Origin of the sequence: Proteiniphilum saccharofermentans (genome assembly GCF_900095135.1) — a bacterium.
Taxonomy (GTDB): domain Bacteria; phylum Bacteroidota; class Bacteroidia; order Bacteroidales; family Dysgonomonadaceae; genus Proteiniphilum; species Proteiniphilum saccharofermentans.
This window is the reverse complement of record NZ_LT605205.1, coordinates 1,326,440-1,441,782: the sequence shown is the minus strand read 5'-3', so window position 1 is coordinate 1,441,782 and position 115,343 is coordinate 1,326,440. Positions and strand designations below refer to the sequence as shown.

Genomic DNA, 115,343 nt, shown 5'->3' with positions numbered 1-115,343 from the left:
GAGTTATTCGCCATTTGATACTCATAATTGAGGCCTGCCGTGATTTTATGGTTGTTCAAGTAATAAGTCAGATTATCTGTAACGCTAAACTTATTGTTATTAACCCCATTATTCCAAGTAAAAAGCTCATAACCTGCGGAGATATACGGTTCCACAATTGGCACATTATTTTCGTCGCGTCCCACCAAAATATCGATGAAGGGGAAGGGGTCTGAAGGTGAACCACGCATATCTTTAATTTTGGTATAAGTTACCAAAAACTGGTTCGATAAATTATCACTGAAACGGCTGTTCAAATCCAGAGAGAAACCGTTTATAATATTATCCATTGTATAAAGCGAATTGGAAAAAGCCATACCGTATTGTGAAATACGATCCATATTTCTGTTACGAAGACCGGCATCAGTTGAATTTCCATTCGTAGGATTCCATGCCTGATTTTTTGTATAGTTATAACGGAAACTTAATTTGTTTTGGTTATTGATATTCCAATCCAACCGCGCAAGAAGTTTCATATTGCTTTCATCACCCGGATAATCATTATAGGATCCCGGATCATAGCCGTAATTTTCTATCAAGTGGTTTCTTACTCGTTCCATATCCGTCACACTGGCACGCGATAATTGTTTTTTCTCATCAGCAATACCGTTCTCGGAAGGACGCCAGTAAACAACCTGTCCCGGCCGTTTTTCCATTTCGGCATTCACAAAAAAGAACAATTTATTCTTTATGATCGGCCCGCCAAATGTTGCACCATACGTAGTTGTGGATTCCTTCGCTCGTTCGAGAAAGGTGTCACCTATTCGACTTCCCTGTAAATCCTGGTTAGTAAAATAAGTATAGGCAGAACCTCTAAATGTATTAGTTCCTGACTTAGTTATGGCATTGACTCCTCCACCAATAAAATTTGTTTGACGCACGTCAAATGGTGTGACCACAACCTGAAGCTCTTCAAACGCATCCAATGAGATAGGATTACCCCCCCCTGGCAGATTACTCGATAATCCGAAGTTGTTATTGAAATTGGCTCCGTCTACCGTGAAGTTGGTAGAACGACCGTCCCCTCCACTAAAACTGAGACCTGTACCGGCATAAGGGGATAACCGAGTAATATCCTGCACACTCCTGTTAATAGTCGGCATAGTGGAAAGTTGCTGGTTATTGATATTTGTCGCAGCTCCTGTTTTTTCCGCGGTAAACCGGGTACGTTGCGCGGTTACCGTCACCTCGCTTAATGTTACCGTTTCTTCAACCAGAACCACATTGTGCACATAATTCTCACCCAGACTCAGGGTAATATTTTCAGCAATATTATCTCCATAACCAATGTAGGAAATCTCTACCGTGTATGGGCCTCCAACGCGCATACCGTTCAAATTATAACGGCCCTCCATATTGGTAACCGTCCCGTAAGTCGTTCCTGAAGGTTGGTGTGTAGCAATCACCGTTGCACCGATCACAGCTCCGTCAGCATCTGTAACACGTCCGCTCATACTGGAGGTAGTCACCTGGGCCTGCATCACAGTAGCCATCATTAAAGTAAGAGCTACAGATAAAAACTTCAATTTCTTTACCATAAATTCAATGTTTAAATTATCAATTGTATTTCTAATAAAACTAAATGTCATACAAACTATATTGCGCAAAAGTACGATAATTTTATCTAAAATCTGTTACATTTTTGTTACAATCTTTACTCTTTAGAGCACCCGGCCATGGCCTAAATTATTCGGATAAAACAATATTATACAAACAGGTATCAGGAAATAATAAATCGAAACAAAAACACCCTTTTATCTTTTCTTATAATAAAAAATAAGGCGGACAACTTTCAATTCCTATTTCCAGTTATCCGCCTTGATAGCGTACTAATATAATCTATTTTAAGATTACATCATGCCTCCCATTCCACCGCCGCCCATCGGAGGCATTGGAGCCGGATTTTCTTCTTTCTTATCGGTGATCACACACTCGGTTGTGAGAAACATACCGGCAATAGAAGCTGCATTTTCCAAAGCAACACGGGTCACTTTCGCCGGATCGATCACACCTGTCTCGTAGAGATTTTCGTACTGGTCGGTGCGGGCATTGTAACCAAAATCGGCTTTGCCTTCACGCACTTTCTGTACAACTACGGCACCTTCTTTTCCGGCATTCGATACTATTTGGCGAAGCGGCTCCTCGATAGCGCGTTTCACAATCTCGACACCGGTGGTTTCATCTTCGTTCTCGCCTTTCAGGCCTTCGAGGGCTTCAATAGCACGCACATAAGCCACACCACCACCGGGAACGGTTCCTTCTTCTACGGCAGCACGGGTAGCTGACAAGGCATCCTGTACACGGTCTTTCTTCTCTTTCATCTCCACTTCGGAAGGTGCACCCACGTAAAGCACTGCTACACCGCCGGCCAGTTTAGCCAAGCGTTCCTGCAGTTTTTCACGATCGTAATCGGATGTGGTTTTCTCGATCTGTGCACGGATCTGCCCGATACGGTTGTTGATGGCTTCTTTTTCGCCCACACCATTCACAATGGTAGTGGTATCTTTGTCGATCGTCACTTTTTCAGCGCTACCCAGCATATCGAGTGAAGCGTTTTCCAAAGTAAGACCTTTTTCTTCGGAGATCACCACACCACCGGTCAGGATAGCAATGTCTTCCAACATCTCTTTTCTGCGGTCTCCAAATCCGGGCGCTTTTACCGCAGCCACCTTCAATGATCCGCGCAGACGGTTTACCACCAATGTTGTAAGCGCTTCAGAGTCGATATCTTCAGCAATGATCAACAGCGGTTTTCCGGTTTGGATCCCTTTTTCCAGGATGGGAAGAAGTTCTTTAATAGCAGAGATCTTTTTATCATGGATAAGGATGAGCGGATTTTCAAAATCCACCTCCATCGCTTCCGTGTCGGTCACAAAATAGGGAGAAATATATCCGCGGTCGAACTGCATACCTTCCACCACGTCTACATAAGTGTCGGTACCTTTCGACTCTTCCACGGTGATCACGCCTTCTTTGCTTACTTTCTGCATGGCTTCGGCAATCAGTTTACCAATGGTTTCATCACCGTTTGCAGAGATTTTGGCAACGTTTTCAATTTTTTTCAGGTCATTACCTACTTCAACAGCCTGGCTTTTCAGGTTCTCCACTACAGTAGCCACAGCTTTGTCGATACCACGTTTCAGGTCCATAGGATTGGCGCCTGCAGTCACGTTTTTGAGTCCCACACCAATAATAGACTGGGCCAAAACAGTAGCAGTAGTTGTTCCGTCTCCGGCATCGTCATTGGTTTTAGAAGCGACTTCTCTCACCAGCTGCGCTCCCATATTCTGGAAAGCATCATCCAGTTCGATCTCTTTTGCTACTGTCACACCGTCCTTAGTGATCTGGGGAGCACCATATTTTTTATCAATAATTACATTTCTACCTTTGGGGCCGAGTGTAACTTTAACGGCATCCGCCAATTCGTCCACGCCCTTTTTCAGAAGGTCGCGGGCATCCATGTTAAATTTAATTTCTTTAGCCATTTTATTTCGATTATTTTTGTTTATTTTGAATTAGATTGATTGGATTGAGTTGGATTGATTGAGATTGATTGAGATTGGATTAGATTGAATCAGATTGAATTTCGCTATCAATCTCCTTTCAATCTGCCATCTATCTACCATCTATCTACCATCTATCTAAGTCAATCTTTTGGGTTACTGTTTATCCGATGATCCCTAAAATGTCAGACTGACGCATGATCAGGTGTTGCACTCCATCGATTTCAATTTCAGTGCCTGCATATTTCCCATAAAGCACTTTGTCGCCTTCTTTGACAACCATTTCTTCGTCTTTTGTACCTTTTCCCACAGCTACTACTTCGCCTTTCAGCGGTTTTTCCTTTGCCGTATCGGGAATGATGATTCCACTCACTGTCTTCTCTTCTGCAGCTGCCGGTTTTACCAGCACTCTGTCTGCCAATGGTTTAATATTCATACGTTCTACTAAAATTGATGTTAATATAATTAATGTTAGTTATCTAATTGACATTACCTCAACTGCGAATTCTGTGCCAAATTTATTCGCTCCCTTTTTCTGCCAAAAAAACTACCGGCTCGAGTAGAAACTGACAAATTTTCTGCCAAAATTTCAGTCACCCGCTTTACATTATACCTTCGCAGTTGCAAAAGTACCCCATATGGCATATTTAAGAAACCATCGTTGTTTTCAAATCTTATTGCGCTATTTACCCGTTTCTTGTTACCTTTGCACGAAAATGCGGAAAAGTGACTAAGTGGTTAAGTGACTAAGTAAAAAGGTGGAAAAATGAAAAAAATATTTCTGTTTCTGTTTGTCCTCGTGACATTCGCTGTGCAAGGGCAGCCATATACACGTATCGTGTCACTGGCTCCCTCGTTCACTCAAAGCCTTTATTACCTGGAAGCACAGGATAACCTGATAGGTTGTACAAGCTATTGTGTGGCGGCTAAAGGTGACAACAAAGAGATCGTATCTTCAGCAGTGAAAGCAAACGTAGAAAAGATCATCAGCCTGAAACCCGACCTGGTATTGGCTTCCGGATTGACCAATCCAAAAGATATCGAATTATTGAAGAAATTTGGCATAAAAGTAGAGATTATTCACTCTCCACAATCTTTCCGGGAAATCTGCAACCAGTTTATACACATGGGTGAACTGGTAGGCAAGACTGAAAAAGCCAACAGGCTGGTAGAAGAAAGCGAGCAGACAATCAAGAAAATAGTAGAAAGGAACAAACAAAAGACAAAACGGAAGATGTTCTTCCAAATCGGAGCCAACCCGTTGTTCGCGGTTACCCCCAATACGTTTATGGATGATTATATGACATTACTTGGCATTGAAAATATTTCCAAAAACCTGATACAGGGTGCAGTCTCACGAGAATTTGTCATTGCCCATAATCCCGATTATATTTTCATCGCCACTATGGGCATTGTAGGGGAAGAAGAACTGAGAACATGGAAAAGGTACTCCAGCTTGAAAGCAACCCGGAACAACCAGATACATATAATTGATTCCGATATTGCCTGCCAGCCGACTCCCATCACTTTTGTACAGACAATGGAATTAATGGACCGGTTAATGAGTGAAAAATGAAAAGTGAAAAATGAAATAAAATAAATTCACCTATGAAACGAGCATGAAAATGATTTCACCCAAGTTCATGATTAATGCGAGTTCCATACGATACATTTGAAAATAAATATTTTAATCGTATGAAAAAATTAGGATTAATACATATATACACCGGTGACGGGAAAGGAAAGACGACTTCGGCTGTAGGTCTGGCCGTACGTGCTTTGGGTAGCGGATTCAAGGTATGTTACTGTTCTTTCCACAAACGTCCCGAAAAATACGGTTATGCAGAAATGGAAAGCCTCAAAAAACTCGGTGCAACCGTACTGAATTTTGCCAAAGGACACCCACATCTTGATAAGAGCATCGACGGCGAACAAATCAAGAAGGAAGTTCCGGAAGCCATCGAAATCCTTAGAGAGAAAGTGGCCTCCGAGCATTACGATCTCCTTATCATGGACGAGATTCTTATTTCGGTACGCGATCAATATCTGGATGAATCGGTACTCCTTGATTTTATAAAATCCAAACCGGCCAATATGGAACTTGTAATGACAGGTAGGGCTGCCACGGATAACATAATGGAACTCGCCGATTACGTTACGTTCTGTAAGAAACTGAAACATCCTTACGACCGTAAGATACGGAGCCGGAAAGGAATTGAATATTAAATAACTGTGAACTGTTTCCGAAATACAGGTTAAGCTAAAAAAGAATGGGACAAAAACAATGGGTTTGGGGTATATATGTCTTACTGCTTTTGGTGGGATTATCAGCTGTCTCCCTTCTATCCCTGGGAACAGGAGAGATTTCGATTCGAATCAGCGACCTGCCTGGCATTCTTTCTGAAAAGGAGAGTATGGAATACGGTGTATTGGCATATATCCGTATTCCCCAAACATTGCTCGGGCTAACCATTGGCGGAAGCCTCAGCCTGGCAGGTGCCATATTACAAGGAATTTACCGTAATCCGTTAGTAGAACCTTATACACTTGGCATCTCCGGTGGTGCATCGCTAGGTATCACCTTTGCAATTGTTGCCGGACTCCATCTGCTTAATATCCTATTTCTGCCGTTAGCCGGTTTCCTCGGTGCTTTCGCAACCATCTTCCTGGTATATACCCTCAGCCTCGGAAGGGGTGGGCTCAGTGTCAACCGGATGCTACTGACCGGGGTGATGATTAGCTTCATCGCCTCTTCTTTGATGATGTTCCTTATGTCGATCACTTCTTCGGACAATATCCATGGTATTGTTTTCTGGATGATGGGATCGCTCAATGAAACAAACAGCACCTTGATCACAGTAATGATCGCTCTTTCACTCTTCTGCCTGATCATATCATACCTGTTCGTAATGCCGCTTAATGCTCTCCGACTGGGAGAAGAAAAGGCCAAACACTTAGGGTTTAACGCAAACAGCGTAATCCGCATCCTGTTCGTCATCACATCGCTGCTTACCGGAGCATGTATTGCCGTGGCAGGTGTCATCGGATTCGTCGGACTGGTTATCCCGCACATTGTTCGCCTGTGGGTAGGTACCGATTACCGCATATTGCTTATCTCTTCTTTTCTGAGCGGCGGCATATTCCTGATCCTGTGCGATGTAATTGCACGTACTATCATCTCGCCCAACGAGCTGCCTATCGGAGTAATTACCGGTATTGTCGGCGGCATAGTGTTTATCATGTTATTGAGTAATTCGAGACGGAAAGAACTCAGACGATATGATGATTAGTTGATGTGATGATTGGAAGGAGATTGAAGGGATGATTGAAAAAAGATTGAAAAAAGATTGAGGGAGATTGAGGAAGATAGATGAAGATTGAAGGGAGATTGAATAATTTATGTGAATTCTTTCTGAACTTCTTTCACTTTTCACTTTTCACTTTTAATTTTTAATTCATAACTCATAATTAATAGAATGCCTCCTTTTCTCGACATACAAAACCTCTCCTGCGGATATAGTAGCGGCTTCCGGGTACATGACATTAACCTGAAGCTCCCCGAAGGGTCGTTTGCGGGTATCATCGGGCCCAACGGATCCGGGAAAACCACACTGTTCAGGGGTATCTCAGGGACATTGCCGTTAAAAGAGGGAAATATCCTGCTTGAAGGAACTGACCTATCGGAACTCACATGGAGGGAAAAGGCGCAAAAACTCGCCATTGTCTCGCAATTCTCCGAAACAGCAGAACTATCGGTAGAAGAATATGTACTGATGGGACGTCTTCCCTACCGTCAACCATTCCAGTTCTTCGACAGGAAAGAAGATATCGAGATAGCACACCATTATATGCATCTGACCAATACCTATCGTCTGCGCCACAAATCGATGACGGAATTGAGTGGTGGTGAGCGACAAATGGCCAATATTGCCTGCGCCTTATCACAACACCCTCGCTTATTGTTACTCGACGAACCGACATCACACCTTGATATTACCCATCAGATGCAGTTCATGAACCTGATCCAACGACTGAACGAAGAGATGAAACTCAGTGTGATGATGATCTTACACGATCTCTCACTTGCTGCCGAGTATTGCGACTTCCTCCTGATGATGAAAAACGGGACAACCTTTTGCCAGGGAGCACCCGAAGTGGTGATTACCTATGAACATATCGAAAATGTATATGACACGGTAGTGATCGTAAAGACTAATCCCATATCAGGTAAACCGGTAGTCTTTCCCGTATCTGAACAGAGGTTACGCAATGGAAAAAAATAAATTATTTCACCAAACAAACCGATCTCCAAATAAACCCTCCAATATTTCATTTCCGAATCCCAAATAAAAACAGTACTTTTGCAGCGCTTTCGGGCACAATGGAATTCGGTAGTTTGCCATAAGCGAAGAAGCCGAAGCTGTACCCGCAGCCGTATGTTCCCTATTTACAGGGTTATCCGACATTTTCAAATGTAAAAGTCACTGTCCCGATAAATCGGGGTGGGAAGGCAACGGATAACCGGGAACGAGCCGGAAGACCTGACCGAAAGCATCAGCCATGCAAGCTTTCGGGATAAAAGCAGCGTTGAGATCATTTCCGGCATTTAAATTCTCCCGCATTTAAATTCTCCTTGTATCCGGAATTTCAAAACACTCTCTCCCTCGAAAGTTTATGGTTCAAACGAATGTTTAACTGTAAATTTTTCAACAATGAACAAGAAATTTTTCACCGGCATTTTTGCCTTGCTTTTCACTGGCACACTCCTCTATGCGCAGGATTCTGCCGAACAAACATATGACCTGGAGGAAGTAGTGGTCACCGCTACTCGTATGGGACTACCTTTAAAGAGCGTTCCACAGAAAGTGGAGATCATCGACAGTAAAAAAATAACCACCGTACAGGCTGACAATGCGGCCGACCTGCTTAAACGGACTGTCAACCTTGACATCATACAATATCCCGGCTCTTCATCGGCCATAGGTATGCGTGGGTTCAGCCCTTCCGCCCATAACCGCAACTACACATTGGTGTTGATCGATGGCAAACCGGCCGGGACAACCAATCTCACTTCTATCCCAACCGATTTTATCGAGATGATAGAAGTAGTGAAAGGCCCCTACTCAGTGCTCTATGGATCGGACGCAATGGGTGGCGTGATTAATATCATCACACGCAAACCCGGTGATAGCCGGACTGGCAATATCAGCCTTAGCGCCGGAAATTTCGGGCAGACCAACTTCAACGGATATGCATCGGGAGGCATTTCCGATAACGTTTCTTTAGCACTCGGCTTTTCAAGGAAAGCACAGGATAAAGATTATCGTATCGGGAAAAAGAATCTGATTTCTTTATCGGAAAAAGAGGAATTGATCCTCGACAAAAAATCGTATGGCGATATCATGACCAACAGCCAATACCAGATCAACCAATTCATGGGGAAATTGAATATTGGGTTCAATGACCTCTGGAGTGCCGATCTGTCAGGCATATTCGTCACTTCAAATGACATTGAAATGCCCGGTAACTATTGGCATTCTGAAGGATTGACCAAGAAAGACTTCGACCGGACCAATACCTCAGTCGATGTCCGTCGCAATACGTTCAATAACATATTGCTTATCTCCCCCTATTATTCTGTTTATAATGAGAGCAATTACGACAACAACACCGATAATGCATTTATCAACTACAAGGAGTCGGTCAAACAATATGGATTGAAGTTAAGCGATACACATACCTGGGGTGATTTCCAATTGATCGGAGGAATCGACCTGGATGCACTGAACGTCTCCTCCGAACGGTTTACAGATAAAATGACGCAGACGGATCCTTACCGTCCTGATCATAATAGCTTTGCTTCATCGGTATTTGTACAAGGAGCATACACAAAAGACAATCTATTTGTCAATGCCGGCCTACGCTATAGCTACACCAAATTCACACTGGAAGCAGATGATTTTCTCGGTAACGAAAAGAAAAGTAACAATTATTCCAACTTCAACCCTTCGGTCGGGATCAAATACTTCCTTACACCTATACTGAACATCCATGCCAGTGCAGGAAACGCTTTCTACATGCCCGACGCCTATAAGATGGCCGGACAATTCGAGGCGGGAGGCATGAAATACAAAGGAAATGAAGACCTGAAAGCTGAAACATCCACTTCATTCGATTTCGGGATGAACATATCCAATAATGAATGGTTGAATTTAGATGTGTCCTATTTTCACGCGTTTTATAAAAATAAGATCGTGAACGAGACAAAATTTGATGAAACAACCAACGACATGTACTTCACCTTTGCGAATGCCACAAATGGCCGCATGAACGGGCTGGAGCTTATGTTCTCATCCGATATCGCCAAAGAGTTTGGATCGCAAAATAGCCTGGAACTATATGCAGGTTTCACCCATATGTTCAATAACAAATTTGATGAAATAAGAGGAAAAGGCACACCTGATGAGAAGACGCTGACCAAAGATATACTCTACGTACGCCGCAATACAGGGAACTTCGGTATTACATTTGATACCAACCGCGGTTTTGTAACCCGGCTAAACGCACGCTATATCGGAAAACGGCTGGAACAGGACTGGATGTTTGCCTATGACGAAAATTGGAATCCTACCAGCCTTCGTCCCGATATAAAACCGGAAGATTACTACACCAAGGGCGATTATGAAACAACCGATCAGGTTCTTCAACATTCGGCACATCTGGTTTTTGATTATTCTGCTTACTATAATGTAACCCCGAAAGCACGTGTCGGGATATCAGTATCCAACCTGCTCGATGAAAATTACACCGAAAAAGACGGATACAATATGCCGGGACGTAGTATTATGGGGTCATTCAGCTATTCGTTCTGAAGAAATTAGGTAAATTTGCATCTGAACATGGTGCAAATTGATTTTGCGCACTAGAAAACAACTTAGTGTAAAATAAAACAGAAAAATAATGCGGGAGATTATTTTCATTACAGGCGGACAACGATCAGGCAAAAGCCGATTCGCACAAAAGTTGGCGGAAGAATATTCCTCCAGCCCGTTATATCTTGCCACGTCCCGCCGCTGGGACGATGATTTCGAACAACGTATCCGTCGTCATCAGGCTGACCGGGGTGAACAATGGGAAACCATCGAAGAAGAGAAATATTTGCGTTCTCTCTCACTTGCCGGTCGAACTGTCCTGCTTGACTGCATTACACTGTGGCTGACCAATATCTTCCATGATAACGACTATAATCTCGACGCTGCACTGGAAGAGGCAAAGTCGGAATGGAACGGTTTCATTCAGCAGGATTTCCGGCTAATCATCGTCAGTAATGAAATAGGGATGGGACTTCATGCTCCCGATGAGGCTTCGCGCCATTTCACCGATCTGCAGGGATGGGTCAACCAGCATATTGCCGCATCGGCCGATAAGGCATACGTGATGGTATCCGGTATTCCATTGCAACTGAAGTGAAGAAAGTGAAAAATTCTAACTTCTCAGTGCTAACTTCTGATTTCTAACTTCTTTATATGATTAAAAAATATGAATATTGAAACTGCACTTCGGCAGAAGATCGACAGCCGTACAAAGCCGGCAGGTTCGCTCGGCAAACTTGAAGAGATTGCTTTTAAGGTCGGTAGGATACAGCAAACACTGACGCCCGAACTATGTAATCCTGCCATACTGGTATTTGCAGCCGATCATGGCATTGCCGACGAGGGGGTAAGCCCCTGCCCGAAAGAGATCACCCATCAGATGGTAATGAACTTCGTCCATGGAGGCGCCGGGATCAATGTGTTCGCACGCCAGCACGGTATCAACCTGAAAATTATCGATGCCGGTGTCGATTTCGATTTTCCGGCAGGATCAGGTGTTATTGATGCCAAATTAGGCCGTGGCACAAACAATATGTTATATCAGCCTGCCATGAGCATAGAAACCTGTCACAAGGCGATGGAAAAAGGAGCAGAATTTGTCCGTCAGGAATTTGAGAATGGCTGCAACGTGATAGGTTTCGGGGAAATGGGTATCGGAAATACTTCACCGGCATCGCTGTTACTGCATAAATTTACGGGCATCCCCCTCGATGATTGTGTGGGACGAGGTGCCGGTCATGATGATGCAGGTGTCCGTCATAAATGTGAAATACTTCAACGGGTTGCCGAAAAATACTATCCCGCTACTCCGGTCGAAACACTGGCTACATTCGGTGGCTTCGAAATTGCAATGATGTGCGGAGCCGTACTCGAGGCTAAACGGTCAAATATGTTGGTCGTTGCCGACGGATTTATTGCGACTTCTGCTTTTCTGGCTGCATACGAAATTCAACCCGATATCCTCGAAAACACCCTCTTCAGCCATTCATCGGATGAAAAGGGACATATATTGATGCTCAAGTACCTGAAAGGCAATCCGATCCTACATCTCAACCTGCGGTTAGGAGAAGGAACCGGAGTTGCCCTGGCTTATCCCATTGTCAGGTCAGCATTGATCTTCCTCAATGAGATGGCCGGTTTCGAAGAGGCCGGTGTACATGATGTCAGAAACAAACATTTCCATTCATCGACATAAAGTGGAAAATAGCCTATTTTAGCAAACCGGAAAGATGAAGCAGCAAATCAACCTCTTTTTCCATGCACTCTTCTTTTACAGCCGTATTCCGGCAGGTAAAATCAACTATTCGGAAGAAAACCTGACGAAAGCATTCCGTTATTTTCCATTGATTGGTATCATTGTGGGTGCAATTGGAGGAGGAATATTTTTACTGTTCCGGTGGATATTCCCGGTACCGGTCGCCCTTGTTATATCCGTAGCTGTAATGGTGATCGTAACCGGGGCCCTCCACGAAGACGGCCTATCGGACTTTTTTGATGGATTCGGGGGAGGACGCGACAAGGAACGTATTTTGGCCATCATGAAAGAGAGTACTATCGGCGCCTATGGAGTCATCGCCCTTATCTTACTGTTTGTGTCAAAGCTTACACTGCTCCTTTCTATCAACCCATCCCATATTATTACAGTATTAATTGCATCACATGCATCAAGCAGGATGATGCCGATTTTTCTGATAAATAGTTCCCATTATGCACGCACGGGAGAGAGTAAGGCGATGCATACCCGCAGGAGAACAGATAAGGTGACATTCGTGATTGCACTTATATTTGGCCTGCTACCACTGGTTTTCATATCCTGGAAAATTATTCTGGTTGTTATTCCGGTTTATGCAATGATCGTCATGGTTTTGAAAAAATATACGGAGAGGAAAATAGGTGGTTTCACTGGTGATGTATTGGGCGCATTGCAACAATTCTCGGAACTCGCGTTTTATCTTGTTTGTGCTGCATTATATCCGATCTCATGAAACTCTATCTTGTCCGACATACACGTGTGGATGTACCATCAGGTATCTGTTACGGGCAGACCGACGTACCATTGGCCGACTCGTTCGAAACCGAAATGGGATCAATCCGGTCGAGATTATCAGGGATACAGTTCGGACATATTTTTTGCAGTCCGTTGAGCCGATGTGTAAAACTCGGCATATCATTGGAGTATCCATTACTCCTTGACGACCGGTTGAAAGAATTGAACTTCGGTGAATGGGAAGGCCAAACATGGGATAAAATCTTCGAATCAGAGAGAGGTGGAAAATGGTTTACCGATTATCTGAACGAAGCCTGCCCAAATGGAGAGTCATATCGGGACATACTGCAGAGGGTGGAGAGCTTTATTGCAGATTTACCAAAAACAGATGCCAATATACTGGTCATCACACATGCAGGGGTTATCCGTGCATTCAGGATATTGTTAAAAAACTGGCCGGTAAAAAGAGCATTCGACAAACCGGTTGCTTATGGGCAGGTCACGATCATAGAAAAACGACCATAGATTACAACCGTCACTGGAAATATTGCCATATAATGAATAAACTTCGTCCCATTATGTTTGTCGGCACCGGCTCCGACGTAGGAAAATCGGTAATCAATACCGGTTTCTGCCGTATATTCCTTCAAGACGGTTATTCCCCTGCCCCGTTTAAGGCGCAGAATATGTCACTCAACAGCTATCCGACCGGAGACAATCTTGAAATAGGCCGTGCACAGGCTGTACAGGCGGAAGCATGCGGAATCGGCTGCACAGTGGAGATGAACCCCGTCTTGCTGAAACCGACCGGCAACTCAACCTCGCAAGTGGTGCTCAACGGTAAACCCGCAGGGAATAAATCGGCACGGGAATATTTCAACGAGACTGACCGGGACTCACTCTTCTCGGAAGTAATGCGTTCGTTCGACAGGCTGGCCAGCCGCTATAATCCAATAGTGATTGAAGGAGCCGGTAGTATTTCAGAAATCAACCTCCGGGAGAAAGATATCGTGAACATGCGTGTGGCACTGCATACCAATGCCGCCACATTTCTGGTCGCTGATATTGATAAGGGCGGAGTGTTCGCCAGTGTGTACGGAACACTTCAATTGCTTCCCGAAGCCGAATGCAATGCCATCAAAGGGATTATTATCAATAAGTTCAGGGGAGATATCACCCTGTTTGACGATGGCAAAAAGATATTGGAAGGACTGACAGGAAAACCGGTAATTGGTATTATCCCCTATTGTAAAGGGCTTTTTATCGAACAGGAAGATGGGGTGGTTATCGAAAAGAAAAAAACAGCTTTTAAAGAGGGAAAAATAAATATCGGAGTAGTATTGTTGAAGCACTTATCAAACTTTACCGATTTCAATATGCTGGAACTGATACCGGACGTGAACCTTTTCTATTCGGACAATCCGGAAACCTTGTCGCAGACCGATATTATTATTATTCCCGGATCAAAAAATACGTTGTCCGATTTAAAAACATTACGGGAAAAACACCTCGACAAGGTTGTTCTGGCCCATCACCGCAGCGGGAAACCGGTATATGGCATCTGTGGCGGTTACCAGATGATGGGAGAAGAAGTCCGCGACCCCGATGGTGTGGAAGGAAATATCCCGGTACTACCCGGATTGAACATACTCCCGGTTATCACTACCCTTGCTGATGGGAAACAAACGCGACAATGCCGGTTTTCATTTATTGAAAGTGATATTTCAGGTGAAGGATATGAGATACACGCAGGACATACATCTTCCAATCGTCCGCTCTGCCGTATGGAAAACGGTGAAACTGACGGTTATTTCCTGAATGACAAGACCTGGGGAACCTATATCCACGGCATTTTTGATAATGCATCAGTTATTGAACGGGTGCTACGTCAGATAGATCCCGATATTTCCGCCACCGTCAATTATAAAGCCCGTAAGGAAGAGGGATATAACCGGCTCGCTGATGTGATCCGGGAGAATGTGGATATGGAGTATGTTTATAAGTGCCTGGGTGCCTAGGTGGTTAGTAGGAAAAACGGGAAGGATAATGCTTTGGCAATAAATGACAATGTGCTGCACACGATAATTGGTAATTGGTAATTGGTAATTAAAAGAATGCAAACAGGACATGGTAACGACATATATGATTATGCGGATATAAGATGTGACTTCAGCTCTAATATTCCTTACCGGAACGAATCGGAGACTATTGCGGATTATCTGAAAAGTCATATGGATACCATCCGCAATTATCCTGATCCAAACAGTCGTAAATTAACATCTCAATTGGCAGATTTTCACGCTGTATCTCCCGATAATATATTGGTCACAAACGGTTCTGCAGAGGCGTTTTATTTGCTCGCACACCTCTTTCAACACCGGAAAAGTGTAATCCCCTATCCTGCCTTTTCAGAGTATGAGGATGCCTGTCGCACTTATCGGCATGAGATTTCGTTCCTCCCGATAGGATCATTGCAGGATACCCCCCACTTTGAAGTTGATATGGCCTGGTTCGGCGTACCGAACAATCCCGACGGAACGCTTGTGAGTAACGATACTATTTCACGTTTTTGCAGCAAAAATCACCATACCTGTTTTGTCGTGGATGCAGCTTATGACGAGCTATGCCCGCGGAACGAATCGGTAAAAGAGTTGCAAGGCAGATTCAAGAATCTGATTATCGTACACTCGCTTACAAAAACATTTGGCATTCCCGGATTACGCCTGGGGTATATTGTTGCCGACCAACAGATAATCGATGGTATCCGGTCATTGCGCCCCCCCTGGTCGGTAAATGTATTGGCTCTGGAAGCAGGAAGTTTTATTCTGGAGAACCGGAACAGGCTGTTGCCGGATGCCGCTTCACTATGTGCCGAATCAGCACGGTTACAACAAGAAATCAACGCGTTACCTCAATTCGAAGTGACCGCCTCACCGTCCAATTTCTTTTTGGTAAAGATGACAGAAGGAACTGCAGCGGAATTGAAGCAGTTTCTAATCGACAAATCCGGGCTGTTGATCCGCGATGCAGCCAACTTCAGAGGATTAACACCACAACATTTTCGTATTTCTGTACAGGACGAAGTGTGGAACCATCAGCTTATTAAAGCATTGAAATTGTTCTATACAAGATATTGATTTTATTTTGTACCATTTCTTTATCACATACCAGGATTTTCTAATTCCGCTATTGGGCGGGTTATTGCTGGATGCTTTTATCGGCGATCCACACCGTTTGCCACATCCCATCCGGCTGTTTGGCAGTATGATTGCCTGGTGTGACCGGCAGTTTAACCGGGGAAACCATCAAAAGAGGAATGGCGTACTTGTCGCTTCAGGATTGGTATTATTGGTCTTTCTATTTTTATTGGGGTTAGAACGGATACTCACTCCCTACCCTGCCGTCCTGCTTATCATCAACACCATTCTCTTTTTTTATGCGGTCAGCAACCGGAGCCTGATCTCCGAAGCGGTGAAAGTGGAAATACTGGTTGTGAAAGGTGATATTCCGGCAGCACGAAAGCAACTGGGCTGGATTGTGGGACGTGACACATCTCAACTTACAGCAAAACAGATCCGCACGGCAACACTCGAAACACTGGCCGAAAACCTCAGCGACGGGGTAATCGCGCCCCTGTTTTTCTATGCACTCGGCGGTATCCCTCTGATGATGGCATACAAGATGATAAATACCATGGACTCCATGATCGGGTATAAAAATGAGAAGTACCGCGATTTCGGATGGTTTGCCGCCCGCATCCTCGATGATGCAGCCAACTTTATTCCCGCCCGGCTTACAGCTTTATTAATGGTGCTGTTCCCACCTTCAGGACGTGGATTCCGCTTTATCCGCAAGTACGCCGGATGCCACTCAAGCCCCAACTCCGGTTATCCCGAATCGGCGCTGGCCGGAATTCTCAACTGCCGATTCGGCGGTCCAAACGTGTATCATGGCAAATTAGTAGAAAAACCCTATATAGGAGAGAACGACCGGGATCTCTCACACGCCGACGTGCTACGGGCCTGTTTCATCAATATACGGGTTACCCTGACAATGACGTTGATAATTATCCTGTTTCTCTTTTTCTGTATTGAATAATCTCACCGTTTAGTTACAAACTATTTGGTTTTATATTATTTTTCGTACCTTCGTCATATATATTTAAAACGAGGAATGAATATGACAAAATGGTCTTTTACTTTGGTTATTATGTATAGTAACCGGTTTAACAGTACTGGTTTCGAAGTGACAAAACCTGTACAGAGTATATCTGTATATATTTACTGAGAGAAATTGTATAACATTTTCCTGACATCAGGAAGATGATCCCAAATGAAATGAAAAGAAAAAAGAATATACTAACATGTCACAAAAGAAAAAAAGCAACCGGAATATATCTCTGATAGTTATATTGATCGCAATAGCCGGTCTGGTTCTCTATTTTTCACAAAAATCCGGCTCAGAGACCGAGGCAGGAACGCAATCCGAAACAATAGACATTCCATTCCGTAAGCAGGGAGAACTGTTCTTTACAAGCCCGCAGAATGGCGACACACTGGCAATGATCGATATTGAAGTGGCCGATAACGACCAATTACGGGCACGCGGATTGATGTACCGGCGTACCCTTCCGGAAAATGCAGGGATGCTGTTCATTCAAAGTATGGAAGAGATGCAGAGTTTCTGGATGAAAAACACTTACATCCCATTGGATATCCTTTTTGTAAATAGGGATAAAGAGATCGTGACCATCCACGCCAATACCACCCCGTTAAAAGAGTGGAATTATGCATCTACGAAGCCTGCAATCTATGTAGTGGAGGTAAATGCAGGTTTCTCAAACCGGCACGGTATTAACATCGGAGACAGGATAGAATTTGTTATCCCGAAATAACACCCTCCCTACCCCATTTCCTTACCGTCGGAATCATATTTTTTCTGTTTGGCTGTAATACACTCTATAACAATTATGTAGATATTGGTTGCCCTCATTTTTTATCCTTCATTTTCACATATTTTTCCAGCCACTGATCCTGTTCCCACAACAGATGCAGTACATTCTCCCGGGCAGCATACCCGTGGCTTTCCTTTGGCAGGAGTACCAGGCGGACAGGAGCACCAAAGCTCTTCAACGCCTGAAAGTAGCGCTCACTCTGCATCGTATGCGTACCGGAATTATTGTCACTCTCTCCATGGGTAAGCAATAGGGGTGTTTTCATCTTATCGGCATGCATAAAAGGAGACATGGCGTTATAAGTTTCAGGAGCCACCCAGTAGTTCCGTTCCTCTGCCTGGAAACCGAATGGCGTGAGAGTACGGTTGTACGCACCGCTACGGGCAATACCGGCAGCAAAGAGGTCAGAATGGGTCAACAGATTCGCCGTCATGAATGCGCCATAGGAATGTCCCCCTACAGCGACTCGCTCCCGGTCTATATATCCCAGCGCATCCACGGCATCTATCGCCGCTTTGGCATTGGCAACCAGTTGTTCCACAAAAGTGTCGTTCGGTTGATCATCACCCTCTCCCACGATAGGAAAGGCCGCATCATCCAGGATCGCATAGCCACGTGTCACCCAGTAAATAGGATTTCCATACGACAAGTAAGTAAATGAATTGGGGTTGGCTGTAGTTTGTCCCGCGCTGTTCCGGTCTTTATATTCGGTGGGATATGCCCACATGACCATCGGCAGTTTTTCCTTTTTCTCCCTGTCGTAACCGGCCGGCAAGTACAATGTACCGGTAAGCTCGACCCCGTCTTCACGTTTATAACTGATCACCTCCTTATAGACGTTCTCAATGCTCTTGAACGGATTTTCAAATGCAGTCAACGGTTCCGGTGCACGTTTATTCCTGATATTACGGATATAATAATTGGGATATTCAGTCGGTGACTCGATCCGGGTGATAATTATTCCTTTTTTACTATCGACAAACGTAACCAGTTCTTCAACCTTGTCGGTATAGGCAGACTGATAGATCCGTTTCTTTTGTAGTGTTCTCAGATCCAGTTCGTCTATAAACGGGAACTGTCCATCAGCAGTAAAACCGTCTGCAAAGAAATAGATCGAGTTTCCATCCATTTGCAGTGTATAGGTTCCCAAAGCATTCTTTGCTGTTTGCGGATAACCGGGGTCATCATACACGTTCTGGTAGTTCCGGTCGACAATGATACGAGGTTCCTGCTTGTTGTCCGAAGGATTGAAAACATACATCTTCTGATTTCGCGTATTCCACCAGTAATCACGGAGAATAGCATATTCATCGTTACCCCAGGTAATACCGGCATAACGGTTGATAGTTTTCACCAACGAACGGGGACTGCCGGTAAACGGAGCATCGAGTTGGAACACCTCGTCACGGAAATCGACTTTCACTTCCGGATCACCTTTATCAAGCGCTTCTGCCCAGTAGAGGGTCGAAGATTTATCGGCACGCCAGTTGATATTTCTTTTTCCCTGCTGAGTAGCCATAAAACCTATCGGCAGATTCTCCAGCAACGGTTGTTCGTTGAACTTCATCAAGAAATCCCCATCAGCCGTGTATATCTCAGCAATATTCGGAAAACTGTAATAAGGGACGGTATAGGAGAACGGACGGGAGAGCGTAGTCAACAAAAGATATTTTCCATCAGGGGAAAAGGATTGGCTTATATACATTCCAGCCTCTTTCCATCTTGTCTTCGAACCATCGAACCCCACCTTATAGAGTTCCGATGTCATCAGCGTTTCGAAATTGGCCTCATCGACCGGATTCTTCAGCAAATCCTGATAAGTCCGGTTTTGAGATATCTGCCCATCACTGACCGAAACAATTGGCCCTTCCGGTAAAGCCTTTTGGGTATCAATCAATTCGGGGCGGTTTTCGGGAAGCATCCTGACAAGCAATCCGGAACCATCGTTAAACCAACTGTATGGAAATCCTGCATTAGCATTCACAACGGCATCCGTCACTCTTCCCGCCTGCAAGGTCTTCAAGTCGGCAATCCATAGTTCAACTCCGTTTTCTACCGTATTGGTAAATGCAAGCTTTGTCTCATCAGGCGAAAAAGATATGTATGCAATAAGAGGTTCAGAAGGTAAACCTTCTATTTGCCTCACTTCTTTCTCTTTCGTTTTTTTATAACGTATATTATTAGAATAGGTTACCGTACTCGATATATTGGCATCGGGGTTAATACGCAGGCCTGCAAGTCTCACTTCAGGCTGGTTCAGGTCAGACAGCGTTTTGAACGTATTCCGGTACAGGAACAGCATCTGCCCGCCTTTGCTGTCCATATTGACTGAAGGCGCTCTTTCTATATCGACCAATTCCAGAATTTCGGCCGGTGGTACCTGATAGGTGATATTTTCCTGTGATTCAACAAACCGGGGTGCCATAAGCAGAACAAATAAAATAATACAAATTCGTTTCATGGTGCATATGTTTTTTATTAATCATAGTTTATATTTGTAGAATATCAGAGGTGCCTCGGAATAGTTCAAGCAAGCTTGGTTTTTCTCTCGGCTTTCATTATATTTTATGAAAAACAGAAGCAGAAGCCTGTGCCGTGGGCATCACCAGCATATCGTTGACATTCACATGCGGAGGGCGTGAAACAGCAAACCATATACACTCCGCAATATCATCGGCCACTAAACATTCATAACCCTCATACACCTTATCGGCCCGACTCTTATCGCCATGAAAACGCACGATGGAGAATTCCGTTTCCACGGCGCCGGGGCAGATCTGTGTCACTTTTATATTATAAGGGAGAAGATCAAAACGTATCCCTTTGGTCAATGCATCCACCGCATGCTTGGTGGCACAATAGACATTTCCGTTGGGATACACCTCTTTTCCGGCAATGGAGCCGATGTTGACGATATGGCCTTTTTTGCGGGCAATCATTCCCTGCGAAACGAAACGGGTAACATAGAGCAATCCTTTTACGTTGGTATCGATCATCCGGTTCCAATCAACACTGTCTCCCTGTTGCACCGGTTCAAAACCTGCTGCCAAACCTGCATTATTCACCAATACACCTATATTTTGCCATTCCGGCGGCAGACCTTTCAGGGCAGTATTTACTTCCTCTTCATCACGTACATCGAAACAGAGAGTCAATACATGGGAACCGTTCGCTTCGAGTTTATTCTTCAATACAGCCAATCTCTCCTGCCGCCTGCCGGTAATTATCACACCAAAACCATTTTCGGCAAGCTTAAGGGCTGTAGCTTCCCCTATTCCGGAAGTTGCCCCAGTAACCAATGCTATTTTTTCCATAAAATTTAATTTCAGATTCAGCACCAAGAATCAAGACTGCGGATTTGGGATGTTGGATTGGAAATCTGGAAGTATCCCATTCATCCCATTCACATACCTACTCTTCTTATTTCTAACCTCTCCATAAATAACATCAAAATTAGTACAAAAAAACCACACAAACCCCATTTTGATAAACAAAAAGCGTACTTTTACGTTATCAAAAAACAAGATCATATCACTAAAGTATCACCTATGGAGGAACATTTTATTACGGTGAAAACATTCACTTTTGCTTCCGATGTACCCATCGTACAGACATTCATGGAAATGAGAGGGATTGAAATCTATATGAAAAACCTCACACTCAACAGATTGACATATCCTCTCGGAGATATAGAGATGCAGGTGAAAAGCTCCGATTATGAAAGCGCAAAAGAAGCTTTGATCGAAGGTGGATTTGCAAAACCGGAAGATTTTGTATAACTTTCCGTAATCCTCATCTCAAAGGGTTCAGTGTTTCCAGGATTGAATAATACAATTATATATACTTCATAAAATTTCCCATGTCAATAGAGCAAGAAAAAAAAGAAATACGGTATAAATATATCCTTATCGGGTTTCTCGTCTTTTTGGGACTGATCATTTTCAGGCACACACGTCCCTATATGAGTGGTTTCCTGGGTGCAGCCACCTTGTATGTACTGGTAAACGGGCAACAGAAATTTTTCACACAAAAACTTAAATTCAAAAAGTCGATCAGTGCATTGCTCATCGTGTTGGAGGTACTGTTCTTCATCCTTATCCCCCTTACCGGACTCACTTTTCTGGTAATTGATACGGTTTCAGGAATCTCGATCAATCCCGAAGCAATTCTGAGACAGTTTAACGAATTGGTCGACGCCATGGAAGAAAGGCTTGGTTTTAATATATTCACCCCTGAAAATCTGGCTGCTTTACCGAGAGCCGGATCCAATATTCTGCAAATGCTTGGGAACAGTGTTTATTCATTTGTGATCAATGTAGTGGTGATTCTTTTCGTGTTGTATTACATGCTTTTCAACAATAACGAGTTTGAAACAGCTATCAGGGAAGTGTTGCCATTCAAGGAAGAGAATAAGCAGATCCTGGCAGAAGAGACCCGTATGATTATTCAGGCAAATGCCGTTGGAATCCCACTTCTGGCAATTATCCAGGGATTTTTCGCCTATATGGGCTATCTCTTCTTCGGCATAGACAGTGCGATTCTATATGCCGTTCTTACCGCTTTCTCCACTATACTACCCATTGTAGGTACCATGATTGTCTGGGTTCCATTAGGAATCACCCTGCTGTTAGCCGGCGATTACGTAAACGGTATCGCGTTACTTATCTATGGTCTGTTCATTATTGGAGGTGTTGATAATGTAGCCCGTTTCCTCCTACAAAAACAATTAGCAGATATCCATCCGTTAATCACCGTATTCGGGGTACTTATCGGGATTCCTATGTTCGGGTTTTGGGGAGTTATATTTGGCCCCCTGTTGTTATCGCTTTTCATTCTGTTCTTTAACATGTACCGTCATGAATATATACCGGGATCAAAAGCAGAACCTAGGGTCACTACACGCATAAAAGCAAGGAAAGTGAAAATTCCGATGTATGATTCGGCCAAACCCAAAAAGAGAAAGGGAGATACACCCGAGGTTAATTGATCCAATTACCAAAACCAATTACCAATTACCAATTACCAATTATGAATTGTCAATCGACATAACGAAACCATAAAATCAACAAATTATTCTTTGGCACTGTTTTTGCAAAATCATATTGAACGGTCATATAAATGAGCAATTATTTTTATATATGACCGTCAAAAAATTTTATTTGATTTAAAATAAAAGACTATATTTGTAGTCGATACACAGCTAAAGAAGGAACGTTTTCATTAAGCTATATGAGTAAAGTCAAACTTGTTTGAACTTTACCATAGCGAGAAAACGACTAATAGAATTGAAACAAGAATATATGGATAGCAACTTTTCACAACGAGTCAGGGACATCATGGCTTACAGCCGTGAAGAAGCGGGAAGGCTCCAGAACAACTATATAGGGCCTGAACATCTTATGCTCGGCATCCTTCGCGATGGCGACGGCTTAGCTATTCAGGTACTCCAGGATTTCGATATAGATTTACATGTATTGAAAGATTATATCGACTCACATGTGCGTGCCACGCAGGAGCCTTATGATGGGACTAATGAACTCGTGATTAACAAGAATACGGAAAAAGCATTAAAAATGAGTATTCTGGAAGCGCGTCTTACCAAAAGCAGGGAAACCGATTCCGAACATATTTTGTTGGCGTTGCTGAAAGAAAAAAGTACTCTGATCAATGATATCCTCACACAATTTCAACTCGATTATTCAAGTGCATTTCTCTATATAAAGAGTATTCTTGATAACCGGACCGAAGATGGAGATAGTGAGCTGCCCTCTGCAGGAGCAAACTTCACCGACGATGATGATGATGACGCGAATGAAAAGTATCCGTTCAATCCGGCAGGGGGACAAGGTTCCTCTTCACAGACAAAAAGCAGTGGATCCGATACGCCGGTACTCGATAATTTCGGAACAGATATCACCCGTGCTGCATTGGAGAATCGCCTCGATCCAGTAGTAGGACGTGAGAAAGAGATTGAGCGTATTGCACAAATACTCAGCCGTCGCAAGAAAAACAATCCGGTACTCATCGGTGATCCCGGTGTGGGTAAATCGGCTATTGTGGACGGACTTGCCCTGCGTATCACGCAGAAGAAAGTCTCCAGGGCGCTATTCGACAAGCGGGTGATCGCACTTGATATGGCGTCAATCGTTGCGGGAACCAAATATCGTGGCCAGTTCGAAGAGCGTATTAAGGCAATATTGAACGAACTCTCAAAAAATCCGAATATCATCCTCTTCATCGATGAAATCCATACTATCGTAGGTGCCGGTGGTGCTGCCGGATCACTGGATGCCGCAAATATGCTGAAGCCGGCGCTGGCAAGGGGTGAGATACAATGTATAGGAGCTACTACCCTCGATGAATATAGGAAAAATATTGAGAAAGACGGTGCTTTGGAACGCCGATTCCAAAAAGTGATCGTAGATCCCACTACTCCCGAAGAAACGCTGCAGATACTGCGTAATATCAAGGAGCGATATGAAGAACATCACAATGTGCGCTATACCGACGAAGCACTACAGGCGTGCGTGAAACTAACGGACCGTTATGTTTCTGACCGGACTTTCCCCGACAAAGCGATCGATGCACTCGATGAAGCCGGTGCCCGGGTACATATTTCCAATATAGTGATACCAAAGACCATCGAACAACTCGAAGAGGAGTTGAAAGAGGTGGAACAGCAGAAAACCGACGCGGTAAAAGCGCAGAAATATGAGCTGGCAGCCAGCTATCGCGACAAACAACGCCAGTTGTTGTTGGCGCTTGAAGCGGAAGAGGAGCGCTGGCAAAAAGAGATCAAGGAAAAGCCGGAAATCGTGGATGAAGAAAAGATCGCCGAAGTGGTGGCAATGATCTCGGGTGTTCCGGTACAACGCATTGCACAGGCTGAAGGCCAGCGATTACTGGAAATGCGTGATGAGCTGAAGAGCAAGGTGATTGGCCAGGATGAAGCGGTGGACAAAATCGTGAAAGCCATCCAGCGGAACCGGGTAGGATTGAAAGATCCCAACAAACCCATCGGTACCTTTATGTTCCTCGGCCCTACAGGTGTAGGTAAAACCCATTTGGCAAAAAAACTGGCAGAGTTCCTGTTCGACTCATCCGAAAACCTTATCCGCATCGATATGAGCGAATACATGGAAAAATTCAATGTATCGCGTCTTGTGGGTGCGCCTCCGGGATATGTGGGATATGAAGAAGGCGGGCAACTGACCGAGAAAGTACGTCGTAGACCCTACTCTGTAGTACTGCTCGACGAGATTGAAAAAGCGCATCCCGACGTATTCAATATCCTGCTTCAGATTCTGGACGAAGGGCATGTGACCGACAGCCTTGGACGGAAGATCGATTTCAAGAATACAATCCTGATCATGACCTCCAATATCGGAACACGTCAGTTGAAAGATTTCGGCCGTGGTATCGGATTCAATACCAATCAGGATATAACCGATGCCGAGTATTCGCGCAACATCATCCAGAAGGCATTGAACAAAGCATTTGCTCCCGAATTTCTGAACAGGGTTGACGATATCGTGATGTTCGACCAGCTGAGCAAAGAGTCGATCTACAAGATCATCGACCTCGAGTTGAAAGGGCTTTACAAACGTATCGGAGACCTCGGATACAATGTTGTCCTCTCTGAACCGGCAAAGGAATTCATTGCCAACAAAGGATATGATGTACAGTTCGGAGCACGTCCGCTTAAACGCGCCATCCAGAAATACATCGAAGACGAAATGGCTGAGATGATTATCCGTACCGGCATGAAAGAAGGCGAAACCGTTCTGGTTGATTTTGACGATGAAAACCAGAAAGTGATAATGAAAGTAAAAGAAAAAGTGGAATAATAAATTCCACTTTTTTTAATCAACTTAACGCAGTTTAATCACTTCGCTTCCCGCCAGTAAAAACGCTCCGGTACCATACACCTCCCAACTGTTTTCATCAAAGTTCTTTCGGGGATCTGCCCCGATGGGCTGTACCCATCCTACACGACCCTCTTCATTCACACAATTATTCAAAGCCTCCCAGCATTTCTCAATGGCAGGTTTATAGGTCTTACTATCCAATAAACCATTATTTACCCCCCAGGCAAACGCATAACAGAAAAATCCTGAACCACTCACTTCCCCACCCGGATAGGAATCCGGATCAAGCAAACTGGCTCTCCATAATCCATCCTCTTGCTGGAGAGACAATACACGTCCTGCCATTTCCTTGAATAGCTGTTCATAGAAAGGTCGCTCCGGATAATCCTCCGGTAATTCCTCCAGAAGCCGTGCCAGACCTCCCATGACCCAACCATTACCACGGGACCAGAAAATACGTTGCCCATTTGCTTCCCAGCGATCGGTTGTATCCCCTTTTATGACATAATTCAAATCACGGGCAAAAAGTTTCTCATCCTTATTATACAACAAATCATAACATTCTTTGAAATATTGATCATTATATTGATAATAGGTCGGATCATTTAACGTCGTTCCTAATTTCGCTAATACCGGCGGAGCCATAAACAAGGCATCGCACCACCACCATTTGATTACCTGAATTCCCTTATACGGATAGGGATTCTCAAATAAAATCGCAAGAGTGTCAATGGTAGGCTGAATCATCTCCTGGTGTTTTTCAATCCTGTACAAATCTATATAAGTCTGACAAATGGCAATATCATCTGCATGATACCAGCGTTTATATGGCCGCCATTGGGTGGAATCATTTCCCATCGCCATCATTGCATCGTAGATTGTCTGCGATTTTGTTGTCTCCCAGGCGGCAAATAGCCCGGCATAAAAAGCTCCGTTCGTCCAGTCATTCGGGGCATGGCGTGGATTTTTAATTTGCCACTCAGCCACTTTGTTCATTGTCTGCCTGATCGTCCCAGGGGCAAAAACAGAATCTGCCTTATGCATACTACAAGATAGGAATAATAATATCCCTGCAATAAAAAAAAGAATTTTCTTCATTTTTGGTTAGTTTTTATTTGAGTGTTTACCTAAGTTTCTCTTATCTTATGATTGCAACTAAAAGCCTTCACTAAAGTTAGTCGTTTTGAGTCACCTTCGCTCCTCGATTGTTAATTGAGTCACCTTCATTCCTCGATTTTCAATTGAGTCGCCTTCGCTCCTCGATTTTCAATTCTCGCTATGGCATAGTACAAGCAAGCTTGTACTATGCTCATTTGGATAAATAACTATTGCTCGGCAATGTTCCAAGCGAGCTTGACATTGCCCTCGCTTAACCGTTATTTTAGCTTAACGAAAACGTTCGCTTTAGTCACATATATTTGTGTAATAATATGCATGGCCATTTCAAGGAATAAACTTCAGATAGACTTTTCCCCTTAATGGTTCAGCATGTCCGGAACTCAAAAAATAATTCTGCCGGCTCTGCGGCCCAAGTTCTTTAGCCTGTTTGAATTTCGTTCCAACCGGGCTGATTGCGTTGAGTATGGACAGCTGCCCATCCGGGAACACTCCGAGTGTATTATCGTTATTACGCTTCACCGGATTGTCCGGAGTGAACAAATGGAGAAACAAATCTTCAGAAGCTGCCACTATCCGCAGGATCCCTTCATCCGTGGCAAGGTCTGCCGCATACAGGTTAGAATGAAACCCTTTAAATTCAGGATATTCCCATGACTCTCCGGTAATGGTATTGTTATACTCTTTTTCCCAGATATTGAAAGAGACTCCTTTCATCCTGTTTTTCCAAACCCTGTAAGGCCCGTTCCCCAGCCATTTGACATGTTTTACTTTATCTTCCGGATAATCAAATGTGATCCCTATGTGATCATGATAACCTCCCACATCAAATGAATAGTCAATCTCAATCCATCCCGAAGGTAGCAATGATAACGTAATCACATTTCGCCTACCCGGCCGGCTGCTGTTTTCATCCCTAAAACTCAGTCGTATTTTCTCCAGATTATCCTCCACAACTTTATCCAGTTCATCCAGGGCCATATTTCCGTTAGTATACCTGGGTCCATTTGTAAGGGACAATCGTTGTCCATTGCTCTCAATCTGGCGGATAATTCCACTCGTTCGATCTATTACAAGCCTGACATCTTTACTACTCAATATAATTTCGCCATTCTGCTCCTCCTGCTTAACAATACTATTCTCTCTTTCAATTAATCTCAAGGCATACCGGGAGGCAGGAGTAATTGTTCTCGTCCAGGTATGAATCTCCCTGCCATATATATCGGTAGCGGTCAAAGACAAAGCGTCATAATCGGAAATATCCTCCGGGAGCGAAACTTTTATCAGCCCATTAAATCCCGGAGGGATATCTGCCACGGAAACATCCGTCTCCAGTTCGTTCTTTACACCGGCAAGATAATCGAAATTGATCCATTTTGCCGTAAAGCTACATTGATTCAGGTTTGTAAAATGGTAACGATTCTGTACCCTGAAAACACCATCGAACGAAGGAGGCAGGAATGTGGTCCCCTCCAGGTAGACGGGCGACCAAATCTCTTTGATAGTATAGAAACTACCCTCTTTTTCACGAAAAGGCCCTACAATACCATCAGCAGCATGGTTGCCATCGGTATCTATCTCGTTATCCCTATCACTTCGAACCACACCTTGATCTACCAGATCCCACAAAAATCCACCGGCACCCAAAGGATTGAATTGAATAAGGTTCCAGAAATCATCCAATCCTGCACCATGCCCACCGTCATATAATCCATGCATAAACTCCGTCGGAAAAAACAATTTATTCCCATTGAACAAAAAATTGGTTCCTACCCCGTATGCAGGATAGTGATAGGTATTGGTATATTCTTCCTCCAACCAGGGGTGGAAAACATGCCTCTTTTGAATATCGAATTTAGGATATTCCGGCACCAAATCGAAATTAAATCCTCCCTCATTGCCATTTGCCCACATTACAATACTCGGATGATTCACATCCCTGACTACTAATTCCCGGACGAGTTTCTTCCCAACTTCAGTGTCATACATGGACTGCCAACCGGTAAGCTCATCAATGACATACAGTCCCAAGGAATCACATATATCAAGAAAATGCCGGTCGGGAGGGTAATGCGACATTCTGACAGCATTCATGTTCATCTCCTTTATCAGAAGGGCATCCATTAAACTGATGGAATAGCTGGTAGCCCTGCCTGTGGTAGGCCAGTGTGTATGCCTGTTGACTCCTTTAAACTTTATCCTGCTCCCGTTTATATAGAAACCATCACCCGGACGCAACTCTGCAGTGCGAAAACCAAATTTTTCTGTAATATTGTGTACGTTTTTTCCATTCTTAATCAAAGATACTTCTACCTGGTATCTGTTCGGAAACTCGGATGACCACAATTTAGGATTATCAAATTCTGCGGATAAACGGGTTATGCCGGATTTGTCCGTATTAGCAGTGATGGCATTCCCAAATAATTTACCCTCCAGCGTTTTTACCTGAGCCGTTACCTGCGCATTCCCTATATTATCGCTAAGGAAAACATCCATTTGAAAAATTCCATCACATCGGGCATCAATGGCAACCCGGTCAATATGCTCCTTCGGGAGCACCTCTAACCATACCGGGCGGTATATTCCTCCATATACCCAGAAATCGGACTTTCGTTCAGCATTTTCTACAGACTCATTCGAAGATGATTTGTGAACAGTAACCTCCAGAAGATTATCTTCACCAAATTTCAGTAAATCTGTAATATCATATTTAAAACAATAAAAACCTCCTTGGTGAATTTCTCCGGCAACTTGCCCGTTTACCTTCACCTCGGTATCTGTCATCACACCTTCAAATACGATATTAATTTGTTTCCCTTTCCATATCTCGGGTAACACAAATGAATGGCGATACAGGCCAGTCTCATTGATGCGTTCCTTATCATGTCCATAAGTAAACTGGCCAAAACCTTCGAACTCCCAATTAGAGGGAACCGGGATCTTAGCCCATTCCCCGCTTTTGCGTCCTGCCGTACAGAAAAAATCCCATAAGACGGTATTGTCACTTCCCGTACCGGACAGATACAGGGATTCTGTCTGCTGTCCATAAGACAAAAAAGTCAGTAAACTTACACACAATAAAATGATCTTCTTCATACGATTAAAAATTTAGACATAAAAATCATGATACGAGATTTAGGATGTACGAGCCCGTTTCATAATACGAAAATATATAAAATCTTAGACCACAGAATGAAAAATCCAATAATTTTTTACTCTGTGGTCTAACATATAACTACTATTTATACAAGCTATTCTGTACTAAATTAGGATTAGCATCCAATTCATTCTGAGGAACGGGAAAAACATAATGTTTCTCTTCTACTTTGTATTTTTTAATTCGTGTAGTCATCAGATTCATCCGTTTCATATCAAACCACACATGACCTTCCTGGCATAATTCCCATAACCTCTCCTGGAAAATGGCTTCCCGAAGCGTTTCCTTGGTATAATCAGACGCTTTTAAAAGAGGAAGACCGGCTCTCGCCCGTACACGGTTAATTCCGTACAACGCATTTTCAGTGGGGCCATTCAATTCATTCTCAGCTTCAGAATGCATCAATAACAGATCTGAGAATCTGGTTATATAATGATTCAGGGCATAATCTGCCGTACCGTTACCAACATCTGTCCTGTCGATATATTTATTATAGTGAGGGATTGCTATACTTTCCGGATATGTATAAGTTCTGTCCGGATTGTTTATCCCTTGGTAAGAAAGGACAAAAGTTTTACTCCTTCGTTTATCTGTTGTCGCCATACTGTTGAAAAACTCTGTTTCTACAGTAAGTGACGACCATCCATCCAACTTAATCTGGTCACCGCTTCTGATGCCCGTAAAAGTGGGCCAGTCCCAACCTTGTGACATAAAACTTTCATACTCCACACTGAAAATATACTCGGAACCGTGTTCATTCTCTAACAAGAAGACTCTTTCATAATCTTGTTCCAGGTCATAACCATAAGCACTGTTATCAATGGCCGATTTCGCTTCCTGTGCCGCCTTACTCCAATATTCCGATTTATTCCAGGGTTTCCCCGCATATGACAAATAGGCTTTGGCTAACATGGTCTGCGCTGCCCCTGCAGTGGCCCTTCCCACATCCGCACCGCTATTCTTCGGGTTCAGATTATTTTTGGCATATTCAAAATCATCAAAAATAAGTGTCCAGACGGCTTCACTTGTTCCCTCATTTGAACTTTCAATTTCAGCCATATTCTCTTCTGTTTTGAGAGGCACGTTCTCAAAGAAACGGATCAGATAAAGATAAGCAAGTCCACGGAGAAAACGTGTCTCACCAATTATCTTCTCTTTTAAACCGGGAGTTTTGAACTCGATATTGTCCAGATAAGTAAGCACTGTATTTGCCCGATTGATAGTAACGTATAATTGAGACCATATTTGGTAAAATCCGGTAGAACTGGTTGTCCATGTAAACTGATCCATTTCCGTACGCCAGGCTTCACCGGAAAAGTTATTCCATGTTGCTTCCCCGGGATATTCCGCAGCCAGTATGATCTGACGCTGAAAAGCATTGCTGTGACGCAAAGTATTATAGACAGAGATCAAGGCTGCCTTGGCATCCTCCTCGGTTTTATAAAAATTGATCGGGGTAATATTGCTGTACACTTTCTCTTCCAGAAAACTGTCATGACAACCATTCAAACATAATAGAATGGCGACTAAGGCGAATATTGCTTGTTTAACCTTCATAATAATCACACTTTAATAATTAGTAAATCAGAATGATATATTCACTCCAAACAGCACCGCCTTAGCAGACGGATATGCATTATAATCCACTCCTAACTGAAGATTACTATTCCCCTGGGAGTTCACTTCCGGGTCAAAACCACTATAATTGGTAATGGTAAACAAATTTTGGCCGGTTACGTAAAGACGGAGAGAATTCATAAATCTGACATTCCCGAATGTATAACCCAACGTCATTGTTTTAACCCTCATATAACTGCCATCCTCTATCAACCAGTCTGATTGCAACAACAGCGGATCAACAGTCACGCGTGCTCTTGGAACACTTGTATTTGTATTGGTGGGTGTCCAGCGATTTAGGATCTCCCTGCGCTGATTTCCCCAGGGACCTGAAATATTCGTTTCTGCACGTTGGATGTTAATGATGTCATTACCATACGATCCCTGCAGGTATACCGAGAAGTCAAATCCTTTAAAAGAAAAGTTATTGGTCCAGCCATAGATAAAATCGGGATTTGGATCCCCCACAATCATGCGGTCGTCGGTATAATTGATCTTTCCATCTCCATTTTTATCGACGAAGCGGGCGTCACCCAACTTGTCATTAGCCGAAGAGCGTGGACCGGCCTCCAATTGTGCCTGATCCTGAAATACGCCATCATATTTCAACAGATTCCATACACCTACCGGTAACCCGGGTTCTAGCCAGCTTCCGTTTACTTTCAAGTGTCCGGATAGGGTTCCCTGCGTACTGGGGGTATATCCTGGTATTTCCAACACTTTATTCCGGTTTCTCGACCAGTTCATTTGGGTGTTCCATTTGAATTCCCCGGTGAAGACGTCTGCTCCTAAAGTTATCTCCAATCCTTTATTCTCCAGACTTCCGATGTTTTTAAATATCGAACCAAATCCAACCGAACTTGGGGTACTGATATTCCACAATAAATCAGTGGTCTTTTTGTAATAATAATCTACAACCAGAGACAACCTGTTATTAAATAATCCTATATCCAATCCTACATCTGTAGAGGCTGTTGTTTCCCATTTTAAATCGGGATTCGGAATATTATTAGGACCTACACCTGAATTCAACACACCTCCTAAGGCATAATTCATGGTTCCAAGCATAGCCAACGATTTATAATTGTCTATATTCTGATTACCTGTCTTTCCATAACTCGCTCTTACTTTAAGATTAGATAACCAATCCACTTCCCTCAGGAATGCTTCTTCAGAAGCTCTCCAGGCCACCGCAAAAGAAGGGAAGAAAGACCATTTATTATTCGCTCCGAATTTAGAACTACCGTCGGCACGTGCCGTCAATGTAAACAGATACCGGTCTTTATAAATATAATTCAACCGGCCCAAATAGGATGCCAATTGGTTTTGCGACCTGTTTGATCCGGGTTGTCCATAGGTGGTTCCGGCTCCTAAGTTATTGGCTAAATACAAATCTGTGGAATAACCGGTTGAAGATGCTTCAAAATGTTTGTAATGGAAGATTTGCCAGGTATAACCACCCACCACATTAAATGAATGATCTCCCAATACTTTGTTATAAGTCAGGATATTTTCATTCAGGTAAGATACATCTTTACGATACCTCTGATTTGCTTCCCCATTTTTGGAATTTCCCCTATGTGTCTGTTTAGGCCAGTAAAAAGCCCTGTTGGCTGTGGACAAATCTGCCCCAAAAGTAATTTTCAGAGTCAGGTCCTTCATAATCTCCCAGTTTGCATCGACAGAACCCAGGAAACGATCTATTTCCTGATTATCCTTATAATGATTGACCGTAGCAACAGGATTATTACTGGGGGTACCTCCCGGGGTAGGATTTGTCATCGTATAATTACCATCTGCATCATAGATAGGCACGGATGCGGGCATCACAACGGCGCCATGCACAACGCCACCTGTACCGCCACCTCCGTCACCTTCGGAAGGCATTCCATTTGCCCAACTGTGACTGGCCGTGATATTGGTACTGACCGTCAGACTCGGCACTATTTTAATATCCAGGTTGGAACGGAAAGAGGCGCGGTTGAAATTACTGTTTTTAATAATCCCATCCTGACCGAAATAGCCTCCCCCGACAGAATAACGAATTCCATCATTACCACCGACTACACTGAGATTATAATTTTGAGTGGGAGCGCTGGTAAATACCTCATCCTGATAATCAACACCTTCACCTAAAGCAGAGATGTCAGGGAAATAATAAGGATTATTCGGATTGGGAAATACAGGACTTTGCCCGTCGTTAGCCCTTGCTTCATTTACTAAAGTGGCATATTCCCGGGCATTCATCATATCAAGTTTTTTAGCTACGGTTTGCACTCCATGATAAGCATCCAAAGTAACACGTGGCCTTCCTATATCTCCTCTTTTTGTTGTAATCAAAACTACACCATTGGCGCCTCGGGCACCATAGATTGCCGTCGCCGATGCGTCTTTCAATATTTCTATAGAAGCAATATCCGCCGTATTTAATGTAGCCAGCGGATTCTGTGCTGTACCGTTACCTCCTGCTGAACCTCCTGCTGAGACGGGAAAACCATCCACAACATACAGAGGTTCATTGCTACTACTTAACGAGTTACCTCCACGAACGCGGATCAGAACCCTGCCACCCGGAGCTGAAGAGGCTTGTGACACCTGCACTCCGGCTGCTTTACCCTGGATAGCCTGGTCAAGCGAGGTAACAGGCGAACGCTGTATATCTTCCGATTTAATGGATGATACTGAACCTGTCAAGTCCCGTTTTCTCATTGTCCCATAGCCCACAACCACAATTTCATCCAGTGTTTTTGAATCCTCCTGTAAAACAATATTGACGGAATTCCTTCCCGTCGAGTTGACCTCCTGTACCAGATAACCGATATAAGAAATCTGAATTACAGCATTGTTTTCTACGGTCAATGTAAAATCCCCATCTATATTGGTTACGGTTCCGTTGGTTGTTCCTTTTTCAACAATATTTGCTCCGATCACAGGGTCGCCGTTTTCATCCAGCACCTTTCCGGTTACTGTTTTTCGTCCTGCCTGCCTGACATCTGATTGATCAATAGCATCTTTCTTCGACAAGATTATTTGATAACCTTGTATTTCATAGTTTATACCCTTATCCTTCAATACAGATGACAATACATTTGTAATCGGCTGATTTCTTTCATTCACCGAAATCCGTTCTTTATCATTGATTTCGGTGTTGTCATACATAAATGTATAGGGATAGTTTTTCTCGATATAAGAGAAAAATTCTCTTAGACTTATGTTATTCAATTTAACATCAACACGTTGCATATTATCGGCATGCACATTGGTTAACAGAAAGAATAACAAAAAGGATAATAATACCTTTTTACACATGATAAATATGATTTAAATTAGTTGAATTGTTTTTTTACTTAAATTTGTAATTCTAAACGATCAAAAATCATGTGATGCCTATCGATAAATAATCGATAGCACAAAGAAATGAATGAGTAATGATGTTTAGTTTAAAAGCATGAGGAATGCCCGTTCTTCGTGCTTTTTCTTTTTGGTAATTCTCTATCTTAGACGAATAGTCACCTCCTTTCCTTCTATTTTATAAGCAATTGGGGTCATTTTATTCAATAATCCCAACAACTCTTTCATTGATTCGGTTTTAACAACAAATGTATAACGTGAATCAGGATTCGCATTCTCAAGGGTAATATCCACTCCATACCAGCGCTCCAATTTTTTTACAACTTCATAAATATTGTTGTCATACACCTTCAGTATGTTATTCGTCCATAGTTTGGTTATGCCAGTGTCATCGGCAACAATACTGCAACTCAGGTCTGCTTTCGAAACACGTCCCATCTGGTTAGGTTGCAACTGTGCCAAGACAACTCCATTTTTATTATTGAAGAGTGACACCAATCCGCTCTCAAGTGAAACCGCTATATCTGGATCTGTATCATAAGCAGAAACATTAAAACTTGTACCATGCACCTGCACGCTCACGTCTCCCGATTGAACAATAAATACCTTACGGGGATCTTTTGTCACTTCAAAGAAAGCTTCTCCCTGCAAATGGACCCTACGTTGACGGGATTGAGTAAAATAGGTTAGTGTGGAACCGGAATTTAACCATACCCTCGAAGAATCGGGAAGGGTAAGCTGTGCTTTTTCACCCAAAGGGGCATAAGCTGTAAACTGTGTAGACTCCCCTCTTCCGCTATTAAACAGCAATGAGAGAGCCACCCCAAAAAGCAAGGCAATACAAGCTGTTAAACTGATATATTTAATCAATATTTGTTTTGAATATAATGCGGTTGTAACCGGAAAATCTATCATTCCCCGGATCTTCGTCCACACCTGTTCCTTATCCGGTAATGAGAGCGGAGTCCCCTCCTTAAGGAAGCTCCATTCTTTTTCGAGGGAACGAAAGAGGGAACGATGTTCAGCGCTTTCAGCAAGCCATTCATCCACTTCCGCCTTTTCCCAAGGAAGTGCTTTTCCACTCAGGTAGGCGGCAATTTGCTCATAGGGTACTTTCATCTCTTTTTATATCATTTATAATAGAGACCCTTAAGAAGTAAAATACCCCTAAAGCAAATTTATTTTATTTAAGGCAAAAAATATGTTTTATAACACATCCCTCATTCTAAAGCAGAAGCAACCTGTTTTCGAATTCGTTTCAGAGCGATGGACATCTGGGTTTCTACTGTTTTTACCGAGATATGATAATGATCTGCAATCTGTTGATAAGTAAACTTCCGTTCTTTATTCAGGATAAAAATAGCCCTGCATTTTTCCGGTAATTGATCAACTGCTTTCTTCAATATGGCAGAGAATTCTTCCATATCATAGCAATCAGGACTTGTTTCTGCCATTTCTTTCTCCTCTATCCATTTATTGAGCAAAACAACCCTTTTCTCCTTGTTCCGCAAATAGTTCAGCATCCGGTTACGGGCTGCATTATAAAGATAGGTTTTCAGATATTGGATTTCCAAATATTCTTTATTTTCCCACAAACTGACAAAAACATCCTGTACCACATCTTCAATAGCCGCTACATCCCTAGTATAATAATTCAGAAACAGACATACCGGCTCAAAATATAGATCATATATAATCCGGAAAGAGGATGTATCTATCTTGTATATAGGGTATTGAGACTTCATTGACATATTAGTTTCGGATGCAAATTTAAGCTTTTTAAATAAAAAACCAATCATTTACTGTTTTTTTGCATTTCTTCCATAAGGTTACACATCTTTCGTCCCATATAGTATTTACTATTACACGCCACAATGCTTAACTAATTGATAACCGGCATATATAAATTACAATAAGCCCCAAAAGTTTTACAAAACTTTTGGGGCTCTACTTATAATATATCTTCTTAATTAACAGAAAGCTATAATCATTTGCTTAACTCCATCCCGGATTTTGGTTTCCTTCCAGCAAAGGATTAGCTTGCATTTCACTTAACGGGATCGGCCATAGCAGGGCATGCTCGGGTATAGCACCTACGCGGGTACTTCCTTCCGGTTTGTTCTGGATAGCTGCCGTTGCAAGCGGAACCCATCTCAGCGTGCCCGACTGCATTCCATCGGCCTCGGGATAGAGACGGGTACGGCGAATATCGTCCCAGATCTTGAATTCCAACGGGAACTCGTGGAAGCGCTCGGTCAGGATAGATTGGATCAACGCGTCGCCACTGGCGGTTTCGTTGGCCAACCCGGCACGTGTACGTACCTGGTTGAGGTAGCCCCTGGCATCGCCTTCGTTGCCTGTCCGTGCAAGTCCTTCAGCAGCAATCAACAGCACTTCCGCATAGCGGAACGTGGGCATGTTATAGTCGCCGTTACGCCCGTTAATCAACGATCCCTCATCGAACCACGCCCAGTTCCCGGCATAATTCAGCTCGAAATCTTCTCCGTCGGGCGAAGTATATTCCCAGAAGAAAAACTGTTTCTCCTGTCCGCGGATATCGGAAGGATGATAGCTGTTAAGCAACATATCGCAAGGCAGGTAGGCATTGTATAAAACGTCGCCTCCCGGCTTGAAAATACCCCACTGGAAAGCATCGGTTTCGATGGACCGTACTGCATAAGAATTACCCACGTTAAAGCTGGTCTGATTAAACTCCTTGGCGAAGATGATCTCGTTCGAATCTTTCGTTGTCTTGATGATATTATACGCCGAGTTAAGATCATTGGTCGTTCCACTCGGGTGGATCAAGGCGTGCTGCCCACCATTAATCACGTTGAGGGCCATGTTGGCCGCCTTGGTATAATACTCGTTCCCGCCGTTAACCGGAGCACCGGCCCATTGCAGGTAAACATTAGCCAACAAGGTTTGGGCCATTGGCCGGGTCACGTACCCTCCATTGTCGTAGAACGCTATGTTGGGCAACGCGTTCCCCGCGATGATATCCAGTAGGTCGGCTTCAATGTGCTGGTACACCTGTGCCGCCGGGACACGCTCCTGGTAGATACCTTCCAAGGAATTATAAGGAAAGTCGATATAGGGTACGTCGCCATACTCCTTTACGAGGTAAAAATAGGCATATGCCCGGAAGAACTTTCCTTGAGCCACAAAATTATCGATCTGCGCGGGTGTCAGTACGTCGGTCATCTCGGGAATATTGGCGATCACGAAATTCGCCCGGGAGATCCCGATATAGAACTCGGTCCAAATCTTCAGCGACGTAGAATTAAACGACTCGATATTAAAGTTACCCCCTTCGGACGCGTTGGTAAATGTCCGGTCTTTGCGTTTATCGACAAATAACCCGGACATGACACCACCCCACATGGTAGCTTTGGGTGTCCAACCACCATCCACGTCGATATTATGCAAGTAGGGAACTCCTCCAAAATACAGTGCATTAACAGCCGTTTGAGCATCGGACAGAGTCCGCCAGAACTGGCCGTCGGTCTTTTCATCCAGCGGGTTCTCTTCTAAAAAACTAGTGCATGAACTCATCCACAGCGAGATTGCAATCATGCAAAGGATGGATATATATTTATTTATTTTCATATGATATTATAATTAATTTCAAATTACTAATTAAAATGTCAGATTGATACCGAACGTGAATGTCCTCGCACGTGGATAGGTAAAGAACTGGCGGTTGGTACCCCATTTGTTATCGCCCAAACGCGAGGAGTTATCCGGATCGTATCCCAAATAATCCGACGAGGTGACCAGGAACGCGTTGTTCACGTTAGCATAGAAACGCAATGCAGAAAGCCCCATGTTTTGAACGGCACTCGAACTAAACGTGTATCCTAATTGGATCAGGTTACCACGCAGGTAAGAACCGTCGGCCACCCAAGTATCATCGGCATTGGCGTTATTACCCATCCCGAAATTAGCCAAGCGGATAGCTTGTGCACTGCCGTTGGGATTCAGCGTAGGGTGCCATGCTTCCTGCCAAAGGCGATCAAGACCACTGGTAAGAAAACGTCCTTCGGCAGAGTGGAAATACTCCTGCATGATATCCGCGCCCAATGAAAACTGCAGATCGACAGTCAGATCGAACCCCCTGTAATTGAATGTATTGATAAGAGAACCCATCCAATCAGGCAACCCGTTACCAAGGATTTCACGCTCTTTATAGGTTACCTTTTCACCAATCGTGGAAGGCACATTCATTGTTTCAGTATTCCAATTGGCAGGATTGCCATCATAGATACCGGCTCGTTTGTAGCCGTAGAAGGTGGAGAGCTCCTCACCTTCGCGGATCAGCATGTCGTAGCCGACGAAACCGTCGAGAAGGATTTGGCGCTTACCGGTGAGCGGGTCAACCGATGAACTCTCGTCCAGTTTCTCGACGCGGTTCTTGTTGAAACTCAAGTTAAAGGTGGTGTTCCACTGGAAGTTCTGGTTGTCGATGGGATAAGCATTGATCAACAAGTCAATCCCGCGGTTGGAAACCTCCCCTATATTGCTCGTGATCGATGAGAACCCAGTTGATCTTGGTAATGGGCGCCCAAGCAAGAGGTCGGTAGTATACTTATAGTAATAAGAAGCTTCTACGTTAATCCGGTTATTAAATAAACCCAGGTCGATACCAACGTCCCACTGGTTCGTTCTCTCCCACTTCAAGTCAGGATTAGGCATGCGGGATCTATACGAAACAGTCTGCAATGATTCTCCGATGATCGTGGTCGATTGACCAATGGTAGCCAGCGACGCGTAGGTCCCGATCTCCGAGTTACCGGTCACCCCGAAAGAGGTGTGTGGCTTTAACCGACTGATCACAGGGTTATCAATCAGGAAATCCTCGCTTGACATCATCCAGCCAAGGCCTATAGAGGGGAACCAGGAATACTTGTTATTGGCACCGAACTTAGAGGAACCGTCCCAGCGGCTCGTCAAGGTGGCCATGTACTTGCTGTCGTAGGAATATACCCCACGCAGAAAGTAGGAGTTCATCGCCCACCGGTCGTGGTCATTGCTAACTGAAGGACGTTCAGTCCCCGATCCCATATTATAGTAACCATAGAAGTCATCCGAATAGATTTTATCGGATGCACTAAAGTAAGTGTACGTACGCTCTTGCCACGACACCCCTGCCAAGGCATTGATATAATGCTTGCCAATCTCCTTGTTATAGGTCAGGTAGGTTTCTTCCTGCCAGTAGAAGGTGTTTGAGTTATTTGCTGATGCTGCTCCATCATTCGCGCTTTGGTTGATTAAAGGACGCGGGGTGAACGGGGTGTAATTGGCGTTGCGGTTATTGTGATAATCGACACCGAACTGCGTTTTCAGTTCCAAATCTTTGTTGAGGTGGAACGTCAATGCGGTGTTCCCGAATATTTGCGTCCGGTACTGCATGGCTTCCAGTCTCTTTAGAAGTTCTACCGGGTTACCAACCCCCTCGGGGCTAAATCCTTGCGATCCACTATTGGGATTGTTCTGGTCCCTGAGAATAGAAGATGTCTGGACATCGTTTGACTGCATGTAAACTCCATCCAGCATTACTGGTATAAAAGGCGATAACTCTACCATGGTACGCAACGCGCCCTGTCCATACGGATTATCCGAAGTCCTGTTCGCCCAAGTGTGGTTTACCAAGAGGTTTACGCCGGTCGATAACCACTTGGTGGGCTTGTCGTCGTACGCTAACTTGGCATTCAGGCGTTTCATATAGGTATTATGCAGGATACCCTGTTGGTCGGTGTAGTTCAGGAAAGCACCCATCGACGAGGTACCATCTCCACGCTGGATATTGAGCTGGTGGTTATGGGAGAGAGCCATCCGGGAAGACTCACGCTGCCAGTCGGTATCGTACTTAGGCGAACCGTCGGAATTAAATAAACGAGGGTCAGTGAAGATTTGCGACAGGTCGGTTGTGAAGTTCCTTCCTTGCCAGGTATTGGCGTTCTCCAACCCCTGCTTGAAAGTAGCCATCCACTCGCTGGAATTCATCACGTCCATGTAACGTGCCATCGTGCTAAGAGATACCGATCCATCGTACGAGATACGTGCCTGATTCCCGGTATTTCCCCCGCGCTTGGTGGTTACCAGCACCACACCGTTGGCTCCACGGGCACCGTAGATCGCCGCGGAAGAAGCATCTTTCAATACTTCGATCGATTCAATATCATTGGGGTTAAGAAACTGGAAATTAGACATTACCACCCCGTCCACTACGTATAACGGGCTGGCCGAAGCATTAATGGTGGCGATACCGCGGATAATAACGCGCATCTCTCCACCCGGCTGCCCGGTATTGGAGAAGATATTCACGCCAGCCGCTTTTCCCTTTAATCCTTCCAGCGCGTTAAACGACTGGGATTTAATGATATCACTACCCTTGGCCGTAGAGATAGAACCGGTCACGTCCGACTTGCGTATAACACCGTACCCTACCACTACCAGTTCGTCTAACGCTTGTGTATCTTCCTGCAGAACAACATTCAATGAATTTCTTCCGGTAATGTTAATTTCCTGCTCTATATAACCAATATAAGAGATACGGAGAGTAGCATTCTCGTTCTCTACCAACAACGAAAAACGCCCGTCTATATCGGAGACAGTACCGTTATTTGTACCATTTTCTATAATATTTGCACCGATAACAGGTTCACCCTGTTCGTCAGTCACAGTTCCAGTGATTTGCTTTCTTTGCTGTAATACACTGCTCTCCTTAGTTACCAACTCATTATCTTTTCTTATCTCTTTTTTATCAATAAAAATATATTTTCCTGATATTCTGTAAGAAAGAGAAGAATTTTCCATTAATTGATCCAGTATCTCATGGATATTCCGGTTTTCCAGGTCTACATCATAGTGAATGTTGCGGTCCACATCACTGCTTTTATAAAAAAACACGTAATCAGACTGATTCTCAATAGCAGAAACAATCTCATCAAAGGTTGCCTGCTGCATCTTTACCGATAGTTTTTCATTTTGGGTATAATCACCGGCAAAACCATTAAAATTCCCGGTAATCAAGAAGACAAAAATGAACATCACGGTTAAAGGTCTTTTTCTCCATATAACTCTATGGGGATCTGTTAATTTATTCATATCTTTGCATGTTTTTGATAAATTAAAAAATAGTATTCCACTGTTGCTTGTGAGACAATAGAGGTGATTTAATTAATTGAAAACGAATTATGGGCCGGGATACTGTTCGCGCAGTTTCCTGGCTTTCTTTATTTATTATCTCTCAGGTTTCTCCCATAGGCATTTGTTTTTATTAAGTTATTAATCTATTTTGAATTATAGGATCATCTCCTCTGAAGAAAGATCGTATCATCCCTGAATTGTAACCGGAATTGCCTTTTGAAATTAAGGACGTCTGCAATTTCTTCTACCGTCTGATGGGCAAAGAACTTTCCCGTATATTCTTCTTCTCTATCCGCTTTATCCGGAATAATAATGGTAACACCATAAATCTTCTCCAATCGGCGGGTTATCTCTTCCAATGGTGAGTCTCTAAAAGAATAAATACCTTTCATCCACGATGTAACGTCCAATGTATTTACTTCCGACAGAGTCGTTTGAAAAGACTGTTTGTCAAAATAGACCTGTTGATTAGGATCCATCATAATTTCATTCTTCAGGTTGTTTTCATTGTCATACGTCCCGAGCGTCACTTTCCCCGTTACAAGCGTGGTAATGGTGTAGGGATCGGAAGAATATCCGAGAACGTTGAATTCGGTACCCAATACATTGATCTGCTGTTTGTCAGTATGGACTAAGAAAACCTGTCGTTCATTTTTCATTACACTGAAATATGCTTCTCCGTCCAAATATACCTCCCTGTTCTTTGAACCGAATTTTTCCGGATACCGGAATAGGGAGGAAGCATTCAGCCAGACGACTGAACCATCGGATAACCGGATGGTTTGCGGCTCACTTTTGGCTCCGGTTCGGACTTCGATCCACACTATCTGATCACGTCCCTTGTAAAATAAACGGACTCCAACAACCATCAGCAAAATAGCAACTGCTGCTACTCCTGCATACCGTATGATGCTGCTATAACGCTTGTCCCGGTTCGTTTCTGATGATGAAATATGTGTTGCGGATTGTTTTTTAAGTTTCTCCCATAAACGCTCCCAACTTGCCTCCAATTCTATTATATCGGGGTACTTCTCTCCCTTACGAAAGTCATAAATATGTTTTAATTGGAAGAAAATATCTTTATTTCCCTGTGAAGAATGATACCATTGTAAGAAAACATGCATATCGTCTTCAGTCTGGTTCCCTTGAAGCACACGTACTACTATTTCCGGAACGTCTTTATTCATTGGTCATATCTTTTTGTCGAACTATTTGTTCTTTTGCCATAACTCACCAGAACTCAACAAGTTTTTCGGTTTCAATTTATCGTCAGTTGCTTTACCAAAACAAATTAATAATCCAAGCAATTGAATTGCATCATTAAATTTAGAGTATTCTCTATTATATTATATATACGATTGTTAAAAGTGAACTACGTATTATTTTTGAAAAATTTTTATATAAAAAATAAATAATGAGAGTGCATAATATAATTAGTCATCAATCGATTTATGCGAAGCGAGCATATCAAAAATGTAAAAAAATAAAATAATCGTGTGAAAAGTAAAAATTTTATATCAAAAAAAGGAAAGAAAGAGAAAAGTAATCAGACTATCCCGAAGAAATTTCAGGGCTTTATAGACATGTGTCTCTACCGTTCTGACCGAAATATCCAATTCTTCGGCAATATCGGTATGCTTTTTTTCTTCGAGATAGGCCTTCTTAAAAATCTCCCTGCGTTTGGACGGTAGTTTTTCAATAGAAGCATAAACAGCTTCTATTTTGTCTTTATCCCATAAATAGTCTTTCGGCGATTCGTAATATTTTAGTTCGTCCAGCTTAATCTGTTGAACAGCTTTATTCATAAAAGTGTCCTCCACCTGTTGATGTTTCAAATAATCGTAACAGGCATGTTGAACCATAGACAAAAGGTAATTTCTGATATTTTCTTCCACAATGATCGTCGACCTTTTATCCCATATCTTAAGGAAAATATCGTGGACAATATCCTCCGCTGCATGGGCATCTACAAACTGCCGGGCAAAAAAGACCAGATCTCCGGCATATTGCAGGTAAAAAGCTTTAAAATATTCTGTAAAAATACCTTGATCTTCTTTTTGCTTTTTCATTTCGGAATTCTAAAGATATCCACCAAAGTGAAACTTTCATTGCTGTTAAAGACATCAGGCACAGGACTGTCCTGTGGGTATTTCCTGTCAAAGCGGGTTGAATAGTCTGCCGTAAACATTAACATCGATTTAAAACAACCCTCAAAAGTATAAAAAATAAATAAAAGTCATCTTCGGCAAGTTTACTTTAAACAAGAAAATTCATCTTCTGTATGTCGCTTAACGAAAAACCTGATATGGATAAACACATACAACCTGTTAAACAAAACAGCGGAAAACTTGTTTACTTTAATCACAGAAACGATAACATAAGATCAAAATGAAGATAGAAGTATGGACAGATATCATGTGTCCCTATTGCCATATCGGCAAAATACATTATGAGAAGGCACTCCGGCAGTTTGATCATGCCAATGAAGTGACTCTCGAATGGAAAGCATATCAGCTCAACCCCAACCTTCCGGACAAAGGGAAGGGTATCCCTGTCAAGCAATACTTAACGGAAATGGCAGGATATTCTGAAGAAAATGTAGATAATATGTTTGCCGGAATCAAGCGGCTGGCTGACGAGGCAGGTATTCCATTTGCTCTCCCCAACGCAATTGCTGCCAATACACGTGACGCACACAGATTAATCAAACTGGCAGCAGAAAAGAAACTGGATTCCGTTGTCCTGGGAAAACTGTCGAAAGCTTATTTCGAAGAAGCTAAGGATTACAGCGATTGGGAGTTGCTTGTCTCTATCGGGAAAGAGGCGGGTTTAGAGGAAGAAGAGATACGCCGCATGTTGGACAGTAACGACTATCTCTATGATATAAAGCAAGATATGCAGGAAGCGGCCAATCTTGGGTTTGATACCGTACCCACTTTTCTGATGGACAGGCGGCAGGCTGTTATAGGCTCGGAACCGGTAGATCTGTTTGTAAAAGTGCTGAACAAAGCATATAGTGACTGGAAAAACCGGACAGAAAAGGATACTTCGCCGGGACCGGAAGTGACCAGAGGTAAGTCATGTGACGCAGACGGGATGTGCGAGATTTAATTTTTTCATGTTTGAAAGGATTATGGTATCTTTGCACACAATGGAATAAGACCTACAGGTCTTTACTAACTTTTCAATGAAGCATATAAATGGAATATTTGCGGATTGATCCCACCGATACAGCGCGCTGGGACAGAGTTTGGAAATTGTATGAAGAGAGTTTTCCATTGGCGGAAAGACGAAAAAAGGACGATCATTTGCGTGCTCATGCAGATGAGCGATTCTTTCCCTTATCGGCATGGGAAGGAGAGGAATTGATAGGGTTGATATTCTTCTGGGAATGGGATTCCTATCGCTATCTGGAGTACCTTGCAGTTAACCCTGAGCTTAGAGGACAAAGTTTCGGATCTCAGATGTTGAAATATTTGCGTGATTCGGAGCATACCATCATTCTCGAAATCGATCCCCTCAGCAATGAATTATCGGTACGTCGCTTACAGTTCTATGAACGGGCTGGTTACACGCTCACTCCCTATCGCTTTATGCACCTACCCTATCGCCTCGAGGCAGAACCACAGGAGCTACTTATACTAAGTTATCCGAACATGATCACCAAAGAACAGCACAATGATTTTGTCCGGTTTGTGAATGAGGAGGTGATCCGTTACTGTGAAGGTTATCCTTTCAACCAAGCACCGATTTCATAAGTTGCAGTAATTGCTCTACCATCAGTTTTTCTCTTTTTGATCGTGGATTGATAGGATAAATGATGACCAGGATTTTTTCTTTATCCTCCATCTTCAGGTATCCCCCTAATCCCCATGAGGTCATTCGCGCATCTGTTCTGAACTTCAGGATGTTCTTTTTCCTATCAGAATAAGAGATGATCCATTGGCGGTCGATCCGCTGCATCACCTCATCGAAAGGGTATTCTGTCCGTCCGTTAAAGTGAAACAGCTCTGTCTTCTGACCGGAAAAAGAGGGAGGATCAGGATCATCCGATTCCATATAATCGAGCCGTTTTGAGAAATAATATGTAATGATCGCGGGAGGGATCATACCGACAATAAAAAACACTAACGCCGCCTGCCAGAGATTGACTTGCACCCTCCACAAAAAACAGACTACTACGATAATCCCAACGTAAAAAGCCAGGAAAATGGATACCCAGTATAAGTATAACCTGAATGTGAATCTCATACGATTAAAATTAGAACCACGAGCCAAGAACCAAGATTCAAGACCCATTTGTAAATTTACATATTAGTTTCTTGGCACATTTAACTATGCTTCACTCCGTTGAAAGTTGTTTGTCCCGACTTGTCGGGGTTGGCACATTAGTTCAGTTGTGGCATGACCAGTTCTTCTGTAATATGGATATCTTTAAAACCCATCTCTCTCAAAAGCGAAGTGATAGCAATCTTCGCTTCATCGGTCGCTTGCCTGTAGATACCCTGTTCAACTGCATCACGGATCATCACATTTTTCTCCCGTGAAATCGCCTCGTTGTAATCCGATATTTTAATGGGATTAAACGCATTCTCGCTTTCATTGTACACCTGTATTGATTTTTCATCAATCACTGTATCCAGTATTTTAGGTTTAGGAATCGAGATATGAATAGTAGTGTCGTTATCTACAGTCACATTTATCCGGTTAAAATCCACTCCGGCCTTAATATATCCGTTATATTTCAGTAAAAAATATTTGTCGGTCAGCGGCACATTGATATTTAAAAACTTACGGTAGTCTTTATAACTGATCACTCCCGTATAGTTATACCTGACCAATGCCAGCTCCTGTATATAGGAAATACGATTCATCACCGATGAACTGTCGTATCCTCTCTCTTTCTCAGCCCTTTTATTCCCTGCCAGCAGCAGGATCGCTAAAATAACTGAGAGAACGAAGAAGAAGACCGTCAGTATATTTATCCTTATTTTTGTATTCACTACTATAAATTTGTTATTGCTTACACATAGCTATTATATACCCAATACATCATTTCCAAATTCATCCTATCGGAGGACTAATGACTTTCATTTTACCAACAGACTCAATCTGTTTTATCAAGGCGACTCCCCAAGGTAATACAAAAATAGTAATTAAAATAAGAATATGAAGAAATTTCCTATTTTCAGATTTTTTTATTTATAGCATTATTTATCTATCTTTGAGGATCAATACATAACAGTTACATATTTTGTATAACCTATTACTCGTTTAAGATTTACTATGTTAAAAGAATCATTGAAGAATATCCCAATCCGCGACCTTCATGACAATGGAAAATTATCCGTTCGCGCACTCAATTGTTGTCTTTATATAGATCTATACACCCTCTATGATATTATTACCTATTATGAAGAGGGTGGGTCTTTTATGGAAATTCGAAATGTAGGCCACAGGACCTCGCTTGAATTAGAAACACTATGTAAAGACATTCTTTTTCAGCTTAAAGAACCCCAAATTGGGGACCATCAAAAAAAAGAGCCGGAATATGATAGAAAATCAGAAGTAAAAGAGTTGATTGAGAATGATCTTCACCATGCCCTCAATGATAAACTTATTTCTCCTGCCGAATTATTTAACTACTTGTCTCCCCTAAAAAAGATTTTAGTTGAAAAAAAATATAATGAACTTGTTTCGTCTTGTTCTAAACGGACAGCCAGATGGTTAGGTAAAATCAATTTTGAGAATTTTATATATGATTACCTAATTGAGCGGGACGGAGTTCTTATGAATATCAGGAATTTAGGCAAGAAAGCATATCCTGAACTCATAGCGTTAAAAAGAAAGTTCGAAAATGAACTTTTAAATATTATACTTTTACCGGAGGATGCTTTTCCGAGGGAGAGGCTAATATTGGAAAAAGGTAAATGGTTTGAGGAGGATTTTGTATATGATTACTATACACAACAGGGACATATACCCATGTTTTGGATACTCGAAAAAGAACTCAGGTCAAACGACAGGAGGGAAATTGATGTCCTTCTTCATTCATACCACATACTCGAAAACAATAAACTATTAACAAACAAATCATTAGGAAAAATACACAATCTATCAAGTCAACGGATCAATCAAATTAAAAATAAAACATACAGGAACTTCTTTTCACCCAATAATTCCTTTATTAAACAAATGAAAGAAGAATGTTCCTTTTATCAGCATTCAATAAAGGAGGACGATATTATATGGCAGGACGATGACCGCATCTCAGCATTGATTGAACGGGAAAATATTCATTTCACCCGGGCTTTTATCCTGAAGATACTCTCTCTGTTTACCGATTCCACACATATCTATATGGGTAGCTTTGCTATCAGGGAAAATGATAAGACATGGAAAAACAGTGTATTGATTCCGGCAGGGTTGGCAGAGTCTTTCAATTTTAACAGATTTATCACTGATATAAACCATCTTGTGTCAATTAGTAGAATAGACCTTATATCACACCTCGGAGTCTACTTATTAAGCTCGCCAGGATGGCAAAAATATAAGGACGGAATACTGGAAGGTGTAATAAAGGTTGCGTCCGATATCCTTGAGCATGAGTTCGGCCTTGCAACCGTCTCGGGAAAAGTCATCACTCCACCCCCTCCTGTTCTTCCCAAACAACCTTCCGATGTGATATATGAAATATTGAAACAGCAAGGGACACCCATGCACATAGATGATATATTTACAGAATTTAAAAAGATACTCCCGGAACATAAATATACCTCCTCCAAACAGCTTCGGCCTCTTTTATACCAACACGATTTAATAACCCACAAAGGCCGAAAAAGCATGTATATGCTAAAAGAATGGAAACATATCAAGTCGGGTACCATCAGGGAAACTATCATTGAATTTTTAAATGCACACGATAGTCCACGGGCAGTCGGGGAAATAACAGATCATGTTTTGCAATATTTTCCTGAGACAAATATCAACAGCATCCGGACATCGATGATCAAAGACTCAAAGAAACGTTTCAAGCAATATAAGAACGGGTGTTTCGGTTTGAGCAATAAGACCTATCCAGACAAGACGGGCGACCCGGCGACGCTTGGTATTTCCAACAAGCCATTTGATGAGAGACTGGCTGACTTGGAAAAGTTCATCTCACAGAACTGGCATTTCCCTTTTTCCGCTTCAACCGACCAAAATGAAACTTCACTGTATCGATGGTGGAGATTACAATGCATTAATTTTGATCAACTGACGGAAGGTCAAAAATCTGAAGTAGAGAGAATAAAAGATCAATATGCAGATATTGATACGGAAAAAAAAGTCTATGAGTGGAACAGTAAGTACAATATGCTTATTAACTTTCTATCTGATAATCAACGAATGCCTTCCTCAGGCAGCATAGGTCTTGAAAAGATGTTATACGATTGGTATAGCAGGGCTAAGAACGATTTCAAAACGAACCGTTTAAACGATGAACAAAAAAAGAAATACTTGAAATTTGAAAAATTGGCGAAAAATCCATATTCTTTCACATCTACAATCTTGAACGGTAGAATATCAAAATAAACCTCTTTGTATTGACTTTTTCGGTTATTTTTAATCTCTTCTTTTCTTTAGGTTTATCTACAATCGATTGAAACATTTTTTGTGTCTGTTTCAGGAATCTTTTCTCTGTATTTTCGACTTATAGCTATATAAAAATCATTAAGACATACAAATTGATGTATATCAGCTACACAACTTTATTATTATGTTAAATATGGCAATACACCACAAAATTATATATATATTTGTACATTACGGTTACAACCGCTAGGATAAGGTCATGAATGAATTCTTAAAAGCAAATTACTGGATCAACCGGAGAGATTATTTACTATGAGGCTCGCGTATGTTATACTTTTATTGATTATTTTTCCAACGGCCATTTTCAGCGTGGAAAGTGAAAACGATTCCCTGCTGAAAGTGCTGGACAAGGTTATTTCAGAACGATCCGGATACACAAAGATAAGGGAAGATAAGATCCAGGAATTGAAGCAGAGAAAACAACTACTGGTCGATACGAACGATATAATCAATATCAACTCGAAAATTATCGAACAATACAATAGTTTCATTTGTGACTCTGCAGAGTTTTATATCAAAGAGAATCTATCTCTTGCAAACAGACTGGATGATCAGGATATCATTGTGGAGAATCTGTTGCGCTTATCCTATATCTATTCACTATCGGGTTTGTTTCTGGAAGCTTCTGAACTTTTCGACTCTCTTGATTATGAAAGCATGTCAGACAAAGACAAGGTATGGTATTGTTGGAATTCTATTCGATATTTTGAGAGTCTTATATTCTATACTTCCGATGCAAACCACTCGCTGGTATATGAGAAACAAAAGGAATCCTATAGAGATAAGGTAATGGGGTTGTTAGACGAAGGATCCGAAGAATATAAAAAAGAATTAGCACATAAGCTTCAGGAAGAAAGGCAGTTTTCAGAGGCAGAAAAATTGTTGTTACCCGTCTTTCATAATCAGACACCTGAAACACACGGTTATGCAATGGCTGCAATGAATCTCGCCAAATTATACCGCCACTCAGGTAAAAAAGAACTTGAAAATTATTACCTGATTATCGCAGCGATCACCGACATAGAATTGGCGGTAAAAGAAAATGAAGCGCTGCTGTCTTTAGCCATAAACCTGTATGAAATGGGGGATATTGACAGGGCATACGAATATATAAGGATAGCTTTGGATGATGCGCTGTTTTATAATGCAAGATTTAAAAACTCCGTTATTGCACGGGTACAACCCATCATTGAAGACACCTACCTGCAAAAAATTTATTCTCAACAGAAGAATTTAAAGAACTTCTCAATCATTACCAGTCTATTTGCATTGGTCCTGATCATTACCTTATTTTATCTGTATCTACAGGTCAAGGCCGTTTCAAAAGCCCGGAAGGAGCTTAGAATAATGAACGAAGATCTTCTGCAGTTGAACCGGAAGCTGGATGAAGCCAATACCGTGAAAGAACACTATATCGGTTACTTTATGAACCAGTGTTCTATCTATGTCAATAAACTTCACAAGTATCGGAAAAATGTGAACCTGAATATAAAAACCGGACAGATAAACAATCTATTTAAATTATCCACGGATGAATTGGAGAAAGATATCTCCGAATTACATGCCAATTTCGACAAAACTTTTCTGGCACTTTACCCCAACTTTGTTTCGGAATTCAACTCTCTGCTCAGGGCTGATGAACAATATTATCCCGAAAGAGGGGAGTTAAATAATGAACTTCGTATATTCGCTTTGATCAAATTAGGGATCACAGACATGAAGCAGATCGCCGACTTTCTGCACTATTCGGTGCAGACTGTTTACAACTATAAAAGCAAAGTAAAGGGAAAAGCCCTGGCTGGGGGTGATCAATTTGAAGAAATGATCATCAGGATCGGCAGTATATCTTAAAAGAAGGATATTTCAAAATAGAGAAACTATCTGAATTTCTTAAAAAAAAGGATATAATCACCCGGTTCTTTGGGCATTCCTTTTTAAAAGGGAAGTATCCAAAGAACCGGGTGAAATTAATTCAGGTATAACCCCCTACTCACAGGTTTCCTCTATCACAAAATTATCTTGCGTTTCATTATCCAATATAACCACACTTTTATCCTTATTTGTGAAATGAACCTGAATGCCTGATATATCGGCATCTTTGGATAAACCAAAGAATTCTCTTGGGTAAATGTATTTCTGGAAAGAAGTCACTGCGCCCAGATTACCCAGTGATTCCATAAGAGTTTTATCGGAAATCTCGTCCACGATCTTTTCTTTCTCTACTCCACCTTCCATGTACTGTACCTTTGCATACAGATGAACATCGCCATCTTTCAGACCACCTTCGGTTACGTAGTTCGGTTCGTTATAGCGGATGGAAAATATATCACCGAAACCGAAAGTGGCAGGAACGAAAGATACCGCGGGGTCAGAAGTGAAGTCCATTTGAGGCTCATCACCACCGGTAATTTCCAGAAGTTTAGCTTCTACCACATCCTCACCAGGGTATTTTTCATTGTGGAATCCAAATGCTTCACCACAGAATGTGTATCCTGCATAGAACTTCACGGCACGCGGACCTGTATGAAGTTTTATGTTCACAGTACCCACTACGGTTTTTTGGTCTGCAATGTTATCATTGATTTGGAAAGTGGTAGCCGATTTAAACACGACCCATTCCATCGGGCCTGTGTTGCCAAGTACGCCCATACGGCTCTGGAAAGAAGATGCCCATGGCATTCCATCCGTTGGATTTGTATCTGTGGCACTCATCAGTACCATGGGTTCGTTGGTAACTTTATTCCCGGCAAATGCCGCGTCAGTGGTAAGAGTCAACATAGCATTGTCTTTCACATTCCAGGCTTTAGGCATTAATATACCAAATGCCAACTTACTGTTACCATCGGTTTCGGCAACGATTTTTATCTTTACTGTTATGTTGATATCACTGTCAACCTGAGCATTATCGGGGTGAATGATCTCTTCAATGGTCATGCAGGTGACAACAAGGAATAAGAGTACCAACAATGACAACGCGTATTTATATTTTTTTATGTATTGCATATTATTACAATTTTATTGATTAATGCTTTTGAAAGTATATTTATAATCCAGTGACGGACAATCCAGTTTGAAAGGGATGCTAAACTCACCGTTTACATAGTAGGCGATTAATTTGTCCGATTCAGTTAAACGCAGTTCATTGGGAAGCACGCTCGTGTTCAGATATGCATCCACCTTACCGGCAGGAATCTCATAGCTGTAAGGTGAAAAAGGCACATCGCCATTGCTGAAAGTTACCGCACTGATCTTGTTATCGGTATAGTGCAACGTCAACCTGAAAGTCTCGAAGAAGTCGAACTTCTTGGCGAGGTCGATCCCGTTAATGTTTACCTCATCGTACTGGTAAACATGGAAGAGGCCATAATTTATATCATAGTCAGATGGGTAATCGGATGATATTTGTGTTCGGTTTTCGTCTTCGCAGCTTACGATGGCGACTAAAACCGAAACTACAATAAGTATGAATGCATATTTTTTCATCATTTTAATTTTTTAAGTTTATAAGTTGTGAGTTTGCAGTCTCTTAATCCATAATTTTATCTATATCGATCCAGAAAAACCGGGGGCGATAAGTACTTACATCGCTGAACTGTTCCGCAAATACTTCGGTATTCACGTTGTAGCTGACAAGTATCATCCCGTCTTTCTCAAACTGCGGGTGAGCCATCGCATTGTAGGTCAATAAATGGGGAGTGTTCTGCTCATAGGTTCTGAATATGAGTTGCTTATTTCTCCACGGCCCGGTAGGGTTATCAGCAATAAACGTGTATATCTCACCGGAATTAAAAGTCTTCTTTTGTGTAAGCAACACATACTTGCCCCGCAGTTTGAACACATTGAACTGTGACGAAACAGGTACAGTTGATAAGCCTTCCAGCTTCACGGCATCTGATGGATTTATACTCCAGCCCGAACCGTTGTAATATTGCCAGTTGTCGTATGGGTTACCTACGGCGGTCCGTGCAACCAGTACTTCGGTGATGGGATCCATATCATTTCGTATATCCACCTGTGCATAGATATAATTATAATCACCATCGTTCAGTGCAGCCATTCCGTAATGAATATCTGGAGAGCCGTTGAATGGTATGGGCGTTATCTTATTCAATTCCAGACCGGGAAGGTTATACTCCAGTATATGGGTGGTTTCATACATGAATCCCCACATGCCTTCACCTCCCTGATACATCAGGGTTTGAAAGATGTACAACTTGTCACCATTCACAAATCCATGTCCGGGCCAGTACCATTTCTGCTCGTCGGGATAACCGGGAGGTACTGCTGCAGAAGCATTCCTGTTGCCCCCGTACCCGTAAATGGCACTCACCTTGCCGTTGTCATACACAATATAGGTATTGCGATACATACGGTCAGATGTGGGACGTTGTCCATTAGTAACCGTTCCTATATAAGAGTCGCCCATCAGGAAGATACTCCTGCCGTCGGGTAAAGGAATGGAATACATACCATCACCTGCGGTTACACTTCCCTGGTCGGGAATGATAATGCCGGCAATCACCTTGTCAAGACCATCAATTTTTGCCTGGATAGTGTTGGTGTTTACAACTTCGCTACCCTTCACCAATGAGAGAGTTACCGATACAGGTTCATTATAAGGCACACGGGTGAAGTAGCTTGTTGTTTCGCCTTTTTCAACAGTTTTAACTGTGACAGGTTGACTCAACTCAATACGATAATTATCGAAACTGACTTCCGGATTGGTAAGTTCCCACGACAGGGATAACGTGTCAGCATTGAATGTAGTGGCGATCTTGATATAGGTGTGACCACCATCAGGTTCAAAGGGATTCTTCCTTATGCTGTCATCACTCTTGGAACAAGAGGCCAGGAGGAAAAGTAAGAACGATAATAATACCATATGGTTATAATTGTACTTCATATTAACTACTCGTTATTAAATGATCAATCCCTCTTCAAATTAGGATTTAACCTCTTTTCCCTGATCGGGTATGGTAACAATAAACTTGCTTCGGTAAACGGTGCTGTATGAGTCGGCGTCTGGTACCCGATCATATTTACCATCTGTCCTGTGACAGCATGTAAAGCCCTGCGGGTTCTCAACATATCATACCATGTCTGATTCTCGAAAGCCAGTTCCCAGAAACGTTCCTGCAATATCCTGTCGACAGTGATGGATGTTGGTTTCACTTCTTCCGGCAATGCACGTTTTCTAACGGCGTAGTAGGCTGCAATGGCATCGGCATCGGTTGTGGTTCCTCCATCGGCCTGGGCTTTTGCTTCAGCCAACATCAACAGTACATCTGCATATCTTAAGAGTGTAAAGTTGGCTCCGGATTTTCCGGTTACCGCGGCATCCTGGTCCCAGTACTTATAGATATATAGCCTGCCGAGGTCTACCATGCCCGATTGGTCGAGTGCCTCCTGTTGGGTATAATAGAATTCTCTTTCTTCTTTGCGCTTATCGCCTTCGGGATAGGTGTCGAAGAACATCCGGGTAACAGTGATTGCTCCACCGTAAGCGGCACTGGCAGAGACAGCTTTTACCGGCGCAGGATAAGCTAACAGGGCACTATGGAGGGGATTACCCGCATTGTCGGCCTCTCTTTGAATGGACCAGATAATCTCTCCGGAATTTTCAACAGTTCTCAACTCTTCATAGCTGTCGAACAGATAAAATCTCCCACTGTTATATACCTGCTTTGCCATGTTGTAGGCCCTGGTATAGTATTCGGTTCCCTTTTGAAGGGGATATCCGGCCATCGTAAGTAAGACCTTGGCGTGTATAGACTTCACGGTTCCCTTAGTTACACGGCCACTGGTATTTGTCCACTCCATATCTTCCATCAGTTCGCCAGCTCTTGTCATATCCGCATCGATCTGGGTGTAGATGGCATCTACGGATGACAGCTCAATGGCTGTGTTGCTTACATCTTTAGTGGGTGTGAGTTTCAGGGGCACCGGCCCATAAAGCCTTACCAGATTGAAGTAAAAATAACCACGGAGGAAATAAGTTTCTCCCAGGTACTGGTTCTTTTTGGCTTCACTTATTGTCCCTTCTGCCATACCTTCGATGCCTTCGATGATGCTGTTGCAATTCTCGATAGCCCGGTATGCTGTTTCCCAGAATCTCTGCACATAGCTGTTATTGTCCGCAATGAGCAGACTGTTGGCCTGAGCGAGGTCTTGGGTACCTGACCCGCGCATACGTTCACCGTATCCGTGCATGAATTCCAGGAAAATGAAGCTCTGCGAACCGGGCTCAATATCTGAGTCCATAATATCGTCAACAAAAGTGTATATACCGTTGACAGCAGCCAAGACCTGCTTTTCGTTCTGGTAATATGAATCGGGGTTCAGAAATGTCTTTGGCTTTTCTTCAAGGAAAGAGTCGCATGAAGTGATGATTACCGCCAGGGCAATGAGCCAGCTTATATTTGAATATATCTTTTTCATACAATTATTTTATTTGTTTACATCAATGTGTATGGAACGTTTTAGAACCAGAATTTTTAGAATCAAGAACGAAGAAATTAGAACTAAGAAGTGGAGAAGTTCACTATTTCATTATTCATTATTCATTATTTACTTTTCACTTTTAATTCTTCACTAACAAAGTCTTGACTCTTGGTTCTTTGTTCTTTACTCTTTAATTCTTAGAATGTAATCTTTATATTAGCAGTAACTGTTGTTGGACGAGGGTATGAGTAGAAGTCGATACTCTGTCCGTTGTCTGTATTGAATGCTCCCATTTCTGTGTCATATCCGGGGTATTGGGTGAATAACGCAAGGTTTTCAACGGATACTCCCAATGAGAGGTTGTTTACTTCCCTGAGCCAGTTAAGCACTTTAGGACTGAAAGAATACGAGAGTACAACGTTGCGTATTCGCAGGAAGTCCCCTTTATGAAGCATATACGAATCTTTTTCGTTTTCACCGAAGAATGGGTCTGACGGCAAACGCAGTGCGGCAACCATAGTATTTTGATTCTCGGGTGTCCATGCTTTAAGTATATCTTTCACGCTGTTGCTGTACAACGGTCTGTTTTCGCCCATGGAATGGGTAATACTCATGATCTTGAAGCCGTACACATAATTAAGGTCAACCATCAATGAAAAGCCCTTGTAGGTAAAGGTATTCACCATGGTGAGGTTTCCTTTCGGTCTGCCGGTTCCCATTAACTGACGATCTTCTTCGTCGATCTTATAGTCACCGTTCACATCTTCGTACTTGATATCACCGGGTCTTTTGCCATACCTGGCAGCTTCCTCTACCTCGGCAAGACTCCAGGTACCCAGTCTTTTATAGACGTAATACGATGCCCAGTCTATACCTTCCCGGGCTATGGTATTATTCCCTGTATCAATGGTTTCTCCGTTTATATCTATTGTTTTCACTTTATTAGTGGAGTACACAAGATCTGTCACCCACATAAAATCTTTTGTATGAATGTTGCGGGATGTAATGGTAGCCTCGAATCCATCGTTCCGTATCTCGCCAAGATTGGACCATGTAGTAGCATATCCGGTGGTGATAGGTATCTGTTTCTCGAACAACAGGTCCTGGGTTGACTTGGTGTAATAGTCCATGATTACCTCTAAGCGGTTGTTGAAGAAGCTGAGATCTAATCCAACATTAAACTGTCGTGATGATTCCCACTTGAGGTCTTTGTTACCCAAATTGCTCAAAGTTACATACGACGTGAGCTCCTTGTTGAAAATGGTAGAGCCGTTTCCGTATTGTGAAATGGTTCTGTAATTGGGGATGGAGGCATTACCAACCACACCGTAACTTGTTCTCAGCTTGGCCTGGCTTACTACATTGAGGAGCGGTCGGAAAAAACTCTCTTCCGAAATACGCCATCCGGCAGATACTGACGGGAAGTATCCGTACTTGTTGTTCATACCAAAGTTTGAAGCACCATCAGCACGGAATGTAACACCCAGCAGATACCTGTCGCGGAAACTGTGATTCATCCGGAAATAGTATGAATTCATCGTATTCTGATTCATCCCGGATCTGGGTTCATGCCATGTTGTTCCTGCCGAAAGGTTATGATAGTCGAATGAATCATCGAAGTATTGTTCGGAACCGGAGGATGAACTTTCATTGCGATTATAATACCAACTGGCACCCAGCACAAAGTTAGAACTGAGTTGTCCGTTGAAATACTCATCGGTATAGGTAAAGTAGTTTTCGCTGGTGAGTTTCTGATTATCGGAGTTACTGATATCCGCGTAACCACCATTATTTTCGCTTACGTCCAGAAGTCCGGCTTTGGCATAACTCATCCCCTTCCTGTTGCTCTGCTGATAGTCTCCCTGGACAGTCAGCGTTAGCTTTCTGGTTAGGTCGAGAATGGAATTGAGGCTGAATACGGAGAAGTTGGATTTCCATTCATCCCTTCTATCCCGTAACAGCAGCAGTGGATTCTCTCCTTCTTCGGAAAATTTGTAATCTCCCTTGCGTCCCCAGGTACCATCTTCGTATTTAACAGGCACAATGGGCGGCATCTCGATCATATTACGGATCGCCCCCTGACCGAAAGAACTTTCCATATCGTTATTGTTACCTTTCTGACTTCCTACGGTTCCTACAACCTGAACGCGGAGCCAGTCCTTGATCCTGCTGTTTACATTAATAGTACCGGAAAAGCGTTCGTACTCGGAACTTTTCATCACCCCTTCATAATTCTGATAAGCAACACTTGAATAAACACTTGTATCATCATTGCCTGATGAAAAAGATACAATGTGGTCATTGGTAATGGCTGTGCGGGTCATTTCCTTCTGCCAGTCTGTGTTATACCTGGGCGAAGCAATAAGCAGTCCATTTTCATCGTACTGGTAGTTGCCGGAAGCATCCTTAGCATAGTAGAAGAGTTTTTCGTCGGCAGTGGTAAGGTGAGGCATGGTTTGTCCGCTGTAAGCATAGCTGCGCCGTTGAACTTCCATATATTCATCGGCATCCAGCATGTCGAGTTTGCGATTCATAAAACCAAATCCCATCTTACCATCGTAGGTAATGGAGCCTTTGCCTTTTTTACCTTTCTTGGTGGTGATAAGTACAACCCCGTTTGATCCCTGGGCGCCATACATAGCGGTGGCAGCTGCATCCTTAAGGATGTCGATAGATTCCACATTCGCAGAGTTGATGATATTGGGGTCAACCCCAATTACCCCATCGAGCACATAGATAGGATCTTTGCCCGCATTGATGGAGCCCATTCCACGAACGCGTAGGGAAGAACCACCACCAGGTCTGCCGGACATTGATACGTTTGTTACCCCGGCCACTTTTCCGGCTATGCCTTGCATGATGTTAAAGGCAGACGGGCGTTCATTCAATTCATCACTTTTTACAGAACTCACTGCTATGGACATATCTTTTTTTGAGCGGGTTCCGTATCCGATAACTACCAGATCTTCCATCAGAACAGCATCCGGTTTCATAACCACATTGTACTGTGAATTATCACCGATTGTCAACTCTACAGTCATCATTCCCACATACGATATCTGCAGCGTTTTAGCATCTGAAGGTATTCTTAAAGAGAAAATTCCGTCAATATCCGTGGTGGTACCTATTGTCGTACCTTTCACTACAACAGTCGCACCAATTACAGAATCACCGTTCTCATCTGTTACCACACCGGAAATAGTTCTTTCAGGACGTTGTGAAATGAGATCTGAAGAGGCTTTCGCCTGTACTCCGCTATTTAATAGCAGTATCAGGATCAACAGCAGTTTTACAATTTTGGAAAACACACCAGGTGCATCCGCTCTCTGTTTTCTTTTCATGTTTGTAAACAATTTTTGATTAATAAAAAGTTGCACTTATTTATGGTTAAGTATATATAAAATAATTACTTACCCCATTCTTTATTAGGAGTACTTCCCATATATAATTCCAAAACACCTCCCTGAACGATATCAGAAAAATCAAGATAGCATTCGCTATATTCTTCTCCGTTCAGCACTGCCTTTTGGATATATATATTTGCCGGACTATTGTCATGGGCAATGATTGTAAATTTCTCTCCCCGGGCGTAATCGGGGTCGAGCCTGAAGTCTACCCTGTCGAATACCGGGCTGGTAATCTCTAATCTTGTATCCCCGGGGCAGGAAGGATGAATGCCCGATGCTGTTAACACATACCATGCAGACATCTGCCCGGCATCTTCGTTACCTACAATTCCTTCCACTTCATTACGATATGCATTCTTACAAATATGCCTGCTCCATTTCTGTGTATTCCATGGCTCATTCAGTTTATTGAATAAGAAAGGCACAAAATGCACCGGTTCATTGGCATGATTGTAATAGTCATTCCACAACAGGTCATCCGGGGTTTTATCAAAGAAGCTGTACAGGTCTGCCAGCACTGCTTTTCTTCCACCCATAAGTTCCACCATACCCTCTATATCATGTGGTACAAACCAACCCTGCTGGTAAGGGTTTGACTCCACACACCCATACCATTCGGTTGTACGGGCGTTTTCCGGCCAGTCCTGCCATGAGCCGTCTGCTTTGCGGGGACGGAACCATCCTTTTTCCTTATCAAAAATATTCCGGTATGCCTGAGATTTCTGAGCGTATACCTTTGCTTCTTCGTCTTTACCCATTGCACTCGCTAACTGTGAAATACACCAGTCTGTATAGGCATATTCCAATGTATGCGAAATACTGAGCTCAGAGGGAGTATATCCCAGTTTATCATTACCGAATACACGGGAAGTATTTTTCGCATACTCATAGGCTTTTTCTACATCGAAAGTCCGGATTCCTTTTACATAAGCATCAGCAAGTACCGAGAGTGCCGGATTCCCGAGCATGCATCCGGAATAAGCATTCACAATTTCCCAACGTTCATAATATTCTTTGCCACTTTGTTCAGCCAACGTAACGAGTGAATTTATCTGATCACTTACCAGAGAAGGATTTATAATTGTTTGTAGCGGGAACTGACTGCGAAACACATCCCATCCACTGAATATGGTCCGTTTGGTAAAGGTTTCGTTTGTTGAATAAATTGTATTGTCACCACCCATATAACGACCGTCGGCATCGGTAAATATTCTGGGATCAATCATAGTATGATATAATGCAGTATAGAATATAGTCTTGTCATCATCACTTCCTCCGGATATTTTAATCCGGCTTAACTCTTTATCCCATAGCTGACGTGCCTGAGTCTTCACTTCATTGAAATCTAACGAGGCTATTTCAGTGTTGAAATTATTTTCTGCCCCTTCCATATCGACAAAGGAGATACCCACTTTCAGTGTAATTTGCTCTTCTTCCTGAGTAGGAAATTCGGTATAAAAACCAAGATGTTTTCCTTTCATTTCATCCTTTCCCGTAATAACCGGAGCTTCGGACACTCTGGTAAGGTAAGGAGCGCTCACCACATCATCTTTCTTCCGGCTCCAACCATCAGGAATATCGGCACTCCAAAATCCATAGTTCTCCAACGGCTTGCTGAAACGGGCGAAAAAATGTACGGTATAGTTTGTATTACCTTCTCCGTCGCCCCAGCCACCACCATCGGGCGTGCATTTCATCCACCCCTTGATGGTATATTGGTCTACCACTTTCACATACTGTTCTACAGATGTTCCTCCCACCCTACGGGCAAGGTCAATCTGAATACGTGATTTTTTATTTTCGGGAAAGGTAAACTTCAATATGCCGCAACGGGGTGTAGTGCTGCTCTGCACATTGATCCCGTAATCTGTAAGGTCGACCGAATAAAATCCGGCCTCGGCAACCTCGGATTTCTTATCGTAATACGATCTGTAGCCGGTGATACTCCCGTCTTCCTTTCCTGCAATTTTTTTCAATTCGCCGGTTGTGGGCATCACCAGAAAATTACCCAAATCCCCGAACCAGCCTACACCGCTCATTTGTGTAAAAGCAAAACCTTCTATTGTTTTATGTTCATAGCTGTATCCCGGGCTGTTATCCCCACCGGTAATGGTATTCGGACTTACCTGTACCATGCCGTACGGGGTGGTTGCTCCCGGAAAAGTTTTACCTAATCCGTGATAAACTCCGGCTGCCGAAGTACTGGTACTTGCCCCTATAAAGGGGTTTACATAATCCGCTGGTGAGAATTTTGTTGTATTATCTTTCTTTGCGTTTGAACAAGAGGTAATCCCGGTCATTGCGCAGAAGACGAATAAAAGAATAACTGCTGTCAGCTTGTTTCGATTGGATATCATATTAATTGTTTTAAAGGATCTAAGTCAGATATATAGTCATGTAGCAGTGTTGCGAACTAAATCATTCTTTTATTTGCAAATCGATAAACCGCAATGTCACAAAGCCGAATTGGGGGATTGTTATATTTGTCTGCAACCGCCCCGCCCCCTTATCGACAGGCGATAATTCACGGATAGTATCACCTTTTAAGTCTACCTGCTCTATTTTATCCACACTACAGTTCCAGGTCACTTCACGGGAAATTTCGCGGGAGGATGTATTATAGATACGTACAAGCAGATTGCCGTTCTCCACGACCATAGAGGTTATTTCCAGATTGTCACCGATCGTTTCGAGTATTGATCTTTCCTGTTGTTCAGGGGAACCCGACGTGAATTGTGCGACCATTGGTTCATTCCATTGACTGCTCGCTTTTTCCACCTCTCCCCTCTCCCAGTCGCCGGAATGAGGCAGAAGCGCATACCGGATTTCGGTGGGGCCATGGATACTGTAATCTCTCCCCCATAAAGCCCTACCGGTATATTGCACAGTTAACCCCAATGGCAAACTGTCTGATTGCAAATAACTCGTAGCATGATCTGAAAAGAGTGCAACTCCATAATCCTGCTCCTGACCGGTAATATCCACCCAATTCAGGATCACATTGTGCTTGATAGTGTCCCAGCTTGAATAAAGCGTATTGTCAAGCTTACTTTCGGTGACATCAAACGGTGCGTTCTTATATATCTTCCGGCCTATATCACTGAACGGAAACCGTACATGAAGCTTATAGTCATCATTATAAAAAGCCTTATTCCGGTCAGTGGCTTCATAATTATCGCTCTGGTCATACGCACCAATCCGCGGCTGCCCATCCCAGTCGATATGCAGGGTAAAATCAATACGGGGATTATTTTCATAAAAAGTGATCAGTTGATAATAGTTATGCCCGGCAATTTGGTTTTCGACTTTTACACGGGTAAATAACTCTCCCTCTTCCATCACTGAGACTGTAGCCTGGTTTTCTGATCCCTCATAAAATCTGTCCTCCTTATAAAAAAAGCCTCTCAGGTCGTTCAGGTATTTCCCGTTTTGGACCAATTGTTTGTTCCCCTTCTTTTTATCGATCAGGCTTGTGATCGTACCACCATGCGCAGGATCAATAATTACTGAGTAATAGTCTGTTTCTATTGCGAGTTTTTCTGAAGATGTGAGTTTCTCTGAGGAAAGATCCAGCTCTTTTTTAGAGGGCAGTTCCTTATCACTCTGTTTCAGCCAGTAAGTAGCATAGCCCATTCCCGGCACCGATGCTTCAAAGAACAGTGTTACCTCTCCGTCAACACTTTCTGATAATTGATGGGGTACAGGCTTACCCTTGGCATCAATGACTACTATCTTCCGGCCTCGAAAATGTTCCGGAAGAATCAGGGCGACCTCTTCTTTACGTGCCGATCCCAGCGTATTATATACACGGATATATTCAGTATTATTCGTCCTGGCAAAGAGGTTTGATATCTTTTCGGACGCGATTTGATTTGTAGCTTCAGTCCACCGGACTACTTTATCGGCCCAGGTATCTCCCGGCCTGCCGTTATAGGGAACAATCCAGCAGTCGTGGTGTTGGGCAAGCATCAACGTCCTCCATGCTTCGGCAAAATCCTCTTCCGGCCAACTCTTGCCGTTGAAGAGATAATCCATTGCAGCCATCTTTTCTGCAGTGACGAGCAGGTTCTCACTCTCCCGCACCTGTTTGGCAATTTCCTGCACCACTTGTGCACCCCACACCAATCCCGGTTTGATATCTTCCTGCGTGAAATGCCAGTCTTCCGGTTCCACCTTTCCTTTTATCATTTCAAAATAATTGGTCCAGGTAGTATATCGCGTAGGCTGGTATTCACTGCGCCACGGACCTCCGTCCCATCCCGCATCCTGAAAACACATCCCTACCGGAAACTGTATACCATTGGCAAAGCATTTCTCAATGAAACTGTTGGAGTTGGTCCACGATTCGGTCTGCCAGGTCGATTCCGTAGATAACTCTTCAACAGCATATCTCGGCACAGCCGGAATAGAAGTCCCGTCAGGCCCGATCCAGTTTACCAGGTTCTTTCCAAAAGCACTGGTATAACCTCCCCAACATGTATTAGGGTTTCTCAGTACCGCGTACTTATAACCAAAACCTTTCAGTATCTGCGGTAAACTACTCGTGAAGCAGGGCTCTTCCACGGCATAAGTCACGAAAGAGGCACTTGGAAAATACTCCCGGGTCTTTGCCATACCGTAATGGAATTGCCGGATAATACTCTCACCCGAGATATTATAACAGTATGGTTGTGACCAGGTCGGGTTTACAAACTCTATACGTCCCGACGGACCCTCTTTTTCAAAATATGCCTGGAATGCCTTAAAGTTCTCCGCGTCTGTCACACTGATCGTATCCCAGGTCTCGGGCTCGATCTCCAGATTGATTGCCCAATCAGGATGTTTCTCCAGTTGCTCTACCATGAATCGTGCCTGCCACTGCGGGTAATGACCGTAGATACCGCCATGATAACCATCGGTGAACCATGCGGTCTGTGACAACACAGGTATTTTCACCAGTAGAAAACAAAACAGAATAAAAACTGACAACCTATGTTTTTGACTTAAATTTTCAAGTACCATATCGTTTCTTTTACAGGGATTACAATCCAATCAGATTTTCACTAAAACTATCTTTCTCTTTACCGGTTGGTTTATCTCATAGATCTTCGTAACGAGCATATCCATTTCCGCCTGCCGCGTTTCACGAAACGATGGATGCATCATCCGGGCATAATTATCCCTATGCATTCTCAGCCATCCGTTGTTACCCGTTTCCTTATCAAGTGCTTCAAGCGATGCACGGTTATTGGCAAACAGCAATCCCCTTTCCTGAAAAAAGCCGAATTGTATCCAGGCATAGTCCCGGAAATTTCTCTCAATCTCCCACCGCACTTCATTCAGATGCATAATCGACAGAGCCTGCTGGTATTGCGGTGTTTTTGTTTCTGCCGCCAGGTTCACCCCTTTGTTCAGGTCGTCAGACGACCATGTCCCGATCTCTTCTCCATCAATGAACATCTTGTAATCACCTTTCTCTAAATCGGAGACTTTAATTACCTCCTGATTCATTTCTTCCATAAATGGTATATATTTCATTGCGTCGGCCTGTGATTTTTTTGCGTTCCATCCACGCGGAATGGTATCTAACGGATAGGGTAACGAATAAGCCAGGTAATCAAAAGAGAGTGTCCCTTCATTTCCTCTTATATTGGAGATTTCACAGTTTGCCGACCGGACAACCGACTTTTTGGACGCATTCACCTCAAAGTCCGATACTACATTGGAATCCAATCCCTGCTCCTTGAGAAAGAAGTAAGCCATCACCATGTGTCCGTCATTTTCAGGATGAATCCGGTCAAGACCACAAAGGGTGAATCCCGGATCGTTCACCTGGAACTTTTGGTTAATGGCTGTCATAGGGGCGTTCAGATCCAGAAATTCCCAGTTATTCTCTTCTGCTGATTTCTTCTGAAATGCCACAATACGCTGCATCACGTCATTTTTCCCCCTCAGAGCAGTATTACCATCAATCTTAGCAGCTCCATCATACGGAGATCCTCCCATCATCACGATCTTTGTACCGGAGAGCCCTTTCAACCGACCTTCCAGCAGCTTGAAATTTTCATAGGTTTCCCGGTATTTTTCTTCGCCAAACCTGGCTCCGTCATCTCCGTTATATTCCTGGTATCCCGAATCGTTCATTCCGAATGTAACGACCAGCGTAGTGGGATTCTTACTGAACACGTCACTATCTAAACGTTTATACATGTCAAGAGCCGTATTGCCACCGATCCCTGCATTCAGTATACGCAGATCCCTGTTTGGAAACCTTGTCATATAATAGAGCCAGATAAATGAGTGATAGTGCCCTCCATCTGTAATACTGTTTCCCAGAAAGACAACCCTTTCCCCTTCCCCGAACTGGCTAACCGGTTGGGAGAACAAGCCAACAGCTATACCCAACGCGATAAAAACTGATGTAAATCTTTTTGTAATATTCATAGTAAATATCATTGTGACCCGAAGGATCTGTTTAACTAAAAAAATTTAACATAAGGTAATGACAGAAATAGTTCACTTTTTACTCCGACATACACAAATAATTCATGGTAGAGAGTAATTTACCCTCTTCTCCCCATTCTTGGTAATTATAAATATATTAAATAATGATTTTGCAAATATAAAGACGAAAAATACCCTTTCAAACGTAAAGTAGGTTTAAAAGTAAACGATTTTACAGTGAAAAATAAAATAAAACACTGTATATTATAATATTATAAAATACAAGGAAGATCTTTCTGGTAAACTGATTTGAAATGAACTTCTTTTTTATAGCCGCACGATTATGTTAAAAAAACCGACAGGCTGCAAAGTTTTGTTTATATTTGCAGAATAGTAGGATGCGCCTCGGAAAACTCAAGCAAGCTTGGCTTTTCTCTCAGGTTTCACTATATTTGCCGCTCAAAGTTAAGTGCCGGATGGAGTCATTTTCCGATATACAAAGTTTCAACCTCTTATTCAACGAATATCACGAACGTTTTATCCGTTTTGCGATAGGGTACGTGAAAGACAGGCAGACGGCAGAGGATTTTGTGTCTGAGGCTTTCGCGGTATTTTGGGAAAACAGGCGGCTGCTATCTCCCGACACCAGACCGCCGGCCTATCTTATGACTATCGTTAAAAACAAATGTCTTAATTATCTGCAACATCAACAGGTACAACAGCGTGTAACGGAAGACCTAAGAGATCATTCCGAATGGTTACTCCAAACAAAGATCAGTACACTGGAAGCATGCGAGCCCGATTTTCTGTTCTCCGGAGAGATACAAAAGATCATCGACTCCACATTGAATCAATTACCGAAGAAAACACGACGGATATTCCTGATGAGCCGTGTTGAAGGATTTTCATACAGTATGATTGCCCGAAAAATGGATCTCAGTCAGAAATCTATAGAATATCACATTTCGAAGGCTCTTGAGCTGCTGCGTGAATCGTTGAAAGATTTTATGTAACCACTGCTCATTATATAGAAGAGAATATTGTAACCAAAACAGGTACGCTGAGATCGAGTATGAATCCATGAAAAACAGAGATAACGGCAAATTCTTTCCCTGAAAATTTCAATATGATCGGGAGTGTGGTATCCATTGTAGTTGCCCCACCTACTGAAATCGGAGCCAGTTTACCGAAATATTTTACAAAAAGAGGGGCAAGCAATAATGCCATTATTTCACGGAGTATATTCGAAAGTAATGCAATGGTGCCGAGTTCCACCCCTTTGTATTCCGTTATAAAAATACTTGATAATGAATAATAACCAAAGCCGCTACCTACAGCCATGAATTCGATAACTGAGCGGCCGGGAAGTAGAAAGCCAATTATTGCACATCCCAATAGCGTACCCACAATCGTTGCCACTGGTAGCAAATAAAACCGTGGGTCTATTCTTGTGAAACGCCTGAGCGTATTGGAATCGTTACCCAAACTCAATCCAACACAAAACATCAAACAACATAATGCGTAAAAGCTTATATCATTGTCGACGACAGAAAGCGGAATAATTTCGAAATGACCGAAGAATACCCCCAGGGCAAAAAAAGAGACAATAATAAGACTACTCTTCATGAAGGCCTTTTCTCTTATTATTAATATGTTTCCAGAGCAATAATGCAGCCACAGCGCTACCAAAGACCGCAGCAAGGGTAATAATTAAAGCTTCCACCCCAATATTGGCCAGCCCGGATATTATTTCAGGATTACTACCTACCTCTAATCCGAGAATAAATAAAAGAAGCCAAATCAGCAGGATAATAATTTTTGAAATATTTCTGAATTCTTTTTTTCGTAACACGAATCCAAAAATGCCTCCCAATAGCATAAAACCAATTGCAATAAACATATTCAAAAAGATTTGTCTGTTATTTGTTTGAAACGAGTGTATTAAGCATATAAACAAAAGTAAATAAATAATCAGATATACCAAAGTCAACATAATTTTAAAAAAAATACTCATCCGTTTAGGGTAGTCGAATGTTGAAATGTTATATATAAAGACACAATTTTAGATAATGAATAAAGATCTATTATACCGTTTTTTTGAAGGTAATACGACACTGGAGGAAGAAAAACAGATTAGACAGTGGATAGACACATCTGAAGAGAATAGGATTACGTTCCTGCAGGAACGTAAAATATACGATGCAATATTATTCAGGTCTCCCGGTATCTCAAACACGAACAGAAAAAGGCGTACAATTGGGTATCATATCGGTGCGATTGCGGCGAGTCTATTCATCCTCATTGCGAGTGCACTGTATCTGCACACTCTGCGACAAGAGAATAACTCCTTGGACTATAATACACTTGTTGTCCCTGCAGGTCAACGCATCCATCTGATCCTTGCCGACAACACCGACATTTGGCTGAATGCCAATAGTACATTGCGTTACCCTACGGAATTTTCCAGGAAGGATAGGACTGTATATTTAGACGGGGAAGCCTTTTTCGAGGTAAGTAAGGACGATAAAAAACCATTCATGGTAAAAACAACTTCGGGAGACATTAAGGTAACCGGCACATCATTCAACGTAGAAGCTTATTCCAAACATGGAGGTTTCGAGACCAGCCTGTTCGAAGGAAGTGTGGAGATTTACAAGAACGATCATAAACTTACTACTCTCAAACCTGATGAAAGAAGCTACCTGAAAGATGGAAAACTATATGTGACCCCAATAACTGACATGGATAAGTATCTCTGGAAAGATGGTTTGATCGCCTTTAATAATAAAAGACTTGAAGATATCCTGCAGTCTCTCGAAAAATATTTTGATATCCGGATACAAATCTCTAACAGCTCGTTACCACAACGCACCTATACCGGAAAATTCCGGCAGTCTGATGGAGTGGATTATGCTTTAAGGGTGCTGCAGAAAAGTATCCATTTTTCCTACCAAAGGGATGAAACAACAGGGATAGTGTATATAAAATAACAACTATTCGGTTAAGCCAAATAAGTATAAGACAAACTGGTTTGCAGAAAACAACTCAGTTTGTTTGAATATACCATGGCGAAGAATAGTCTAACTTTAGTAAATTTAAAATGAAATGCCTATGTAGTAAAGTGATTAAGCAGTAGAAAACTAAAAAATCGGCAGGCGTTGCAGCGCCCACCGATCGGATGTTTTCGTTGACAAAGCCTAAAATTATCTAAGTATCAACTTAAAACAATTACAAATGTATGAAGAAAAACAATTCAATGGGTAGTCAATTAACCGAAAAAATACCCATAAACCATTTTTTATTGATTATGCGCGCAACCTTTATTCTACTATTTACCTGCATATTTTGTGCTATGGCGGAAGTCGGCTATACTCAAAACGCCAGGGTTACGATTAACAAGCGTAATACAACTCTCAAAGAGGTGCTAAACGAAATCGAAAAACAAACCGATTATCTTTTTATCTACAACAATGAGGTGAATACAAATGAAAGGGTGTCGGTCAGAGGAAAGCAGGAAGCAGTCTCAGAAATACTCAATTCCCTGCTCAAGGATAAGGATATTGACTACACTATGGAAGGAAATCATATTATCCTCTCTATCGGAAAATCCGAAGACAATGGTAAGGAAATAGTCACAACCATTGTCCAACAACAAAAAAAACAGATAACTGGAAAAATTACTGACGAGCAGGGAGAATCTATTATCGGAGCTAATATTGTGGAAGTTGGGACAACCAATGGAACGGTTACTGATATAGATGGAAATTTCACTCTTCAGGTAGAAAACGATGCCACAATTCAGGTCTCTTATATAGGCTATCTGGAACAGATTATCAGTGTAAGTGACCAATCCAATTTTAACCTGATATTGATAGAAGATACTCAAGCGTTGGAAGAAGTGGTTGTTGTGGGATATGGGGTTCAGAGAAGGGCATCTGTTACAGGTTCCGTTGCGTCCATTCAGGCTTCAGACATCACAAGTGCCAAAACAGCCAGCGTAACCAATGCGTTAGCAGGAAAACTCCCCGGATTACGCGCAGTTCAAAGAAGCGGTGCTCCCGGAGACGATGCCGCATCAATTGATATCCGGGGCTATGGAAACGCTTTGATTATCGTGGATGGCATTGAGCGGGATTTCAATCAAATAGATGCAAACGATATTGAGTCTATCAGTATTCTAAAAGATGCATCTGCAGCCGTATACGGATTTAAAGGGGCAAACGGAGTAATATTGGTTACAACGAAAAAAGGACAGCAGGGGAAGGCCAAAATAGACTATACAGGATACTATGGTTTTCAGAAAATCACACGATATCCGACACTGATGAACGGGTACGAATATGCGTTACTCTATAATGAGGCTCAACAAAATCTGGGTGTTAACGCTCCCTTTTCAGATGAAGACCTGACGAAATTTAAGAATGGCATTGGTACAACTGATTGGTTTAATGAAACTGTACGAAGCACTATGCCTCAAATGTATCACAACGTAAGTGTTTCTGGAGGAAGTGAAAAAGTTAAATACTTTTTTTCTTTGGGCTTAACAGATCAGGAAGGCATGTATAAATCGAACGATTATAACTTTCAACGATATAATGTCCGATCAAACATAAACGCTGAAATAACCAAGAGTTTAACTGTTGATCTGCAATTAAGTGGACGTCTTGATTCAAGGCAAAAACCCTATGAAGCCGAACCACTGACACGCAGCATACAAATGGCAAGGCCTATTTATTCAATTTATGCCAATGATAACCCTGATTACTGGCAGGTTCCCGGGGACAAAGGAAACCCCATCCATTTATCTGAAATAGACAATGTTGGTTATTCTAATAGGGACAGAAGGGTCTTTAACGGGGCAATATCCTTCAATTGGAAAATCCCTTGGTTACAAGGCCTGTCAGCGAAAGCCATGCTGGCATATGATTTTACTAACACGAACAATAAAAACTGGTATAAAGAATATTACGAGTATCTGTATGACGCTAGTACTGATACATATAATATAGCAGGGAGTCATACGATATCCGAACTAACCGCAAAGAATGAAAATTATTTCAAACCGACACAACAATATTCTTTAAACTACAATAACGAATTTGGAAGTCATGATATTTCAGCTCTATTATTATGGGAATTATATAATGATAGAACTGAATGGGTAGAAGCATATCGTCAATTCTCTATCAGTGCAATTGACCAGATTAATGCCGGAGATAAAGTCAATATAAACAATGGAGGAAATGCCTCAGTATCGGCTCATCAAGGATTTGTAGGAAGATTCAATTATGCCTATGCGAGCAAATATTTGGCTGAATTGAGTTTCAGATATGACGGTTCGTACAAATTTGCACCCGAGAAAAGATGGGGGTTCTTCCCCGCAATTTCTCTGGGATGGAGAGTTTCCGAAGAAAGTTTTTTTAAAGATAAATTTGAAAATGTTGAAAACTTGAAACTGAGAGGTTCATATGGAAAAATTGGTGATGAAGGGGATTTTGCTGCATACCAATATCTATCCGGATACACCTATCCAAATGGAAATTATGTGTTAGGCAGTGGTGGACTATCAAATGGAGCAAAGGATAAAGGAATGCCCAATCTGAATCTGACATGGTACGAGTCTACCACTTTGAACGTCGGCTTTGAAACATCTGTATATCAGGGGTTATTATCTCTGGAATTTGATTATTTTCAGAGAAATAGAGAGGGATTACTTGCTACCCGCCTGTTAACATTACCTACCACATTCGGAAAATCACTCCCTCAGGAAAATTTAAATTCGGATAATACAAAAGGATTTGAAATCGTCCTCGGCCATAGAAATAAAATATCAGACTTTACCTACGATATAAAAGGTAATTTTTCCGCTACCCGTTCTTCCTACGGTCATGTAGAAAGAGCTGAGTCCGCAAACATGTATGACAACTGGAGGAATAACACGAATGATCGTTTTAAATCCATCAGCTGGGGAAAGAAAGTTCTGGGTCAATTTCAGTCCTATGAAGATATTTTGAATTCACCTATACAAGATGGAAATGGAAATAAGTCTCTAATGCCGGGGGATTTGAAATACCAGGACTGGAATAACGATGGAATTATTGACGGGAAGGATGACCAGCCTATTGGGCATGGAGACAATCCCTGGATGTACTATGGTTTAAATTTATTCGGGAGCTACAAAAACATAGATGTTACATTATTTTTCCAAGGCGCAGCCGGGCACGAGGTCTTCACAAGTGGAGATTTTATGGATCCTTTTATTCAACAGGGATTAGGTAACGGGTTAAATCTCTGGATGGATAGATGGCATAGGGAAGATCCTTCGGATCCCTATAGTAATTGGATCCCAGGCTTTATGCCCGCCCTTAGACCTGCCGGTTTTCAAGCGAATACCAGTAATAATACATGGACAATGCAAAAAGCGAGTTATTTACGTTTGAAAACCCTTGAAGTGGGTTACTCGTTTTCGGATAACTGGATAAAAGTAGTTGGACTTGAAAAACTCAGACTATATGTAAACTCTTTCAATCTTCTGACTTTTACCAATAATACAGGTATAATGAAATACATGGATCCGGAAAACAGTAATGGCCATTTTAGGTATTATCCACAGATGAAGACATTCAATTTTGGTATCAATCTTACATTTTAGTATTATGAACAAAATATTTATTACATTTTTAGCTATTGTTTGTTTCATTAGTTGTAGTGATTTTTTAAATAAAGAATCGTTTGATATCATTACTCCGGAACAAGTTTGGAAAGAGCCTAAATTAATTAACAGTGTTCTGGTTAATCTATATGACGGATTACAAGTGGAAGACTTTAATTACTGGTATAGAGATGCATGGAGATTAATAAATCCCACATCAATGTCTGACGAAGCCCAAGGGTCATTCCAGAAAGATCCTTTATTTGATAATGGTAGTGCCACATATACCTACGAAGATGCACTGTTCGAACAAAAATTTTCTGATCGATATGTATTTATTCGTAATTGTAACGACTTCTTAGATCAATTGGAGGGGGCTGAATCATTATCTTCATCTCAAAAAGAGCAACTAAATGCGGAGGTAAGGTTTTTGAGAGCGATGCACTATTTTTCTTTGGTAAAAAGATATGGTGGGGTTCCACTTATAACTGCCCCACAAGTGTATGATCCTTCAAACCTTGAATCATTAGCTGTTAGCAGAAATAAGGAAGTAGAGATTTATGACTTTATTGTTAAAGAATGCCAGGCAATATCTGAAATTCTTCCTGAGATAAGACCCGAATCAGAAAAATATCGGGCAAATAAAGGAACCGCACTGGCTTTATGCTCAAGAGCTGCTCTCTACGCCGCTTCTATAGCGAAATACGGTACAGTTCAATTAAATGGCCTAGTAGGAATAGACCAAAGCGAAACTCAACGGTTTTATCAATCTTCTTATGATGCATCCAAGGCATTATTGGATATGGCCATATATTCACTTTATAGTAAAAATGTAAATGACAGAACTCAAAACTATTATGAGATTTTCATAAAGGGAAATGGGGATAACGGTGAATATATTTTCCAAAAGCAATACAATGTGGCAGGAGGAAAAGGTCATGATTGGGACAAACGCAATGCTCCATTTTCATACCGAGGAGGAGGATGGGGATGCGGGATGGCTCCCACCCTGGAAATGATTGAGACCTATGAATATATGGATGGTGCCAGCGGAGAACTAAAGATCAAAGAAAATGGAGTTCCCATACGATTCTCTGATCCTTATTCCCTTTTTGAGGGCAAAGACCCAAGATTATTTGCTTCGGTATATCTTCCGGGATCACCTTGTAAGGATAGTAAAATTGAATGGATTAGAGGAATTATTATTTCAGACACTGAGAGACATCAGGCTACGAATCAACCTGATGGAGGAAATACGGTGGAGGTGAATGGCGTTGTCTATAATACAAGTGGTAAAGATGGGGGTGCTGATGCAGGAGATGCCTCTAAGACAGGATTTTATCAGAAGAAATTCTGGGATGAAACGCTTACCGACATGAATATGGGTAAATCTGAAACTCCCTGGCCGGTTTTTCGTTTGGGAGAAATATATTTGAATCTTGCTGAAGCTGCATTTGAACTGGATAAAAAGGACGAAGCATTATCTGCCGTGAATAAAATCCGGGAAAGGGCGGGAATCGTTGAAATTTCAGAAATTTCAATAGAAAAGATTCGTCATGAACGAAAAGTAGAATTAGCTTTTGAAGGTCATCGTTATTGGGATATGAAGCGTTGGAGGATTGCCCATCTGGATGTCAGCCAGGGAGGATTAAATGGGTTCAGAGGCTCTGCACTATACCCATGGTTTGACATCAGGGATCAGAAATTTATTTTTGAGATTGGCACTAATACTCCAAAACAAACAAGGATATTTCTGGAAAAGAATTATTACACAAGGATTCATAATGAAGATATGAACTCTAATCCGAATTTAGTTCAGAATCCCGGATATACAAACTAAATGGTTTTATTTTAAATGTAGAAATAATATGAAGAAGAATATTATAATATCAGTATCTGTCTGTCTCCTGTTGATGTTGACAGGATGTATTCAGGGATTAGATAATTACGATGCTCCTAATGGTGGAATCAAGGGTCTTATTCTTGATGAAGAAACAAACAATCCCATACCATTACCAGTACAGGGATCCACAGGTGTTATTGTAAAGATGTATGAACAAAATACAAACGCGAAGCAGTCTGTAGATTTTTATGCAAAATATGATGGTAGTTATGAAAATTCAAAAATTTTCAATACCGAATATAAAGTTGTAGTCGACGGACCATTTGTTGAACCATGTGAAGGAACTATAAAAGTGAATGGAGCTACCTCTTTTGATCTCAGGACTACACCTTTCTCAAGAATTGAGGCCTCGGCAAATTATTCTGAGGGGATTATTACGATTCAATATGAAGTGAAACCAACCAACAATTCTTTTACGGTTGATAATGTTTTCGGTTATTGGAATTTTGCTCCCGGAGTGGATGATGGTGCAGCTAATTATGCTAAGAAAGTAACCACCAAAGACATTAAGGGACAAATATCATTCGATTTAAAGAATGACAATGTCTTTAAATCAAATGAATATAAAATCATCTCAAACGGGAATAAGATATATGTCCGGATTGGAGCTGCTATTAAGGGAAAAATCAACTATAGTACAATAATAGCGGTTCAACTTTAACATATATCTTTCAATGATTTAAAAAATACTTTCATAGTTGCATTATTTAAATCTGTATTTTAGAAAATACTCATTAATATTCAAAATCATCCAAATCAGGAAAAATATACTCTGGTTTGGTCACCTCTGGTAAGGGATTACCGATCAGGTCTGATCTCAGGACTTCCGGTCCATGTCTGGCCTGATCGGCTAATACTTCGGGTATTCGGATGAATGCGGAAAAAACGACACCGATACCAGCATGAGCGGCAAGGAAGTTTATGCGGTCCCTTACGGCACTAACAGGACAAGGGTGCGGAGAAGAAAAGGAGGTGAACTATTGAAATCAATTGAAATAAAAACATGATGCGAGAAACTCTTTTTTTTATAGCTTTCTTATTTACCTGCCTGTGCTACGGACAAGAGATAAAGAATGAACGTCTTTATGATTGTATACTGAGTTCACGTGATGGACATGGTGGAGAATATGCCTGGAAGATGAGAAGGGCAGGAGAAGTTCACAGTAAAGCGGAAGATGTTTCCACACCAAAGGTGTCTACAGACGACTGGATGCCGGCCATCGTCCCGGGGACCGTGCTAAACTCATTGGTGCATAATAAAATCTATCCGGAACCCTACTATGGTTTGAATAATAAACTGGAATCGAATCTAATTCCGGATATTTACCATGTAGGTCGCGACTTTTACACCTACTGGTTTCGTACCGAATTTGAAACGCCAACAGCTCATTTTAAAAATAAAAAAACGTGGTTACAGGTCGACGGCATTAATTATCGTGCCGAGATATGGCTGAATGGTAACATGGTTGGAAATATCGCCGGTATGTTTTATCAGGACCACATTGATATTTCTGATTATATTTATCTCGACAAAAAAAATATATTGGCAGTAAAGGTCTATCCTGTGGATGTACCAGGTACGATTAAATCAAAAGGTAAAAAAACTATCGGAGCATTGAATGATGAATTCCAGAACGGAGGAAACGGAGAAATTGGGAAAAACGTCACACAACTCATGACAGTCGGTTGGGATTTCACCTATTTGGATGGTATCCGCGATCGAAATACGGGCATTTGGAAAGATATCTCTATTTATACAACAGGAAATGTTAGTTTACGCCATCCTTTTGTAAAGTCGGATTTATCTAAACCTGATTATAATGTCTCAAGACAGACAATATCCGTTGAAGTGATTAACCCGAATAACAATTGGACGATACAGGATGTTACAATTGTAGGAGAAATCAAGGATGAAAACGTGCGCTTTGAAAAGCAAGTCCAATTAGCCAGGGGAGAGCGAAAAGAGATATCTTTTAGTCCGGAAGAATATCCGCAATTGGTTTTAAAGAATCCACGTTTATGGTGGCCGATTAATAAAGGGAAGCAAGAACTCTACAACCTGTCACTAAAAATTCTGGATAAGGATAAAAATCTTATAGATTCGATCTCTACCCGTTTTGGCATACGTGAAATCACTTCCAATACGGATACTCCTGATAAATCCCGAACATTTTACATAAACGGGAAACCTATTTTTATAAGAGGAACAAACTGGCTCCCGGAAAACATGCTCAGAAACTCGGAAGAACGTACATATGCGCAACTTCGCTATACAGCTCAAGCCGGGATAAACCTGATACGTTTCTGGGGAGGAGGCATTACAGAATCCGATTATTTCTTCCAACTATGTGATGAATTGGGAATCATGGTCTGGACGGAATTCTGGATGACTGGGGATACCAAACATCCTGTCGATGAGAGTATCTATTACAATAACGTGACCTCAACAGTCAAACGGATTCGGAACCATCCCTCTTTAGCGTATTATGTTTCTTCCAATGAATCCACAGAAATGTCCTATACCGAAGCATTAATCCAGAACCTGGATGGAACCCGCGGATATCAAATGCAATCGGAGTGTTGTGGCGTTCACGATGGTAGTCCATATAAGCAGGTCAATATCATGTGCCATTACGAAAATACAGCTTCAGACAGAGGTAGTCGTATAGACGGCTTTAATCCTGAGTATGGTGCACCATGCCTGCCAACAGTAGAATGTTTACGTGAAATGATGGACGAAAAAGATTTGTGGCCCATTAATAAGGAGGTATGGGATTATTCGGATGGTAACGGATTTCATTTAATGACCGGAATGTACCGCGATATGGTAAATGAGTACGGAATTTCGAAAAGTATAGATGAATTTGCAGAAAAGGGTCAATTTGTGGGAGCTTTTAATTATAAAAGTATATGGGAGGTATGGAATTATAACAAATTGAACCAGGGTGACCGCTATTGTTCCGGATTTTTGTTTTGGTATCATAATCCCCCAATTCGTCAGGTTTGTTCGAGAATGTGGGATTGGTCGTTGGAACCGACGGCAGCACTTTATGCCGCACAAAATGCTTGTGAACCCTTGCACCCCCAATTTGATTTTTTGAGAAACACGGTTTCTGTAGTCAACGATTATTACCGATCTTTTACGAATTATAAAGTGCTGGCTGATGTGTATGATTTGAACGGGAAAAAAGTTTTCTCAAAAGAAATGACCGTGAATCTACCGGAGGATGGAGTTGCAAAAGATCTTTTTACGATAGATTTTCCACCAACTATTACGAGTGTTCACTTTATTAAGTTGAGGCTTCTGGATGAAAAAGGCACGGAAGTGGGCAATAATTTTTATTGGCGATCTAACTCGCATTACGAAGGACGTAAAACATTAACAGGGCCAACAACCTCCGGCTTTCAGGATTTATCAAAGTTAAAACAGACTAAATTGGAGATAAGCTATCGTGAACATAAAGAAGAAGAGTGTTATTTAATAGACATAGAGGTCAAAAATACTTCACGCACAATTGCATTCTTTACACAACTTCAACTTCTTGATGAGAATGATAAGCCAATACGTCCATCTTTTTATTCCGATAATTTCTTTTCACTGCTACCCGGAGAAAGAAAAGCAATTCGAATCGAAACAAACGCTCAGAAATTAGCCGCGAACTCAAAACTTATTTTAAAGGGATGGAATGTAAAAAAAGAAATTTACAATTTGCGTCACCACTAAAAAATTAGGATAACAATTACCACTACAAATTTTATAACTACTATAATTTTTGCTTATTTATGAAAAAAATTTATTCAATTTTTATTTTACTGCTTATTACAGTTTTAGCCGGATCCTGTAGTAATGCAAAACAACAGTCCTCAGAAGAGAAAGCTAAATTACCCCAATGGGCCATAGGACCTTTTGAACGTCCTGAAAATCCTAATCCTGTTATTTCTCCTCTTCCGACGAAGTTTTATTGCCCGATGAAGGGTGATACTATAAAATGGGAAGAAAGCGATACTTTCAATCCTGCAGCAACAGTAAAAGAGGGAAAGATCGTAGTGCTTTACAGGGCCGAAGACAATTCAGCTCAAGGGATTGGTAAGCGTACGTCCCGTATTGGGTATGCCGAATCGAAAGACGGCATAACGATGGAACGCCGTACAGAACCGGTGCTTTTCCCCATGGAGGATGCTTTCAAATCCATCGAGTGGCCGGGAGGTTGTGAGGACCCCCGGGTTGCCATGACAGAAGATGGGCTCTATGTAATGCTTTACACAGCATGGAACCGGGAGACGCCCCGTCTGGCCGTAGCGACATCCCACGATTTAATTCAATGGGAAAAGCACGGCCTCGCTTTTGGCAAAGCCTATAATGGGCGCTTCGAAAACCTGGCCTGCAAATCGGCATCCATTGTCACTAAAGTAAAAGATGGTCAATTAGTTATTACAAAATTGAATGGAAAATACTTTATGTACTGGGGCGAACATGCTGTATGTGCTGCCGTTTCTGACGATCTTATCAATTGGGAACCCGTACTGAATGAACAAAATGAATTGAAGGAAATCGCTAAACCTCGAAAAGGATTTTTCGATAGCAGACTGACCGAGTGTGGACCACCGGCAATTATTACTCAGGATGGGATCGTGTTGATGTATAATGGTAAAAATGGAGATGAAAAGGATGGAGATACAGATTATCCGGCAGGCTCTTATTGTGCCGGACAGTTTCTATTCGATCTCAATGATCCTTATAAAATATTGGATCGTTTGGATAAACCGTTTTTCTATCCCGATGCACCGTTTGAAAAGAGTGGACAGTATAAAGACGGGACCGTCTTCATTGAGGGACTAGCCTATCTCGATAATCGATTTTACCTCTATTACGGATGCGCCGATTCACATGTGGCTGTAGCTATTAATGATGCAAAGAAAAAGAATATGAACAAGTAACAATTATTTTTGAATTCTTTTACTCATGGAGTAAGCAGTTTGATATCGAATTTCGGTGAAAGTATAGGGTACAGGGTGGCAGGAAGAACTTTCTTGTTGCCCTGTACATATCATTATTCATACCGCTTAGAATAGATATTCTTCAAAATTGTATATTTTTGCAATGGTGTGAATAAAAAAATGGAAATTATAAATTTGCCGTTTGTTTCAGATGATGGGATATCCTTTCCGATGGCACGTAGTGCCTGAAAATGGATAATATCGATATTGAAAATCAAAAATATAAATTTATTTGTATGCACAAAAAATGGATCATTGTTTCACTTTTCATCGTGATCGCTTTCACGTTGAATGCCCAGAAACTCTCTTTTAAGAAAGACAGGACATTCAAGATCGTACAGTTTACCGACATGCATTACATGCATGGGAATCCGAAATCAGACACAACCCTGATGCTTATACCCAGGATACTGGATGAAGAGAAGCCTGATATGGTGGTATTTACCGGCGACATCGTAACAGGGAAACCGGTAGAGGAAGGTTGGGATGCCGTAACAAAATTCGTGATCGATCGCAAGATACCATTTGCCGTAACTTTGGGTAATCACGATCATGAACAGGGTGTAACAAGGGAAGAGATTGCTGATATTGTTACCGCCTACCCTTTCAACATCAACAGGTTGTCGGATGTCAGCAGAGGTAGGGTAATGGACAATGTGATTCCGGTCTATAGCAGTGAAAAACCACTGAAAGAAGCAGCTCTGATCTACTGTTTCGATACAGGAGCCTATTCCACGATAGATGATGTAAGTGGTTACGATTGGGTAACCACCAGGCAGATAGAATGGTATCGGGAACAAAGTATCCATTATACCGTCAAAAATAATTTCCAGCCGCTACCCGCCCTCGCCTATTTTCATATTCCGTTGCCTGAATACCGGTTAGCATTCAACGATGAAAAGAACGTACGCTATGGGGAAAGAAAGGAAGACGAATGCCCTCCCGGACTTAATTCGGGTATGTTCCTATCGATGAAGGAGATGGGAGATGTCATGAGCACATTTGCGGGACATGACCATGTGAACGACTATATAGTAAATTACTATGGCATAGCCCTGGTTTACGGGCATTTCAGCGGTTGGAAGACCACTTATACCCCTGAAATCAACGGAGCCCGCGTAGTAGTGCTCAAGGAAGGAAAACGGGCATTCGACACATGGCTCCACCAGTTAGATGGAACCATTCGGCACAAGGTTTCGTATCCGGCAGACTTTACCAATCCGGGGAAATAGTTTTTTCATAAAAGAAACACTTACTTATTCGGGGCAGAATTTATTTTCTGTCACCGAATATTCAATTGCTCAATTATATTAGGTATTTTGAGTCGCCTGCGCTCCTCGATTTCCAATTCTTGCAACGACATAATCCAAGTAAGTTTGTTTTCTCTTCGTATTGCTTAACAAAAACAATCATATCTGTTAGTTGGAATATTCTTCAAGATTACTTATATTTGCAACAGTATCAATCACAAATGGAAATTATGGATATACAATTTGTTTCTGATAAGAGAGGTAAACTCAAAGCCGTGCAGTTATCTTTAAAGGAATGGCGGAATATTGAAAAGAAATTGGAAGCTTATGAATTGAGTGAAAGCATAAAAGCCGGGTATAAGGAAATGGAACGGATTGAAAGTGGAGAATTGAAAGTAAAAAGTTTTGAAGACTTTATCAATGAACTTTAGAATTATACCCACTCCCAATTTCGAAAAAGAAGCTAAAGCACTCCAAAAGAAATACCCATCTTTTAAATCAGATTTAATGGTACTTGCTACCGCTTTACTCAAAGACCCTAAACAGGGAGTGGAAGTGTACAAAAACTGCTACAAAGTGCGTTTTCCTATAAAAAGCAAAGGAAAAGGAAAAAGTGGTGGTGGAAGGTTAATTACCTGCGTGAAAGTAACACAAGAGAAGATATACTTGTTGTCAGTTTTTGACAAATCAGAAAAGGAAACTATCACTGACAATTTTTTAAGACAACTCCTGAGCAAGTTAGATAAAAGTTAATCTAAACGGAGGATAAGACAGAATTATAACCAATGATGAAATTTAATTAAGTTAGCTATTCTAATGCTTGCATAAGTAGAATAGGTTGTTTCAGATGTTGAGTATCATTACACTTTCTATCCTGGTTCTGCTGAGCATCGTGCTTATCGTGATACTCACTTCCGTCACGAAACTAAACGCGTTTGCTTCGCTGTTTATCGTGGCCCTGTTGTTAGCCATGGTTGCCCTTCCCGATAAAGATGTGGTCCAAATCCTGAAAGAGGGGTTTGGGAGTACCATGGCATCCATCGGGTTTCTGATTATTTTCGGGGCGATTATTGCCGTGGTGTTGGAAAAGACAGGCGGTGCCATAAGCATCGCTAATTATATTTTATCGAAAACAGGGCACGGTAAAGCCGCTTCAGCAATGGGTATTACGGGATTTATTGTAGGATTGCCCATTTTTTGCGATTCCGGGTATATTATAATGAGTGGATTGGTAAAATCATTCAGCACGAAGGCCAAAATTGCATTGCCCTTTATCGCGTTTGTTTTGGCTACTTCACTCTATTCGGTGCACTGCCTCACTCCCACGCACCCGGGAGCATTGGCCGCTTCGGGAATTCTAAACGCGAATATCGGCATGCTGATATTGCTGGGAATACTTTTTGCCATTCCCGCTACCGTAGCCGCATTTTTTTGGATTAAATGGCAAACAAGGAAAAATACCTACGAAGAAACAGAGCCCTCGAAAGGTGAAATTGGGAACGAAGGACAATTGCCGCCGGTCAGTCTTTCGTTATTACCTATCGCCACACCGCTTGTTCTTATAGCAATTGGCTCTTTACTCGCGGTAATGAAAGTGCCTGAAAGTAATTTTGTATTGAAAGGATTGGCATTTATAGGGCAACCTATTATTGCCCTGTTGATTGGTACATTTTTATCGCTGTTTTTATTGAAAAACAGGGCGGTGAAAAGCATCAATTCAATCCTTGAATCCGCCATAGAAAAAGCAGGCCCGATTCTTATAGTAACCGGTGCGGGCGGGATGTTTGGCATGGTAATTAAAGAGACCGGCGTGGGCGCTTATGCCGGAGAGTTTTTTCTGCAAACAGGGTTAGGCCTTGCTGTTCCCTTTCTGATTGCTTCTATACTGAAAACCGCGCAGGGTTCATCAACAGTCGCGGTCATTACTGCGGCATCGTTCGTCGCGCCCATGCTACCTGCACTGGGACTGGATTCAGAAACCGGCAAACTTCTGGCTATGATTTCGATGGGTGCCGGCTCAATGATGGTGTCTCACGCCAATGATTCTTATTTTTGGGTGGTTGCCCGATTTTCCGGGATCAATTCTAATACCACGTTAAAAGTCTATTCTACGGCCACTATCGTGATGGGAATCGTTACATTCCTGTGTGTATGGTTGACTTCATTTTTTATATTGTGATAAAATAAGATGAGAAAGAAAGCCGAAGAAATATTTCTCGCCGGAGTTGAAAGTGTTTTGCCTGAAAAGTTGATTCAAAGACAAATAAAACGGGATGGTGATATACTGCAAATTGCCGGTAAATCATACCCGTTATCCCGATTCAGGCATATTTACGTTTTGGCAGCCGGAAAAGCAGCCGCTTTAATGGCTAAGGAAACCGAACGAATTTTAGGCGACAAAATAACAGGGGGGCACGTTGTTACCAAATACGGGCACGAAACCAATTTAAAATACCTGAAACTTACCGAAGCGGGACATCCGATACCGGACGCCGAAGGCGTGAAAGGGACACGAAAAATGCTGGACATTGCCCGGCAATCCGGTGAAGAAGACCTGGTTGTCTGCCTGATATCGGGCGGTGCATCAGCACTGATGGCGGATTTCCCTGAAGGAACCACGCTCGATGACCTGAGACATGCAAATGAACTACTGGTAAAATGCGGTGCTGATATTACCGAAATAAATGCCGTGCGCAAACATCTTTCGAACGTGAAAGGCGGACAACTTGCCAAAACGCTTTATCCGGCAACAACCGTTTGCCTGATTTTATCGGATGTCACCGGTGACCGCCTCGATGTCATTGCTTCCGGCCCTACCTTCGGGGACACCAGCACATTTGCCGACGCGTGGGCGGTCATCGAAAAGTATTCGCTGGAAAATTCTTTCCCGCCTCCCATGCTGAACCATTTGAAAAAAGGATTGACCGGTTTGATTCCCGAAACACCCAAGCCGGGCAATGCTATTTTCAGGAACGTCCAAAATTACATAATCGGGAATAACTTACTGGCACTTGAAGGTGCGTCACGTAAAGCACATGGGTTTGGTTTTAAGACCCATATCGTTACCGACAAGTTAAAGGGAGATTATACGAATGTAGCCGATTTCATTCTGAAAACAATCGAAAACTACCAACAAGCTAGCGGTAAAAAGCCCGTTTGCCTGCTTTTTGGGGGTGAACCGACTGTAAAAGTTTCGGGAAATGGATCGGGCGGGCGCAATCAGCACCTGGCCTTGTATTTATCTACCAAAATTGATCACGAAAAACAGATCACCATCTTATGTGCAGGAACAGACGGTACAGATGGACCGACCGATGCCGCGGGAGCCGTTGTTGATAATGAAACGATAGCTATTGCGGTGAAGAAAAATATCAATCCCCGGGTTTTTCTCCAAAATTCCGATTCTTACCATTTTTTCCAACAAGCCGGCGGTCATATTATCACCGGAAATACACGGACGAATGTAATGGATATGGTAGTAGTCGTGATCGAACATCTCAAATCAGGGCATCAGGCATATCCAGGCGTGGAAGTTACATGAAATCATTAACAATTGAAGTTTTATCTAAAGAAAGTTTTAACTTTGTCGTCAATCATGCGAATCTGGGGGCAGCCTGCGTAATAATGAATGGGACCGGACTGGTAGAAATATCTCCGGGAGAACATTAACCAAAAGAAAAATACGGCGCTACCAAAAGATATAAAGTTCCATTCTATTTTTATGGAGGTGTACTCTCCGGATGGAATGTAGTGCCTGAAAATGGATAATATCTTTTTTGAAAATAGAAAATAAAATAAAACAATCGTATGAACAAGAAATTGATCATTATTCTACTATTGGGAGTATTCACTTTCAGTTTGAATGCCCAAAAACTCTCTTTTAAGAAAGACGGAACATTTAAAATTGTACAATTTACCGATATGCACTATAAGCACGGAGATCCTAAATCGGACACGACCCTGATGCTTATTCCCAGAATACTGGACACAGAAAAACCCGATATGGTCATCTTCACGGGAGATATTGTCACCGGTGCGGTACAAGAAGGATGGGATGCCGTAACCAAATTCGTTATAGACCGGAAAATACCGTTTGCAGTGACTCTGGGTAATCACGACCATGAACAGGGTGTAACAAGAGAAGAAATTGCTGATATTGTCACCTCCTACCCTTTTAACATCAACAGGTTGTCAGAAATAAGCCATGGAAGAGTGATGGATAATGTGATTCCGGTATATAGCAGCCTGAAGCCACTCAAAGAAGCAGCGCTAATCTATTGTTTCGATACCGGAGCTTATTCCACAATAGATGGCGTAGGTGGATACGACTGGATGACAACTAAACAAATAGAGTGGTATCGGGAGCAAAGTATCCATTATACTGTCAAAAATAATTTTCACCCACTACCCGCCCTTGCCTATTTTCATATCCCATTACCTGAATACAAGTTGGCATTCGACGATGAAAAAAATATACGTTATGGAGAAAGAAAGGAAGATGAATGCCCTCCCGGACTTAATTCGGGTATGTTCTTCTCGATGAAGGAAATGGGAGATATTATGGGTACATTTGTGGGTCATGATCATGTAAATGATTATATAGTAAACTACCACGGTATCGCCTTAACCTACGGGCATTTTAGCGGCTGGAAAACCACATATACCCCTGAGATCAACGGTGCACGCATAGTGGTACTCAAAGAGGGAAAACGGGAATTCGACACATGGCTACATCAGTTGGACGGAAATATTAAACATAAAGTTTCTTATCCGTCACAGCTTCTTAATCCGGCCAAATAATTTTTCTATTTTTATAAAAACTTCGGGAGTTCACACGTATTAATACTAAATTTCATTCCCGGAGTTTTACTTTTTCAGAAACCTTTTTTGCGCAAATAAAGGTATTGTTTGGTTAATATTCAATACCTTTGGTTTGTGATCATCCATACAATATTCTAAACGAGTCAGAGGTGCGAAATAATTCCGGACAGAATCACTGTACGAGGAGAGTAATCGCCAAGAAATATCTGCACAAATATCTCATAGATAGAGCAGTACCCTTTTACTAAAACAAATCTAAAAATATAACACAATGCAACTAAATGATCCATTATTAACACGAAGGAACTTTCTGAAAGGCTCAGCTACAATCGGAACTGTAGGCATAATGGGAGGAATTCCCATGTTAAGTTCATGTACATCGCAAAAAAAAGGGAAAGAGAAAGGAGAAGAATTACAACTTCCCGCATTACTTGACCAAGCACCTGACGGGAAAGTGCTTAAGGCAGGACTGATCGGATGCGGAGGCCGGGGTACGGGAGCTGCGGTCGATTTCCTGAATGCCGGCCCTAATTTGCAGATAACGGCTCTGGGGGATGTTTTTCAGGATAAGATGGATGCATGCCGGGAAATTCTGAAAAAACAAAAGAACGTGGAGATACCCGATGAGAACTGTTTCATAGGGTTCGACAGTTATGAGAAAGTAATTGACTCGGGAGTAGATGTCGTATTACTTTGCACTCCTCCTCATTTCAGGCCTGCGCATGTAGAAGCTGCCGTGAACGCAAGAAAGCATATCTTCATGGAAAAACCGATCGCCGTAGATCCGACAGGCGTACGTAAAGTGCTGGCTTCAATGAAAAGAGCTGAATCCATGAGACTGAATGTTATCAGCGGGACCATCCGCCGTTCCCAGAAGGATTACATGGAAACACGTCGTAGGGTATTGAACGGAGAGATTGGAGAGATTACAGGTGCGCATATTATCAGGAACGGTGGTGCATTATGGTTTCGCAGCAGAAGGCCGGAGTGGTCGGATATGGAATATATGTTAAGGAACTGGGTGAATTTCTGCTGGTTATCGGGAGACCATATTGCGGAGCAATTTATCCACGAGATAGATGTGATGAACTGGTACCTGGACGAATATCCTGTAAAAGCTACCGGATGGGGCGGACGTCAGAGAAGGGTTACCGGCGACCAATATGATTTTTTCAGCATCGAATACCTGTATGAAAGCGGGATGAGAACCCACTGCGCAGCAAGGCAGATAGATGGCTGTTCCAACGGAAAGGTCGAGCAGATCAATTGCACGCAAGGCTATGCCGACGCAGCGGGTAAATTATATGACCTGAAGGGTAATATGATCTGGGAGTATCCCCACCCTGCCGAAAACGATATGCAGTCGGAATGGTACGTAACCAATCCTTTCGTACAGGAACACATTAATTTAGTGACTGCCATAAGGACAGGGAGCACCATCAACGACGGAGAAGACCAGGCCAATTCCACGCTTGTGGCCATTATGGGTAGAATAGCCGCTTACACGGGAAAAGATGTTACCAGGGAGGAGATCATGAATTCCGATCTATATCTGGGGCCAAAAACTTACAGCATGGGAAAAATTGAAGGTATTCCGGAGACTATTCCTCTAGCTGGTATTCCTCACAAAGAGTAAAAAATCGAAAGAGACCCATCCATGGAGGTCTCTTTTATTATAATCAGATAATTCTGTAGTCCATTTTCTCCGGATTTCACCCTGTGATTTCATCTCTTTTATTACAAAAAAGACTATTTTTGTAAAAATTGATTTTATACACACCTAAAACAACTAAATTTTAAATTATCAATGACCTCCAGAAGACAATTTTTAAAAACAATGGGAGGAGTTACATTACTCACCATTGTTCCCCGAAACGTGCTCGGGAAAGGTATGATCGCTCCGAGTGACGAACTGACCAAAGGGATCATCGGAGTAGGCGGAATGGGCCGGGGGCACATTCCCTATGACAACACGCGCGTAGTGGCCATGTGTGATGTGGACAAGACACACCTCTCAAAGGCAGCCGCCATGGTAAAAGAAAAGATCAATCTCTATCACGATTTCCGGGATCTTATCCTCGACAAAAATGTGGACATCGTACACATCGCTACCCCGCCCCACTGGCACGGATTGATGTCATTGGAAGCGGCAAAGGCAGGAAAAGACATCTTCTGCGAAAAACCGATGACACGCACGATCGGAGAAGGAAAACGGGTAAGAGAAGCAATAGCGCAACACGGCAATATCTTCCGTCTTAACACATGGTTCCGGTTCAAAGATTCTTTTTACGGGCTGGGAACACCGATGAAACCCCTCAAAAAACTGGTCGACAGCGGCATGCTGGGATGGCCGTTGAAAGTGACCATCAGCAAACATACCGGATTCGACTGGAAATTCTTCTGGGTAGGGAAAACACACTTGGAGCCGCAACCAATCCCGCAGGAACTCGATTACGATATGTGGCTCGGACCGGCTCCCTACAAGCCCTATAATGCACACCGCGTACACGGGACCTTCCGTGGATACTGGGACTACGATGGAGGGGGCCTCGGTGATATGGGACAACATTATATCGATCCCGTACAATACATGCTGGGCAAAGATAACACAAGCCCTGTCAAGGTGGAAGTAGACGCACCGCAACAGCATCCGGATGCAGTGGGGACATGGAGATCTATCACATATACTTATGAAGACGGTTGCCAGATCATTCTCTGGGGAGGTGACTACGGAGAACCGGATACCCCCTATATTGCAGGACCGAACGGGAATGTATATAAGAATTTTGTATGTGATATACCTGACTGGGAAAAGAAACTGGCTGATTTCCCCGAGCCTCAGGCTCAAAACACCGATTTCCTTGAATGCGTACGCAACAGGCAGAAATTCGCACTGAATGAGATCAACGGGCAACGTTCCTGCACTATTGTAAATATGGGTACGGTGGCGCTCCAACTGAACAGAACGCTGGAGTTCGATCCGGTGAACGAACTGTTTATAAATGATGCCGAAGCCAATCGCCTACTGGACCAACCCGTCCGGGCACCTTGGACTATTTAATTAATGTGATGATTTATTGATTTAACGATGTGATGATTTATCTGTCTACTAATTTGTAATTCAGACGGTCATCCCAAATCATAAACTTTAATTTTTCACTTTTCACTATTAATTTTTAATTTCTAAAATGAAACATATACAATTACTTATACTCTGCCTGGGCCTGCTTATTACAAGCGGCATCCAGGCCCAATTGCCGGAAGGAAGGACAAAAGCTACCGTCATTGCCGACGCATTGGCCCAACTGCCGGCCGATACGCCTCACAAATACAATCAGGTAATAGCCGATCTGGTATCTACCGGCGAGGAGGGTTTACTTGATCTGATCGGCAGGATGAACCCTCCCGGAAATCAAAGCAACGAATCCCTCGATTACGCCATCAGCGGATGGACCCATTTCGTGGCAAACGATGATACTGACCGCAGCATTGCGGCAGGAGCCTTTGAAAAAGCTCTCAACCAGCCATTGGACAAGGAAGTAAAAGCATTCCTGATCCGTCAACTCAGAACAATTGCCACAGACGACAATGTAGATGTGCTGTCTACTTTCCTCAGGGATGAATATCTATCCGACCCCGCTGCACAGGCATTAGTCTCTATCGGAACGGAAAAAGCCGGTAATGCATTGCTGGCCGCCCTTACGGCTTCAAATGATGAAAAAATCAGATTGAACCTGGCAAACGCTATCGGACAATCCGGTTACCAGAAGGCAGAACCGGCCTTGTTGGGTCTCCTTAATCAAAATCCGTCGGAAGCGATGCGGAAAGTACTACTCAATGCCTTGGGGAATATGGGTAGTACAGAATCCCTCAAGGTATTACGCAATGCTGCAGAGAATGCCGGTTATGCATACCGGAAAGATAATGCTACCGCTTCGTACATCTCCCTGCTCGGCAGACTGAATAGCACCGGACCTAAACTGGTGAAAAAGGAGGCGGAAAAATTGCTGGCCACAGGCAAAAAACTTGGCAAGCAGGATATCCGGATCGCGGCAACCAAACTGATACTGACCCAACCAACAGTAAAAAAAGAGGATGTCCTGAAAAATGCCATCAAGGATGGGGATATTACCTACCTTTCAGGAGTACTTAGTCTTTATCCGTTCCAGGATGACAGGAAATCGACTGAACTGGTACAGACAACACTTGCTTCTACCAAGTCACCGGAAGTGCAGACTGTACTTATCTACTGGCTTGGCAATCACAATATAAAAGCATCTATTCCACAGATTGCCCGCCTTGCCCGCTCTTCCGGCAGTATGGTGCAGAAGGCAGCCACACTGTCTCTGGCCAGACTTGGCGGTAAAGAAGCACTTATTGCACTGGCTTCTCTCCTTAAAAGCAGCAATGATGAAACTGTCACATTGGCAAAAGATGCCTTGTCTGCTTATAACGGGGATATTTCCTACACACTTGCTTCCGTTTTTGAGGACAGCAGTGATACAGGAAAGACGGCGATACTGGAACTTATCGCCAACCGGAAAATGGAAAATCAGTATAATTTGGTTTACAACCAGATGTTCAGCAGCAATACTACCGTAAAGACCGCTGCGGCCAATACGCTGAGAGATGTGTCTACCGACAAGAACCTGTCCGACTTGTTTACCTTGCTTGAGCGGGAAGATGTTACATATGTTCCCGCCATACAACAGGCAATCAACGCGGCACTGAGCCATTTGCCCGTAGAAAGACAACTCCCGCTGGTAACGGAAAGGATGAAAAATTCCCCCAACAAACATCTCTATTATACTGCGTTGGCAAACAATGAATCCCGGCAGGCAATGGATATCATTACCAATGCTTATGCTACGGCAACAGGAGCAGAGAAAGAGGCTGCATTCGATGCGCTTACCCATTGGAAATCCTTCCACGTAATCTACCCATTGCTGGATATTGCGCGTAACAGTAAAGACAAACGTGAGTTGGAAAAGGTGACGGATGCACTGGTCTCGGTTATCCGTAACTCCGGACAGACCGGAGCTGTCAAATACCTTTATCTCCGTGAGACAATGCAGTTTGCCCAAACCGACAAGCAGAAGAAAGACATACTTCGGCTGATCGGCAATACAGGTCAATACCAGGCATTACTCTATGTTGCGCCTTACATGGATGAATCCACACTGAAAGAAACAGCTGCAGTGGCCGCAATGAATATAGCCATCAATGAACCTTCATTCGCCGGTACGGAAACGACAAGGATCCTGGATAAGGTCAGCAAGACGCTCTCTAATCCCGATGCTGATTACCAGCGGCAATCCATTGTCAAATACCTGGCAGAGAATCCCACCGAAGGAGGGTTTGTGTCACTCTTCAATGGCAAGAACCTGGACGGCTGGAAAGGCTTGGTAGAAAATCCCATCAAACGGGCGAAGATGAGTCAGAGGGAGCTGGCTGCCGCACAAGCGAAAGCAGACAAGGAAGCGGCTAGAGACTGGAAGGTTGAAGACGGCAATATCATTTTCGACGGGACAGGCTACAATAACCTCTGTACGGACAAACAATATGGTGATTTTGAAATGCTGATAGACTGGAAACTCTATCCCGGCCCCGAACCCGATGCAGGGATTTATTTACGCGGAACGCCACAGGTACAGGTATGGGATACTGCGCGCACGAACGTGGGCGCAGAAGTAGGATCAGGTGGATTATACAATAACCAGCAAAACCCGAGTAAACCGCTCAAGGTGGCTGACCAAAAGGTAGGGGAATGGAATACTTTCCTTATCCGGATGATCGGAGAACGTGTATCGGTCTGGTTGAACGGAGAACTGGTGACCGATAACGTGATCCTGGAGAACTTCTGGGACAGGACCCAGCCTATTTTTCCGGTGGAACAGATTGAGTTGCAGGCGCATGGCAGTAAAGTGGCCTACCGCGACATTTTCATCAAGGAAATACCTCGTCCTGAACCGTTCAAATTATCATCTGAAGAGGAAAAAGAAGGATTTCGCATCCTCTTCGACGGAACAAACCTCGACCAGTGGACAGGAAACAAAAAGGATTATGCAGTAGAAAGCGGCAACATTGTGCTACATCCCAGCAAAGGATCAGGGGGTAATCTCTATACCAAAGACCAGTTCGACAATTTTGTCTTCCGTTTCGAATTCATGCTTACGCCCGGCGCCAACAACGGTTTAGGCATCCGCGCACCGCTGGAGGGGGATGCTGCTTACCAAGGGATGGAATTGCAAATTCTGGATAATGATGCGCCTATATATGAGAAACTGGCAATATACCAGTATCACGGATCGGTCTATGGTGTAATCCCTGCGAAAAGGGGATTCCTCAAGCCGGTTGGTGAATGGAACTATCAGGAAGTGATTGCTAATGGCGATCATATCAAAGTGATACTTAACGGAACGACCATCCTCGACGGCAATATCCGCGAAGCGTCCAAAAACGGAACGATAGATAAACGTGAACACCCCGGATTACTCAATAAGACCGGCCATATAGGTTTTCTGGGACATGGTTCAAAAGTGAAGTTCAGGAATATCCGTATCAAGGAACTGCAATAAGAGAGATAAGATACTTACGTGGAATGCGCCGTGCGGAAAAAATCGTACGGCGCATTTTTATTATCAACTTACCAGCTTCATTCCTCCCCACACGGCCAACAGACCTACAAGTACACTTGTAAAGGTATATAAAGCAAACAATCCCCATTGGTTGGCTTCTATCAGCCGTAAATTTTCGAATGCGAAAGTAGAGAATGTGGTATATCCACCGCAAAATCCCACGATAAGAAGCAATCGGAATGACTGGTTCTCAGGTTGATGAGCAAGCATCCATCCTGAGAGAAGGCCAATCAGGAAACATCCGGTCATATTGACAACCAACGTACCCGCAAACAACCATTCGGCAGCTACATACCGAGCAACGAGACGGGAAGCAATGAACCGGAGTATACTGCCGATCCCGCCTCCGATTCCTACATAGAATATATCTTTCCACATATTGTTTGCACTTTTTGCTGCAAAGATATGGATAATAGCCATACCTGCATGATATTATCACCGTAAAACAACGCTTTCGGCAATCAAACAGAGACCGGCAATTTCCAGAACCGGCAGGATGATTTATTCAAATGAATAGCTATATTTTGTGCGGTCTTTGGCATATTCGCATGATATGGTATTTGTATGTTTCTAAAGGACCTGGAACAAATGTTTTCCCGAACCGACCTCTACCTTTACAAAACCTTGCTCGACTTTTCCTTTGTATATATTGCCGTCAACTGTAAGCTGAAACTTCTTTAATGATACAGGCACCCACACCTCTGCAATTGTATTAGCAGGGATGGTCACTTCCATTTCGAAAACCATCGGGAACATGTTGGCATGTAACGAACTGTGGTCGGTACCGATGCCGTCGTTGTAGTAACCTAAAAAACGATCGGTATGTTCCAACAAATCGGTAGTCAGGTTGGCAGGCGCTTGCGCAAAACAGGATTGAATACCAAGAAGTGTGATCAATAGGAAACTTAGCATATTTTTATTAATTTGAGTCCTCTCCGAATTTATCATACAAAAGAATTATCAACTAAATTCTCCCCCGACTTTTCGGAGTGGACTCAAGGATAGAATCACAAAATCATCCAGGGACAATTGCTTCATATTTCCGTAGTAATTCTTTAATCTCTTTGGGCTCAACTTCCAGGGGAGAAATACCCTTCCTTGATGCTATAACAGCCGTAATAGCTGCAGCTTGCCCCATCCCCATACATGAAGCCTGAACACGTAGAGCGGAATTGGCAAGTCGATCACTGCTTACACATCGTCCCGCAACTAACAGATTTTTACTATTCCTGGGGATTAATGCCCGCAAAGGTACTGTAGCTACTGTGTGTTCATTCAAATGCTTGGGAACAACACCATGCTTGTCGTGCAAATCTATTGGATAAAAAGAATAAGAAAGAGAGTCTTCATGTACTTTTCCACTGACGTAGTCATCATGCGTGATTTGATATTCTCCGTCGATCCGGTACGTTTCCCTCACGCCTGCTTCAGTCTGCATAGATAGCAATCGCACTTTTTCGCATCCTGGTAGAGTTCTCAGAAAGCGAAGCATTTTCAACAGGGAGGTACGACCTTTTATATTTGTAATGGTATGGGTTTCCGAAGTAGTGGAATCTGCACCTAAAATATGCTGGATATTATCACCCTGATTTTGTAATAAAGCATTGATACTCCTAAAATCAATCTTGGAGACTCTCCCGTTTGCTACAGCCTCATCATATTTCACCTGAATCAGATTCATATCTAATTTACCCATATCGTAACCCCCAATCTTGAATTGGAGTGTACCTGGTTGATTTTCTTCTTCACGTAAGACCTTAAAACCGGCCAAGGCTGTTACAAAAGCATTTCCGGTACAATCTATTAGCTGGTTAGCGCGAATACGTGTATGAATACCTTTTCCCATAACATCCACTTCCCATAGACCATTTTTAAAGACTGCCTGTATCGGCGTTTCATAATATCGGATATGTACACCTGCTTCTAAACATTTTTCTTCGGCAAGCAACGCATACAGATAAGGATTCAATCGAATCTGGTGTTTCCAATGCCACCGTCCGGTTGGAATACTGAAATCAGGAAAAGTATCATTACCGAAACGCACGGTCTCAGAAACTAATTCCCATCCTATTCCCTCGATGATTTGTTTTCCCCATGCGTGAAACAAGCCGGGGAAAGAAACACCCCCGGTAGTTGTTGTTCCTCCTAACTGGCTTCCATTCTCTACCAAAATCGTACTGCATCCGGTTCTTCCCGCTTGAATTGCGGCAATTGTTCCTGCAGTACCACCTCCGATAATTAAGATTTCTGTCTCAATTTCTTTACGGGATCCTACCCTATATTCTAAAGAAGAGGCCACACTTCTTTTGGGAACTATACTAGTTAAAGAGATCGCTCCTACTGTTTTCAACATTGTTCGTCTTCTCATAACGTCCTAATTTTAATAAATTTATGACATAATGTAATTGATCAATTATTAATAACCGGGATTCTGGTCGTTTTTCGGATCAAGTGCTTGATTGTAATTTAATTCGGATGAAGGAATCGGCCATAGATAAGCTTTTTCAGGAATGGTTACTTTTTTTGCCTCACCAATAATCTCATTTGCTTTTCCTGTTCTTTTTAAATCATACCAGCGTTTTCCTTCAAAAATAAATTCATACGCACGTTCCTGTAAAACTAAATCCTGAAAAGATAGAGCATCATACTCCCCTACTTTAAAGTCAATTGAAGAAACTGTTTCTGGATCTATACCATACGCTCTCCGGTGTACCTGATTCAGCATTTCCATTCCTTCTGCAGTCGGGCCATTCGCAGCCATACAAGAAGCCTCAGCATAAATAAGCAAGGCATCGGGATAACGCATCAGTGGCAGATCATTTCCGGCACCCGTAGACCTATCCACTGCTTCTGTATCTGCATATTTTCCACACACCATAGTGGTCGCACCCAGGCCAAAATCAATATTATCCCAAAGACGTTTTCGCAGATCATTTTCATCCCAGTTTACGAAAAATATATTTGTAGCATCACTGTAATGAGCGTAAGCCCCTCCAAAATTAAAGTGTCCTGAAGCTTCATGATTCAATACCCATAATATCCAGTTACCAAACCCTACCTGACGTGTGTATTTGATATAAAATATTTCTTCGCTGCTGGTTATCAGGTCGGGACCGAATACGTTTGCCCTCAGGTCATCTGCGGATGTGACAGAAACGAGCGTATATTTGTTCGATTTGATTACTTCGTCCGCCTTATCTCTTGCGTTAGCGTATTCTCCTAGCGTAAGGTATACGTCAGCTAAAAGTGTTTTCGCTGCATAAATACCGGGCTTACCCGATTTTGAAGGAGTCTCAGGCAAATACGTCTCGGCATACTCCAGATCTTCACGGATAAAGGTATAAATATCTGTAACCGGCGACTTAACGAGATCCCTTTCTTTTAGGTTATTCTCTGTTCTAAGGGGAACAGCTCCATAATTCCGCACCAGATGATAATAGGCTAAAGCTCTCAAGAAACGCACCTCGGCAACAAAACGTTCCACTTGTGCCGTTGAAATTTTTTCATTCTCCTTTGTATTTAAAATAACGATATTCGCATTTCGGATAATAGAATAAAAATTAACCCAATAATCATTCATTTCGTCTATACTTGTAAAACCCTGCACATTACTAAGTATCGAACGGCTTCCTCTGCCATATCCCCAATCCGTATGGGCATCCAGCCGGACAATCAACTCGCTCCAGGTAGCCCCCTTGAAAGATAAATATACAGCATTGACAGCAGTCTCAACCTCTTCCGGAGTATTATAAAATAATTCCTCTGCCACTGTCTTAGGCCTCTCTTCAAGCAAATCTTCACAGGATAGTAAAGTTACAAGAAATAGTATAATTAAAAAGAGAGAATTTCTATTTAATAAGGTAGTATTCATAGCGTGATATTTTATCTGATTGACAAATTATTAAAACTGGGCACGTAAACCAAATGTAAACGTTTTAGAATTAGGATAGACATTATCGTCAATACCGAGTATTGTAGAATTAGAACCTCCTCGTGCGTTTACTTCAGGATCCCATCCTGAATAATTTGTGAAAGTCAACAAATTTTGTGCGCTTACATAAATTTGTAACGCTTTCATCCAATCCGCTTTAAGCTTATTGAGTGGTAATTTATAGGTTAATTGGATATTCTTTACTCTCAGGTATGACCCATCCTCTACAAAACGATCTGACATCTGATATTTGGTGTAATAACTGATTTTGGGATATTTTGCAGTGGGATTATTTTCGGACCAATGGTTATTTAATACATCTTTAATCATGTTTAAGCCAAAACCATAATCATATGCATATGACATTTTACTTATGTTCAATAGATCATTTCCGTATGATCCTTGTAGAAAAAGACTCAACTCAAAGTTTTTCCATGACATATCTGAACGAAGTCCATAAATAAAATCAGGATTGGGATTACCAATATAGGTACGGTCTTCTTGGTTAAAGGCTCCATCTCCATTCAAATCTTTATATTTGATAAAACCATCTTCATCATATCCGTCTTCCTTATACCCATAAAAGATACCAATAGGTTGCCCTTCGCGTAAGATATTGACATTACCACTCAACGACAGGGCTCCTGAAGTAGGACCTAAAATATCTTCCCCATTATATAATTTCAAGACTCTATTCCGGTTAAATGAAATGTTGGTATTCACGTTCCAATAAAACGGCCCTTCGAGTAATAAAGCATCCAGACCTAATTCAAATCCTTTATTTTGGACCTTCCCGACATTTTGAATAGTGTTCGTCCAGCCCAAAGAAGAGGGGAGTCTAACCGTATTCAACAAATCCCGGGTGTCTTTTATATAATAGTCTGCTACTAGGTTCAATCGATTGTTCCAAATTCCCAGATCAATCCCGGCATTTAATTGCGAAGTTGTCTCCCATTTTAAATTCCCCGGTAATCTGTTAGTGGGAGCGAAGGTAGCATTAAGAGCATCATCAAAAACCACTTTATCTGAAGAGAGTTGATTCAATGTCACATAGGGACTAATAGCTTGGCTTCCTGTCATCCCCCAGCTAGTCCTGAATTTCAAGTTCGAAACAACAGCATTATCTTTAAGGAATTCTTCTTCCGAAATTCGCCAGGCCAAAGCTGTTGATGGAAAATATCCCCATTTGTTTCCTGCACTAAACCTGGAAGAACCATCTGCCCGGAAACTGACTGTGAGTAAATATTTATTATCCAGATTATAGTTGATTCTACCAAGATATGACAACAATAAGGATTTTGTATAATTACTCCCCGGTATACCCGGATTTTCTCCGGCAGCAAGGTTATAACTCTGAAAATCATTACTTAAGAAACCGGAACTACTACCTGATAAACTTGTATTAAGGAAATCCTGATATGTAAATCCTGCTACTGCTGATAGATGGTGGATATCTTTAAATGTATTTATATAGCTTATTGTATTCTCATTAAGCAAGCTGGTATACTGGGTTGCGCTCACACTCGCAGAACCTGTTGAACGGAAATAATTTGTAGTAGTATAGTTATCTGTTCTGTCATCTCTGTTTTCCACCCCTCCGGATATCTTAACCAGAACGTTTTGAATCGGTTTAAATTCTAAAGCCGCGTTGACCAATGCTATGTTAGCTTTAATATGGGAAGATGTTTCATAAATAAAATTAAGAGGATTGATAATATCCGTAGCAACAAACGGATATGCAATTGCCAAAGTTGTATAATCCCCGTTCTCGGTGTAAGGAGAAAGAGTCGGTGCAGCTGCTAAAGTAGAACCAATTAAAGAGGTTCCTCTAGATCCCCCGCCACTATCTTTTCTTTCTGTATCCAAACGAGAAAGAGTGGAAGATAATGTAATTCCAAAATACTTACTGAGTTCATGATCAATATTTGTCCGGATGCTATAGCGATCATAATTGCTTCCCTCAATAATCCCTTCTTGATTGAATACACTTCCTGAAATGGAATATCTAGTTTTTTCGTTACCTCCACTCACATTCAGGGAAGTAGTCAGAAGCGGAGCCTGCCGAAAAGCCAGACTTTGCCAATCAGTACCTATCCCAAAGTTCTGAATCTGATCAGAAGTAAAATACTCTTTTCCCGTATCATTCAATTGTTGGATATTATAAAAAGTGGCATATTCCTGGGCATTCATCAAATCCATCCTAGAAATAATTGATTGGAGACTATAGCTCGTTTCTAAGTCAACAATAGCTGCACCTGCCCTACCCTGTTTTGTTGTAATCAAGACTACACCGTTTGCTCCTCTTGACCCATATATTGCTGTAGCAGAAGCATCCTTAAGAATTTCAATACTTTCAATATCAGAATTGTTTAAAATAGTCTGATTCGCAATCGGAAACCCATCTATTACATATAATGGTTCATTACTCCCCTGTATGGAATTAGCTCCTCTTATCCTGATACTCATAGTTGCTCCAGGCGCACCAGAATTCTGCATGACTTGTACTCCCGGTGATTTTCCAGATAAAGCTTGCATAATATTAGTGGAGGGATAATTATTAATCTCCTCACTCCTAATCTGAGCTATTGATCCGGTAACATCACTTTTTCTCATTACTCCATATCCCACAACGACCAACTCATCCAATGCTTGTGTATCTTCCTGTAAAACAATTTCGAAACGTGTTTTACCTGCTGTATTAATATCCTGCGACAGATAACCGATATATGAAACATGGAGTGTAGCACCTTCTTCCACTTGTAAAGAAAAGTTACCGTTCACATCTGTTACCGTTCCGTTCGTGGTTCCTTTTTCCACGATATTAGCACCAATAATGGATTCTCCACTTTTATCTACAATTGTCCCGGTAATTGTAACTGTCTTTTTCTGTTGCAGAACTGCATTCTCCTTCTCTCCCGGTTTTTTCATGATATAAATCTGCCGACCGTCGATCTTATAGGTGCTCTGTGTACCTGCAAAAAGCAGATCGAGCACATTTTTGATAGACTCGTTGCTCACCTTCAAAGTGACTTTACGGTTGAGATCTATATCCTTATTGTTATAGAAGAAAACCATATCACTGGTTGCCTCAATAACTCTAATAATCTCCCTTACCGACTTATCGGTCTGATGAATGGTGATTGCCTGTGCATTTGATTCCCAAAGGGAAAATAATTGTACAGAACAGATCATAACAATGATCTGAATTCTTTTTCGCCTAAATCCGAATTTGACTTGCTTCATGACATATTAAATTAATTAAACTAAAATGATTGATTATCGATTAAACTGTATTCTGTATTCGTTGTCCTTTACACCGAAATTAAACGAAGCTATTTGTGACAGGTTGTTGAGTAAATGCGAAAGGTCTTCTTTCAGCTCCAGTTTACCCGAGCATAAAATCCCGGATGATTGATGAGGTGGGAAGATCATGGTAACATTATAATAACGGGACAACTGCTGAAGTATGCTTTCAATAGGTTCATCACGGAATATATATATGCCATCACGCCACGAAGTAAATACCTCCACATCTACTGTCTCCACACTACTCACCTGTCCGTTATAGGTATACAACTGGTTGGGAGATAAACGTGTATTTTTCCCATTCAATCTGACATCCACCGACCCGTTCACCAAAACAACCTTTCTTTGGGTATCTTCTTTATAAGCTGATACATTAAAAGATGTACCAAGTACACAAATCTCCAATTTATCCGTTTTCACCAGGAAAGGCCGGGCCTCATCCCGTTGTACCTCGGCATAAACTTCACCATCTACATATATTTCCCTTTTATGATCGGGGAAAACAGCCGGATAGATCACTGTGGTACCGGCATTTACCCACAAGGAAGTTCCGTCAGCCAGTGTTAAGGATGCCCGTTTTCCATAGGGTACATACAATTGATTATAAAATATTTCCGTGGCCATCGCATGGGTAGTTTCCTGATCCACCGCCTCGTTATTAATGGACAACGACCCAGTATTATCGTACTTTATTTCTGCATCTTCTCCCTCAATTTCAACCTGCCGGCCCTGTGTAACAATACGTATTTCACCCTGACTTGGTTGTTGATGATGTAGTTGAAATTGCGCATAATCTATCCCCTGATTATTATCTGGATACGAATAATCTTTTCTGAAAAGAAAGATGAAAGATAACCCGATGATAATTATACTACAGGCTGCAACAGCCAGGTATTTATACAGGCGAATTCCTTTTTTACGTTTATTTTTCAGCAAATTCCGGGTTATATCAATTCTTTCCCACAACTGATCCTTTCGTTCCTGCAGCACTTCATAATGGCTTTTTCTTATGGATTTCAGCAGCATATTAGCAGAAATGAATTCATTAAGATTGATCTTCCTGCTGTCAATAAGCTTCGACCAAAAGAGTTCACTCTCCTTAGAGGGAGAAATCATAGACTCGATGAAGAAATCATCATCAAGAAAATCAATATCTTTATAATTGGTATAATCTGTTCGCATTTCTTATTTATAAGCTCTTTTAGATGTATAGTCCTGTATATTAATCGGCACTCGAGGAAGATGAAACATCTTTTTTACGGATCTTGGAAACAGCACGGTGTACCAGCATCTTGACCGACTGGTAGTTAATCTGCATAATCTCCGATATCTCATCATAAGAAAGTCCTTCAATAAAACGTAAATGAAGGGCTTCCCGCTGATGCCGGGTGAGGCTCGACAATAAGCGTTTGACTAATCGTTTATTATGGGTTTTTTCCTCATTTTCAATCCATAGTTCCTGGCTGTTTTTTTCAATAAATGAGTCAGATACATCGTTTAAAATTTCCACATAACGTTTATTCGTTCGTAATAAAAATAAAATCCGATGACGAAGCACTGCTATAAGGTATTGCTGTAAATTGGAGATATTGGCAAGCCTCTTCTCATTTGTATAGACATCAATAAATACATCATGAATCGCATCTTCTATCAGGCCTGTATCGGAATGAAGCGATAGACCATAAGCATACAACTTATCCGCATACGCTCTATACATAAACGCAAGCAAATCTTCGTTTTCATCAAATACTGTATTTTGGTTGAACCGGACCTTTACAGTCTTCTTTTTCTCCATTCTTCTCAAATCTATCTCCATGATATTAAAATAATAAGGAAAAATATCGCACTGTAATCCGATTTTCCTTAGAATAACACGAATGCATGATAAATAAAGAGTTCAAAATGTAATATTAAGCATTTATTTTTAATTTATCCTCTGCCCACTTAACTTAACAAAACAGTTTGTATATAATTAAGGGCAAAATAATAATAAAAAGTATACAACTTTATTGTTAAAAAATATACTCCGGAAGACTGCCGGTCATATTCACGGCCAACTGTCCTGCAAACAACCACCCAAGTTCCAACATCTACAGGATGATTTATCCAAATGAATGGCTATATTTGTAGCATATTATTCCATTACTACTTTGATATAGATCCGAGGAAATTGATGGATTATCGAAAACGAATTACAACTTCTTTTAAATGCTATCCAAACATTTATTAATAAACTCTCATTAAAATATATGAAGATACAATTATCTCCCATTTCAGTGGCACTGTTAGCGCTGTTTTTCACGTTGCAAGTGCAAGCCCAAGAAAACTTCCCTTTTGGGCAAAACAGGGAAATCATCTCCCCTGAGATACATGCCGACAACTCCGTCACATTCCGTTTAACGGCTCCTACCGCTAACAACGTATCTGTCACAGGCGACTTCCTGGCTCCCGGGGAGGAAGCAAATATGATTAAAGATGCCGACGGGGTTTGGAGTTATACAACACATCCCCTGCCTTCCGAATTGTACACCTATGCTTTCAATGTGGACGGACTGCAGATGAACGATCCAAATAATGTGTATTACCGGCGCGACGTAGCCAGCACATTGAATGTGCTACTCGTTGGCAACGGACAGGCTGACCTCTATAAGGTGAATAGTGTCCCGCACGGTACAGTAACAAAACGGTGGTATCAATCTCCCGGCAACAACATGACCCGGAGGATCACCATCTACACACCTCCCGGCTATGAAAAGAGTGACAACTCTTATCCTGTCCTTTACCTACTGCATGGCATGGGTGGCGATGAAGAAGCATGGATGACCCTCGGACGTGCATCTCAGATAGCGGATAATCTGATAGCCCAGGGTAAAGCAGAACCGATGATTATTGTGATGCCCAATGGGAACGTGGCACAGGAAGCTGCTCCCGGCGAATCGAGCCTCGGGTTCTACAAACCGCAATTCCGTCTACCACATACTATGGACGGAAAATACGAAGAGACCTTTCACGAAATCATCCGGTTTGTCGATTCCCAATACCGCACTATTCCCGAAAAGGCGGGCCGTGCTATTGCAGGACTCTCAATGGGTGGATTTCATACCTTGCACATTTCAAGATACTACCCCAATACCTTTGATTACATGGGACTCTTCTCTGCTGCTATCATGCCGGATGAAAAGATAAAATCAAAGGTATATGACAGCATCGAGGAAACATTGGTTACACAAAAAAACAATGGCTATACCCTATATTGGATCGCCATCGGAAAAGAAGATTTTCTCTACCAGGCCAATATTGATTTCAGAAAAAAACTAGACACAATGGATTTCCCATATATTTACCGGGAATCAGAAGGCGGACATACATGGCGTAACTGGCGGATCTATCTATCGGAGTTTCTGCCGATACTCTTTAAAACCAGATAATTGATTAGTATCTATATCAACCAATTAATTAAATCCCTTCAGGGATTGTCGTCTAAGTAATATAAACAAGCAAAGAACAATCTGTATTTTTTTATTTTTTAAATAAAAAATAACTATCTCCCTTTTTCGTTTCAATGATTTAATTCATAGTTTTGTAGGGAATATCCGTATACAAAAAGGATATTCAGAGATTCTCGAACGTCCATATATGGTTTTCTTTCCGGGTAATCGGATAAACACTCTCCAGAAAAATATATAAACCGATATAAAACAACAAATTATGTCAACAACAGTCAAATTGTACTCTTTCAATCTCAGTAACACAAAGACTTATCTGTTCGCAGCGATATTTATTGTCGGCAACCTGCTCTTACCGCAGTTGGCACACCTTATACCGCAGGGTGGACTTATCTTCCTGCCCATTTATTTCTTTACACTGATTGCCGCTTACAAATATGGTATCCACGTGGGATTACTGACTGCCGTCTTATCTCCGTTAGCCAACCATCTGTTGTTCGGCATGCCACCCGCAGTCGTACTTCCGGCTATCCTCATTAAATCAGTCATTCTGGCTATTGCCGCTGCATTAGTTGCCAAACAAGCCGGGAAAGTATCACTTCTGGCTATTCTAATTGCTATCCTTGCTTATCAGTTGGTCGGAACCGGTATAGAATGGGGCATGACACAAAACTTTGCCATTGCCGTTCAGGACTTCCGCCTCGGTGTTCCCGGTATGCTTATTCAACTCTTTGGCGGTTACTTCCTATTGAGAGCAATAGCCAAAATATAAGATGATTGCAGGAAAATCATTTGAGGAAGTCATGCAAAGGTTTCGTGAGATCACCTTTCACGAAACCTTTGATATGATCGTCGCTATAGCCAACGGAGGCATCGTTCCGGCAGCGATCATCAACCAGCGACTGAATATCGCAATACAACTTCTAAAGATCAATCTGCGTGATACTGATCAGCAGCCGAGATACGATAGCCCAAAACTGGTCTCACCTATAGACTTCGATTATAAAGACAAATCGATCCTTTTAGTGGAAGATCGAATAAAAACAGGAGCTACGGTACAATACGCCATCGATCTTTTACATGGTGCCGGGCAAATAAAAACATTTGCTGTAAACGGGAAGGCCGATTATTCGCTCTATGACGAATCCTGTTTTAGATTTCCCTGGATAGTATAAACAGGATATCTCTGAACAGGACACACTCTTTCTATAGACACAATTACTATTTAAACAAACAATTATCAGGGTAAGTATGTACAAAATCACCCTCTTATTATATTGCATCGTGCTGTCGGCATCCCCGCTGGCAGCCGGAAACAGTTACTCCGGAAACGAACCGGCTGAAGCGTTAAACGACACCATCCGCCTGGATGAAGTGATTGTCACCGGTACCATGCCGAAAGTCAATCTGCGCAACCTGCCTATAAGCATATCGGTAATTTCAGGAAACCAGATTGAAGAAAGGATTCAACCCAACATTCTGCCTCTGCTGACCGAAGAAGTGCCGGGCCTGTTCATTACCCAGAGAGGTGTGATGGGTTACGGCGTGGCCAACGGGGCGGCCGGTGGGATGAGCATGCGCGGGATCGGAGGAGCGCCTACCACAGGTGTATTGGTGCTGATCGACGGACATCCGCAGTATATGGGACTGATGGGGCATCCGCTGGCCGACAGCTACCAGTCCATGATGACGGAACGGGTGGAAGTGGTACGCGGCCCGGCTTCAGTACTCTATGGTTCGAACGCCATGGGTGGCGTGATCAATATCATCACCAAAAAACAACAACGGGACGGATCGCACGGCATGGCACAGGTAATGTACGGAAGTTACAATACATTGAATGCGGAAGCATACACGGGATGGAAAAAAGAAAGATTGCACTTAGTTGGAAACATAGGATACAGCCGCTCTGACGGACACCGGGAGAATATGGATTTCGAACAGTGGAACGGCTATGCAAAAGTAGGGTATGATATTTCACGCCACTGGAAAAGTTTTGCAGATCTGAATATCTCCAATACAGAGTCTTCGAACCCTGGAATGGTCACTGCTCCTATGATCGACAACGACGCCGATATCACCCGGGGGATGACTTCACTTGCTGTCGAGAATGAGTATGCAAACACATCGGGAGCGGTAAAACTGTTTTATAACTTCGGAACGCACCGGATCAACGACGGATATGCAGAAGGAGAACAACCGAGACCCTTCCGGTTCAATTCTTCCGACCGGATGGCGGGAGTGTCACTCTACCAGTCTTATTCTTTCTTCACAGGAAATAAGACGACTGCCGGTTTTGACTATCAACACTTCGGTGGCGAGGCAAAGAATAAGTTTCCCGATGAATCCGACAATGTACAGTTAGCCGATACCTCGCTCTACAATATGGCAGGATACCTGAACCTGCAACAGACCATACTCAATAATAAACTGACGCTGAATGCAGGTATCCGGCTCGATCACCATCAGATCAACGGCTCGGAATGGATACCGCAACTGGGGGCAAGTTTCACTCCTTCGGCTACGACTGTACTGAAAGCAATCGTCAGTAAAGGATTTCGTAATCCCACCATCCGTGAGATGTACATGTTCCCACCGCAAAACCCTGATCTGAAAGCGGAGCGGTTGATGAATTATGAGGTATCACTCTTACAAATGCTGATGGATAACAGATTGAGCTTAGGCGTCAACCTATTCTATATAAAGGGCGACAACATGATACAACAACCGCAACCGAATATGGGTCAATGGGTCAATATAGGGGAAGTGGAAAACAAAGGTTTCGAGCTCAGTGCAAGTTATCAGGCAATGCCGAATCTGCGTTTTTCAGCAAATTACAGTTATCTCAACATGACCTATAAAATACTTACTGCACCTGAACACAAACTCTATGTGAGTGGTAGTTATACCAAAGGACCCTGGGGAATTTCCTCCGGAGTGCAATATATCGGGAATATTTATACCTCCCCGTCTGACACCCGGCAAGAGACCTTTGTACTTTGGAATGTCCGTGCCAATTACCAGTTACTCGATTGGCTGAATCTCTTCATAAAGGGAGAAAACCTGCTTGATCAGAAATATGAGATCAATGTCGGATATCCAATGCCGGGAGCTACACTTTTCGGTGGAGTCCGGGTGAAAATTTGATTTACTGATTTAACGATTTGATAATTTACTGATTTGAAGATTTAGGGATTCAGGGATTTTGCATTGGTAATTAGTAATTGGTAATTAGTAATTGATAATTCATAATTAGTAATTGGTAATTCCCACATTTAGTCAACCAAAATAAAAAAGAGATTATGGATAGACGGAATTTCTTACGAGCGGTAGCTCTCACAGGAGCAGCGCTTACCACAGTAAAAGAGACAGATGCGATGAGCGTACTCACCCAGTCGTTCGAAACCGCCAATGCCGCCAAAAAATATGATTTGGTAGCAGTAATGGGAGGCGAACCGGAAGCTATGTTCCGCAAAGCGATCGCCGAGATGGGAGGAATAAGCAACTTCATCAGCAAAGGCGACAAGGTATGTGTAAAACCTAATATCGGATGGGACCAGCCTGTAGAGATGGCGGCCAACACCAATCCGAAACTGGTAGAGGAAATTATCAAACAATGTTTCGATGCCGGAGCGGCGGAGGTGACCGTATTCGACCATACCTGCGACGACTGGCGCAAGTCTTATGCCAACAGCGGTATTGAAGAGGCAGCAAAAAAAGCAGGTGCCAAAATGGTGCCCGCCCATCAGGAGTCATATTATAAAACAGTTTCCCTGCCCAAAGGAAGAAGCCTGAAAACAACGAAGATACACCAGGCGATCGTGGACTGCGATAAATGGATCAATGTGCCTGTCCTGAAAAACCATGGTGGCGCCCAACTTACCATCTCTATGAAGAACTATATGGGGATTGTATGGGACAGGGGGTTTTTCCATGCCAACGACCTGCAACAGTGTATTGCTGATGTGTGTACTTATCCTAAGAAACCGGTTTTAAATATAGTAGATGCGTACAGGTTGATGAAGACCAGCGGCCCAAGGGGAAGGTCTCTCTCCGACGTGGTGCTTTCCAAAGGCCTTTTTATCTCTCAGGATATTGTCGCCGCAGACACTGCTGCTGCCAATTTCTTCAACCAGGCACGTGAAATGCCGCTCGACAAGGTAACACATATCTCCAAAGGAGAAGAACTGGGTATCGGCACAATGAAACTGGACAACCTGAATATCAGGAGACTGAGGATATAATCCTTTCCGTTCTCTTGGTCGTATAATCCGTAATATCATCTATCATCCGGTACCCGCTACCGGGTAGTACTATCCGTGCCAAATCGCCTATTACGTCACTCTTTAGGAGGAAAGCATCATGTTGAAAAGAATACGTATTACACTCTCTGTGATCTTGTTTTCGTTAATTACGCTCTATTTTTTGGATTTTAGGGAGTTTCTGCCCGATCGCATCAGCTTTCTTGCCGAAATACAACTGATCCCGGCGCTGCTGACCCTCAATATCGTTATTCTGATATCGTTGGTGGTACTCACTCTTCTTTTCGGCAGGGTTTACTGTTCATCTATCTGTCCCATGGGTGTCTATCAGGATATAGTAGCATGGTTTTCCAAAAAGCTGAACAGGAAAAAGAAATACCGGTATAGTAAAGCTAAAACCCTGCTTCGCTGGAGTGTGCTGGCAGGTACGACTGCGGCATTTATCTTCGGATTCACCTTTCTTTTGGGACTACTCGATCCTTACGGTGCCTACGGAAGAATAGTGACCCATCTGCTACGTCCGGCCTATTTAGCGGGGAATAATCTGCTGGAAATTATCTTCACCTCGTTCAATAATTATACTTTTTATAAGGTCAGCATCTATATCCTTAGCATCTTTTCTCTTGTAACCGCCCTTATTACCCTGTTAATCATAGGTTACATGGCATGGCGTAATGGTAGAACCTGGTGCAATACTATCTGTCCCGTGGGAACCACACTTGGTTTCCTGAGTAAATTCTCCCTGTTCAGGATCCGGTTCGTAGACGAAAAATGTAACATGTGCGGATTATGCGCCATGAAGTGCAAGGCTTCCTGTATCGACTCAAAAAACAAGCAGATCGATTACAGTCGTTGCGTTACCTGTTTCAACTGCATCGAAAGTTGTAACCGCGACGCAATGAAATACACCCTTGTCCGGCCGGGGAAGAAAAAAGAAACCGACGCGGTGCCGGCATATACTTATGTGAAAGAAGAGAAGCAGGTCGATAAGTCGAAACGCCGCTTCCTCTCGGCTTCCCTGGTGACGGGATTAGCGGCAGGAAAACTTATCGCACAGGAGATAATTTCCGAAGAACTGCTTCCGAGAAGGGAATTCAAACGACAAATCCCTATTGCTCCTCCGGGAACACCCACTTTCGACCACCTGCGGGAGAAATGTATCTCCTGCCACCTTTGTGTAAGCAAATGTCCGTCACATGTGATCAAACCGGCTTTTCTGGAATACGGACTTGGAGGAATAATGCAACCGAAACTCTACTTCGATCACGGCTTCTGCAATTACGACTGTACTATCTGCGGAGAAGTTTGTCCCACCGGGGCCATCCTTCCATTGACAAAAGAGGAAAAGAACCATACCCAGATGGGACAGGTACAACTGATCATTGAAAACTGCATCGTCTATTACGACGAGACAAGTTGTGGTGCCTGCTCGGAACACTGCCCCACACAGGCCGTACATATGGTTCCCTATAAAGGGATGCTGACCATCCCCGAGATCAGGCCGGAGATATGCGTGGGTTGCGGCGGTTGCGAATATGTCTGTCCCGCTATCCCTTATAAAGCCATTTATGTGGAAGGATTGCGATCGCAGAATATCATCGAGATCGAACACGAAGAAGTGGATGAGATCGTGATAGACGATTTCGGGTTCTGACCGGAAAATAGAGGATCGTGCAGCCAAGAGTCGTTCAATTACATCAGATTTTTTCAGCATAAAGACTAAAAGCGTATTTTTAGGTAATTTACCTTAATTTAACTCAAATAATCTGCCTACCCCATCCTCATGTTATACTTTTGTCCAGATAGAAAATTTCAGCATTTATGATTTATAACAAAGTACAAGAGGAAATTGCAAACAAAATTGAAGATAAACCGCAGCTATCTAACTGGAAAGATTGGAAATGGCAACTAAAACACTCGATTAAAACCTTGGATCAGTTCGAATATATTACCGGCATCTGCTTCGAAAAAAAAGAGAGGGAACAACTCCAAAAGACCTTTGATAAGTTTCCGCTATCCATCACTCCCTATTACCTTTCTCTTATCCATAAAGACAATTACCGGAATGACCCTGTCTTCAAACAAGCTTTTGGCGGATCGGAAGAATTGAATACACTGTCATCGGAATATGCAGACCCCCTTTCGGAAGATAAGGACAGTCCCGTGGAAGGAATTACACACCGATATCCCGACCGGGTTTTGTTTCAGGTAAGCAACGTTTGCTCTATGTATTGCCGTCATTGCACCCGTAAACGTAAAGTGGGAGATATAGACTTTATCCCGTCACGAAAACAATTGACTACCGGTATCGAATATATTCGCAACACTCCCCAGGTGAGGGATGTACTGCTTTCGGGCGGAGATCCTTTTATGCTTTCCGATTCGATGATCGACTGGCTGTTATCTGAAATAAGCCGGATTCCGCATGTAGAGGTGATCCGCATCGGCACCCGGATGCCGGTGGTATTACCCTACCGGATAACCGATAATTTAATTTCGGTACTGAAAAAATATCATCCTTTATGGATAAATACGCACTTTAATCATCCTAACGAGATAACCAGTTCATCGAAAGAGGCACTGGCCAAGCTGGCCGACGGAGGGTTTCCGTTAGGGAACCAATCGGTACTGCTGGCTGATGTAAACGATTGCCCCAGGATCATAAAATCGCTTGTTCACAAATTAGTGCAGAACAGGGTACGACCCTACTATCTTTACCAGTGCGACCTCTCGGAAGGATTATCTCATTTCAGGACGCCTGTCGGTAAAGGCATTGAGATCATGGAGAGCCTCGTGGGCCATACAAGCGGGTTCGCACGCCCGGTGTATGTGATCGATGCACCCGGTGGTGGCGGAAAAATTCCGGTGATGCCTAACTATATCATCTCATGGTCTACCAATAAAGTGGTATTGAGAAACTATGAAGGTGTGATAACCACCTACAAAGAGCCGGACAGTTATGCACTTAAAGACTGTGACCGCAACTGCGAGAGCTGTAATCTGGATTTGAACCTACAGGAAAATGAAGATCAGGACGTAGCCATCGGCATAGAAAAATTACTTTCAAATACCAATGATACCATATCCCTGATACCCGAAGATAATGAAAGAATTCAACGACGCAATGACAATGCCTGACCGGATAGAGAAAACAGCGAACGGCTCTATCCTCCAACACGGAAAACTCAACAACCGGATCTATCTGATGAAATTGGCGGTGCAGGATACGGAGAGCATCATTCCCCGGATGAATCAATTAGCTGACATGCAAAACTATTCGAAGATCTTTTGCAAAATCCCGTCAAGCGCATATCCCCTGTTTTTAGCCGAAGGGTATAGAATGGAAGGCTACATTCCGGCTTTTTATAACGGGAAAGAAGATGCTTTCTTCGTTTCCAAATTCCCCAATGACCAGGGTCGGGCGTCTGTCCCGGTGCCCCGGTTACAGCAACTTCACCGGCTTTTATCCGACATGGCAACGGGGAATCAGCAAGCAATCGATAAAGCTTCCTATACGATACGCAAGCTGGGCCAACGGGACATCCCGGCCATGACACGTATCTACTCCGATATATTCAAGAGCTATCCCTTTCCCATTTATGATCCGGAGTATATCTCGGAGATGATGGATGAGCATGTACAGTATTTCGGCGCCTTTAAGGATGGAAAACTGGCTGCCCTGTCTTCTTCGGAGATCGATAGGGAGGCTCAAAATGCTGAAATGACCGATTTCGCAACACACACATCCCACATGGGAAACAAACTGTCAATGTTACTTCTCCGACACATGGAGCATGAGATGCGGCAACAGGGTATATGCACACTATACACCATTGCCCGCCTTCAGTCCGTCCCCATGAACAAAACATTCATTCGTACGGGGTTCACTTATTCAGGCACCCTGCTCAACAACACCAATATCGACGGAAAAACAGAGAGTATGAATCTCTATTATAAGCGGTTGGGAAAAATATAAAGGATTGGAATTATATTTTTGCCAATTAAACCTCCAAAAAATCGGCAAAAAATATAAGATATAGTCAAAAATAATTGATACTTTTGTAAACTTGTCAGGTATTTCGTTGTTGTACCGGTGATAGGGATTTCGTTAAGCTAAATGAGTATAGTCCAAACGAGTTTTCCTCTGCCATAGTGCAATAACTAATTTTAATTGAGCAACTTTACCAACGATAAGGTGAGTGTACATGAGTAGAACAACTGCCATATTATTGCTACCCATCATGATGATCTTTGCGATACAACCTGTTATCGCATTGCATTATTGTGCGGGAGAGTTGCAATCACTCAACCTGTTTGCCCGGCACGCCGCCACAGATATTAACCCTGTACATGCGGCAGACCACGGGAATAACCATTCCTGCTGCAATTCGCACAGGACCGGGAATTCGGGCACGAATGAAGATCCGAGGAGGATTGGAACTGCCCGTCACGGTCATGAGTTACACTTTGCCGGAGACAAATGCTGCAACACAGAGATACTTGAGCTAACTACCGATGACTACCAGAATAAGGTAGAACAGCCGGCCTCCCGCCTCTTACCTCTCTCTTTTGACACTGTAGGAGCCATTTTGACCCGGTTGTATAAATTATCGGATCCCATAACCGACATCCGTACCCCTCATCCTGACTTTCCTCCGGAAGGTCTTTTCCTGAAAGATGTAAGCTTGCTCACTTACATCTGTATTTACCGTATTTGATTTATCGGTCGCGTTTACAGGCACAACCTTATAAGGTTTCTATGGCCTTTCTTTAATTAAAGGGTCATTACTCATATGGTTGCGCAGGTAATCTATTGTTTTCTCTTTTTAATACATATCTAATCTCTTAACTTTTTTATGATGAACAAGATCATCAAATATTTCCTGCATAACAGGTTAATAACCATATTACTGCTGATCCTTATTATCGTGTGGGGGATTGCTACGGCGCCATTCAACTGGTACAGCCTGCTTCCCCGCGATCCGGTGCCGGTGGATGCGATCCCGGATATCGGAGAAAATCAGCAGATTGTCGCTACAGAATGGATGGGACGCTCGCCCATAGACATACAGGAACAGGTCACCTACCCCCTTACCACCTCTTTACTGGGTATTCCGGGAGTGAAAACGATCCGTAGTTCTTCCATGTTCGGTATGTCATTTATCTATATCATTTTTGAGGATGATGTAGAGTTTTACTGGAGCCGGTCGCGTATCCTCGAGAAACTGAATTCGCTCCCTTCCGGCACCTTGCCCGAAGGAGTACAACCGAGCCTTGGACCCGATGCCACCGCCCTGGGACAGATCTTCTGGTATACCCTCGAAGGGCGTGACCCTGCAACCGGAAAACCTGCGGGAGGATGGGATCCCGATGAACTGCGATCGATCCAGGATTTCCAGGTGAAATACAGTCTCTCTTCTGCCGAGGGGGTGGCTGAGGTCGCTTCCGTGGGAGGATACGTAAAAGAGTATCAGGTCGAAATCGATCCCAACGCCATGCGTGCCTATAACATATCCATCATGGATGTGATGAACGCAGTACAAAAAAGCAATCTTGATATCGGTGCGGAAACGGTCGAGATCAATAAGGCGGAATATCTGGTACGCGGGCTGGGTTACATCAAAAGCGTATCCGATCTCGAAGAGGCGGTAATTACCGTACGTAATGGAGTACCGGTAATGATTAAAGATGTGGCTTTCGTCAATATTGGACCTGCTACCCGCCGGGGCGGACTCGACAAGGAAGGAATAGAGGCCGTGGGCGGTGTTGTGGTAGCGCGTTACGGTTCTAATCCGTTAAAAGTAATTGATAACGTAAAGGAAAAGATTGCCGAGATAGAAGCCGGACTGCCGCAAAAAACACTGGCCGACGGAACGGTTTCCAAAGTCTCGGTTGTACCGTTCTACGACAGGACAGGATTGATCCATGAGACTATCGGCACGCTCGAGACATCTCTCACTCACGAGATACTAATCACCATAATTGTCGTGATCGTTATTATCCTTAATCTCCGTGCATCAGTAGTCATATCCAGCATATTGCCCGTGGGAGTGTTACTCACCTTTATCCTTATGCGAAACATGGGGATAGACGCCAATATTGTAGCACTCTCGGGGATTGCCATCGCCATAGGGGTGATGATCGATATCGGCGTGGTTTTTGTTGAGAATATCATCCGGCATATGGAAATGGAGGAAAACAAGGATAAACGAAAAGGGAAAGCGTTTATCGAATTAATCCATAAAAGCGTAAGTGAAGTCTCGGGAGCCATACTCACCGCCTCGCTCACGACGGTAGTGAGCTTTCTTCCCGTTTTCTTCCTCGAAGCGCAGGAGGGTAAACTGTTCAGTCCCCTCGCCTACACAAAAACTATTGCTATGCTATCGGCTGTTTTGCTGGGAATAGCTATTTTACCTACATTGACCTACTATTTCTTTTCATTCAGGATCACCTCTGAACTGGTTCGCAAGGTAGGAAATATACTGCTGATCGCCGGAGGTATCGCATTGCTTATCTTCACCGGAGTGGGTGCCTATGCCGCCCTGCCGCTATTCGGTCTGAATAACCTTTTTGCCGGTCGGTGGGAAAATAAAAGAATACCTACTTTTATCGGTATTGGCATTGCTATCCTTACCGTAGTCTACCTGCTTGCGGTAGAATGGCTCCCTTTAGGTACCTACGCAGGTATACCCCGTAATTTGGTCTTCGTAATCCTGATCATAGGTGTTATTCTGGGACTGTTATGGTTGCTGGTAATTTACTACGAAAAGATCCTGCGATGGAGTCTCGCCAACCGATGGAAATTCATGGTTATACCGATTGCCACCGTACTGTTCGGCATTATCATCTGGATGGGATTCGACAAAACTTTCGGTATTGTTGCTAAAGGTTTTGAAACTGTAGGCTGGAAATCATTCCGCCAGACGGGATTCTGGCAGGCGGCAAGCGATAAATTCCCGGGGATCGGTAAAGAATTTATGCCCAGCCTCAATGAAGGCTCTTTCCTGCTGATGCCTACCAGCATGCCCCATACGGGTATTGAACAGAACCTGCAATATATCGAGATGCTCGACAAACGGATCTCCAATATCCCCGAAGTGGAAATGACCGTAGGGAAATGGGGACGGGTGAATTCGGCCCTCGATCCGGCACCGGCACAGATGTTTGAAAATACGATCAACTATCGCTCCGAATATATCCTGGATGAGAACGGGCGCCGGCAACGATTTAAGGTGAACCGCAAAGGAGAATTCCTGCTGACAGACGGTTCCACCTATAATCCGGAAGAAGATGAGTTCAGGCTGATACCGGCCGACAGCCTGGTGCATTCGAGATACGGAAAACATTTCAGGCAGTGGCGCTCCCATATTAAAAGCCCGGATGATATCTGGCAGGAGATCGTAAATGTATCCCATCTGCCAGGACTCACTTCGGCGCCAAAGCTACAACCTATTGAAGCACGTCTGGTGATGCTTTCCACCGGGATGCGGGCGCCCATGGGATTAAAAGTATCGGGACCGGATCTGGAGTCTATCGAACAGGGAGGCAGGATCCTTGAAGCAGCCCTGAAAGAGATACCCTCTATCCTGCCCTCGACCGTTTTCTACGACCGTGCTGTGGGCGCACCTTATATAGAAATCAAACTGAATCGCCACAATATGGCGCGATTCGGTATTACGGTAGCCGATTTACAGGAAACCATCAGCGCTGCCGTGGGCGGAATGGCTTTGACCACTACTGTGGAAGGGCGTGAACGTTATCCGGTACGGCTCCGTTATCCCCGCGAACTGAGAGAACATCCCGAAGAGTTATCGAAACTGATTATCCCTACTGCCACCGGTGCACAGATACCGCTTGGCGATGTGGCCGATATCGGGTATGCCAGAGGAGCACAGATGATACAGAGTGAGAATACCTTCTTAGTGGGATATGTCATCTTTGATAAAGTGGGTGCCAAAGCCGAGGTAGATGTGGTAATGGAAGCCGATAAGCTATTGAAAGAGAAGATCCGCAACGGAGAAATCAGCCTGCCCAACGGCGTATCCTATACTTTCGCAGGAAATTATGAACAGCAGGCACGTGCTTCCAGACGATTGCTGATCATTATACCTAT

At 42.6% G+C, this 115,343-nt stretch carries 80 protein-coding genes and 1 riboswitch (2 of these 81 running past the window's edge); of the genes, 46 read left to right on the top strand and 34 right to left on the bottom strand.

The features are described from left to right. The 3 genes from PSM36_RS05580 to PSM36_RS05570 form a co-directional block, all read right to left on the bottom strand. Positions 1-1,577 carry the start of a TonB-dependent receptor gene (locus PSM36_RS05580; protein WP_076929572.1) on the bottom strand. Its footprint begins 1,735 nt before the window's first position, so the window shows 1,577 of its 3,312 coding nt (coding positions 1-1,577); the start codon lies at positions 1,575-1,577; the stop codon falls past the left edge of the window. A 312-nt stretch (positions 1,578-1,889) separates the two neighbouring features. Next, positions 1,890-3,524, bottom strand: coding sequence for a chaperonin GroEL (gene groL / locus PSM36_RS05575; protein WP_076929570.1), 1,635 nt, complete (start codon positions 3,522-3,524; stop codon positions 1,890-1,892). A 181-nt stretch (positions 3,525-3,705) separates the two neighbouring features. Continuing rightward, positions 3,706-3,978, bottom strand: a complete 273-nt coding sequence (locus PSM36_RS05570; protein ID WP_076929568.1) for a co-chaperone GroES — start codon at positions 3,976-3,978, stop codon at positions 3,706-3,708. A gap of 330 nt (positions 3,979-4,308) precedes the next feature. On the opposite strand from PSM36_RS05570, the gene PSM36_RS05565 reads away from it, so the two are divergent. The 13 genes from PSM36_RS05565 (at position 4,309) to PSM36_RS05505 (ending at position 17,796) form a co-directional block, all read left to right on the top strand. Beyond that, positions 4,309-5,118, top strand: coding sequence for an ABC transporter substrate-binding protein (locus PSM36_RS05565; protein ID WP_076929566.1), 810 nt, complete (start codon positions 4,309-4,311; stop codon positions 5,116-5,118). Between the two features lie 119 nt (positions 5,119-5,237). Next, positions 5,238-5,768 (top strand): cob(I)yrinic acid a,c-diamide adenosyltransferase, encoded by a 531-nt coding sequence (locus tag PSM36_RS05560; protein ID WP_076932074.1) that lies wholly within the window; start codon positions 5,238-5,240, stop codon positions 5,766-5,768. A 44-nt stretch (positions 5,769-5,812) separates the two neighbouring features. After that, positions 5,813-6,832 (top strand): FecCD family ABC transporter permease, encoded by a 1,020-nt coding sequence (locus tag PSM36_RS05555; protein ID WP_076929564.1) that lies wholly within the window; start codon positions 5,813-5,815, stop codon positions 6,830-6,832. Positions 6,833-7,018: 186 nt separating this feature from the next. Next, a complete protein-coding gene (locus tag PSM36_RS05550) occupies positions 7,019-7,825 on the top strand; it encodes an ABC transporter ATP-binding protein (RefSeq protein ID WP_076929562.1) in 807 nt (268 codons plus the stop codon). A 74-nt stretch (positions 7,826-7,899) separates the two neighbouring features. After that, positions 7,900-8,105: riboswitch (cobalamin riboswitch) on the top strand. 149 nt (positions 8,106-8,254) lie between these two features. Then, positions 8,255-10,414: a TonB-dependent receptor plug domain-containing protein gene (locus PSM36_RS17825; RefSeq protein WP_076929560.1), complete on the top strand. Its 2,160-nt coding sequence runs from the start codon at positions 8,255-8,257 to the stop codon at positions 10,412-10,414. 88 nt (positions 10,415-10,502) lie between these two features. Beyond that, positions 10,503-11,012, top strand: a complete 510-nt coding sequence (locus PSM36_RS05540; protein ID WP_076929558.1) for a bifunctional adenosylcobinamide kinase/adenosylcobinamide-phosphate guanylyltransferase — start codon at positions 10,503-10,505, stop codon at positions 11,010-11,012. A 69-nt stretch (positions 11,013-11,081) separates the two neighbouring features. Continuing rightward, entirely contained in the window at positions 11,082-12,110 is a 1,029-nt protein-coding gene (gene cobT / locus PSM36_RS05535; protein ID WP_076929555.1) for a nicotinate-nucleotide--dimethylbenzimidazole phosphoribosyltransferase, read from the top strand. Positions 12,111-12,144: 34 nt separating this feature from the next. Next, positions 12,145-12,900, top strand: a complete 756-nt coding sequence (gene cobS, locus PSM36_RS05530) for an adenosylcobinamide-GDP ribazoletransferase (protein ID WP_076929553.1) — start codon at positions 12,145-12,147, stop codon at positions 12,898-12,900. Further along, entirely contained in the window at positions 12,897-13,427 is a 531-nt protein-coding gene (gene cobC, locus PSM36_RS05525; protein ID WP_076929550.1) for an alpha-ribazole phosphatase, read from the top strand. Before cobS ends, cobC begins: the two co-directional genes overlap by 4 nt. 32 nt (positions 13,428-13,459) lie before the next feature. Next, the gene (locus PSM36_RS05520) at positions 13,460-14,920 is read left to right on the top strand and encodes a cobyric acid synthase (RefSeq protein ID WP_076929547.1); all 1,461 of its coding nucleotides are present in this window, start codon (positions 13,460-13,462) and stop codon (positions 14,918-14,920) included. A gap of 96 nt (positions 14,921-15,016) precedes the next feature. Continuing rightward, positions 15,017-16,039: a pyridoxal phosphate-dependent aminotransferase gene (locus tag PSM36_RS05515; protein WP_076929545.1), complete on the top strand. Its 1,023-nt coding sequence runs from the start codon at positions 15,017-15,019 to the stop codon at positions 16,037-16,039. A 7-nt stretch (positions 16,040-16,046) separates the two neighbouring features. Next, positions 16,047-17,000 carry an adenosylcobinamide-phosphate synthase CbiB gene (cbiB, locus tag PSM36_RS05510; RefSeq protein ID WP_083710939.1) on the top strand — a complete coding sequence of 318 codons (954 nt, stop codon included), beginning with the start codon at positions 16,047-16,049 and terminating at the stop codon, positions 16,998-17,000. Between the two features lie 265 nt (positions 17,001-17,265). After that, a complete protein-coding gene (locus PSM36_RS05505) occupies positions 17,266-17,796 on the top strand; it encodes a DUF192 domain-containing protein (RefSeq protein ID WP_076929543.1) in 531 nt (176 codons plus the stop codon). A gap of 94 nt (positions 17,797-17,890) precedes the next feature. Here the strand turns inward: PSM36_RS05505 and PSM36_RS05500 are convergent, their stop codons facing one another. Next, complete coding sequence (locus PSM36_RS05500; RefSeq protein ID WP_076929541.1) at positions 17,891-20,317, bottom strand: alpha/beta hydrolase family protein; 2,427 nt, start codon at positions 20,315-20,317, stop codon at positions 17,891-17,893. A 97-nt stretch (positions 20,318-20,414) separates the two neighbouring features. Continuing rightward, complete coding sequence (locus tag PSM36_RS05495; protein ID WP_076932071.1) at positions 20,415-21,170, bottom strand: SDR family oxidoreductase; 756 nt, start codon at positions 21,168-21,170, stop codon at positions 20,415-20,417. 234 nt (positions 21,171-21,404) lie between these two features. Between PSM36_RS05495 and PSM36_RS05485 the strand changes: the two genes are divergently transcribed. The 3 genes from PSM36_RS05485 to PSM36_RS05475 all read left to right on the top strand — a co-directional run bounded on the left by PSM36_RS05485 (position 21,405) and on the right by PSM36_RS05475 (position 25,703). Further along, entirely contained in the window at positions 21,405-21,635 is a 231-nt protein-coding gene (locus tag PSM36_RS05485; RefSeq protein WP_076929536.1) for a hypothetical protein, read from the top strand. An 80-nt stretch (positions 21,636-21,715) separates the two neighbouring features. Beyond that, on the top strand, positions 21,716-22,843 hold the full coding sequence (locus tag PSM36_RS05480) for an AI-2E family transporter (RefSeq protein ID WP_076929534.1): 1,128 nt from the start codon (positions 21,716-21,718) through the stop codon (positions 22,841-22,843). 313 nt (positions 22,844-23,156) lie between these two features. Then, on the top strand, positions 23,157-25,703 hold the full coding sequence (locus tag PSM36_RS05475) for an ATP-dependent Clp protease ATP-binding subunit (RefSeq protein ID WP_076929532.1): 2,547 nt from the start codon (positions 23,157-23,159) through the stop codon (positions 25,701-25,703). 24 nt (positions 25,704-25,727) lie between these two features. Here the strand turns inward: PSM36_RS05475 and PSM36_RS05470 are convergent, their stop codons facing one another. From PSM36_RS05470 to PSM36_RS05425, 10 genes are all read right to left on the bottom strand, one after another. Then, positions 25,728-26,822: a glycoside hydrolase family 88/105 protein gene (locus tag PSM36_RS05470; RefSeq protein WP_076929530.1), complete on the bottom strand. Its 1,095-nt coding sequence runs from the start codon at positions 26,820-26,822 to the stop codon at positions 25,728-25,730. Between the two features lie 345 nt (positions 26,823-27,167). Beyond that, the gene (locus PSM36_RS05465; RefSeq protein WP_076929528.1) at positions 27,168-29,936 is read right to left on the bottom strand and encodes a glycoside hydrolase family 2 protein; all 2,769 of its coding nucleotides are present in this window, start codon (positions 29,934-29,936) and stop codon (positions 27,168-27,170) included. Between the two features lie 142 nt (positions 29,937-30,078). Then, on the bottom strand, positions 30,079-31,554 hold the full coding sequence (locus tag PSM36_RS05460) for a RagB/SusD family nutrient uptake outer membrane protein (protein WP_076929526.1): 1,476 nt from the start codon (positions 31,552-31,554) through the stop codon (positions 30,079-30,081). Positions 31,555-31,581: 27 nt separating this feature from the next. Beyond that, entirely contained in the window at positions 31,582-34,923 is a 3,342-nt protein-coding gene (locus PSM36_RS05455) for a TonB-dependent receptor (RefSeq protein WP_083710937.1), read from the bottom strand. 183 nt (positions 34,924-35,106) lie between these two features. Continuing rightward, positions 35,107-36,084 (bottom strand): FecR family protein, encoded by a 978-nt coding sequence (locus tag PSM36_RS05450; protein WP_076929524.1) that lies wholly within the window; start codon positions 36,082-36,084, stop codon positions 35,107-35,109. Positions 36,085-36,185: 101 nt separating this feature from the next. Next, the gene (locus PSM36_RS05445; protein WP_076932069.1) at positions 36,186-36,710 is read right to left on the bottom strand and encodes an RNA polymerase sigma-70 factor; all 525 of its coding nucleotides are present in this window, start codon (positions 36,708-36,710) and stop codon (positions 36,186-36,188) included. A 250-nt stretch (positions 36,711-36,960) separates the two neighbouring features. Further along, the gene (locus tag PSM36_RS05440; RefSeq protein ID WP_076929522.1) at positions 36,961-38,574 is read right to left on the bottom strand and encodes a RagB/SusD family nutrient uptake outer membrane protein; all 1,614 of its coding nucleotides are present in this window, start codon (positions 38,572-38,574) and stop codon (positions 36,961-36,963) included. Between the two features lie 30 nt (positions 38,575-38,604). Then, entirely contained in the window at positions 38,605-42,075 is a 3,471-nt protein-coding gene (locus PSM36_RS05435) for a SusC/RagA family TonB-linked outer membrane protein (protein WP_232001522.1), read from the bottom strand. Between the two features lie 203 nt (positions 42,076-42,278). Continuing rightward, complete coding sequence (locus tag PSM36_RS05430) at positions 42,279-43,304, bottom strand: FecR family protein (RefSeq protein WP_076929519.1); 1,026 nt, start codon at positions 43,302-43,304, stop codon at positions 42,279-42,281. A 330-nt stretch (positions 43,305-43,634) separates the two neighbouring features. Then, positions 43,635-44,186 carry an RNA polymerase sigma-70 factor gene (locus PSM36_RS05425; RefSeq protein WP_019538957.1) on the bottom strand — a complete coding sequence of 184 codons (552 nt, stop codon included), beginning with the start codon at positions 44,184-44,186 and terminating at the stop codon, positions 43,635-43,637. Positions 44,187-44,505: 319 nt separating this feature from the next. Between PSM36_RS05425 and PSM36_RS05420 the strand changes: the two genes are divergently transcribed. Both PSM36_RS05420 and PSM36_RS05415 read left to right on the top strand, forming a co-directional pair. Continuing rightward, entirely contained in the window at positions 44,506-45,228 is a 723-nt protein-coding gene (locus PSM36_RS05420) for a DsbA family oxidoreductase (RefSeq protein ID WP_019538956.1), read from the top strand. Positions 45,229-45,317: 89 nt separating this feature from the next. Beyond that, positions 45,318-45,875 (top strand): GNAT family N-acetyltransferase, encoded by a 558-nt coding sequence (locus PSM36_RS05415; RefSeq protein ID WP_019538955.1) that lies wholly within the window; start codon positions 45,318-45,320, stop codon positions 45,873-45,875. Here PSM36_RS05415 and PSM36_RS05410 read toward each other — a convergent pair. Both PSM36_RS05410 and PSM36_RS05405 read right to left on the bottom strand, forming a co-directional pair. After that, on the bottom strand, positions 45,853-46,368 hold the full coding sequence (locus tag PSM36_RS05410) for a hypothetical protein (protein ID WP_019538954.1): 516 nt from the start codon (positions 46,366-46,368) through the stop codon (positions 45,853-45,855). The genes PSM36_RS05415 and PSM36_RS05410 overlap by 23 nt on opposite strands. A gap of 137 nt (positions 46,369-46,505) precedes the next feature. After that, complete coding sequence (locus PSM36_RS05405) at positions 46,506-47,120, bottom strand: DUF4230 domain-containing protein (protein WP_076929516.1); 615 nt, start codon at positions 47,118-47,120, stop codon at positions 46,506-46,508. A gap of 283 nt (positions 47,121-47,403) precedes the next feature. On the opposite strand from PSM36_RS05405, the gene PSM36_RS05400 reads away from it, so the two are divergent. Then, positions 47,404-49,692, top strand: coding sequence for a hypothetical protein (locus PSM36_RS05400; protein ID WP_076929514.1), 2,289 nt, complete (start codon positions 47,404-47,406; stop codon positions 49,690-49,692). A 312-nt stretch (positions 49,693-50,004) separates the two neighbouring features. Continuing rightward, on the top strand, positions 50,005-51,603 hold the full coding sequence (locus tag PSM36_RS05395; RefSeq protein ID WP_019538951.1) for a DUF6377 domain-containing protein: 1,599 nt from the start codon (positions 50,005-50,007) through the stop codon (positions 51,601-51,603). Between the two features lie 135 nt (positions 51,604-51,738). On the opposite strand, the gene PSM36_RS05390 is transcribed toward PSM36_RS05395, so the two are convergent. From PSM36_RS05390 to PSM36_RS05355, 8 genes are all read right to left on the bottom strand, one after another. Beyond that, positions 51,739-52,755: a DUF4961 domain-containing protein gene (locus PSM36_RS05390; RefSeq protein WP_076929512.1), complete on the bottom strand. Its 1,017-nt coding sequence runs from the start codon at positions 52,753-52,755 to the stop codon at positions 51,739-51,741. Between the two features lie 12 nt (positions 52,756-52,767). Next, on the bottom strand, positions 52,768-53,238 hold the full coding sequence (locus PSM36_RS05385; protein WP_076929510.1) for a hypothetical protein: 471 nt from the start codon (positions 53,236-53,238) through the stop codon (positions 52,768-52,770). 40 nt (positions 53,239-53,278) lie between these two features. Continuing rightward, a complete protein-coding gene (locus tag PSM36_RS05380) occupies positions 53,279-54,655 on the bottom strand; it encodes a DUF4185 domain-containing protein (RefSeq protein ID WP_076929508.1) in 1,377 nt (458 codons plus the stop codon). Positions 54,656-54,678: 23 nt separating this feature from the next. Beyond that, positions 54,679-56,190, bottom strand: a complete 1,512-nt coding sequence (locus PSM36_RS05375; RefSeq protein WP_076929505.1) for a RagB/SusD family nutrient uptake outer membrane protein — start codon at positions 56,188-56,190, stop codon at positions 54,679-54,681. Between the two features lie 200 nt (positions 56,191-56,390). Then, positions 56,391-59,534: a SusC/RagA family TonB-linked outer membrane protein gene (locus PSM36_RS05370; protein ID WP_019538946.1), complete on the bottom strand. Its 3,144-nt coding sequence runs from the start codon at positions 59,532-59,534 to the stop codon at positions 56,391-56,393. 65 nt (positions 59,535-59,599) lie between these two features. Further along, the gene (locus tag PSM36_RS05365) at positions 59,600-61,900 is read right to left on the bottom strand and encodes a GH92 family glycosyl hydrolase (RefSeq protein WP_044060127.1); all 2,301 of its coding nucleotides are present in this window, start codon (positions 61,898-61,900) and stop codon (positions 59,600-59,602) included. 118 nt (positions 61,901-62,018) lie between these two features. Continuing rightward, the gene (locus PSM36_RS05360) at positions 62,019-64,601 is read right to left on the bottom strand and encodes a glycoside hydrolase family 38 C-terminal domain-containing protein (RefSeq protein WP_083710936.1); all 2,583 of its coding nucleotides are present in this window, start codon (positions 64,599-64,601) and stop codon (positions 62,019-62,021) included. A 30-nt stretch (positions 64,602-64,631) separates the two neighbouring features. Further along, on the bottom strand, positions 64,632-66,017 hold the full coding sequence (locus PSM36_RS05355) for an SGNH/GDSL hydrolase family protein (RefSeq protein WP_394333051.1): 1,386 nt from the start codon (positions 66,015-66,017) through the stop codon (positions 64,632-64,634). A 482-nt stretch (positions 66,018-66,499) separates the two neighbouring features. Here PSM36_RS05355 and PSM36_RS05350 point away from each other — a divergent pair, with 482 nt between their 5' ends. Beyond that, complete coding sequence (locus PSM36_RS05350) at positions 66,500-67,036, top strand: RNA polymerase sigma-70 factor (protein ID WP_026327198.1); 537 nt, start codon at positions 66,500-66,502, stop codon at positions 67,034-67,036. 10 nt (positions 67,037-67,046) lie between these two features. Here PSM36_RS05350 and PSM36_RS05345 read toward each other — a convergent pair whose 3' ends face one another. Next, the gene (locus PSM36_RS05345; protein ID WP_019538941.1) at positions 67,047-67,649 is read right to left on the bottom strand and encodes a lysine exporter LysO family protein; all 603 of its coding nucleotides are present in this window, start codon (positions 67,647-67,649) and stop codon (positions 67,047-67,049) included. Continuing rightward, the gene (locus PSM36_RS05340; protein WP_019538940.1) at positions 67,639-67,923 is read right to left on the bottom strand and encodes a LysO family transporter; all 285 of its coding nucleotides are present in this window, start codon (positions 67,921-67,923) and stop codon (positions 67,639-67,641) included. Before PSM36_RS05340 ends, PSM36_RS05345 begins: the two co-directional genes overlap by 11 nt. A 169-nt stretch (positions 67,924-68,092) precedes the next feature. Here PSM36_RS05340 and PSM36_RS05335 point away from each other — a divergent pair, with 169 nt between their 5' ends. The 15 genes from PSM36_RS05335 to PSM36_RS05260 all read left to right on the top strand — a co-directional run bounded on the left by PSM36_RS05335 (position 68,093) and on the right by PSM36_RS05260 (position 92,225). Then, positions 68,093-69,013: a FecR family protein gene (locus tag PSM36_RS05335; RefSeq protein WP_019538939.1), complete on the top strand. Its 921-nt coding sequence runs from the start codon at positions 68,093-68,095 to the stop codon at positions 69,011-69,013. Positions 69,014-69,279: 266 nt separating this feature from the next. Beyond that, positions 69,280-72,675 (top strand): SusC/RagA family TonB-linked outer membrane protein, encoded by a 3,396-nt coding sequence (locus PSM36_RS05330; RefSeq protein ID WP_076929501.1) that lies wholly within the window; start codon positions 69,280-69,282, stop codon positions 72,673-72,675. A 4-nt stretch (positions 72,676-72,679) separates the two neighbouring features. Continuing rightward, positions 72,680-74,515: a RagB/SusD family nutrient uptake outer membrane protein gene (locus PSM36_RS05325; RefSeq protein WP_154670967.1), complete on the top strand. Its 1,836-nt coding sequence runs from the start codon at positions 72,680-72,682 to the stop codon at positions 74,513-74,515. Between the two features lie 28 nt (positions 74,516-74,543). After that, entirely contained in the window at positions 74,544-75,239 is a 696-nt protein-coding gene (locus PSM36_RS05320) for a DUF3823 domain-containing protein (RefSeq protein WP_076929498.1), read from the top strand. Positions 75,240-75,581: 342 nt separating this feature from the next. Next, entirely contained in the window at positions 75,582-78,302 is a 2,721-nt protein-coding gene (locus tag PSM36_RS05315; RefSeq protein WP_076929495.1) for a glycoside hydrolase family 2 protein, read from the top strand. A 59-nt stretch (positions 78,303-78,361) separates the two neighbouring features. Continuing rightward, positions 78,362-79,516: a glycoside hydrolase family 130 protein gene (locus PSM36_RS05310; protein WP_076929493.1), complete on the top strand. Its 1,155-nt coding sequence runs from the start codon at positions 78,362-78,364 to the stop codon at positions 79,514-79,516. 296 nt (positions 79,517-79,812) lie between these two features. After that, complete coding sequence (locus PSM36_RS05300; protein ID WP_076929490.1) at positions 79,813-80,808, top strand: metallophosphoesterase family protein; 996 nt, start codon at positions 79,813-79,815, stop codon at positions 80,806-80,808. A gap of 248 nt (positions 80,809-81,056) precedes the next feature. Then, positions 81,057-81,257 carry a hypothetical protein gene (locus tag PSM36_RS05295; protein ID WP_139298073.1) on the top strand — a complete coding sequence of 67 codons (201 nt, stop codon included), beginning with the start codon at positions 81,057-81,059 and terminating at the stop codon, positions 81,255-81,257. Continuing rightward, the gene (locus PSM36_RS05290; RefSeq protein ID WP_076929484.1) at positions 81,247-81,579 is read left to right on the top strand and encodes a hypothetical protein; all 333 of its coding nucleotides are present in this window, start codon (positions 81,247-81,249) and stop codon (positions 81,577-81,579) included. The genes PSM36_RS05295 and PSM36_RS05290 overlap by 11 nt, the downstream gene beginning before the upstream one ends. A gap of 94 nt (positions 81,580-81,673) precedes the next feature. Then, positions 81,674-83,005, top strand: coding sequence for a GntP family permease (locus tag PSM36_RS05285; RefSeq protein ID WP_076929481.1), 1,332 nt, complete (start codon positions 81,674-81,676; stop codon positions 83,003-83,005). A gap of 9 nt (positions 83,006-83,014) precedes the next feature. Then, a complete protein-coding gene (locus PSM36_RS05280) occupies positions 83,015-84,367 on the top strand; it encodes a glycerate kinase type-2 family protein (RefSeq protein WP_076929479.1) in 1,353 nt (450 codons plus the stop codon). 266 nt (positions 84,368-84,633) lie between these two features. Next, positions 84,634-85,626, top strand: coding sequence for a metallophosphoesterase family protein (locus PSM36_RS05275; RefSeq protein WP_076929476.1), 993 nt, complete (start codon positions 84,634-84,636; stop codon positions 85,624-85,626). 292 nt (positions 85,627-85,918) lie between these two features. Beyond that, positions 85,919-87,283, top strand: a complete 1,365-nt coding sequence (locus PSM36_RS05270; RefSeq protein ID WP_076929474.1) for a Gfo/Idh/MocA family protein — start codon at positions 85,919-85,921, stop codon at positions 87,281-87,283. A gap of 171 nt (positions 87,284-87,454) precedes the next feature. Beyond that, positions 87,455-88,708 carry a Gfo/Idh/MocA family oxidoreductase gene (locus tag PSM36_RS05265; RefSeq protein ID WP_076929471.1) on the top strand — a complete coding sequence of 418 codons (1,254 nt, stop codon included), beginning with the start codon at positions 87,455-87,457 and terminating at the stop codon, positions 88,706-88,708. Between the two features lie 127 nt (positions 88,709-88,835). Further along, a complete protein-coding gene (locus PSM36_RS05260; protein WP_076929469.1) occupies positions 88,836-92,225 on the top strand; it encodes a family 16 glycoside hydrolase in 3,390 nt (1,129 codons plus the stop codon). A 63-nt stretch (positions 92,226-92,288) separates the two neighbouring features. Here the strand turns inward: PSM36_RS05260 and crcB are convergent, their stop codons facing one another. From crcB to PSM36_RS05225, 7 genes are all read right to left on the bottom strand, one after another. Continuing rightward, positions 92,289-92,663 carry a fluoride efflux transporter CrcB gene (gene crcB, locus PSM36_RS05255; RefSeq protein WP_076932064.1) on the bottom strand — a complete coding sequence of 125 codons (375 nt, stop codon included), beginning with the start codon at positions 92,661-92,663 and terminating at the stop codon, positions 92,289-92,291. 192 nt (positions 92,664-92,855) lie between these two features. Continuing rightward, positions 92,856-93,197, bottom strand: coding sequence for a hypothetical protein (locus PSM36_RS05250; RefSeq protein ID WP_154670966.1), 342 nt, complete (start codon positions 93,195-93,197; stop codon positions 92,856-92,858). 103 nt (positions 93,198-93,300) lie between these two features. After that, positions 93,301-94,653 (bottom strand): FAD-dependent oxidoreductase, encoded by a 1,353-nt coding sequence (locus PSM36_RS05245; protein WP_076929464.1) that lies wholly within the window; start codon positions 94,651-94,653, stop codon positions 93,301-93,303. Between the two features lie 48 nt (positions 94,654-94,701). Continuing rightward, positions 94,702-96,054: a RagB/SusD family nutrient uptake outer membrane protein gene (locus PSM36_RS05240; RefSeq protein ID WP_197684918.1), complete on the bottom strand. Its 1,353-nt coding sequence runs from the start codon at positions 96,052-96,054 to the stop codon at positions 94,702-94,704. Between the two features lie 132 nt (positions 96,055-96,186). Further along, entirely contained in the window at positions 96,187-99,459 is a 3,273-nt protein-coding gene (locus PSM36_RS05235) for a TonB-dependent receptor (protein WP_154670965.1), read from the bottom strand. A 33-nt stretch (positions 99,460-99,492) separates the two neighbouring features. After that, positions 99,493-100,704: a FecR family protein gene (locus tag PSM36_RS05230; RefSeq protein WP_076929457.1), complete on the bottom strand. Its 1,212-nt coding sequence runs from the start codon at positions 100,702-100,704 to the stop codon at positions 99,493-99,495. Between the two features lie 40 nt (positions 100,705-100,744). After that, positions 100,745-101,338, bottom strand: a complete 594-nt coding sequence (locus PSM36_RS05225; protein WP_083710935.1) for an RNA polymerase sigma factor — start codon at positions 101,336-101,338, stop codon at positions 100,745-100,747. 433 nt (positions 101,339-101,771) lie between these two features. On the opposite strand from PSM36_RS05225, the gene PSM36_RS05220 reads away from it, so the two are divergent. From PSM36_RS05220 to PSM36_RS05175, 10 genes are all read left to right on the top strand, one after another. Next, a complete protein-coding gene (locus tag PSM36_RS05220; RefSeq protein WP_076929452.1) occupies positions 101,772-102,950 on the top strand; it encodes an esterase in 1,179 nt (392 codons plus the stop codon). 280 nt (positions 102,951-103,230) lie between these two features. Further along, on the top strand, positions 103,231-103,740 hold the full coding sequence (locus PSM36_RS05215; RefSeq protein WP_076929450.1) for an ECF transporter S component: 510 nt from the start codon (positions 103,231-103,233) through the stop codon (positions 103,738-103,740). A gap of 1 nt (position 103,741) precedes the next feature. Then, the gene (locus PSM36_RS05210) at positions 103,742-104,143 is read left to right on the top strand and encodes a phosphoribosyltransferase (RefSeq protein WP_076929448.1); all 402 of its coding nucleotides are present in this window, start codon (positions 103,742-103,744) and stop codon (positions 104,141-104,143) included. Positions 104,144-104,219: 76 nt separating this feature from the next. Beyond that, positions 104,220-106,115 (top strand): TonB-dependent receptor plug domain-containing protein, encoded by a 1,896-nt coding sequence (locus PSM36_RS05205; RefSeq protein ID WP_076929445.1) that lies wholly within the window; start codon positions 104,220-104,222, stop codon positions 106,113-106,115. A 155-nt stretch (positions 106,116-106,270) separates the two neighbouring features. Continuing rightward, positions 106,271-107,212: a DUF362 domain-containing protein gene (locus tag PSM36_RS05200; protein ID WP_076929443.1), complete on the top strand. Its 942-nt coding sequence runs from the start codon at positions 106,271-106,273 to the stop codon at positions 107,210-107,212. Positions 107,213-107,330: 118 nt separating this feature from the next. Then, the gene (locus PSM36_RS05195) at positions 107,331-108,884 is read left to right on the top strand and encodes a 4Fe-4S binding protein (protein WP_076929441.1); all 1,554 of its coding nucleotides are present in this window, start codon (positions 107,331-107,333) and stop codon (positions 108,882-108,884) included. Positions 108,885-109,051: 167 nt separating this feature from the next. Further along, positions 109,052-110,368 carry a lysine 2,3-aminomutase gene (kamA, locus tag PSM36_RS05190; RefSeq protein WP_076929438.1) on the top strand — a complete coding sequence of 439 codons (1,317 nt, stop codon included), beginning with the start codon at positions 109,052-109,054 and terminating at the stop codon, positions 110,366-110,368. Next, the gene (gene ablB, locus PSM36_RS05185; protein ID WP_076929436.1) at positions 110,334-111,206 is read left to right on the top strand and encodes a putative beta-lysine N-acetyltransferase; all 873 of its coding nucleotides are present in this window, start codon (positions 110,334-110,336) and stop codon (positions 111,204-111,206) included. Before kamA ends, ablB begins: the two co-directional genes overlap by 35 nt. 229 nt (positions 111,207-111,435) lie before the next feature. After that, entirely contained in the window at positions 111,436-111,948 is a 513-nt protein-coding gene (locus PSM36_RS05180) for a hypothetical protein (RefSeq protein WP_154670964.1), read from the top strand. Positions 111,949-112,086: 138 nt separating this feature from the next. Beyond that, a protein-coding gene (locus tag PSM36_RS05175) for an efflux RND transporter permease subunit (RefSeq protein ID WP_076929431.1) crosses the window boundary here: on the top strand, positions 112,087-115,343 show its 5' portion. It continues 592 nt past the right edge of the window; only the first 3,257 of its 3,849 coding nucleotides appear in the window; it begins with the start codon at positions 112,087-112,089; its stop codon lies beyond the right edge, outside the window.

Bases quoted from the DNA above. Each gene is read 5' to 3' on its own strand.
- cobS (WP_076929553.1), top strand. From the start codon at position 12,145: ATGAAGCAGCAAATCAACCTCTTTTTCCATGCACTCTTCTTTTACAGC.
- PSM36_RS05435 (WP_232001522.1), bottom strand. From the start codon at position 42,075: ATGAATAAATTAACAGATCCCCATAGAGTTATATGGAGAAAAAGACCT.
- PSM36_RS05270 (WP_076929474.1), top strand. From the start codon at position 85,919: ATGCAACTAAATGATCCATTATTAACACGAAGGAACTTTCTGAAAGGC.
- PSM36_RS05440 (WP_076929522.1), bottom strand. From the start codon at position 38,574: ATGAAAATAAATAAATATATATCCATCCTTTGCATGATTGCAATCTCG.
- groL (WP_076929570.1), bottom strand. From the start codon at position 3,524: ATGGCTAAAGAAATTAAATTTAACATGGATGCCCGCGACCTTCTGAAA.
- PSM36_RS05470 (WP_076929530.1), bottom strand. From the start codon at position 26,822: ATGAAGAAAATTCTTTTTTTTATTGCAGGGATATTATTATTCCTATCT.
- PSM36_RS05540 (WP_076929558.1), top strand. From the start codon at position 10,503: ATGCGGGAGATTATTTTCATTACAGGCGGACAACGATCAGGCAAAAGC.
- PSM36_RS05480 (WP_076929534.1), top strand. From the start codon at position 21,716: ATGTCAATAGAGCAAGAAAAAAAAGAAATACGGTATAAATATATCCTT.
- PSM36_RS05420 (WP_019538956.1), top strand. From the start codon at position 44,506: ATGAAGATAGAAGTATGGACAGATATCATGTGTCCCTATTGCCATATC.
- PSM36_RS05235 (WP_154670965.1), bottom strand. From the start codon at position 99,459: ATGAAGCAAGTCAAATTCGGATTTAGGCGAAAAAGAATTCAGATCATT.
- PSM36_RS05385 (WP_076929510.1), bottom strand. From the start codon at position 53,238: ATGATGAAAAAATATGCATTCATACTTATTGTAGTTTCGGTTTTAGTC.
- PSM36_RS05410 (WP_019538954.1), bottom strand. From the start codon at position 46,368: ATGAGATTCACATTCAGGTTATACTTATACTGGGTATCCATTTTCCTG.
- PSM36_RS05485 (WP_076929536.1), top strand. From the start codon at position 21,405: ATGGAGGAACATTTTATTACGGTGAAAACATTCACTTTTGCTTCCGAT.
- PSM36_RS17825 (WP_076929560.1), top strand. From the start codon at position 8,255: ATGAACAAGAAATTTTTCACCGGCATTTTTGCCTTGCTTTTCACTGGC.
- ablB (WP_076929436.1), top strand. From the start codon at position 110,334: ATGAAAGAATTCAACGACGCAATGACAATGCCTGACCGGATAGAGAAA.
- PSM36_RS05430 (WP_076929519.1), bottom strand. From the start codon at position 43,304: ATGAATAAAGACGTTCCGGAAATAGTAGTACGTGTGCTTCAAGGGAAC.
- PSM36_RS05260 (WP_076929469.1), top strand. From the start codon at position 88,836: ATGAAACATATACAATTACTTATACTCTGCCTGGGCCTGCTTATTACA.
- PSM36_RS05280 (WP_076929479.1), top strand. From the start codon at position 83,015: ATGAGAAAGAAAGCCGAAGAAATATTTCTCGCCGGAGTTGAAAGTGTT.
- PSM36_RS05505 (WP_076929543.1), top strand. From the start codon at position 17,266: ATGTCACAAAAGAAAAAAAGCAACCGGAATATATCTCTGATAGTTATA.
- PSM36_RS05345 (WP_019538941.1), bottom strand. From the start codon at position 67,649: ATGAAGAGTAGTCTTATTATTGTCTCTTTTTTTGCCCTGGGGGTATTC.
- PSM36_RS05275 (WP_076929476.1), top strand. From the start codon at position 84,634: ATGAACAAGAAATTGATCATTATTCTACTATTGGGAGTATTCACTTTC.
- PSM36_RS05555 (WP_076929564.1), top strand. From the start codon at position 5,813: ATGGGACAAAAACAATGGGTTTGGGGTATATATGTCTTACTGCTTTTG.
- cobT (WP_076929555.1), top strand. From the start codon at position 11,082: ATGAATATTGAAACTGCACTTCGGCAGAAGATCGACAGCCGTACAAAG.
- PSM36_RS05515 (WP_076929545.1), top strand. From the start codon at position 15,017: ATGCAAACAGGACATGGTAACGACATATATGATTATGCGGATATAAGA.
- PSM36_RS05215 (WP_076929450.1), top strand. From the start codon at position 103,231: ATGTCAACAACAGTCAAATTGTACTCTTTCAATCTCAGTAACACAAAG.
- kamA (WP_076929438.1), top strand. From the start codon at position 109,052: ATGATTTATAACAAAGTACAAGAGGAAATTGCAAACAAAATTGAAGAT.
- PSM36_RS05315 (WP_076929495.1), top strand. From the start codon at position 75,582: ATGATGCGAGAAACTCTTTTTTTTATAGCTTTCTTATTTACCTGCCTG.
- PSM36_RS05210 (WP_076929448.1), top strand. From the start codon at position 103,742: ATGATTGCAGGAAAATCATTTGAGGAAGTCATGCAAAGGTTTCGTGAG.
- PSM36_RS05350 (WP_026327198.1), top strand. From the start codon at position 66,500: ATGGAGTCATTTTCCGATATACAAAGTTTCAACCTCTTATTCAACGAA.
- PSM36_RS05310 (WP_076929493.1), top strand. From the start codon at position 78,362: ATGAAAAAAATTTATTCAATTTTTATTTTACTGCTTATTACAGTTTTA.
- PSM36_RS05570 (WP_076929568.1), bottom strand. From the start codon at position 3,978: ATGAATATTAAACCATTGGCAGACAGAGTGCTGGTAAAACCGGCAGCT.
- PSM36_RS05325 (WP_154670967.1), top strand. From the start codon at position 72,680: ATGAACAAAATATTTATTACATTTTTAGCTATTGTTTGTTTCATTAGT.
- PSM36_RS05450 (WP_076929524.1), bottom strand. From the start codon at position 36,084: ATGAAAGTACCCTATGAGCAAATTGCCGCCTACCTGAGTGGAAAAGCA.
- PSM36_RS05250 (WP_154670966.1), bottom strand. From the start codon at position 93,197: ATGCTAAGTTTCCTATTGATCACACTTCTTGGTATTCAATCCTGTTTT.
- PSM36_RS05200 (WP_076929443.1), top strand. From the start codon at position 106,271: ATGGATAGACGGAATTTCTTACGAGCGGTAGCTCTCACAGGAGCAGCG.
- PSM36_RS05390 (WP_076929512.1), bottom strand. From the start codon at position 52,755: ATGCAATACATAAAAAAATATAAATACGCGTTGTCATTGTTGGTACTC.
- PSM36_RS05550 (WP_076929562.1), top strand. From the start codon at position 7,019: ATGCCTCCTTTTCTCGACATACAAAACCTCTCCTGCGGATATAGTAGC.
- cobC (WP_076929550.1), top strand. From the start codon at position 12,897: ATGAAACTCTATCTTGTCCGACATACACGTGTGGATGTACCATCAGGT.
- PSM36_RS05415 (WP_019538955.1), top strand. From the start codon at position 45,318: ATGGAATATTTGCGGATTGATCCCACCGATACAGCGCGCTGGGACAGA.
- PSM36_RS05335 (WP_019538939.1), top strand. From the start codon at position 68,093: ATGAATAAAGATCTATTATACCGTTTTTTTGAAGGTAATACGACACTG.
- PSM36_RS05400 (WP_076929514.1), top strand. From the start codon at position 47,404: ATGTTAAAAGAATCATTGAAGAATATCCCAATCCGCGACCTTCATGAC.
- PSM36_RS05365 (WP_044060127.1), bottom strand. From the start codon at position 61,900: ATGACCGGGATTACCTCTTGTTCAAACGCAAAGAAAGATAATACAACA.
- PSM36_RS05285 (WP_076929481.1), top strand. From the start codon at position 81,674: ATGTTGAGTATCATTACACTTTCTATCCTGGTTCTGCTGAGCATCGTG.
- PSM36_RS05380 (WP_076929508.1), bottom strand. From the start codon at position 54,655: ATGAAGTACAATTATAACCATATGGTATTATTATCGTTCTTACTTTTC.
- PSM36_RS05520 (WP_076929547.1), top strand. From the start codon at position 13,460: ATGAATAAACTTCGTCCCATTATGTTTGTCGGCACCGGCTCCGACGTA.
- PSM36_RS05195 (WP_076929441.1), top strand. From the start codon at position 107,331: ATGTTGAAAAGAATACGTATTACACTCTCTGTGATCTTGTTTTCGTTA.
- PSM36_RS05465 (WP_076929528.1), bottom strand. From the start codon at position 29,936: ATGAAGAAGATCATTTTATTGTGTGTAAGTTTACTGACTTTTTTGTCT.
- PSM36_RS05565 (WP_076929566.1), top strand. From the start codon at position 4,309: ATGAAAAAAATATTTCTGTTTCTGTTTGTCCTCGTGACATTCGCTGTG.
- PSM36_RS05370 (WP_019538946.1), bottom strand. From the start codon at position 59,534: ATGAAAAGAAAACAGAGAGCGGATGCACCTGGTGTGTTTTCCAAAATT.
- PSM36_RS05460 (WP_076929526.1), bottom strand. From the start codon at position 31,554: ATGAAGGTTAAACAAGCAATATTCGCCTTAGTCGCCATTCTATTATGT.
- PSM36_RS05500 (WP_076929541.1), bottom strand. From the start codon at position 20,317: ATGAAACGAATTTGTATTATTTTATTTGTTCTGCTTATGGCACCCCGG.
- PSM36_RS05360 (WP_083710936.1), bottom strand. From the start codon at position 64,601: ATGGTACTTGAAAATTTAAGTCAAAAACATAGGTTGTCAGTTTTTATT.
- PSM36_RS05265 (WP_076929471.1), top strand. From the start codon at position 87,455: ATGACCTCCAGAAGACAATTTTTAAAAACAATGGGAGGAGTTACATTA.
- PSM36_RS05445 (WP_076932069.1), bottom strand. From the start codon at position 36,710: ATGAAGTCTCAATACCCTATATACAAGATAGATACATCCTCTTTCCGG.
- PSM36_RS05395 (WP_019538951.1), top strand. From the start codon at position 50,005: ATGAGGCTCGCGTATGTTATACTTTTATTGATTATTTTTCCAACGGCC.
- PSM36_RS05495 (WP_076932071.1), bottom strand. From the start codon at position 21,170: ATGGAAAAAATAGCATTGGTTACTGGGGCAACTTCCGGAATAGGGGAA.
- PSM36_RS05290 (WP_076929484.1), top strand. From the start codon at position 81,247: ATGAACTTTAGAATTATACCCACTCCCAATTTCGAAAAAGAAGCTAAA.
- PSM36_RS05340 (WP_019538940.1), bottom strand. From the start codon at position 67,923: ATGTTTATTGCAATTGGTTTTATGCTATTGGGAGGCATTTTTGGATTC.
- PSM36_RS05475 (WP_076929532.1), top strand. From the start codon at position 23,157: ATGGATAGCAACTTTTCACAACGAGTCAGGGACATCATGGCTTACAGC.
- crcB (WP_076932064.1), bottom strand. From the start codon at position 92,663: ATGTGGAAAGATATATTCTATGTAGGAATCGGAGGCGGGATCGGCAGT.
- PSM36_RS05425 (WP_019538957.1), bottom strand. From the start codon at position 44,186: ATGAAAAAGCAAAAAGAAGATCAAGGTATTTTTACAGAATATTTTAAA.
- PSM36_RS05220 (WP_076929452.1), top strand. From the start codon at position 101,772: ATGAAGATACAATTATCTCCCATTTCAGTGGCACTGTTAGCGCTGTTT.
- PSM36_RS05225 (WP_083710935.1), bottom strand. From the start codon at position 101,338: ATGGAGATAGATTTGAGAAGAATGGAGAAAAAGAAGACTGTAAAGGTC.
- PSM36_RS05295 (WP_139298073.1), top strand. From the start codon at position 81,057: ATGGATATACAATTTGTTTCTGATAAGAGAGGTAAACTCAAAGCCGTG.
- PSM36_RS05375 (WP_076929505.1), bottom strand. From the start codon at position 56,190: ATGAAAAAGATATATTCAAATATAAGCTGGCTCATTGCCCTGGCGGTA.
- PSM36_RS05560 (WP_076932074.1), top strand. From the start codon at position 5,238: ATGAAAAAATTAGGATTAATACATATATACACCGGTGACGGGAAAGGA.
- PSM36_RS05320 (WP_076929498.1), top strand. From the start codon at position 74,544: ATGAAGAAGAATATTATAATATCAGTATCTGTCTGTCTCCTGTTGATG.
- PSM36_RS05330 (WP_076929501.1), top strand. From the start codon at position 69,280: ATGGGTAGTCAATTAACCGAAAAAATACCCATAAACCATTTTTTATTG.
- PSM36_RS05455 (WP_083710937.1), bottom strand. From the start codon at position 34,923: ATGTGTAAAAAGGTATTATTATCCTTTTTGTTATTCTTTCTGTTAACC.
- PSM36_RS05245 (WP_076929464.1), bottom strand. From the start codon at position 94,653: ATGAGAAGACGAACAATGTTGAAAACAGTAGGAGCGATCTCTTTAACT.
- PSM36_RS05205 (WP_076929445.1), top strand. From the start codon at position 104,220: ATGTACAAAATCACCCTCTTATTATATTGCATCGTGCTGTCGGCATCC.
- PSM36_RS05180 (WP_154670964.1), top strand. From the start codon at position 111,436: ATGAGTAGAACAACTGCCATATTATTGCTACCCATCATGATGATCTTT.
- PSM36_RS05230 (WP_076929457.1), bottom strand. From the start codon at position 100,704: ATGCGAACAGATTATACCAATTATAAAGATATTGATTTTCTTGATGAT.
- PSM36_RS05300 (WP_076929490.1), top strand. From the start codon at position 79,813: ATGCACAAAAAATGGATCATTGTTTCACTTTTCATCGTGATCGCTTTC.